General features: G+C 62.1%; 100 protein-coding genes and 1 pseudogene (1 of these 101 running past the window's edge). 49 read left to right on the forward strand and 52 right to left on the reverse strand.

Annotated features, from left to right (window positions below; genetic code table 11):
- Positions 1-69 precede the first annotated feature (69 nt).
- Complete coding sequence (locus ACFVSJ_RS00335; RefSeq protein ID WP_387433011.1) at positions 70-609, forward strand: hypothetical protein; 540 nt, start codon at positions 70-72, stop codon at positions 607-609.
- Positions 610-1,239: 630 nt separating this feature from the next.
- Here the strand turns inward: ACFVSJ_RS00335 and ACFVSJ_RS00340 are convergent.
- From ACFVSJ_RS00340 to ACFVSJ_RS00360, 5 genes are all read right to left on the reverse strand, one after another.
- Positions 1,240-1,629, reverse strand: a complete 390-nt coding sequence (locus tag ACFVSJ_RS00340) for a hypothetical protein (RefSeq protein WP_387433014.1) — start codon at positions 1,627-1,629, stop codon at positions 1,240-1,242.
- A gap of 93 nt (positions 1,630-1,722) precedes the next feature.
- Positions 1,723-2,532, reverse strand: coding sequence for a hypothetical protein (locus tag ACFVSJ_RS00345; RefSeq protein WP_387433017.1), 810 nt, complete (start codon positions 2,530-2,532; stop codon positions 1,723-1,725).
- Between the two features lie 593 nt (positions 2,533-3,125).
- On the reverse strand, positions 3,126-4,292 hold the full coding sequence (locus ACFVSJ_RS00350) for an ATP/GTP-binding protein (RefSeq protein WP_387433019.1): 1,167 nt from the start codon (positions 4,290-4,292) through the stop codon (positions 3,126-3,128).
- Between the two features lie 9 nt (positions 4,293-4,301).
- Positions 4,302-4,919: a hypothetical protein gene (locus tag ACFVSJ_RS00355; RefSeq protein WP_387433021.1), complete on the reverse strand. Its 618-nt coding sequence runs from the start codon at positions 4,917-4,919 to the stop codon at positions 4,302-4,304.
- Between the two features lie 108 nt (positions 4,920-5,027).
- Positions 5,028-5,714, reverse strand: coding sequence for a DUF6308 family protein (locus ACFVSJ_RS00360; RefSeq protein WP_387433023.1), 687 nt, complete (start codon positions 5,712-5,714; stop codon positions 5,028-5,030).
- Between the two features lie 1,831 nt (positions 5,715-7,545).
- Here ACFVSJ_RS00360 and ACFVSJ_RS00365 point away from each other — a divergent pair.
- Complete coding sequence (locus tag ACFVSJ_RS00365; protein WP_387433026.1) at positions 7,546-8,670, forward strand: HNH endonuclease; 1,125 nt, start codon at positions 7,546-7,548, stop codon at positions 8,668-8,670.
- 281 nt (positions 8,671-8,951) lie between these two features.
- On the opposite strand, the gene ACFVSJ_RS00370 is transcribed toward ACFVSJ_RS00365, so the two are convergent.
- The 3 genes from ACFVSJ_RS00370 to ACFVSJ_RS00380 are packed head-to-tail and all read right to left on the reverse strand — an operon-like array spanning position 8,952 to position 16,206.
- Entirely contained in the window at positions 8,952-11,738 is a 2,787-nt protein-coding gene (locus ACFVSJ_RS00370; protein WP_387433028.1) for a class I SAM-dependent DNA methyltransferase, read from the reverse strand.
- Positions 11,738-15,076: a helicase-related protein gene (locus ACFVSJ_RS00375; RefSeq protein ID WP_387433031.1), complete on the reverse strand. Its 3,339-nt coding sequence runs from the start codon at positions 15,074-15,076 to the stop codon at positions 11,738-11,740. Before ACFVSJ_RS00375 ends, ACFVSJ_RS00370 begins: the two co-directional genes overlap by 1 nt.
- Before the next feature lie 8 nt (positions 15,077-15,084).
- The gene (locus tag ACFVSJ_RS00380; RefSeq protein ID WP_387433033.1) at positions 15,085-16,206 is read right to left on the reverse strand and encodes a Swt1 family HEPN domain-containing protein; all 1,122 of its coding nucleotides are present in this window, start codon (positions 16,204-16,206) and stop codon (positions 15,085-15,087) included.
- 327 nt (positions 16,207-16,533) lie between these two features.
- Here ACFVSJ_RS00380 and ACFVSJ_RS00385 point away from each other — a divergent pair, with 327 nt between their 5' ends.
- The 4 genes from ACFVSJ_RS00385 (at position 16,534) to ACFVSJ_RS00400 (ending at position 22,993) form a co-directional block, all read left to right on the forward strand.
- Positions 16,534-19,470 carry an McrB family protein gene (locus ACFVSJ_RS00385; RefSeq protein ID WP_387433036.1) on the forward strand — a complete coding sequence of 979 codons (2,937 nt, stop codon included), beginning with the start codon at positions 16,534-16,536 and terminating at the stop codon, positions 19,468-19,470.
- Entirely contained in the window at positions 19,470-20,699 is a 1,230-nt protein-coding gene (locus tag ACFVSJ_RS00390; protein ID WP_387433038.1) for an McrC family protein, read from the forward strand. The genes ACFVSJ_RS00385 and ACFVSJ_RS00390 overlap by 1 nt, the downstream gene beginning before the upstream one ends.
- 811 nt (positions 20,700-21,510) lie before the next feature.
- On the forward strand, positions 21,511-22,092 hold the full coding sequence (locus tag ACFVSJ_RS00395) for a hypothetical protein (protein WP_387433041.1): 582 nt from the start codon (positions 21,511-21,513) through the stop codon (positions 22,090-22,092).
- A 484-nt stretch (positions 22,093-22,576) separates the two neighbouring features.
- Positions 22,577-22,993 carry a hypothetical protein gene (locus ACFVSJ_RS00400; RefSeq protein ID WP_387433044.1) on the forward strand — a complete coding sequence of 139 codons (417 nt, stop codon included), beginning with the start codon at positions 22,577-22,579 and terminating at the stop codon, positions 22,991-22,993.
- A 13-nt stretch (positions 22,994-23,006) separates the two neighbouring features.
- Here the strand turns inward: ACFVSJ_RS00400 and ACFVSJ_RS00405 are convergent.
- Positions 23,007-23,683: pseudogene (locus ACFVSJ_RS00405) on the reverse strand (FAD-dependent oxidoreductase); the annotation flags it as partial.
- Positions 23,684-23,877: 194 nt separating this feature from the next.
- Between ACFVSJ_RS00405 and ACFVSJ_RS00410 the strand changes: the two are divergent.
- Positions 23,878-25,269 carry an APC family permease gene (locus tag ACFVSJ_RS00410; protein WP_387433046.1) on the forward strand — a complete coding sequence of 464 codons (1,392 nt, stop codon included), beginning with the start codon at positions 23,878-23,880 and terminating at the stop codon, positions 25,267-25,269.
- A 239-nt stretch (positions 25,270-25,508) separates the two neighbouring features.
- On the opposite strand, the gene ACFVSJ_RS00415 is transcribed toward ACFVSJ_RS00410, so the two are convergent.
- From ACFVSJ_RS00415 to ACFVSJ_RS00435, 5 genes are all read right to left on the reverse strand, one after another.
- Positions 25,509-26,645, reverse strand: coding sequence for a cysteine desulfurase family protein (locus ACFVSJ_RS00415; RefSeq protein WP_387433048.1), 1,137 nt, complete (start codon positions 26,643-26,645; stop codon positions 25,509-25,511).
- 463 nt (positions 26,646-27,108) lie between these two features.
- On the reverse strand, positions 27,109-28,173 hold the full coding sequence (locus tag ACFVSJ_RS00420; protein WP_387433050.1) for a DMT family transporter: 1,065 nt from the start codon (positions 28,171-28,173) through the stop codon (positions 27,109-27,111).
- 359 nt (positions 28,174-28,532) lie between these two features.
- Positions 28,533-29,792 carry a flavin-containing monooxygenase gene (locus ACFVSJ_RS00425; RefSeq protein ID WP_387433053.1) on the reverse strand — a complete coding sequence of 420 codons (1,260 nt, stop codon included), beginning with the start codon at positions 29,790-29,792 and terminating at the stop codon, positions 28,533-28,535.
- A gap of 58 nt (positions 29,793-29,850) precedes the next feature.
- Positions 29,851-30,720, reverse strand: a complete 870-nt coding sequence (locus ACFVSJ_RS00430; protein ID WP_387433055.1) for an SDR family NAD(P)-dependent oxidoreductase — start codon at positions 30,718-30,720, stop codon at positions 29,851-29,853.
- Between the two features lie 108 nt (positions 30,721-30,828).
- Positions 30,829-30,984 carry a hypothetical protein gene (locus ACFVSJ_RS00435; RefSeq protein WP_387433058.1) on the reverse strand — a complete coding sequence of 52 codons (156 nt, stop codon included), beginning with the start codon at positions 30,982-30,984 and terminating at the stop codon, positions 30,829-30,831.
- Between the two features lie 594 nt (positions 30,985-31,578).
- Between ACFVSJ_RS00435 and ACFVSJ_RS00440 the strand changes: the two genes are divergently transcribed.
- Together ACFVSJ_RS00440 and ACFVSJ_RS00445 are read left to right on the forward strand one after the other, a co-directional pair.
- Positions 31,579-32,175: a hypothetical protein gene (locus tag ACFVSJ_RS00440; RefSeq protein WP_387433061.1), complete on the forward strand. Its 597-nt coding sequence runs from the start codon at positions 31,579-31,581 to the stop codon at positions 32,173-32,175.
- On the forward strand, positions 32,172-33,173 hold the full coding sequence (locus tag ACFVSJ_RS00445; protein ID WP_387433063.1) for a nucleotidyl transferase AbiEii/AbiGii toxin family protein: 1,002 nt from the start codon (positions 32,172-32,174) through the stop codon (positions 33,171-33,173). The genes ACFVSJ_RS00440 and ACFVSJ_RS00445 overlap by 4 nt, the downstream gene beginning before the upstream one ends.
- 263 nt (positions 33,174-33,436) lie before the next feature.
- Here the strand turns inward: ACFVSJ_RS00445 and ACFVSJ_RS00450 are convergent, their stop codons facing one another.
- Positions 33,437-33,799, reverse strand: a complete 363-nt coding sequence (locus ACFVSJ_RS00450) for a TfoX/Sxy family protein (protein ID WP_387433065.1) — start codon at positions 33,797-33,799, stop codon at positions 33,437-33,439.
- Positions 33,800-34,038: 239 nt separating this feature from the next.
- Here ACFVSJ_RS00450 and ACFVSJ_RS00455 point away from each other — a divergent pair, with 239 nt between their 5' ends.
- Both ACFVSJ_RS00455 and ACFVSJ_RS00460 read left to right on the forward strand, forming a co-directional pair.
- On the forward strand, positions 34,039-34,584 hold the full coding sequence (locus tag ACFVSJ_RS00455) for a hypothetical protein (protein ID WP_387433067.1): 546 nt from the start codon (positions 34,039-34,041) through the stop codon (positions 34,582-34,584).
- A 217-nt stretch (positions 34,585-34,801) separates the two neighbouring features.
- Positions 34,802-35,005, forward strand: coding sequence for a cold-shock protein (locus ACFVSJ_RS00460; protein ID WP_021472668.1), 204 nt, complete (start codon positions 34,802-34,804; stop codon positions 35,003-35,005).
- A 121-nt stretch (positions 35,006-35,126) separates the two neighbouring features.
- Here the strand turns inward: ACFVSJ_RS00460 and ACFVSJ_RS00465 are convergent, their stop codons facing one another.
- The 3 genes from ACFVSJ_RS00465 to ACFVSJ_RS00475 all read right to left on the reverse strand — a co-directional run bounded on the left by ACFVSJ_RS00465 (position 35,127) and on the right by ACFVSJ_RS00475 (position 37,273).
- Positions 35,127-36,071: a hypothetical protein gene (locus tag ACFVSJ_RS00465; protein ID WP_387433072.1), complete on the reverse strand. Its 945-nt coding sequence runs from the start codon at positions 36,069-36,071 to the stop codon at positions 35,127-35,129.
- Positions 36,068-36,679, reverse strand: coding sequence for an ATP-binding cassette domain-containing protein (locus ACFVSJ_RS00470; protein WP_387433075.1), 612 nt, complete (start codon positions 36,677-36,679; stop codon positions 36,068-36,070). The genes ACFVSJ_RS00465 and ACFVSJ_RS00470 overlap by 4 nt, the downstream gene beginning before the upstream one ends.
- Before the next feature lie 75 nt (positions 36,680-36,754).
- Positions 36,755-37,273 (reverse strand): hypothetical protein, encoded by a 519-nt coding sequence (locus tag ACFVSJ_RS00475; RefSeq protein ID WP_387433077.1) that lies wholly within the window; start codon positions 37,271-37,273, stop codon positions 36,755-36,757.
- Between the two features lie 465 nt (positions 37,274-37,738).
- Between ACFVSJ_RS00475 and ACFVSJ_RS00480 the strand changes: the two genes are divergently transcribed.
- Positions 37,739-40,321: a LuxR C-terminal-related transcriptional regulator gene (locus ACFVSJ_RS00480; protein ID WP_387433080.1), complete on the forward strand. Its 2,583-nt coding sequence runs from the start codon at positions 37,739-37,741 to the stop codon at positions 40,319-40,321.
- A 19-nt stretch (positions 40,322-40,340) separates the two neighbouring features.
- Positions 40,341-41,615 carry an APC family permease gene (locus ACFVSJ_RS00485; RefSeq protein WP_387433082.1) on the forward strand — a complete coding sequence of 425 codons (1,275 nt, stop codon included), beginning with the start codon at positions 40,341-40,343 and terminating at the stop codon, positions 41,613-41,615.
- A 506-nt stretch (positions 41,616-42,121) separates the two neighbouring features.
- On the opposite strand, the gene ACFVSJ_RS00490 is transcribed toward ACFVSJ_RS00485, so the two are convergent.
- Entirely contained in the window at positions 42,122-42,550 is a 429-nt protein-coding gene (locus tag ACFVSJ_RS00490) for a hypothetical protein (RefSeq protein WP_387433083.1), read from the reverse strand.
- 164 nt (positions 42,551-42,714) lie between these two features.
- Here ACFVSJ_RS00490 and ACFVSJ_RS00495 point away from each other — a divergent pair, with 164 nt between their 5' ends.
- On the forward strand, positions 42,715-43,977 hold the full coding sequence (locus tag ACFVSJ_RS00495) for a plasmid pRiA4b ORF-3 family protein (protein ID WP_387433086.1): 1,263 nt from the start codon (positions 42,715-42,717) through the stop codon (positions 43,975-43,977).
- A gap of 18 nt (positions 43,978-43,995) precedes the next feature.
- On the opposite strand, the gene ACFVSJ_RS00500 is transcribed toward ACFVSJ_RS00495, so the two are convergent.
- Complete coding sequence (locus ACFVSJ_RS00500) at positions 43,996-44,490, reverse strand: hypothetical protein (protein ID WP_387433089.1); 495 nt, start codon at positions 44,488-44,490, stop codon at positions 43,996-43,998.
- Positions 44,491-44,548: 58 nt separating this feature from the next.
- Between ACFVSJ_RS00500 and ACFVSJ_RS00505 the strand changes: the two genes are divergently transcribed.
- A complete protein-coding gene (locus ACFVSJ_RS00505) occupies positions 44,549-45,550 on the forward strand; it encodes a hypothetical protein (protein ID WP_387433091.1) in 1,002 nt (333 codons plus the stop codon).
- Between the two features lie 7 nt (positions 45,551-45,557).
- On the opposite strand, the gene ACFVSJ_RS00510 is transcribed toward ACFVSJ_RS00505, so the two are convergent.
- Positions 45,558-46,952 (reverse strand): UDP-glucose dehydrogenase family protein, encoded by a 1,395-nt coding sequence (locus tag ACFVSJ_RS00510; RefSeq protein ID WP_387433093.1) that lies wholly within the window; start codon positions 46,950-46,952, stop codon positions 45,558-45,560.
- Entirely contained in the window at positions 46,949-48,124 is a 1,176-nt protein-coding gene (locus ACFVSJ_RS00515) for a glycosyltransferase family 4 protein (protein ID WP_387433095.1), read from the reverse strand. Before ACFVSJ_RS00515 ends, ACFVSJ_RS00510 begins: the two co-directional genes overlap by 4 nt.
- 325 nt (positions 48,125-48,449) lie before the next feature.
- Between ACFVSJ_RS00515 and ACFVSJ_RS00520 the strand changes: the two genes are divergently transcribed.
- Positions 48,450-50,186 (forward strand): FG-GAP-like repeat-containing protein, encoded by a 1,737-nt coding sequence (locus ACFVSJ_RS00520; RefSeq protein WP_387433097.1) that lies wholly within the window; start codon positions 48,450-48,452, stop codon positions 50,184-50,186.
- A gap of 84 nt (positions 50,187-50,270) precedes the next feature.
- On the opposite strand, the gene ACFVSJ_RS00525 is transcribed toward ACFVSJ_RS00520, so the two are convergent.
- Together ACFVSJ_RS00525 and ACFVSJ_RS00530 are read right to left on the reverse strand one after the other, a co-directional pair.
- Positions 50,271-50,873 (reverse strand): hypothetical protein, encoded by a 603-nt coding sequence (locus tag ACFVSJ_RS00525; protein WP_387433100.1) that lies wholly within the window; start codon positions 50,871-50,873, stop codon positions 50,271-50,273.
- A gap of 127 nt (positions 50,874-51,000) precedes the next feature.
- The gene (locus ACFVSJ_RS00530) at positions 51,001-51,435 is read right to left on the reverse strand and encodes a MerR family transcriptional regulator (protein WP_387433102.1); all 435 of its coding nucleotides are present in this window, start codon (positions 51,433-51,435) and stop codon (positions 51,001-51,003) included.
- A 140-nt stretch (positions 51,436-51,575) separates the two neighbouring features.
- Between ACFVSJ_RS00530 and ACFVSJ_RS00535 the strand changes: the two genes are divergently transcribed.
- From ACFVSJ_RS00535 to ACFVSJ_RS00545, 3 genes are all read left to right on the forward strand, one after another.
- Positions 51,576-51,998 (forward strand): Hsp20/alpha crystallin family protein, encoded by a 423-nt coding sequence (locus tag ACFVSJ_RS00535; RefSeq protein ID WP_387433104.1) that lies wholly within the window; start codon positions 51,576-51,578, stop codon positions 51,996-51,998.
- A 235-nt stretch (positions 51,999-52,233) separates the two neighbouring features.
- Positions 52,234-52,608, forward strand: a complete 375-nt coding sequence (locus ACFVSJ_RS00540; RefSeq protein ID WP_387433107.1) for a J domain-containing protein — start codon at positions 52,234-52,236, stop codon at positions 52,606-52,608.
- The gene (locus ACFVSJ_RS00545; protein ID WP_387433110.1) at positions 52,605-52,982 is read left to right on the forward strand and encodes a hypothetical protein; all 378 of its coding nucleotides are present in this window, start codon (positions 52,605-52,607) and stop codon (positions 52,980-52,982) included. The genes ACFVSJ_RS00540 and ACFVSJ_RS00545 overlap by 4 nt, the downstream gene beginning before the upstream one ends.
- A 60-nt stretch (positions 52,983-53,042) precedes the next feature.
- Here ACFVSJ_RS00545 and ACFVSJ_RS00550 read toward each other — a convergent pair whose 3' ends face one another.
- Positions 53,043-53,279, reverse strand: a complete 237-nt coding sequence (locus ACFVSJ_RS00550; RefSeq protein WP_387433112.1) for a hypothetical protein — start codon at positions 53,277-53,279, stop codon at positions 53,043-53,045.
- Positions 53,272-54,741, reverse strand: a complete 1,470-nt coding sequence (locus tag ACFVSJ_RS00555; RefSeq protein WP_387433114.1) for a flotillin family protein — start codon at positions 54,739-54,741, stop codon at positions 53,272-53,274. The genes ACFVSJ_RS00550 and ACFVSJ_RS00555 overlap by 8 nt, the downstream gene beginning before the upstream one ends.
- A 514-nt stretch (positions 54,742-55,255) precedes the next feature.
- Between ACFVSJ_RS00555 and ACFVSJ_RS00560 the strand changes: the two genes are divergently transcribed.
- Complete coding sequence (locus ACFVSJ_RS00560; protein WP_387433117.1) at positions 55,256-56,587, forward strand: DUF6350 family protein; 1,332 nt, start codon at positions 55,256-55,258, stop codon at positions 56,585-56,587.
- A 29-nt stretch (positions 56,588-56,616) separates the two neighbouring features.
- Here ACFVSJ_RS00560 and ACFVSJ_RS00565 read toward each other — a convergent pair whose 3' ends face one another.
- Positions 56,617-57,066 (reverse strand): hypothetical protein, encoded by a 450-nt coding sequence (locus ACFVSJ_RS00565; protein WP_387433120.1) that lies wholly within the window; start codon positions 57,064-57,066, stop codon positions 56,617-56,619.
- A gap of 11 nt (positions 57,067-57,077) precedes the next feature.
- Between ACFVSJ_RS00565 and purN the strand changes: the two genes are divergently transcribed.
- Positions 57,078-57,659 (forward strand): phosphoribosylglycinamide formyltransferase, encoded by a 582-nt coding sequence (gene purN, locus ACFVSJ_RS00570; protein ID WP_387433123.1) that lies wholly within the window; start codon positions 57,078-57,080, stop codon positions 57,657-57,659.
- 546 nt (positions 57,660-58,205) lie between these two features.
- Positions 58,206-58,715: an endonuclease domain-containing protein gene (locus tag ACFVSJ_RS00575; RefSeq protein ID WP_387433126.1), complete on the forward strand. Its 510-nt coding sequence runs from the start codon at positions 58,206-58,208 to the stop codon at positions 58,713-58,715.
- 70 nt (positions 58,716-58,785) lie between these two features.
- Here the strand turns inward: ACFVSJ_RS00575 and ACFVSJ_RS00580 are convergent, their stop codons facing one another.
- Genes ACFVSJ_RS00580 through ACFVSJ_RS00590 form a run of 3 tightly spaced genes read right to left on the reverse strand, consistent with a single transcriptional unit; the run spans position 58,786 to position 62,065 of the window.
- The gene (locus ACFVSJ_RS00580; RefSeq protein ID WP_387433129.1) at positions 58,786-60,138 is read right to left on the reverse strand and encodes an MFS transporter; all 1,353 of its coding nucleotides are present in this window, start codon (positions 60,136-60,138) and stop codon (positions 58,786-58,788) included.
- Between the two features lie 42 nt (positions 60,139-60,180).
- Positions 60,181-61,143 (reverse strand): N-acetylmuramic acid 6-phosphate etherase, encoded by a 963-nt coding sequence (gene murQ, locus ACFVSJ_RS00585; protein WP_387433132.1) that lies wholly within the window; start codon positions 61,141-61,143, stop codon positions 60,181-60,183.
- Positions 61,118-62,065: an N-acetylglucosamine kinase gene (locus tag ACFVSJ_RS00590; protein ID WP_387433134.1), complete on the reverse strand. Its 948-nt coding sequence runs from the start codon at positions 62,063-62,065 to the stop codon at positions 61,118-61,120. Before ACFVSJ_RS00590 ends, murQ begins: the two co-directional genes overlap by 26 nt.
- A gap of 491 nt (positions 62,066-62,556) precedes the next feature.
- Between ACFVSJ_RS00590 and ACFVSJ_RS00595 the strand changes: the two genes are divergently transcribed.
- On the forward strand, positions 62,557-63,171 hold the full coding sequence (locus tag ACFVSJ_RS00595) for a hypothetical protein (protein WP_387433137.1): 615 nt from the start codon (positions 62,557-62,559) through the stop codon (positions 63,169-63,171).
- A 241-nt stretch (positions 63,172-63,412) separates the two neighbouring features.
- Positions 63,413-65,083 carry a bifunctional phosphoribosylaminoimidazolecarboxamide formyltransferase/IMP cyclohydrolase gene (purH, locus tag ACFVSJ_RS00600; RefSeq protein WP_387433140.1) on the forward strand — a complete coding sequence of 557 codons (1,671 nt, stop codon included), beginning with the start codon at positions 63,413-63,415 and terminating at the stop codon, positions 65,081-65,083.
- Positions 65,084-65,189: 106 nt separating this feature from the next.
- Here purH and ACFVSJ_RS00605 read toward each other — a convergent pair whose 3' ends face one another.
- The gene (locus ACFVSJ_RS00605) at positions 65,190-66,131 is read right to left on the reverse strand and encodes a trypsin-like serine peptidase (protein ID WP_387433142.1); all 942 of its coding nucleotides are present in this window, start codon (positions 66,129-66,131) and stop codon (positions 65,190-65,192) included.
- A 356-nt stretch (positions 66,132-66,487) separates the two neighbouring features.
- Here ACFVSJ_RS00605 and ACFVSJ_RS00610 point away from each other — a divergent pair, with 356 nt between their 5' ends.
- A complete protein-coding gene (locus tag ACFVSJ_RS00610) occupies positions 66,488-68,707 on the forward strand; it encodes an NADP-dependent isocitrate dehydrogenase (RefSeq protein ID WP_387433144.1) in 2,220 nt (739 codons plus the stop codon).
- Positions 68,708-68,765: 58 nt separating this feature from the next.
- Here the strand turns inward: ACFVSJ_RS00610 and ACFVSJ_RS00615 are convergent, their stop codons facing one another.
- The 5 genes from ACFVSJ_RS00615 to ACFVSJ_RS00635 all read right to left on the reverse strand — a co-directional run bounded on the left by ACFVSJ_RS00615 (position 68,766) and on the right by ACFVSJ_RS00635 (position 73,780).
- A complete protein-coding gene (locus ACFVSJ_RS00615) occupies positions 68,766-69,875 on the reverse strand; it encodes an FAD-dependent oxidoreductase (RefSeq protein ID WP_387433146.1) in 1,110 nt (369 codons plus the stop codon).
- 139 nt (positions 69,876-70,014) lie between these two features.
- A complete protein-coding gene (gene phnE / locus ACFVSJ_RS00620) occupies positions 70,015-70,869 on the reverse strand; it encodes a phosphonate ABC transporter, permease protein PhnE (RefSeq protein WP_387433148.1) in 855 nt (284 codons plus the stop codon).
- Positions 70,866-71,642 carry a phosphonate ABC transporter ATP-binding protein gene (locus ACFVSJ_RS00625; protein WP_387433151.1) on the reverse strand — a complete coding sequence of 259 codons (777 nt, stop codon included), beginning with the start codon at positions 71,640-71,642 and terminating at the stop codon, positions 70,866-70,868. The genes phnE and ACFVSJ_RS00625 overlap by 4 nt, the downstream gene beginning before the upstream one ends.
- Positions 71,643-72,560: a phosphate/phosphite/phosphonate ABC transporter substrate-binding protein gene (locus ACFVSJ_RS00630; protein WP_387433153.1), complete on the reverse strand. Its 918-nt coding sequence runs from the start codon at positions 72,558-72,560 to the stop codon at positions 71,643-71,645.
- Positions 72,561-72,592: 32 nt separating this feature from the next.
- A complete protein-coding gene (locus ACFVSJ_RS00635; protein ID WP_387433155.1) occupies positions 72,593-73,780 on the reverse strand; it encodes a TIGR03364 family FAD-dependent oxidoreductase in 1,188 nt (395 codons plus the stop codon).
- A 164-nt stretch (positions 73,781-73,944) separates the two neighbouring features.
- Here ACFVSJ_RS00635 and ACFVSJ_RS00640 point away from each other — a divergent pair, with 164 nt between their 5' ends.
- The 3 genes from ACFVSJ_RS00640 (at position 73,945) to ACFVSJ_RS00650 (ending at position 75,981) form a co-directional block, all read left to right on the forward strand.
- Complete coding sequence (locus tag ACFVSJ_RS00640) at positions 73,945-74,706, forward strand: GntR family transcriptional regulator (RefSeq protein WP_387433157.1); 762 nt, start codon at positions 73,945-73,947, stop codon at positions 74,704-74,706.
- Between the two features lie 17 nt (positions 74,707-74,723).
- Positions 74,724-75,431 carry a phosphonatase-like hydrolase gene (locus tag ACFVSJ_RS00645; protein WP_387433160.1) on the forward strand — a complete coding sequence of 236 codons (708 nt, stop codon included), beginning with the start codon at positions 74,724-74,726 and terminating at the stop codon, positions 75,429-75,431.
- Positions 75,432-75,546: 115 nt separating this feature from the next.
- Positions 75,547-75,981 (forward strand): DoxX family protein, encoded by a 435-nt coding sequence (locus tag ACFVSJ_RS00650; protein ID WP_387433162.1) that lies wholly within the window; start codon positions 75,547-75,549, stop codon positions 75,979-75,981.
- A 73-nt stretch (positions 75,982-76,054) separates the two neighbouring features.
- Here the strand turns inward: ACFVSJ_RS00650 and ACFVSJ_RS00655 are convergent, their stop codons facing one another.
- Both ACFVSJ_RS00655 and ACFVSJ_RS00660 read right to left on the reverse strand, forming a co-directional pair.
- The gene (locus ACFVSJ_RS00655) at positions 76,055-77,125 is read right to left on the reverse strand and encodes a Gfo/Idh/MocA family protein (RefSeq protein ID WP_387433165.1); all 1,071 of its coding nucleotides are present in this window, start codon (positions 77,123-77,125) and stop codon (positions 76,055-76,057) included.
- 13 nt (positions 77,126-77,138) lie between these two features.
- Positions 77,139-77,825 carry a hypothetical protein gene (locus ACFVSJ_RS00660; protein WP_387433168.1) on the reverse strand — a complete coding sequence of 229 codons (687 nt, stop codon included), beginning with the start codon at positions 77,823-77,825 and terminating at the stop codon, positions 77,139-77,141.
- 234 nt (positions 77,826-78,059) lie between these two features.
- Between ACFVSJ_RS00660 and ACFVSJ_RS00665 the strand changes: the two genes are divergently transcribed.
- From ACFVSJ_RS00665 to ACFVSJ_RS00675, 3 genes are read left to right on the forward strand one after another with little or no spacing between them, the layout of a single operon-like run.
- Positions 78,060-79,145 (forward strand): hypothetical protein, encoded by a 1,086-nt coding sequence (locus ACFVSJ_RS00665; RefSeq protein WP_387433170.1) that lies wholly within the window; start codon positions 78,060-78,062, stop codon positions 79,143-79,145.
- A 47-nt stretch (positions 79,146-79,192) separates the two neighbouring features.
- A complete protein-coding gene (locus tag ACFVSJ_RS00670) occupies positions 79,193-79,876 on the forward strand; it encodes an ABC transporter ATP-binding protein (protein ID WP_387433172.1) in 684 nt (227 codons plus the stop codon).
- Positions 79,873-81,054, forward strand: coding sequence for an ABC transporter permease (locus ACFVSJ_RS00675; RefSeq protein ID WP_387433174.1), 1,182 nt, complete (start codon positions 79,873-79,875; stop codon positions 81,052-81,054). Before ACFVSJ_RS00670 ends, ACFVSJ_RS00675 begins: the two co-directional genes overlap by 4 nt.
- Here ACFVSJ_RS00675 and ACFVSJ_RS00680 read toward each other — a convergent pair.
- The 6 genes from ACFVSJ_RS00680 to ACFVSJ_RS00705 all read right to left on the reverse strand — a co-directional run bounded on the left by ACFVSJ_RS00680 (position 81,032) and on the right by ACFVSJ_RS00705 (position 88,711).
- Positions 81,032-81,724: an ABC transporter ATP-binding protein gene (locus ACFVSJ_RS00680; RefSeq protein ID WP_387433176.1), complete on the reverse strand. Its 693-nt coding sequence runs from the start codon at positions 81,722-81,724 to the stop codon at positions 81,032-81,034. The two genes, ACFVSJ_RS00675 and ACFVSJ_RS00680, sit on opposite strands and share 23 nt — an antisense overlap.
- A gap of 2 nt (positions 81,725-81,726) precedes the next feature.
- The gene (locus ACFVSJ_RS00685; protein WP_387433178.1) at positions 81,727-83,184 is read right to left on the reverse strand and encodes an ABC transporter permease; all 1,458 of its coding nucleotides are present in this window, start codon (positions 83,182-83,184) and stop codon (positions 81,727-81,729) included.
- Positions 83,185-83,375: 191 nt separating this feature from the next.
- Positions 83,376-84,473: a substrate-binding domain-containing protein gene (locus ACFVSJ_RS00690; protein ID WP_387433180.1), complete on the reverse strand. Its 1,098-nt coding sequence runs from the start codon at positions 84,471-84,473 to the stop codon at positions 83,376-83,378.
- A 53-nt stretch (positions 84,474-84,526) separates the two neighbouring features.
- A complete protein-coding gene (mmsB, locus tag ACFVSJ_RS00695; protein WP_387433183.1) occupies positions 84,527-85,795 on the reverse strand; it encodes a multiple monosaccharide ABC transporter permease in 1,269 nt (422 codons plus the stop codon).
- A 39-nt stretch (positions 85,796-85,834) separates the two neighbouring features.
- Entirely contained in the window at positions 85,835-87,391 is a 1,557-nt protein-coding gene (gene mmsA, locus ACFVSJ_RS00700; protein WP_387433185.1) for a multiple monosaccharide ABC transporter ATP-binding protein, read from the reverse strand.
- Between the two features lie 129 nt (positions 87,392-87,520).
- Entirely contained in the window at positions 87,521-88,711 is a 1,191-nt protein-coding gene (locus tag ACFVSJ_RS00705) for an ROK family transcriptional regulator (RefSeq protein WP_387433187.1), read from the reverse strand.
- Between the two features lie 370 nt (positions 88,712-89,081).
- Here ACFVSJ_RS00705 and ACFVSJ_RS00710 point away from each other — a divergent pair, with 370 nt between their 5' ends.
- Positions 89,082-89,918, forward strand: coding sequence for a carbon-nitrogen hydrolase family protein (locus tag ACFVSJ_RS00710; RefSeq protein ID WP_387433189.1), 837 nt, complete (start codon positions 89,082-89,084; stop codon positions 89,916-89,918).
- Between the two features lie 39 nt (positions 89,919-89,957).
- Here ACFVSJ_RS00710 and ACFVSJ_RS00715 read toward each other — a convergent pair whose 3' ends face one another.
- The 3 genes from ACFVSJ_RS00715 to alr form a co-directional block, all read right to left on the reverse strand.
- On the reverse strand, positions 89,958-90,245 hold the full coding sequence (locus ACFVSJ_RS00715; protein WP_387433192.1) for a hypothetical protein: 288 nt from the start codon (positions 90,243-90,245) through the stop codon (positions 89,958-89,960).
- Between the two features lie 150 nt (positions 90,246-90,395).
- Positions 90,396-92,003, reverse strand: a complete 1,608-nt coding sequence (locus tag ACFVSJ_RS00720) for a PucR family transcriptional regulator (protein ID WP_387433194.1) — start codon at positions 92,001-92,003, stop codon at positions 90,396-90,398.
- Complete coding sequence (gene alr / locus ACFVSJ_RS00725; RefSeq protein ID WP_387433197.1) at positions 91,993-93,225, reverse strand: alanine racemase; 1,233 nt, start codon at positions 93,223-93,225, stop codon at positions 91,993-91,995. The genes ACFVSJ_RS00720 and alr overlap by 11 nt, the downstream gene beginning before the upstream one ends.
- A 195-nt stretch (positions 93,226-93,420) precedes the next feature.
- Here alr and ACFVSJ_RS00730 point away from each other — a divergent pair, with 195 nt between their 5' ends.
- Both ACFVSJ_RS00730 and ACFVSJ_RS00735 read left to right on the forward strand, forming a co-directional pair.
- Positions 93,421-94,851, forward strand: coding sequence for an amino acid permease (locus ACFVSJ_RS00730; protein ID WP_387434137.1), 1,431 nt, complete (start codon positions 93,421-93,423; stop codon positions 94,849-94,851).
- Positions 94,848-96,536 (forward strand): flavin monoamine oxidase family protein, encoded by a 1,689-nt coding sequence (locus ACFVSJ_RS00735; protein ID WP_387433199.1) that lies wholly within the window; start codon positions 94,848-94,850, stop codon positions 96,534-96,536. Before ACFVSJ_RS00730 ends, ACFVSJ_RS00735 begins: the two co-directional genes overlap by 4 nt.
- A 70-nt stretch (positions 96,537-96,606) precedes the next feature.
- Here ACFVSJ_RS00735 and ACFVSJ_RS00740 read toward each other — a convergent pair whose 3' ends face one another.
- The 3 genes from ACFVSJ_RS00740 to purU are packed head-to-tail and all read right to left on the reverse strand — an operon-like array spanning position 96,607 to position 98,668.
- Positions 96,607-97,128: a gamma carbonic anhydrase family protein gene (locus ACFVSJ_RS00740; RefSeq protein WP_387433202.1), complete on the reverse strand. Its 522-nt coding sequence runs from the start codon at positions 97,126-97,128 to the stop codon at positions 96,607-96,609.
- 10 nt (positions 97,129-97,138) lie between these two features.
- Positions 97,139-97,798 (reverse strand): class I SAM-dependent methyltransferase, encoded by a 660-nt coding sequence (locus ACFVSJ_RS00745; RefSeq protein ID WP_387433204.1) that lies wholly within the window; start codon positions 97,796-97,798, stop codon positions 97,139-97,141.
- A 21-nt stretch (positions 97,799-97,819) separates the two neighbouring features.
- On the reverse strand, positions 97,820-98,668 hold the full coding sequence (gene purU, locus ACFVSJ_RS00750) for a formyltetrahydrofolate deformylase (RefSeq protein WP_387433207.1): 849 nt from the start codon (positions 98,666-98,668) through the stop codon (positions 97,820-97,822).
- Positions 98,669-98,905: 237 nt separating this feature from the next.
- Here purU and glyA point away from each other — a divergent pair, with 237 nt between their 5' ends.
- The 14 genes from glyA to ACFVSJ_RS00820 all read left to right on the forward strand — a co-directional run bounded on the left by glyA (position 98,906) and on the right by ACFVSJ_RS00820 (position 110,858).
- Positions 98,906-100,201, forward strand: coding sequence for a serine hydroxymethyltransferase (gene glyA / locus ACFVSJ_RS00755; RefSeq protein ID WP_387433209.1), 1,296 nt, complete (start codon positions 98,906-98,908; stop codon positions 100,199-100,201).
- 147 nt (positions 100,202-100,348) lie between these two features.
- Complete coding sequence (locus ACFVSJ_RS00760) at positions 100,349-101,242, forward strand: bifunctional methylenetetrahydrofolate dehydrogenase/methenyltetrahydrofolate cyclohydrolase (protein WP_387433212.1); 894 nt, start codon at positions 100,349-100,351, stop codon at positions 101,240-101,242.
- Positions 101,243-101,339: 97 nt separating this feature from the next.
- The gene (locus ACFVSJ_RS00765; protein WP_387433215.1) at positions 101,340-102,509 is read left to right on the forward strand and encodes a sensor histidine kinase; all 1,170 of its coding nucleotides are present in this window, start codon (positions 101,340-101,342) and stop codon (positions 102,507-102,509) included.
- Positions 102,506-103,171, forward strand: coding sequence for a response regulator (locus ACFVSJ_RS00770; RefSeq protein WP_387433218.1), 666 nt, complete (start codon positions 102,506-102,508; stop codon positions 103,169-103,171). Before ACFVSJ_RS00765 ends, ACFVSJ_RS00770 begins: the two co-directional genes overlap by 4 nt.
- 150 nt (positions 103,172-103,321) lie before the next feature.
- The gene (locus ACFVSJ_RS00775) at positions 103,322-103,639 is read left to right on the forward strand and encodes an SHOCT domain-containing protein (protein WP_387433220.1); all 318 of its coding nucleotides are present in this window, start codon (positions 103,322-103,324) and stop codon (positions 103,637-103,639) included.
- Between the two features lie 147 nt (positions 103,640-103,786).
- On the forward strand, positions 103,787-104,716 hold the full coding sequence (locus ACFVSJ_RS00780) for an ABC transporter ATP-binding protein (RefSeq protein WP_387433222.1): 930 nt from the start codon (positions 103,787-103,789) through the stop codon (positions 104,714-104,716).
- A complete protein-coding gene (locus tag ACFVSJ_RS00785; protein ID WP_387433224.1) occupies positions 104,709-105,563 on the forward strand; it encodes an ABC transporter permease in 855 nt (284 codons plus the stop codon). Before ACFVSJ_RS00780 ends, ACFVSJ_RS00785 begins: the two co-directional genes overlap by 8 nt.
- Positions 105,560-106,393, forward strand: coding sequence for an ABC transporter permease (locus tag ACFVSJ_RS00790; protein WP_387433226.1), 834 nt, complete (start codon positions 105,560-105,562; stop codon positions 106,391-106,393). The genes ACFVSJ_RS00785 and ACFVSJ_RS00790 overlap by 4 nt, the downstream gene beginning before the upstream one ends.
- A gap of 73 nt (positions 106,394-106,466) precedes the next feature.
- Entirely contained in the window at positions 106,467-107,033 is a 567-nt protein-coding gene (locus ACFVSJ_RS00795; RefSeq protein ID WP_387433229.1) for a hypothetical protein, read from the forward strand.
- Between the two features lie 10 nt (positions 107,034-107,043).
- Positions 107,044-107,877: an exodeoxyribonuclease III gene (locus tag ACFVSJ_RS00800; protein WP_387433231.1), complete on the forward strand. Its 834-nt coding sequence runs from the start codon at positions 107,044-107,046 to the stop codon at positions 107,875-107,877.
- A gap of 23 nt (positions 107,878-107,900) precedes the next feature.
- Positions 107,901-108,992, forward strand: a complete 1,092-nt coding sequence (trpS, locus tag ACFVSJ_RS00805; RefSeq protein WP_387433233.1) for a tryptophan--tRNA ligase — start codon at positions 107,901-107,903, stop codon at positions 108,990-108,992.
- A 4-nt stretch (positions 108,993-108,996) separates the two neighbouring features.
- The gene (locus ACFVSJ_RS00810; RefSeq protein WP_387433236.1) at positions 108,997-109,674 is read left to right on the forward strand and encodes a 2'-5' RNA ligase family protein; all 678 of its coding nucleotides are present in this window, start codon (positions 108,997-108,999) and stop codon (positions 109,672-109,674) included.
- Positions 109,601-110,686 carry a YihY/virulence factor BrkB family protein gene (locus ACFVSJ_RS00815; protein WP_387433238.1) on the forward strand — a complete coding sequence of 362 codons (1,086 nt, stop codon included), beginning with the start codon at positions 109,601-109,603 and terminating at the stop codon, positions 110,684-110,686. Before ACFVSJ_RS00810 ends, ACFVSJ_RS00815 begins: the two co-directional genes overlap by 74 nt.
- A 19-nt stretch (positions 110,687-110,705) precedes the next feature.
- The gene (locus ACFVSJ_RS00820) at positions 110,706-110,858 is read left to right on the forward strand and encodes a hypothetical protein (protein WP_387433240.1); all 153 of its coding nucleotides are present in this window, start codon (positions 110,706-110,708) and stop codon (positions 110,856-110,858) included.
- Between the two features lie 68 nt (positions 110,859-110,926).
- On the opposite strand, the gene ACFVSJ_RS00825 is transcribed toward ACFVSJ_RS00820, so the two are convergent.
- A complete protein-coding gene (locus ACFVSJ_RS00825) occupies positions 110,927-113,161 on the reverse strand; it encodes a hypothetical protein (RefSeq protein WP_387434139.1) in 2,235 nt (744 codons plus the stop codon).
- 137 nt (positions 113,162-113,298) lie between these two features.
- Between ACFVSJ_RS00825 and ACFVSJ_RS00830 the strand changes: the two genes are divergently transcribed.
- Positions 113,299-114,600: an ABC transporter substrate-binding protein gene (locus ACFVSJ_RS00830; protein ID WP_387433243.1), complete on the forward strand. Its 1,302-nt coding sequence runs from the start codon at positions 113,299-113,301 to the stop codon at positions 114,598-114,600.
- Positions 114,601-114,602: 2 nt separating this feature from the next.
- Here the strand turns inward: ACFVSJ_RS00830 and ACFVSJ_RS00835 are convergent, their stop codons facing one another.
- Positions 114,603-115,343, reverse strand: partial view of an alpha/beta hydrolase gene (locus ACFVSJ_RS00835; RefSeq protein WP_387433246.1) — the 3' portion only. The gene runs 30 nt beyond the window's last position; the window shows 741 of its 771 coding nt (coding positions 31-771); the start codon falls outside the window, past its right edge — the gene reads right to left on this strand; its stop codon occupies positions 114,603-114,605.

A 115,343-nucleotide genomic window follows, 5' to 3' on the forward strand; every position in this document is an offset into this window, starting at 1 on the left:
TACATCTTAATTTCCTCCCCAAACCAACAACCCGCCCCCCCCGGGCCCCCCCCCGGCGGGGCCCCCACGGTGGCCCGCGGGGCCGCGCCCCCGGCCGCCCCCGCCCCACGGCTTGTCCTACCCAGCCCCACCGCAACCGCAGCAGAGCTGCCTCCGCAGCTCACCGGCGTCGTTCTGTGGTCGACCGGCAACGAAGTGAACGACGCCGGTGCCGGCGGCATCAAGCTCGCCGGCGACACCTCGACGTACCACCGCAACGTGTATATCGGGCACAACGAGATCCACGAGGTGGGCGACGGAATCGTGGTGCACGATTCGGACGCGCCGCTGGTGGAGCACAATAGCGGGCTGAACCTGGGCATGGGCAAGTACCCGTTCATCGCGGGCAACTTCGCCGGGATGTGGCCGTACAACTCGCGCAACACCCTGTTCCAGCACAATGTGGTGGGCAACAGCGTCACCTCCACCTACGACTCCACCGCCTGGGACTGCGACATCAACGTAGTGGGCCCTGCACCTTCCAGTACAACTACTCGTACGGGAACTCGGGCGGTTTCTACCTCAACTGCATCTCCAACTGCGTGGGCGGGGCCACCTCGGCCGACGTGATCCTCCGCTACAACATCGCCCAGGACGACTGCCGCATGGGCGGCGGCAGCAGCGGAACCGGCAAGCACTACGTCTACAACAACACGTCATACTGCCCGTCGCGCCCGTTCCTGGACGACATGACCGGACCCCGCGAGGTCCGCAACAACCTCGTCGTTGCGCCGGGTGGTTCTTTGAAGACGGCGTCGCTGTGTATGCGAACAACGCATACTTTGGCGGGATCTTGCCGCCTGCGGGGGAGACGGGGTCGGTGCTGGGGGATCCTCGGTTGGTGGCTGCCGGGTCTGGGCAGACTACTTTGGACGTCCCGGGGTATCGGTTGTTGTCCGGCTCGCCCCTGCTGAGGGCCGGCAAAGCTGTAGCGAACGACGGCGGGAGGGACTTCTTCGGGAATGGCACCTCGGGCGCTGCTGGGCCGAATATCGGGACTTATCAGGGGCCTGGGGTTGCTGCTTCAGCGTTGCCGCTGGGTGCGTTGGTGAACCAGACGTCGGTGGCTGGTACGGCGAATCCTCGGAACGGGGCTGTGACTGCTGACCGGCGGACGTTCTCGGCGGAGGCGTTGGCTGATGCGGGGCTTGTTTCGGGTTCTTCGTACTCGGCGTTTGGGGTGTCGTCGGTTTGGCATCCTTATCCTGTTGGGACGCCGGACACCGTGAAGGCTGCTGGGCAGGAGGTTGCTGTTTCTAGGCGCGGGCGGACTTTGCTGGTGACGGGGTTCTCGACCGGGTCCGTGTCCTCGGGGACGGCGACAGTGCATTTCACGAATGGGCAGAGCCGGACTGTTGTGTTGGCCTTGCCGAACTGGCTGACAGGCGTGGCCTCGGATTCCTCGGTGGTGTGGCTTCGTCTGTCCATCACCAACGACATACCCAGGCTTACAACGGCGGCCCGTCGACGGTGGTGCGGGTTGACGCTCCCGCGCGCGTGTTCGCTACGAAGATCGACATTCCTCCGGCGTTCGAGGTCTCGAGTGTGACGCTGCCGCAGGGGAGTGCGCTGGTGGACGAAGGGCTGCACGTGATGGACATTGCGGTGGGGAATATGCCGGTGGGGTTGGGAAATAGGGGGGGCGGAGGGGTGTGTGGGACTCGCTTTGGGGGCGGGTCCCAGTCAGCTCCGGGCCGTGGCTGCCGCTTGGAGTCGGTCAAAGTCCATGGGGTAGGCGCTCTTAAGATGCGCTGAACCGCCGAAAGCGCTTGGGTGCTTGATGAAGCAGACGAGTCTGCGTTGCCCGCCGATTTGGAGTTCGAAGATGTTCTGCTGAGGATCTGGAAGACCATTCGCGCCATGCTTTCCGAACAGCGGCTTGTCCTCAAGGTCTGATGGATAGGCAGCACGGAGCGCACTTGCGGCTTTCCCGCCCACGACGACAAGGAGCTTGGCCGGGGTTGCTTCCAGGATCCGTCCCATGTGCTTGGTGGAACAGAGTGCAGCGGCTTCGTGGACGCCTTGCTCGTTTCCTGATTTGCAATGCACAACCTCGGTCATGACTGCACCCTCGAACCACGGAACTTCGCTACCCAGGAGGGCATTTGTTTGCTTTTCAATCCAGCCCCAGTAGCGTTCCTTCGATCCCCAAACCGGTCCACCTGCCAACTGTGCCTCGTCCACTTTGCGGTGCCGTCTGTCGCTTACCCAGACGTGCTCCGGGCTGAAGCGGTTGAGCATGAAATTGGCGATCTCGGCGTCGGGCCATTCCGTGGTGGGGTATTTCTCTGCAAATCTCTTCGCGGGCAGTTTTGCTGTGGGATCACCGGCGCTGATGGCAGGATTTGAGGACAGGAAAACTACCCGAGCTTGTGCCAGGTTTCCTGCCCAGGCTTCCGGCACCTGAAAGGGGCCAGCATGCCCGTCCTGGGACCTAACGATCTTGTGGCAGGGGTGCTTTTCACCAAAGTGGGGATCGTTAGCAGAAGCCACTTCATCGCATCTGGCAACGCTCAGAGCAAGCTCTTCAAGGTAGACAGGCATAATTCCCCATTCGATTTCGGGTGGATCTCGTTGCTCCGCATGCTAGGTCCACGCACGGACAATTTAGGCTTGGCAACCGTGGAACCGGCCCACACATATGTTGCCTTGCCCGTTCGACGACCCAAACCACTTTTCCGGCGAGAGTCATGGCGACGCATTGCTCGTGTTCGCGAGCGATTAGCGCTTAGGTTTTGGCTGGTCCCAGTCGCGTGCAAAATCTTCCCTAACCTCAGGCCAGACCAGTTGAAAAGCTTCTTCTGCCGAAGTGACTTCACGAGGAAGTGGCCTAAACAGGACAAACTCGTGGGGGATCACGCGACCGGCTGCGTCGCGACGTCCCTCAGGATCTGAGATTCGGATAGCGACAGTAGTGGCGTTTGCTTGGAAAGTCTCTGGAGCGTCCATCTCGCCTTGGAACGCCTCCTCATACAGTTCCAACGGATTCGATTGACCCGCAGTACGTAGGAATCGAAACCCCCACGTTTTTCCGCGAGTAGCCCAGATGAAGGCTAGCTCTGTGGCTTGGCTGCTCCTGCCGGGTTTCACACGCGACCCCGGAGCAAGACCTTCTCATCGTCACCACGGTCCAGCTCCATTTGGAATCCGGTCAGGGTTTCAGTAAGGAAGTCATGTTTCTCCCTTGCTCGGACGTGGATGTCTTCGACCTTGCGGCCGGCGAGGTCGAACGCTGATTTTGAGAGGGAGGTACCAAATAGTCTTGCAGCGGTGGCAACTGGACCCGGCAGCCGGGACATAAGGACTTGCACTCTCGCACTGCCAAACGCATCAATCAGCGGTGAAACCACGTTGACCAGATGCTTGGCCGCGCCCGTGCCCTTTGACATGGCTTGGGCCCACGGTAGGAAGCGTGACAGGGGCAGCATGGCAGCAATGGGAAGGATCAAGTCCAACCCCACCCGCTTGGTTACTTCGATTTTCTTGGGTTCAAACTGCGCGGAGGAGAGTAGAACAAAATCCTCGCCGACAGACAAAGCCTCGGGGGCCTCGACGAATGTGCCCACGACCTCCTGAAGCTTGTTCAGCTCCCGTCCGACCTTTTCGACGAGGAGGTCACGGAAGCTTGCCACGTCAGTCTCCGGCAGCAGATCTGCCTTGGACAGAGCCAAAAGCCAGATCCGGGGAAAACGGGCAAGAGGCTGGTTATCATGGAGAACATCGTCACGCAGTTTGAGTAGCTGGGTGCTGATGTTGGTCAGGAGCGACTTGAGGTAACGCTCTTCCTCGCCCGCGTGGTCTAGAAGCTTTTGACCGTCCACGAGGACCATGGCCACGTCTGAGCCCAGCAGCGCCTGAAATGTGCTGATTCGGCGTTGTTCCTCTTCTGGTCCGCCGGGTTCCTCTTCGAACCATTCGCCGGGATAGTCATGCCAGACCAAACGAAGTTCCTCCGAATTGACCTTCTTGGACTTTGTTGGAGCGCCCGGTTTGCGCTTGATAGTGAAGGCATATGAGGTCGACGAAAAGTGCGTGCTGATCGGGAGTAAGGCAGAGTTCTTCATCCCGAGGTAATTCTGATGCAAGCGGCGACCCTGGGCGCTATCGACGGCGAGGATGTCAAAGCGCTCTGTGCCCGAGAGCTGCTGCTCCAGGGCTAATCCGTAGAAGGAGGACAAGAGCACTGTCTTTCCACTGCCGCTCTCACCAAAGACGGCGATTTGTTGCTCACGAGCAACCTTGTTCTGATTCATGAATTCAACCTATGGCAATCGTGGGGACAAAGATGTTTGTGTCGAAACCAAGATGTGCCGGAACTCTTGCTCGGTGGGAGCGATGGCACTCTCAGCGCTTAAACCAGCCTGAACTTGAAGCTTGAGCTTCTCAACGTCGGCCTTCAGCTGGTCCACGGTTACGCGGTACCTTTCCACGGTTGCCGCTCTTCGCTTAGCCAAGACAAAGTTGACCATGGCAGCCAAGATGCCCATTGGGAAAGACACCAGCAGTGCCCATCCGGCGCTAGCAAAGAAGTCCAGGGCTACTGGGAGGGCATCCTTGAAAGCAAGAAAATCATTGACGCCGTTGACCATGGAGCTGAGGGCTGAATCCAAAGGACCCAAGAACTGCCCAACCAGTGGTGTTTCGGAGAGAGAGGGGGCGCTCAACTGTGTGGCTTGGGGTGACCACCTGGGATCGGAGTAATGATTCAGAACGTAGAGGCCGGCCCCTCCGCTGAGAGTTGCAAATATCAGCGAGCCAGCCAGGGCAGTGGAGTGAAAACGTTTGGGTCGAGCGATTGTTGCGGCCACAATGAATACGGCAGTGGCAGCCCAGATAAGGACATAAAAATACTCTGGGCCCACGCCGCTAAGAAGATCCAAATTGTTTCCATTCCCCATTGTGCAAGTGAAGGTGTGCTGTGTTGAGCCTAAAGGGTTGCCACTGAAGCCAACCCAAGTTTTCGTGTTTGTGTCGAAAATTTCATGGGGCTAATCATCGGAAAAGGAATCATCAGTTGCCTGCATGCCTAGTTCCTTGCCATGCATCCAAAGGACCACGTCCAGGGTTCGGAGGTCGCTGATGTCCTGATCGATTCCTGACTCTGCCTTGATCGCACGCAGCCGGGCGGGGAGACCCGAGCCATCAGTGAGGACTGAATGCCATGTCTTCCATTGGCCTTTGGACTTTGGATGGCCCATGAGCGGCCCCACGACTGAGTCGAAAATCGGGATGAGTCGTGGGCGTTTTCTGGCCATGATCTTGCTGGCCGTAGTGGGGCCGATACCCCAACGGTAGCTTTCGTTGCCACGCAACAAGCACCAAAGAGCATTGGCTGGGCTGTTCGGACCCAGCAGAGCTTCGTATTCCTCGGACGTAACCGATGCCAAATCCAGATCTGTTGGCATCTGCTCCAGAAGCCCTTGCACCTTTCCGGCGGACGTTTCAAGGAGGCCTATGGCCGCTGGTGCCGGCACCTGAACGGAAAGGAATGACACTGCAAGAACGTCGTCTGCAGTGAGTGAATTTGCGACGTCGGCCCGGTCGCCGCCGTCTGCCCAGTCGTCGAAACGGCTTCCTGTTTGCGGGAGATTATGACGGTAGAGCTTCGTATAGTACTTGTTGACGAGTGCCGCAGCCTCGTCTGTGCGATCTGCCGTAAGGATGTCCGGAAGCATCAACGTGTGTCCTCTCGTGAGTGTCTGGTGAAGTATTGCCATACCCGAAACGTGCTACTGGGTTGCGACAGAAATTGGATCCCAAGCCTGGGCCACCAGTGCGCCGGATGGAAGCCTGGCCGGGACGACCGCGGCTGGGTTTTGTCCGTGGCCCACTTTGATATGGTGCCTCTCGCGGCGCTTCGAGAAGCTTTAGCACACGACGGCGTTAGGCTGGTTTCTGTTTCAACGGAGCCTGACGTCGTGGCTCGGTTGCCGTATGGACATGCGGACATCGCCGGAAAGGCCGTTGAATGGATTCGGGGAGTTTATAGGGAGTCGCCCGATCCAGGGGCGCTGCTCGCCGAGCCCTTCACGCTAAGGGAACTTCGCTCTCTCCACGAAGTGGTGGCGGGGAGGCGTTGATGAGGGACATGTTTCGGCGGTTCATGGAGCCGCAGCTTGAAGGAACGGGAAAGATGTCAGATGGAACGCGGGGACGTCCCTCTCGGTTGTGGGTGCGCCGGTCTCGCTGAATGTTCGTCCACCAGTTCCTTGGCGGTGGCTCCCATCCGAAACGATGACCTGAGAGTGAAGACAGATGAGTGATCATGCGTTTGAGGCAAACGTCGCCTTACGGTTGGCGTTGATGGAGCGCGGAGAAGTCACCGCCCTTCTGACCTCATTGGTCGATGTTCGGCTGTGATGCGGGAAGTCACCGTTGAAGGCACCTCGGCGATGCCATATGTCGCGCTCGATGAACTTGCTGGCTTCATTAGGCAAGCGCTGGTGCCCGGTACCTTCGCGGGACTTTCATCGGTCGAGTGGCTGGCGTTGCGCGAAACCAATACCCTGAAGGACCTCTGGTGCTTCGAGGCATTAGTGCTACCCTCGGAAGTTTCACGAGCACCAGTTCGATCGATTCACCGGACGCCCCAGAACTTATAGTGCGATTGCTGGGGAAGCTGGGGCAGATTGTCGATTCTATGCACCTGCCGCGTCCTGCCAGCGAACGTGGATGGCAATAGGCGGGTTTAAACGCCGAATGGGCGACGGGCATGGCTAATGCAGAATACGATTTACGTTCGGTGCTCCGGGCCGTCAATGAGCCGGGAGGACAGTGGCTTCCCCCTCTGGATACTGTTGGATCCGGCGAATCGCGCCCCCACTTGACGTATTGGTTTGCTCTGTCAGTCGTCGTCCTAGCTCACCTTGGATGGGCGAACCCAATCCGGGGGATAACGACATGGATCAATCGTGGAATGCCAGATGATGGAGCGGTCCTCACAAGTGTCAAGCGTTTATTCGGTGCTGAAGTTGCGGCGTTGATACTTAACGACAACATTGCCGTTGTTGCCGAATTATTGAGCCCGAAGGCTCTAGAAGTCCCTGGCAATGACAGTCTTCTTGCATCCAAGTTGCGAGAGCACTGTCTTAGCGATCCATCATACGAGCTAGCAATAAGGCAAAATAGGCGCTGGTCTGTTTTGCTACTGGGAGGATTGGATGCTCTCCATCTCAAGCCGTATCTAGCGCAATGCTGAAACACCCCGAAACAGGAGTTACGGGTAACACCTTTTCGCGCGAATCCGGATCCGGAGTTCGGGCGCATGTTCACGTAGACCACAGCTATGGGTGGTATGAGGCATTGAGCCGCTCGGAGGCCCAATTGCCGGTGCGCCATGACGGTCGCTCGTGGCGCGTTCGCGTCACTGCTGGAGACTTAGGCTATTTGGGCGAATTTCGTCGGTCACGCAAAACGGGGCGCTGGTTTTCAAGCAAGCACTCTTCGCACATGTTGGGCAATTAGAGCTGGGACAAGTGGTACGTCTCCTTCCTATATCCTGGCAGTATGAAGCGCGCCTTTCCCGAATCGCCGGTGGTTCCCGGCCCACACCTGAGCACGAGAGAAGCGGCGGAAAAGATCGGCGTCAATCAGTCGACAATTATCGACTGGGTGCAAAGAGGCAAGTTTGCCCGCGTCTACCTCGAGTTGGGACTGGGCGCCCATGGTGCTTTCAAGATTCCCGAAACTGATGTGGATGATGTTGTGGCCACGAGGTCGGGCTCCTGGGATTCACGTGTTCGACGGGAGGCACAGGCATGGCTGGCTGTCCGGACCAATGACGGTGCAGATGCTATTCACTATCTCGACCTCGAGGATTTTCGCCTCAGTGATACTCGAGTACCGTTGAAAAGCCGGCAGCGTGGCATCTGGAAGCCGAAATCTCTTGATGCTGCATTGTCCATCACGACGACGTTTAGACGCGCTGGACAGGAGCGGCCATACGAAGACGAAGTGGGTTCCGACGGTTTGCTGCGCTACAAATGGCAGGGAGACGAGGCAGACGCAGCTGACAACCGGGCACTGCGCAGTGCAATGGAGAACAGGCTCCCGCTTATTTGGTTTTTTGGCGTAGCTCCAGGCTTATACCAGCCAGTCTTTCCAGTTTACTTAGTGGCTGAGGAGCGCGGAGAGCAGCAATTCGTCGTCGACATAGATCCTTTGCGTTCAGTCACTGAGGGGGCCGGTGGTGACGACAGTCAGAACATGGAGATCGTCAAGCGTTACGGAACTCGAATCGCTCGCACCAGACTTCATCAGCGCTTGTTTCGGTCGTCCGTCATCAACGCTTACGACACACGGTGCACAGTATGCAACTTACGCCACATACAGTTACTGGATGCCGCGCATATCATTCCGGATGCACATGTGGACGGTTCCCCAGTTGTTTCAAACGGCATGGCCATGTGCAAAATTCACCACGCCGCATATGACGTTGGAATCATGGGCATTCGGCCAGACCTAGTAGTTGAAATACGAGGAGATGTTCTCGCTGAAGTGGACGGACCAATGCTGAAGCACGGCTTACAGGAACACCATAGGCAGCCACTATTGAGCCTACCTCGGCGAAAAGCTGATCGGCCGAGCTCCCAGTCCTTAGAGCTTGCCTATTCTCGCTTCAAAGGTGCATAGCGAGCCCTCATTCCCAACGTGACTACATTCGCCACGAGGCTATGGGGCAGGACTGCCTTCACGCTCCGGGATGGATAGGTAAGCGCAACGGTAGTGCTCAAAAACGAAAGAGGGTGCCCCTGGTAAATCATATGAGGGGGTTGCCCAGCAACCCCCTCATGACAGCGGTAACCCGCTACGGCCTCCCACGATTTCCCGTGGTTCGAGATCTGACTCAGCGTGAGCTGGCAGAAGTGAAACCTCATAACGCGCTATCCTGGCTGCCGCTGAGCTGAGGCGTGCTACTGGCCGGTCAACTCCGCGTAGCGGTCGAACAGACACTGCTGTCGCCGTTCCTCGGAAGGCTCGCCGTCCAGACCGAAGAGTGGATCCACCACTTCATCCAAGCGGTCATGTGCTTCCTGGAGATCTGTCGGCATCTTCTTAGGGTCATAGAGCTGGGCAAGCGACAAACCCGGATGGTTTTCACGCGCGGCGAGGATAGCCTTGCTTGCATCGACGACGGTTTGGAGCTGCTTTGACGTTACTGCCCTAAGCGGGAAGTTGTTCCAAACGATCGTGCTCGAGAATCGGTAGTCAGATTTGAGGCGACCTCCAATAGTCTTCTGCCACGTGATGAACATCGATGATGAGATAAGACCGAAGAGGAACCCGTCTTCGTCGGGGGCGGTGAAAACCGCATCGCTCGCAATTACTTCTGGCCCAAAACGTGCGGTTGTGAAGTAGTTACGGTTTTCGCTGACGACGCGCGGGATACAGAGGTAGGGGACAGAGGGTTGGCCGTTCTGGACGAATAGGTGAGGGCGGTCCGCGTATGCTCTGGTTGAAGCTGCTGTCGACTCGGAACGGAGCTGTCTGACGGCTTCAAGTCGATGTTTGACGGCAGCACTCAGACCAAGCTCAGCCAAGGAGGCACCTTTGAACCAGAGGCACCAGCGCGGTTTGTTGTTGACAAGCTCTTCAGCGCCGACATAACGGGCAATGTAGTTTCTTGCGATCGGATCGGATTCGAGGCTAGGGCGATCCGTCGCATCAACGATTAGATTTCCTCCGTCGCGTGGCATTGATCCAAACGAGGCCTTGGTAATTTGTTTGGCCAAGGGGGCGGTCCGCTTTTCTACTAGGACGTTTCGAGCTGGGGCCAAATATGCATTGAGCATGGGGTACTGACGTTCGGACGGTTCCGCCAAAGAATGATCGTAAAGTCGCGCCACGGGTCCGCCTCGATCAAAGCCGACAATCACGCAGTGGACGGCAGCTTTGCCGCCGGCCTCGGACTCCCAAGGGAAGGTGTTGTGCGCGAAGCGGATGCGCCATCCTGCGGAAAAGATGGCGGGAAACAGATTAGGCGGCTGGTCTCCTTGTACGATTGAATTGGTCGTCACGAATGCGAATCGTGCAGATGTGGCATCGAGGAATCGCAAACATTTGGCGTGCCATGCAGTAACAAAGTCAAGACGTGAAATTTCGGCCCTGTGGCCCCACGCAATTTTCATGTCAGCCAGTTGTTGGGCGGAGCGCGTTGCATGACCGAGGTACGGCGGATTCCCCGCGACGACGGTGTGATCGTCAGGGGTGAACAGTGTCGTCCAATCAAGTCGGAGCGCGTTTCCGCCACTGGCGTTGCCGGGCGTCGACGTGGCGATTGTTGCTGTGCGGGCGATTGGCAAGCGCGTTGGTGCCCAGCCAAGGCGGTCGAGCATCCGTATGTCACACTGCCGTTCGATGAGGAACATGGCGGTTTCTGCGATTCGGGCGGGCCACTCATCGATCTCGATGCCAAAGAAGTTCTCCAGGGAGACTTTCGGTGAAAGGAAACTCCTTCGTCCCAGCGCATCGGTATCGATGCCGAGGTTAACTTCCAGTTGGGAACCAGCCTCATTGCCACGGCGGTACTCCAGAGCCTTGAGGCGTTCGAGAACATCGATCTCGAGCATCCTAAGTTCACGATAGGCGATAACGATGAAGTTGCCGCAACCACAGGCGGGATCGAGGAACTTCACCTTCGCGAGGTCGTCACGAAGTCTTTCGAGCTTCGAACTCTCCTCCCGGTGGCCGATTGCTGCCGTGAAGCGTTCGCGGAAGTCATCCAGGATGAGCGGCTCCAAAGTCCGGAGGATGTCGCGTTCGGATGTGTAGTGCTCTCCGTACTCCCGGCGAGTTTTCGCATCCCGAACCGATTGGAACATCGATCCAAAGACTGCAGGCGAAATATCAGACCAGTCGGGTTTCGATGCTTCCAAAATAGCGTCGCGGAACGCCTTGCCAACAGCACCCGGGAGTTTGATGGGCTCGGCGAAGACGCCGCCATTGACGTAGGGGAACGTAGCGAATGCCGGATCCAATTCTGCACGATCAACGTCGGGGGTATTGAGATGGACAAACAGGCCGTTCAGTTTCCGAGCAATGTCGGAACCGTCCGAACGGGTGTGATTGATGATGAAGCCTTGGAAGAGGTTCTTGTCCCACATGTCTGTGTCGTCACCGAACATGAGGAAAAGAGATCTCGCTAGGGTCACTGACGTTTCGTGCTCGTTCACCTTGGCCTCGGTCAACGCATCGAACATCGCAGCCATTAGCTTGGATGCACGTTTGGTTTCTCTCTCGGTTTCGACATCGAATGCCTGGCGTAGGCGTTCCAAAACATCCGCAACGCCAAGCTCCTGTGTTACTGGGAGCGTGATTGTCTCGAGCCGCTTGAGGAGTTTGGGGTTGGACTGACCGTTGACGTGGCGATGCGAAGACAAGCGCTGGACCACGGAGGCGCCCTTCACCGTACGGACCGGCCACCGCCATACCTGCTGGTGTTCGTTGTGGAAAATAACCAGCCTGTCCGTGGACTTCGCAGCAATAGCACGGTCCAGTGCCGCCTGGCCGTCTGCGTCCGGAAGCTCGGAGCATACCCACACTCGGAGTCCCTTGTAGCTGGACATATTCTTCGCGCTAAGAGATTGCCCGTTACCGCTGTTGGTGGAGATGGTTTGGAGATCGGGCTTCGACCAGCGCAGGTGCCGCAGGAAGAGCGTCTGGTAATCGTTAGATTCGACAAGGCTTAGTAATTCGGACATCAGTCGAGAACTCCCAAAGAACAAATGATCCGCACAGGATCCGTATCGGACGAAGGAACCACGAGGCGTTCATCCCCGTGAAGTTGATTAAGCAGGGCAAGAACGTCGTCGTCGGACATCCGGTTCCGGAGAGCCGAACGAAGGCGTTGCTCGGCCGATTGCTGGAGGGGCCGCGCGTGCAGGGCCTCGAGCGCCTCCTGGGCCTTGGCGAAGTCCAATGAGTTCGTATATCGCTCCCACACGCGTTTTCGAACGCCCTTGAGGTTCCCTGCGGCAACTGTTTCGCTCGTGAGTGGGCCCCGGACGAGGTCTTTCACCCGCTCGAAGTGATCAGGACGTAGCTCGGCCGTCGGCGTCTCCAGCTCCGCTCGGAAGACCTGGAAAGCCTCGACCGGCGTTAGTAGCCGTTCCCTTATCCGAAGTCCATCCTGCCCGCCAGACGAAAATGCAAATGCATCGATCCCTGAGTCGGTCGATACGTAGCAGGCCACGCCTCCGGTTGCTTCCTTGGTGTACTGGGCACGCGTCGAGTGGATCAGATCAGGCATGTTCATTACCCGTTGGGCAATCTCCGGGTGTTTTTCTGCCGCCGCTGACCAAACGAGCCATGCCTCGCTGACGGCGTCGGCGGCGTCTTCGTCCGCGGCTTCGTCGGACAGTGATCCGTGGTAGAAGTTGTCCAACATGCGAACTTCTTTGTCGGTTCCGAAGAACTGTTCATCGGAACCGAACGCCTGTGCTGATGATTCGAGGCGGTGCTTGATCCGTTGCCGGAGACTGAGCTGCTCTTCCACTTTCTCGTGGGAAATCAGATAGACGAAAACAGACTCCGATTGTTGGCCAACCCGGTCAACACGGCCCGCTCGCTGGATGAGTTTGATGATGGCCCATGGGAGATCGTAGTTGACAACGATGTGGGCATCCTGAAGGTTCTGGCCTTCGGAAAGGACGTCTGTAGCGATCAGAACATCAATCGGATCTGCCACATCGCCAACAGCTGCTGAATGTCCGGGCAGCTTGTTGGAGCCGGGCGAAAAGCGGCGGGCGATGGATCCCGGATCGCCCGAATCTCCCGTTGCAACACCGACGTTGCCGACGCCGGCATCGCGGAGAGTTTCGGCGACATATTCTGCCGTGTCTTTGTACTCAGTAAACACCAGGACTTTTTCGCCGGGATGCTGTTCCTGAAGCAGGTCCACCAAGGCATTAATCTTTGAGTCTTTGGTCGGATCCCAGGCTCCGAAACGGTCGAGCAGCCATTTCAAAGTCCGGTTGTCTTCGTCGAGATCTTTGGCCAAGGCACCGCTGAAGATTGTGGAATTGATCCATTTCGTTGACTTGGGGAGATGCTGCCGCAGGTGATCATAGCGTGCTGACGCAGAGCCATACTCAGACGGTGCTTCGACGTCGTCATCATTCAGAGTTCCAAGGTTATGTTCTGCGATGGTCCCCAGGGGGATGGGCAGGCGATTCTCAATGGCGTACAGGAACAGATCGTTGCGCGCGCGTTGACGCTGCAGAGACTGAATAAACGAGTGTCCCGATGAGGATAGCCGCTTGAAGAGGCCGGTGCGCACGAAGCCCGCGACGTTGCCTCGGCCGGATCTGATGTCATCGAGGATGTCGAGATCTTCTTGGGTGTGTCGATGTGTAGGGGCGTCGTAGTTGGCCAGGACATATCGAGGGAGTCGCAGTGACTTGATTGCATCTAGTGTCTCGTCATCCTCCATGAGCCTTGCGGCGTCGTCCTGATCGAAAGCGTGGCTTAGTGGTCGCGCAATCCGCTGCGGAAAGAAGAAGGGCGTGCCGTCGGCAAATTCCAAGTATTCGCTTTGCACGACGCGACCATCCCTCAGAGTGCGTTCGGTGGTTTTTGCTGTTCGTTTGATGAATGACCGTGTACGCCGCACGAGATGGTCGCTCATGAGACGCTTCCAGTCTTCGGCCTCTTCAGAGAGACGGAAGGCCCCGAGGGTGCTCGTTTTGCCGTTCACTTTGTCGGCAATTCCGGGGTCCAGCGTCAGCGCCGCGTTTGGCTGGATGCCGAGATCGTCATCATCGTCGATGTAGAGGCCGATTTGGTTGGCGACATCCTCGAAAGCGAGGTTGTAAGGCGTGGCAGTAAGGAGAAGGACTTTGGAATCGTTTGACCGAACGTATTCCTTGATCGCTTGGTAGTCTTGGCGCGTATTGCCGGTGCGGAGATTATGGGATTCATCGCAAATCACCAGATGATGGCGCTTCAGGTCCGGGAGGAGCTTCGCCGCCATCGAATATGCAATGACGCGGCCTTGAATATCGTATGCCTCAAGATGTTCGGCCCACATTTGCTCCAGGTTCTTGGGGCACAGGACCAGGGTGGTGTAGTCCTCGGCGTTTTGAAGCATCGAGGCGGTGGCGATGGCCGTCAGCGTCTTGCCGAGTCCAACCACATCGCCCAGCATTGTGCCACCGCGCCGCACGATCCTTCGCGCCAAGATGCGCACAGCGCTGTCCTGATAGTCGAGCAGAAGATTCTTAAGTGAGGTGGGAAGGACATAACCAAAACCGTCTCGAACATCTTGCGACATCAAAAAACAGATCTTGAGGAATACTTCATACGGGGTTGCCTGCTGTTCGTCAGCCCAGGACTCCTCGATCAGCGCGACGATTTCCTCGGTAACCGGAAGGGAAAACGGATCGTTCCAGTGGGTTTCGAACCAGTGAGCCAATTTGGCCGAAGCGTCCTGATCCATAACGTCGATGTTGAGCTCAAGGTTGCTGTACAAACCAGCCTTGGTCAGGTTCGAGGAACCCACGTAGGCCATGGTTGGAGCGTAGTGCCCGACGTCGTTATGAAGGATGTACGTCTTTCCGTGCAGGGGGCGTGCGGTGAAGACTTTGATCTGCACGGAGCCTTCTCGGAGCTGACGTTTGAGCGCCTGAAGGGTCCGCTGGCCTTCAACGCTGGACAGCCCGCGCATCAATTGCTCGCGTAGGTGGCTGACCAAACGGGCTTTTCGCGCCCGGGCGGTTTCAAAATCGGCAAGGTCAGCGTATTCGTTCGGAGCTTCAAGTTCTTTTTGGAGCGAGTCCAGGATTTGCTGCGAGTCAGCCGGCGCGACCATACCAACAAGGATCCGTGCGATCGGTTCTTTGGCAGTGTCCCTCATCCCGCTAATCATTTCGCCCTGTAGAGTGCGAGATGCTTCAAACTTGGCATCAACGATATCGGCCAGGGAATCCCAGCCGCGGAGATCCATATAGCCTGTGGCGATATCAATTTTGGAGTGCGCCCCGAAGGTAGCACGGAGGCCAGCTCCCAGATGGTGCGCAGTATTGTCGAAGATGGTTGGCATCTAGCTTCCTAAGCGTGAGTGCGAAGAACAAAAAGTTTGGTGACTGGATCCACGGTGAACATTTCCTCAAGGATTGCGATGTTCACTCCCTTCCCGATGTGGGAGGTAAGGGTTTTGCTTGCCTTTTTCCGTCCAAAAGTTTCGAGGGTGGCACGACGCAGCTCCACCTCACTGATCGGGCCGCTTCGCAAGATTTCCGACGCGGCGTTGGCGAGTTCCCTTGGGCTGATCTCGAGGAAGTTACGCGACGTCCCAGCTGGGGATGTCCGATAAATCAGCCACCTTGATTGGTCGACTCCATCTGGCCACACAAAGCCATCTTTGTCCGTTATACAGGTAGACGCCTTTATCTGAGCCAGGATCTTCTTTGCCCGGGCCTCGTGTACCTTGCCCAAACCATAGGTGTAACCGACTAGTTTAGTAAGGCGGTTTATGTGAATCGGTCCTTCGGAGTCAACGATTTCTTCCACTGTTGCCCGGACCGATTCTTTTGCGGACTTTTTAGGCAGGTTTTCCAGAGTTTCTACGTCACCAGTCACGACGACGTTCCAGGGCTCGTAAACGGTCTGCCGTGCTCCGAACCTTTCCTGGGTTTCCTTGAAACTCTGCGGAATGGTGGGGTGTTCTGAGCTCAGGCTCTCCTCGGTGTTGCCCTCAGGTTCATCTATGTCGATCTCGGGGGTGACGTCGTCTTCTACCAAGGTCTGGAGCAGACGGGAACGTTCCAAGGCCGCGAGGTTCGCCCGTTCTTGGTCTCCAACGGTGGTCAGCAGAATGTACGCCGTATCAACGGCGCGCATGGCTTCAAGCGCGGTGAATTCATCGTTGTGGGCCCAGCGATTGCGCACCAGGCGCAGTTCGCTGCCGTAAATACTCATCTTGCGGTGGGGATCCGCGGCATCGAACGGAAACCCAAGTGGACCGAGCCGCTCTGTGATGACCCGTAGCTGGCACTGGACGTCGTTCCGCGAATAGGTGCGGGCTGTCCGTCCCTTGATCCGGTCCAGCTCCTGCAGCGCCATCGGCCATTCGAGGCCGCCGAGGTGTGGGTCCAGCACTTTCTGGATAACTGGATCCAAGCCCTGCGAAACCAAGCTCAGTGCGGTCTGCACGTTCGAGTTGTAGCTCAAGATAGCCCCCATCAAATTGTTGTACTTGGAAAGCGTAATAGGAGGCGACGACATTTGAGGCACTAGAGACCATGGTGAGAACGCCGTGCAATGAGGACTGGACGTGGGAATCGGTGTCACACAACCCGCTTCCGCCTGTGTCACGCTCGGATTAGCGCTTTAGAGTGCTAGATATATGAGTGGTCGTGGACGGCGAGTTGCAATCAGCCCCGTAGGTGCTCCGCGGCCAAAGCGCATGTCGTTGCGCTGACTGAACAGAAATCGGAGTTCCTAGATGTCCCGGTGTGTCGAACGCGGATTTGTGGCGCTGTTGGGGAGGGCGGACGCGTGAGCGATTCCCAGTGGAATCAATTCATGGAGTTCGGCGCACTGTTCGCTAAGACTGTCGATCTTGACGCTGACGAGTACAGCTACAAGATTGCAGTTGCAGAGCGACTCGGGAGGACCCGGGAAAGTTTCCTCAAACAGGATCCGGAATGGTTCGAAGCACTTCGGCGGGACATCTCGTCATCCGGGTTGATGAATCGATACTTCATGATGCGACTGATTGACCTTGGTCGGACAAGTCCCGGTGACCTGTGGCAAGTGATCGCCTTGCTGTGGGATGGTGATGTGAATGCCGGCCGCATCGATGAGTTCGCGCTTGCTCTCCGTCCATACAACCAAGAACAGTTCTCCGTCGGGGGCATCATCGGATTCGCTTCCCTCCTGCTCATGGGGCGGGACCCGTACCGTTTCCCGCCTTACCGGGCTCAGGCAGCCAAAAAGTTTCTGAAACTGGTTGGCTGGGATGACAGAGGTGCAAATGGAGACCCTTCGCGCCGCTATGAACTTCTGCTGGAGGCGCTCGATGAAATCATCCGGCTAGCTCCCGAGCACGGTATCCAACTTCGCGACCGGTTGGACGCCCAGGGTTTGATGTGGACTGTGATGAATGTCGATCCGACGGATGAATGGAGGCCGGGGGACAGTGCTGCATTCCGGGACTGGAAGGGCGACAAGATGGACTCTGGTACCAAATCCCGCGATGCCGAGCCCGCCGAAACGCCAGCGAGGCTGATCATCAGTGCAGGTCTTCGTGGCGAGCCTTCGCCGATGGACGGACTCACGCACACCTGGACGTCGGAGGCGGCAAAGGACCTGGCGTACCGGAGCTCGAACACCGACGTTAACCCGGGTACTTTCATGGCCAAACTGGAGCGTCAGCTGGCTGGCGCACTCAGGGCGACCGTCCTTCTGGCGGCTGAACTCGTTTATCTTCAAGTCTTTCCCCTCGAGAACGTGACGGCCGCAACCAAGATCGCTCGGGTGGAGAAGGTCCTCTCGTGGGTGCCCGGGGCCGATGTTGAGCTGCCTGAGGAACTGCGCGAGGGTCTTCGGGCCAAGGGTGCCTTCAACGGGGGAGTGGGTTTCAACATTCAAGTTGCCGACCACGTCGGTTGGCTCAGCCGGTTTGTGGAGTATGTGGCACGGCAGCCGGAAGATCTCATTAATGCGGCCCTGGAAGACCCCTGGGCGTTCATTGGCTTGACCCAGAAGGTCCCTAAGGATTGGCCAACAATCCGCTACAGCATCGAGTTCCTGACATGGCCGGAGTACCTTCAGCCCGTTGTGAGCCGAGACCACAGGATCAAAATCAGGAACGCTTTCGCGGGAATCATCGGAGGGCCAACAAGCGATACGGACCTCGACATTGCCAAGGACCTGCTGAACATCCGAAAGGCCCAGCAGGGCGATTCGGACGAATTCATCGAGTGGTACGAGGAGCCCTACCTGAGCGAGTGGCAACCATCCGATAGCGGCGGACGACGGGCCTGGCTGGTTCGCCAGAACCAGGGCGGCATTGCGATGGTCGATTCCTGGTTCGGAAATGACTTTGTTTCACTCAGGGCACAGCACCTCGGATCTCCCGATCCCCGAAGCAATTTCGACCAGGTGCAGGCCGCGGTCAATGCCGGATACCAGCACATCGACTATGCGGAACGAAAAGTCCGGGCCCAGGAGTTCTATCGCTTCCTCTCCCAGATGAAAGTAGACGACTTCGTCCTCACGGCATTCGAGAGCAACCTCTATCTGGGCGTCATTACCGGTGAAGCGGAATACACGGACGATGAGACCTCCCGCTTGCGGCGGCAGGTTGCTTGGCGGCAGGAACCCATTGCCAATGACGAACTGCAGGCACCAATGCCGAGGCTGTTGGAGGAGCAAGGGTCAGTCGTCGATCTGACGGATGGTCTGTCAATCATCAGTACATGGTTCGAGGCTGAACCGGAGGTGAGCGGCACCGAACCGGGGCCGACCACTTCGCCGCAACCCGCCGTCGTACCTCAACTGCGCGAGGCGACCGCCGATTTCGCAGCCAAGCTGCATGTCCAGCGTGACGACATTCAGGAGGTCATTCGGCTGCTGCAGACGCGTCAACAGATTGTTTTCTACGGTCCACCGGGCACCGGCAAGACGTACCTGGCGGGCAAGATCGCACGCTTCCTCGCGGGCGAGGAACACGGAGACCATGTCAAGACGGTGCAGTTCCATCCGTCGTATGCGTACGAGGACTTTTTCGAGGGGTACCGTCCGGCAAAGTTCGACGGCGACAATGTTGGCTTCAGTTTGGAGCCTGGCCCTTTGCGGCGGATCGCCGCTGAGGCGTCGCTGGACGGTAACCGCGATAAGCCCTATTTCCTGATCATCGACGAGATGAACCGTGGAAATTTGGCAAAGATTTTCGGCGAGTTGTACTTCCTTCTGGAGTACCGCGACCAAGGCATCAACCTTCAATACAACCCGCAGCAGACATTTGTGCTGCCGCCGAATCTTTTCATCATTGGCACCATGAACACCTCGGACCGCTCTATTGCCATGGTTGACGCTGCGATTCGTCGCCGGTTCGCCTTTGTGGAACTGCATCCGCAGGAGGGCATGATTTCCGGAATGCTTGAGAGATTCCTGGAGACCACGGGGCAGCCAGCCCTGCGCGCTGAACTACTGAATGCTCTGAACAGTGAAATTGGAGCCACTAAGCGTGACCTGATGGTCGGACCGTCGTACTTCATGAAGGACCACGCTGAGACCGAGCAAGGCTTGGCTGAAATCTGGAAGTACGAGCTGTTGCCATTGCTCGAAGAGCAGTATTTCGGCCAGATGAGTCGGGAAAAGATTCGCGAGAAGTTCGGGCTCGCCGCTGTTCGGCGTAAGGCCGCGGGCGACGTCGGTCTGGCTTCGCTTGCCGTTGGGCCCGAATCGGACGACAAAGCCACAGACTAATGCCGACTGAGATCATCCTCGACGAGCTGCGTGGGTACCCGGGACCAGTGCTCCTGGACCGCGAGGTGGCTGCCACGCTGCGGGACACCGGGCTGGTGTCCGTTGTCCCGGCTCATGGTGGTGCTTGGACGATTCTGCCTTCCGGCAAGGTGGGTGCAGTTCAGATTGACGACCTCTTGGTCAGAGTGAAACCCAAGGAAAAGGTTGGTCTCAGCAAATTGCTCTTTCTGCTGGGCTATGCCGCCGACCCTGGCTTCAGGCCGGACGACGTAGTTGCCGAAGAGGACAAAGACCTCTTTGTTGCCTTGGCTGAGTCGCTCGCAAGGCATGGAGAACGAGCCCTCGAACGCGGCCCGCTGAACGGCTACGTTCACGTGGAAGAGTCGCTGCGCACGGTCAGGGGACGCATCCGCGTCGGCGACCAGATGACTCGGCGTCCTGGGTTGCTTCTGCCACTTGAAGTCTCCTATGACGACTACACCCTCGACGTCGCTGAGAACCAGATTCTCCGCGCAGCTCTTCGGATGATGCTCCATGTTCCGAGGCTGTCTGACTCGCTTATTGTACGACTCGCGCACCTGGATTCGAAGCTGGACGGTGTCTCCGCCTTGAACCATGGAGCCCCGTTGCCGGCCTGGACCGAATCCAGGATCAATGGGCATTACGTACCGGCATTGAGGTTGTCCGAGATCATCCTTCGGACCATGTCAGCCGAGGCCGGTGTGGGACACCGTACGGTTGCATCCTTTGTGGTGAACATGGCCACGGTGTTTGAGGACTTTGTCGCCACAGCTCTTCGCGAGGCTCTTGAACCATACCCAGGGCTGACGGAGGGGCAATATGAAGCGTTCATGGATCAACCGGAACCCGGGTATCCCAGCGGTGACAGGGTGCGCATGTACGTGGACGTGGTCCACTCCGTACAGGGACGGCCGGCGATGATCTTTGACGCGAAATACAAAGCTGCTTCGGCCGGCGGTGCATATCCAAATGCGGACCACTATCAAATGCTGGCTTACTGCACTGCTCTGGGGGTGCCGCGTGCCTGGCTCGTTTACGCCGGTGCCGGAGAGCCGCGGGTTCGTCAGATCCGGAACACGGGTGTGTCCGTGGTGGAGTTTCCGTTGGATCTTTCACGCGAGCCGGAGGCGTTGTTGGAGCGAGTGGGAGAGCTGGCGGCACAAGCGTACGGAAGCCATTTTCGGATGCATGCCGTGGACCATCCCTGAACGGCACGCATCCGAAATGTGTTTTGACGCTAAGTAGTGGACGGGCCCCGACGCATATCCAGGATGACCAAGGCAATAACGGATGCGGCAACCAACGTGCTCAACAGCTGCACAAGTGTGGGAAAAGTATCCGCTTTGGAGTCCGAATCCGGTGACCGCAGGCTGCGCTGAAACCCACCAAGGATGGAACAACTTTGCCGCGTCGCCGATGCTTTACCAGGAGAATGATGCCGCAGACAAAGCTGCCCCACATGCAAATGAACCACAGAGTCGTAAGCAGCAAGTCATCAGCCTGGGGTTGGGTGTAATACCAATTAGCGCGCCCATAAGATGCGACGCAACTTTGGGCGCAAAATCGATGGTCTCCATGTAATATCTCAAGATTCGATCAAGCTTTTATTGAAGGTCGGCTCTCAATTTATTTATTGGGTAGTCTCAATGTCGCGTCACGAGCCGTACTTGCGCCAACTACGGCGGCGGCATCACAGGAAAGCAAGTGAATGTACGGCGCTGTGAAAGTTGCATTTGATCCGCATACATATACACTCAAGTGCGTTCACGTTGCACAAGTGGTCTGGTCTAGTTGGAGAGACTGCTATCAATTTAACTTCATTGGGGGAATATATGAGCCAGCGGTTAGTTCGTGCTTCCGGGCTCCGCTTGGATCACAGACCTGCAACGTAAGACCCGGTTCTGCCGAAGAACGTAGCTCATTCCCCGCTGATATCAGCGAGCTACCGTTCCATTCCCCACGCCTTGGCCGTAGTCCATCCCTGCCCCAGCCAGGAATCCTCGCACACTATGGAGAATAATGACCATCCCCGACGTTCCCCAACACCAGCCTGGCGATCCTCTTCCTTTTGGCGGTCCACCAGTTCAGCCAACCGGCTCGCTCAACGGGCCGACGCCCGAAGGGTGGCCTCCGGCGCCAATCCGGCAGACGCCTCGGAATTCGAAGGCATTGCTGTTCGGGGTGGTCGGACTGGTCGTCGGACTCCTGCTGGGAATCCTTGGAACTGTTACCGTCAACGGACTCACGCAAGCCGCTCAGGCAGCAGCGGCCGCGGACGCGGAGGCCAAGAAGCCGAGGCCTCTCCCGGCAGCGGTCAACACTTGCAAACTTTCGAGCAAATCCTCCTACGCCAAGTTGGGTGATGACGGACGCACTCTGTCGCTCGATGGAAAGGGTGAAAAGGACTCGAATGGCTTGGCGTGGTCGGACATCGAATGTGTCCTGAAAGCCGTCAATGTTCCTGACTACGTTCGCGACCAGATGGACTCAACCCGCGCACTGGACGGCACCCAGCGTGAATCGTGGGAGAACTTCGCAGCTACATGGAGTTACCACCCCAACACCGGCGCAAACGTGGTTCTTCGCCTAACCGGTGAGTAGCGAAACCAGATAATCGGGCAGCTTCTCTGTCCGCTACCCCAACACACTGCGTTCACACTCACCCGCCTCAACGAACAGGTATCCGATGTCCCACAACGAAGACGTGCAAAACACGTCAGCTCTTCCGCCCAAGCTCCTGGCTGACCCGGAAATTTTCCCTTCAGCTGCTGAGAGCAAGGGCGACAACGACCCAACCCACCAGGAACCGTCGAAGCCTCAGCCCTCTGTCAAAAGGTGGTTCAGAAAGTCGGCGTCAGTTCAGGACGGGGGCCAAACTCTCCCCGAACCTGGCGCAGCCGCAGACGACGGGGACGCCCCCTCGAATGACCTTGAGCCGAACCCCAAGTCTGGGCGCAGGCGGCTGTGGATTTGGGTTGCAGCCGCGATGGTTGTTCTGTTGGGCGGGGCTGTCTTCCTGGGTTCGAGACTTCCTGACCCCAAGGCGAGCGACGAATATCAGAGTCTGCAAGCGGACATCGCACGCGTGACTAGTGACTTGAACAAGACCAAGACCGATCTGAAGACCCTCGAGGACGGCATGAAAGCGCGTGAGGTCAGGGTGGCTTCTTACGGCCAAGAGCTTCAGAAACGCGAAGAAGCGGTCAAGTCCGCCGAGGCCGCCGTGAAGAAGCGGGAAGATGCAGTCACTGTGGCTGAAAAGCAGAAGGCCGCAAACACGGTCCGGGAGGGCACGTGGACGGTGGGTGTCGACATCGAACCCGGTACCTACCGGACTGATGCCGAAGTTTCCTCGAGCTGCTACTGGGGTATCTACCGCACGGGCTCTAACGGATCGGACATCATCGACAACGACATTGTCAGCGGTGGACGTCCGACAGTCACTCTGTCCGCGGGGCAGGACTTCAAGACGACACGATGCGGAGCCTGGACGAAGCAGTAGCCTGCTGAGTCAGCTATACGTGGCGGGATACCTGTCCCGCCACGTATTCCGCGTCGAGGCCCACCCCGCCGAGGATGGATGAGTAGTGGCGGGTGAGCAGGGAAGCCCTACGGCATACAAACCGGCTTGCTCGGTCACGCCTGCAGTGTGCTTTGGATACCCCAAGTCGTCCAGCACGGGCATGTCGATGAAGGATAGGTCCAGTCCGTACCCGGTCGCCCACAAAACGGAAGTGATGCCTGCTTCGACCAGGTCCAGCCGGGCGGGTTCGGAAGGCAGCCAGTCGTCCCCGGGAACCGGCTCCTGATCCGGCGCATCGATCCCAGCCGCCGCGATGTACCCATCGATCGCCTTCCGCATGCGTTGGTGGAACCCTTGCTCGACTGTTATGAGGCGTTCGGGGAGGTCGTCGCTGAAGGTGATGTCGCCGTCGTCGATGCTTTCCAGGCGGCCGTGCAGGTGCATGCCGCGCCGGCCGAGTTCGCGGAGGTGGATGTCGTGGCCGCCGTCGGTGCCGGAGAGGAGCGGGTTGCAGGCGAAGCGGGCGGCGGGGGAGGGCAGTGCTTCGCGGGTGAGGGCGTTGATGCCGTAGTCGGGGCCGTGTTTGCCGGTTTCGAGGAGCCAGTAGAGGATGTCGCGGCCGCGGTAGCGGCGGGGTACTTCGGGGCAGGTGGATACGGCGAGGTGGACTTGCGTCACATATTGACTGTGACCCGCCTCACCGACACAATAAATGAACGCAATTCATTTCCAGCCTAGGTGCGAAGGCCGACCATCAACTGGCCACGCCCCTGACCCATACAAAGACATCCCCACGCAGTCGCAGCCCAGAAGCATCAGCGCCGCTGCTTCATCAGCAACTGCATGAGCACCCAGGACTACCAATGACTCCCACCTCTGAAACAGAATCACCGGCAGGCGAAAAGCCTGTGGGCCCGACATCCGCCCAGCCAACGGCCCAAGGTTGGCGCCGAGTCCTTGGCGTTCCGTCGTTGGTCCTTCTGGGCTTGGTTTACATGGTGCCGCTGACCATCTTCAGCACCTACGGCATCGTGGTGGAACTGACCGGTGGCCGGCTCTCGGCGGCCTACGCCGTGACGCTCGTGGTCATGCTCTTCACTGCCCGTTCGTATGGCCGGATGTCGCAGGCGTTCCCGTTCGGCGGGTCTGCGTACACGTATGCGACGCGGTCGTTCGGCGCGGGCCTGGGGTTCATGGCGGGCTGGTCGCTCCTGCTCGACTATCTGTTGCTGCCGATGATCAACTACTTGCTCATCGGCATCTACATGGAAGCGGCCTTCCCGGCCATTCCGGCGTGGGTGTTCATGATCGTTTCCATCGCCGCGGTCACGGTGCTCAATGTCCTGGGCATCACCGCCATCGCGAAGGCCAACTTCGTGGTGGTGGGGCTGCAGGCTCTCTTCATCGTCCTGTTTGTCGCTCTTGGACTGTCTTCCGTCACAGGCGCAGGCAACCTCGACCTGATGGCACCCTTCACTGGAGCCGAAGGCGCGGAAGGGCTGTCGCCGATCTTCGCGGGCTCGGCCATCTTGTGCCTTTCCTACCTCGGGTTCGACGCCGTTTCGACCTTCGCCGAGGAGACCAAAGACCCGAAGCGCAACCTTCCCAAGGCCATCATGCTGACCACGGTCCTGGCCGGCGTCATCTTCCTCGGCCTGGCTTACATCAGCCATCTGGTTCTGCCGGTCAGCACCTTCAACGACGTCGACTCGGCCGCCATCGAGGTCATCGGCAAGGCCGGCGGCGAGCTGCTTGTCGCCTTCTTCACTGCCGCTTATATCGCAGGCAGCCTCGGTTCGGCCCTGACCTCGCAGGCTTCGGTCTCGCGCATCATCCACTCGATGGGTCGCAGCGGCGTGTTCCCGGCGGCCCTTGGCAAATTGCACGCCCGCTTCGGGACGCCTGTTTTGCCCATTCTCCTGACTTCAGCTGTCTCACTGTTGGCGCTGGTATTGGATCTGCTGACCATCTCATCGCTGATCAGCTTCGGCGCGCTCGTTGCGTTCTCGGTGGTGAACCTCGCGGTGATCAAGCACTACTACTTCGACCAGAAGGAACGCAGAACACGCGGTGTCATTCACAACCTGGTGCTGCCCGCTGTTGGGTTCGCGCTCACGGTCTGGTTGTGGACGAGCCTGAGTGGGCTATCGCTCGGGTTCGGCCTGGCGTGGGCGGCCGTCGGGCTGGCTTACCTCGCATACTTGACCCGTGGATTCCGTCGGTCCGCGCCGCAGCTGGACTTGAAGGAAGCATAGGGCTCATTTCGCAGATCATTGCTATTCCCGCAGCACGTGTGCACCTTCTTGTGACGGCGAATTGGCTGACTGCTCCATTAGATGCGGAGTGGAGATTGCTTGAATGACGTTGCAGAGCCGAGCGGTATTCTGCCGAATGGGCGGCCATCTTCGAACGCATCCGGCGACTGCGAAGGCATGGGTGGACCTACGTCCAAAGACCTGCACAGTCGCCGGAGTGCTAAATGAGTTCGCAGACGCTACACGGACTTGAGCACCGCGTAGGCGTCGGACAGCATATTAACAGCCCGACGGACGTCGTGGGACGTGGTTATCCGCCCGAACCCAATCCGGAGACTGGACCTAGCTACTTCGGCCGATGCCCCCATGGCTGAGAGCACATGCGAGGGCTTCTGATCGGTAGAGTTGCAAGCTGAGCCAGCGGACAGTGCCAGCTGTGGAACGGCCGCCATAAGGTCCGTAGCGTCTACATCTGGAAATTGTACGTTGAGGCAATTGGGCAAGCAATTCTCCGTGGGAGAATTAGCAATCACCGATGGAACTTTGAGGGCCAGACTCTCCCAAAATTGATTCTTGAGTTCGCCGACCCGCTTTCGCTCTGAGTGGGAAAGCTCGCGAGAAAGCTCAAGAGCCTTGGCGAACCCAACGATGGCAGGCAGGTTTTCTGTTCCCGGTCGCATTCCTCTTTCTTGGCCTCCTCCGTAAAGTAGTGAACGATCTATGCCATTAGATGCTTGAAATTTATCGCTGATGTAAAGGGCGCCCACTCCCTTCGGCCCGTAGAGCTTGTGGGCTGAGAAACTGAGGAGATCTGCCGGAAATCGAGTGAAGTTATCCACGAGGTATCCAACTGCCTGCGTCGCGTCGGAGTGAAGAGCAATGCCAGCCTCGTTCGTGACCTTTGAGATTTCCTCGAGCGGCTGAATTGAACCGGTTTCATTATTGGCAGCCATGACCGATACAAGTTTTGTCGTCGTCTTGAGCGATTTTTTGACATCCATGGGGTCTACGAAACCACGGCCATCCACGGGCAGAACCGTGAGATCTCCGCCGTGCTTCTCGAAGGCTAGGCAGGCATCAAGCATGGACTTGTGCTCGATTGCTGTCGTAATAATATGGTTGAAGTGGCTGGGCTCAAGCATAGACACGACCCAGTTGTTGGCCTCCGTAGCGCCGGACGTGAAGAACAGCTCCCGTGGGCGGATGCCGAGGAGGCTCGCCATCTTGCGGCGAGCGTTCTCCATGGCATCCTGGCTTCGAAGCCCGGCCATGTGTGGGCTTGATGGATTCGCCCAATTTTCTCTTGCGGTCCTGTCGACAACGTCAGCTATCTCGTCGGCAATTGGAGTGGTGGCCTGGAAGTCAAGGTAGATCATGCTGCGCTCCGTTCAAAACCGCTCGAGTTGTAGGACAGTGGTGCGACATCATTTGTATGAGGTTCAAAGAACATCAGGACAACCGTTTCTGACCCTGATGATTTCCGCGAGAGATACATCTCCGTACCTTTGATCACTTTGTCTTTGTCTGCCGCCCGATTGAAGTCGAAGATGATTCTTGCGGCACTTGGGCGCGAACCTCTCATTTTAGAGAAAGCCAAGTCTAGATATTCACTGCAGATTAACGGACATCGCGGGATGCCCGTCCCTTCGCTATTTACGGACCCAGCTAGAACGGTTTGATACAGATCAGAGTCGAAATAGATCTCGTTGTCCTGCATCTTCAGCGTGGGGTCTTGGGCTGGGCTGCGCAGCCAAGACTTGAGGAACCTAGCTGAGCGGTTGCGGAGCGTACGTTCGCGTACCGTATCGAAGCTGGCTCCGTTCGCCGCGCAAATTTTCTCTAGTTGCGTGATATCGACAGACCCGCGCGCTTTGCTGCTGATGTCACAGGCGTCCTCGTGGCAAGCCAATCCCAAGTCATTGATGAGGACGCGATAGCTAGGGGGACGTACAGGCGATGGTCGTGCTCCAAGGCTCTACCGAAGGAGAGTCCCATTTTCATCGATCCAACAGCAAAGTCGTCGATGCCACTTGTAACGTCGAAGTAGCCGCACGACACTAAAATTTTTGAACCCCTGTCTAGAGGCACCATCGACTCAATTTTGTTCGTTAGATCCTTCAACTCCACTATCCTCTCCCGTCTCTTTGATCTTTTCGAGCCAAAGCACTGCAACAGCACTACCGGTATCAGAACTAGTCCGACTGTTTTTATCCCGTTAATTGGCTGGTTTAATGCGGTGGCGCCAACAATTGACGCAAGAACTGGGTCCAATGCTGCTAGCATTGCAAAGGCTATTGTATTAAGACTTTTCATTGCGAAGAGTTCCAGTATGAATGGGATGATCATGGTTAGGGCTGCAACAAGGATCGCCGCAACTATCGGCATATCTCTGGAAATGCTTACGGGGATTCGCGCGACTACAATTTGCCAGAGTAGGACGGTTGCCAACGATATCCAAAGTGCTCTGGAAAGTGTAAGTAAGGGGTTCGCATCTATTGGTAGCGCACCGCCGATTCTTATGTATGCCGTCAGAAAAAGTCCAGTACCCACCGCCCAGACAATGCCTCCAAGCGCTGCTGCTTTGTCGTATTCTGCCAAGAGAAGCAAGCCTGCAATAGCGCCAACTGCGGTAGCTCTGGTCCTCCAGGATTTCGAACGAAAGCACCCGAATAGCATCGGGACTATGAACTCTATGGCAACCACGAGGCCGAGCGGGATCTGCGATATTGCTTGGTAAAAGCAGATTTGCATCAATCCCACGATTACCCCGTAACTAAACAGCTGTCGCTTCGTTACATGATCGGCTTCTCGCACAAACAGTAGGATTGGGAGCATAACTAATGCACTTATGCCGATACGAAGAAGCGTGGCCGTTGAGGCGCCCACCGAGGAAATCAGGCTCACGGCAATACTGTTGCCGACTTGCAGTGAAATTAGGCTCAAAGTGGCTGTAGCGATGCCAATTGACTGACGGTGTTTGGTGCCATTAGTCGATCGCATGTGGAACATTGCCGACGTAGGGTCTTGATTGCGCCGTGTAGATCATGAATTCCCCCGGATCTGCCGCATGGAGACAAGTACTTGCCTATGTGAACTAATCACGATCTACTCTCTTGGTCAACATGCGTGTTGGACGCTTGTCATTTAGGAGCTAAATGGGAGAGTTTCGAGAAATATTTAAATATTGCCGTCACTTTGTCGGAGGAGTCGACACTTATCGTGGGGATGTCTATCGCTCATTGATGGAACATGTTCATGCGCGGCTAGGCACTGCGTGGAGCCAAAGCTTTTGTGACGATGCCCGCCACGTACGCTGCGTCTAGCCCAACCCCACCGAGGATGGATGAGTAGTGCCGCGTCAGCCAGGGAAGCCCAACGGCATACAAACCGGCTTGCTCGGTCACGCCTGCAGTGTGCTTTGGATACCCCAAGTCGTCCAGCACGGGCATGTCGATGAAGGATAGGTCCAGTCCGTACCCGGTCGCCCACAAAACGGAAGTGATGCCTGCTTCGACCAGGTCCAGCCGGGCGGGTTCGGAAGGCAGCCAGTCGTCCCCGGGAACCGGCTCCTGATCCGGCGCATCGATCCCAGCCGCCGCGATGTACCCATCGATCGCCTTCCGCATGCGTTGGTGGAACCCTTGCTCGACTGTTATGAGGCGTTCGGGGAGGTCGTCGCTGAAGGTGATGTCGCCGTCGTCGATGCTTTCCAGGCGGCCGTGCAGGTGCATGCCGCGCCGGCCGAGTTCGCGGAGGTGGATGTCGTGGCCGCCGTCGGTGCCGGAGAGGAGCGGGTTGCAGGCGAAGCGGGCGGCGGGGGAGGGCAGTGCTTCGCGGGTGAGGGCGTTGATGCCGTAGTCGGGGCCGTGTTTGCCGGTTTCGAGGAGCCAGTAGAGGATGTCGCGGCCGCGGTAGCGGCGGGGTACTTCGGGGCAGGTGGAGACGGCGAGGTGGACGTCGCGGCCGGCGTCGTGCAGTTCCTCGGCGATCTGTCCGCCCGACTGGCCGGTGCCGACGATGAGGACGGCGCCATCGGGGAGTTGCCGGGGGCTTCGGTAGTCGTGGGCGTGGAGCTGAATGATTTCCTTGGGGAGCTTTTCTGCCATGGCGGGGAGCTTGGGGACTTGGTATGCGCCGGTGGCGAGTACGACCTTCTTGGCCTGCATGCTGCCGAGTGAGGTTTCCAGGTGGAAGGTGCCGTTGGTTGCTGACAGGCGGGTGACGTCGACGCCGGTGTGGACGGGTGCGCTGATAACCTCCGCGTAGCGCCTGAGCAGGTTGACGATGGCGATGCGGGGGAGGAAGGCTTCGGGGTCGTCGCCGGTGTAGGGCATGCCGGGGAGGTCGAGCGTGAAGTTGGGGGTGTTCATGTAGAACCCGTCCCATCGGTCCTGGTAGGCGCCTCCGAGGGAGTCGCGCCGCTCGAGGAGTTGATGTTCGACGCCGGCTTGCGTAAGCCAGTAGCTTGTGGCGAGACCGGCTTGGCCGGCGCCGATGATCACGGTATCTGGGGCGGATCCCATGGCGTGGATTTTACGCTCGGGGGTGGGGTTTGGGGATGGATTCTGAGGGTGCCCAGAATCAGCCCGCAGTGAGGGCCGCCAGCCGAGCGCATTCCTCCCACAGTCGCCGTCGTGCGGCCGGGTCTGAGCCCATGCCCGGAGTAGGCAGTTGCTTGCGCTTGGCCCAGAGTTTGCCGGTGACGCCCGCCGTCCCTGGTGAGGTGGCCAACCAGACAGGTGTGTCGGCCGCCTCCTCAGCAGACTTGCCCAATGCATTGGTTAGCAGGCGGAATGGGCCGCCGACGTCCTGCAAAAGCCCCGTGTTCTTTACGAGGCCCGGGTGAACGGCATTCACCACTACATTGGATCCCCGGTGACGCTCAGCGAACTCCTGTGTCAGGAGGACCCGGCCCAGCATTGTCGGCGGGGTGGCGCGGATGTAGCTGTACTTGCCACGAGCGGTCTGCAGATCGTCGAAATCGATTTTCGTGACCGATGGACCGCCTGAATACTTCGAGGCTATGTTCACCACCCTGGACGTCCTGGTTTCAGCGGTGCTTGCACCGCGCTTCAGTGCATCCAATAGAAGATTGGTGAGCAGGAAATACGCCATCACATTTGTGGCGAACGTGAGTTCGAGCCCGTCCGACGTCACATGGCGCTCCTTTCGGAACACTCCTGCAGCATTGACGAGCACATTGAGCTCCTGGTGCCGAGACGCGTATTCCTCAACTGCCGCTCGTATGGAGGCCTGGCTTGAGAGGTCGCACGCAAGAGGCTCCAGGGATGCGTGGGGAACAGTGCTGTGAATGTCGCGCATTGCGTCTTCCGCCCGGGCTGAGGAGCGTCCAACTACCACCACGGTGGCTCCTTCACGTGCCAGCGCAGTGGCGATTGCCTTGCCGAGTCCGCCCGTCGCGCCGGTCACGAGCGCTGTAGTTCCGTTCATGGAGGACATAGCTCGATCACAGCACTTCTTTGCCGGTTTGGCGAGTGTCAGGCTGCCTCTTGAGCTGCTGTCCTTTTGGCCAGCGCCGGACATCCCGGAACCGGGCTGTTACTGCCCCTGTGACTCGAAAAAGGCCGCGATTTCGGCATCGCTTGGTTCCCTGATTTCGATGGGAGTGGGCGCCTCGCCTGGCGGCAGGAAATCGTTTATGGACGTCTGGCCGTCGTGTTCAGGGGCTGGCTCCAGCGATTCGTCATCCGACATTTGCTGCTCCTAGGTTTGACCTTGGAACAACAGTAATCCGGCTGTGCTTCCGAGCCTGGGAGGCACGACTTCATTCGGTGCCTACGACTGATCGAAGCTGTTGAGTTCCGTGTACGTCCCTCCCAGTTCTTGGGCCAGCCTGTCCAGGTCCTTGCCGCTCCAGTTTTCGTCCAAGGCAAAGGATAAATCTGCGACTAGCCAGTTTTCGCCCTCAACAGTTGCCCGTGGTTGACGTGGCGTATCTCGTCCCCGGGCGGGAACGCACAGGATCGCTATCGAGGCTGCCCTTCGGAGTGTTGTGCTCCACAGTGCAGTGCCGGAAAGAAGTGCGGCCTTTCGCTCGTCTCCGGCGGCGCGGGCATGAGCGGCCCGACTGGAGGGTCATGCTGTCGTTTGAACGGGCCCGAGCAACCGCGTATGAGGCGTTGACCCCGACTTGGGAAGTGGGGGAGTGCGGCGAGTACACCGTCGCCGACTGCGGTTACGAGGACGAGACGGCGTGGCTCTTAATGGAAAGTTTGCCGGATAGCTCCGAGGTGGCCACTAGATCCATCAGCTTGTTGATCTGTCACAAACTCCGTAAGCTTTTGTGACATGAGCACGGCTACCAAGGTTACCGCGACCGCCTTCCTGGACCAGATTCCAGAGAAGTCTTACGTGCGTGTCTCCGACATCCCTTGCAGCTCGACCGCATCTCGGGCTGCGCTGTCACGGGCGGCGAGAGACGGCAAGCTGGTCAAAGCGGCACGAGGCCTGTATTACAAAGGTCCGAAGACTCGATTCGGCATGGCCAGGCCCAGCATTCTGGAAACCGCTTTGGAAGTCCTCGGCTCCGAAGGCACCGGTCCGTGTGGCTATTCTGCAGCCCGCGCCTTCGGTCTCACTACCCAGGTTCCTGCCAAAGTGGACCTCGCTACTTCCGGCCCAATGCGAGAAGGTCTGGAAGGAGTAGAACTGCACAAGAGAAGCAACCCTGCACGGCAAAAGCTGTCGTACTGGGACATCGGTCTGCTCGAACTGCTCCGCGAACCCGGCGTCATCGAATCCGGCTGGTCCGCCCTCGTTGCGGCGTCAAAGAAGTTCGTCAGCGAAAACCGTATACATCCGGACCTCATCGCTGACGCTGTTCCCCGCGAGGCTCCTGACGTCCGTCGCCGATGGGGTCAGCTGGCAGCGGAGTTGACGGTTTGACGGCCCCACAGCTGCGAAGCGCACCCGACGATCTTCAGGCGCTCGTTGACGCCGCGGCGCTGCATTTGGGCCTTCCGCAGGCTTTCATCGAAAAGGACTTTTGGGTTATCGAAGTGCTTCGCTCGGCTATGGAGGCCCGTACCATAACTGACAAGTCGGGGGACGACCTGCCGGTTACCGCCGTCTTCAAGGGTGGCACCAGCCTGAGCCGCGCATTCGGAATCATCCACCGGTTTTCGGAAGACGTTGATCTGCTGATCGGGTTCCCCGACGAGTGCTCTACAAAGGCCAAAGACAAATTCCTCAAGGCCATCTGTAATGAGATCCGCGCACATCTCGGCCTCGACGGTGACCACGAAAATCTGGAAGGCTCATCAACAGGCGTCAAGCGCAACATGCGCTACTACTTCCCGGCCTCCTATGGCTCGCCGCCAATTACCGAAGGCGTCCTACTGGAGATGGGCACCCGCGGAGGGACGTTCCCCACCGAGACACGGCACATCCGCTCGCTGGCCGCTGAATACGCCATTGATGTTCTCAATGAGCCCGAGTCGGCGTACGAGGAGTTCGCGGCCGTGCCGGTACGGGTGTTGGCGCCGGAGAGGACCTTGCTGGAAAAGCTCGCTTTGGTCCACGACGCTGTGACCAGATTGCCGGAACAGAGCGCCCAAGCAGCACTGGAGCGGGGCGGCCGTCACTTCTACGACATCCACCGCCTCCTTAACGACGACCGGGTATTGTCGGCTCTGGCGGAGGCTGGCAAGGACGGCGTAGCCAGCCTTGTCGCCGACATCGGAGAGCACTCTACGGCCGCCAGCTTCCCCTTCACCGAACGTCCAGCGGAGGGGTACGCTGCGAGCCGCGCCTTTTCACCTGACGAGAAGTCTTTGCCCCATCTGGAGCGGTCCTACCAGCTCGCCACCAGCCTGATTTACGGGGACGCGCCGACCTTGGAAGAATGTTTGGCCACGGTGCGGTCTGCCGCGCATCTTGTCTGATCCGGACCGGCGAGCTTATAGGCCACGAGGCGAGGAAAGCGGTGGGACTTAGGACGCTGGCGCGCTTTGTGGTGCGCGCACGCCGGGTGCAGGAACGCTCCCTTGCGTCGTTGACCATTCCGGCATGACCCAAATCAAGCAGATTCACGAACTCCACTTCATTAGGTGATTCCTGCGGGTGGTTCGTGACGCGCTTGACTGGCTTACCGCCGTCGTTACTTACTTCCGTGACCGCGCCCAAACTGCGCGGACACCAGAAATGCCTAACGCTTTGTTGAGGATTTCGCAGCCTTCGGCGGCAACTTCGACACGTTCTCGAAAGCCTTGGCCACCCACTCCGCCGTTCGTTCGGCGTCGTCTTGCCAGGCTTCCGGGAGACCTACGTATCCGCCCATGGGGCGTTCCTCCGGGCCGAAGGGCTGCGTCTGCTGGTTCGCTTCGAGCTCCTGCTGGTCAGCCTCGGAAAGCTTCACGCCGATGGTTGGTCCGAACAACCCCGCGAACATGTTGCCGTTCACGAACGCTCCGAGATTGCCGAACATCGGCTTGACCACCACGTCCGGGTGCTCGGGAACGGCTGAGCGGAAGCGTTCCTTGTCGGCTTCGGACGGCTTGGGCATCTGCATGGGACGTTCCTCCGTGAGTAGGGGCTGTGTGCAGCATACGGCGGCGAGCTGCACGTCAGGTAGATGCCATACGGCGGCGAGCTGCACGTCAGGTAGATGCCATCCGGCGGCGAGCTGCACGTCAGGTAGATGCCATCCGGCGAAGGGGCCGATACGCGCCGGTCCGTCATGCCGCCGTCGTTCGCGTCACGTAACTAGCGGCGGGCAGTTGCCCGGCAGATCGTCGTCGAAGGGGAGATATGGATTTCTTGGCTGATCTTGGACAAGTCATTGGGGCCGTGGCGGCGTGCGTCACCCTGGTTTTTGTTGTGAGGGCTACCCGGCACTCAGGCCAGGCGGTAACTGACGCGCAGCGCATGTTGCAGTTGGAAGGTGAGCGTGACGAGCGGTCGATTGCCATGCTGGAAAGGCGGCAGGCGGCGCAGCTCGTGTGCTGGCCGGTCAGGGGAGAAGCCGATGGTGCTTTCCAGTGGGGGATCGAGCTGGTGAATTCGAGCGATGCTCCCGTGTTCGGGGTTGAGCTTCACCGGCAGGAGGGCAAAAGCGGTAACGGGACGCCGATCCCGGAGATTCAAGCGGCGGCCAAGATCCTCCCTCCGGGACGCTACTTCTTCAGCGAGCGGAGGCGCTGGCCCGTGTACGTGGAGCAGCACCGCGTGCTGGAACCCATCCCGGGAAATACGGATTACATGCCGTCGGTGTCTTTCACTGACAGTGATGGTCGCAAATGGTGCAGGGGAGTGGATGGACACTTGGAACGGAAAACTGAGGACCACTCGGTTTGAACTGCCAAACACACCCGCTGGATTAAACCGCCCCCAGTACTAGCCATACCGCCAGATGTCTGTAGACTTGACGGTGTTGTTGTGTTTGGCATTTGGTAGTTCAGGCAGTCCCCGCGGTCCTTTTGGATCGCGACCTTCTGAAGTAACGGTGGAGAACACCCCACACCGGAGACCCGAAAGTCGGGAACAATCTCCACCTTCAGTAAGGACTGAAATTATGGCTACAGGTACCGTCAAGTGGTTTAACGCTGAAAAGGGCTTCGGCTTCATCTCCCCGGAAGATGGCAGCCAGGACGTTTTCGCTCACTACTCCGCAATCAACTCCTCGGGCTACCGCTCCCTCGAAGAGAACCAGAAGGTCTCCTTCGACGTCGAGCAGGGCCCCAAGGGTCCCCAGGCAGTAAACATCCAGGCTATCTAGTCTTCGGATAACACAAGAGCAGGGCCGGTCAGTTGACCGGCCCTGCTTTTTGTCGTTCTTGAGGTGACTAAGGGTTATAGGACGAACGTGGCTGTGCAGGGACCGCCACCAAGGTTCGCGACTACACGAACTTAGTCATCCTCCACCACGCTGCCGACGAGATTCCGACGAGAAGTAGTAGACACCCGAGCAGCATTATCAGCCCGATGCCAGGATCTACAGGAAACGATGGTCTGGGGCTGAAGCCTCCCCAGAAGTTGAATACGCCTTGTCCGATCGTGGAGATGATGTTTCGAGGGTCGTAGGCTCCTGCGAAGGGTGCCACCATAAGAAGTCCACCGGCCGCTAGACAGGGCAGAGTCATTGCCCTGCTGACAAGGCCGACGAAAAAGCCCAGAAGCCCAAACGCCGCAGCTATCGAACTACTGAAGACAACTTGCAAGACCGGTGTTCCAACTCTCACGATCTCGGGCCTGTAGTTCAGCTCGCCAGCAAACTCTCCGAGAAGGGTTGCGCGAAGTATGGGCGCCGCTAGCCATGAAGCCCCTGCCGCAACAACGACCGTACCGATGGCAACTGCCATCACGACTGATGCTTTTGCCGCCACATAGGGCACGGGACCCTGAAACAGGATCCTGTCCTTGAGAATCCGACGACGGGTGTCGCTGACGGCAACTGCGCAGCCGTAGATGAAGAAAAGCACTGGGAAAACCACGAACGTTATCATCTCTAAGCCCGTGCCCACAGCGTTCTCTTCGTCAAATGCTTGCAAGGAGTTATACGCATGCTCGTAGTCGAAGCGTAAAGGATTGTCGAGCATACGCTGATTGCCCTGGGTGACAACGTTGCTCGGGTGAGCCAGTGCTTCTTTGAGCGTCAGGCCATTTGCTTCAGCATGCGCTTCAGTTGAGCGGAACTGGTCTAGGCTTGCGCTCACGTTACTAACGCTCCCGCTCAGCGACATAGTGAGCGCGACCACCACAACAGCGAGCGGGAAGTAAAGGGTGCGAGTCCACGCCTCGTACTTAAGCTCTGTCCGAAGTGAGCGCAAGAGTTTGCTAATCATGCTGTGATGCCCTCCGACAACGGCTCTGGTACTGACAGCAAGAGACCATTGTCGATCTCGAAGGTTGTAGGATTCAGTTCGCGGTAGAAATCGGTCTCGTGGTCGGCAACGATAATGCACTTTTGTCTTGCCGCTGATTTAAGTGCTTCCCAGAGTTTTTGTCGGCCCAATTTATCCAGGCCAGCCAAAGGTTCATCGAGCAGAATGCATTGGCGATGGCTCATGAGAGCTGCAGTCAGTTTCAACTTTTTTCGTTGTCCCATTGAGTAACCCTTGGCGCTGTTCTTGAGCACTCCGACTGACAGGAATCTAACGGTGCCCTGATCCGCCTGCAGGCTTTTCGGTGAGCGATCAAGGAGAACACTGAGATTCTTTAGCCCTGAAAGGGCGGGATGTATCGATGAATCATCGAAGGCTGCCGCAATTGCTTGCCGGGGGTGCCGGTCATTCCACGTGATTGAACCGTTGAAGTGCTCTAATGCGGCCAAACACTTGAAGAGCGTCGTTTTCCCTCGACCATTTTCGCCTTGAATGAGATGCAGACCCTGAGAGGGCAGGCTAAGTGTGATTCCATTCAAGACGGGGCTTCCGCGGTACGACTTGGACAAGTTTTCTATTCTTAGCATGTCACCTCGTTGTGCGTCGGGGCTGGCGGGCGCCCCAACATTGTGAGTCGGTCGAGGCTACTCTTGCCACGCGTACCAGTAGCCGTCGCCATACACGTTGGCGCCCTGGACTACGGTTGCATGGTAGATGTTGGCGTTGCCCCAAGGCGTAGGTGTGCCGACGCCGGCATCGGTCAGAGCTCGATAACTGTGTTGCCAGACAGAGTCGTAGCTCCGGTTTATTCCGAGAGCTTGAACTGTATTGAATCCGAAGGCACCCACGCGTTGATAGCCGTAGCTGGCAGTGACCCGACTCCAGTCGTAGTAAAAATCAACATTCTCTTCGGTAAACAAAGGCCAGTCGCCGGAATATAGCGTTGCACGTGTGTATCCCAAAGATGCGGTTGAGAAGGTCGTGCCCTTCTTAAGGTTAGGTGAGCCTAGAAACGAAGCACTTGTAGCTGACTTTGGCGTTGACAACTTCTTAATGAGCTCCGTCGTATCGGGATCGTCCGCGGCATATGCGGCTTGACCTGTTCCGAGAAAAAGGGACAAGAGTGCAAATGTGGCGAGACCTGAACGGACTCCTTTTTTCATTTCGCCTCCTAGATAGGCAGCACAAATAGACCATCATTTTTTGGTTGGTTTTTGTCAGCGGATGCTTTTGCCGACGTTTGCATCGAAGCATAGTTCTGAATTTAATGCAAGAGTCACTTTCGCCCTTGGAAGCCGAGTGATGTGAGCGCGAACAATCGGCAGTCGAATATATGTATGAACGACTTTCAATAAGATCGAACACTTATCCACATAGTGAACTACATGGCTGTAGTTCAGCTGCAGGCACCCATAGCGTGGACACCAAGACACCATCACGCAAGGGGTACCGATGATCTGCCCGACCGCCAGCCAGAGCCAAACCGAGCCACGAAACCACCACCTAGACGATCCGCGCCACCACCTAATTTTGCAAAATCACCACCTAATTGGGCCCAAAAACGCCTGTGCAAGGCACTTTTGGACCCCTAGTCCCGATTTTCGGCCTTAGTCTCCGGGGTGAACCGCATGACAGTGGTCAACGGAAACAGAAGGTTGGGCAGGGTGTTCGATATTGAGGTGCAGCGCATCCTCGACTACGTCGGGCGCGGCATTGGTGTGCGCGTCATCGGCTCGCCCGGAAGCGGCAAGTCCACCGTTGTTTCCACTGCGGTCTCCAATGCGGAGAAGACCGGGTTCACCATCCACACTGTCACCGGCCTCCGGACGCACCGCGACATCCCTTACGCCGCGGTCAAGGGCCTCGGCATGGAGATGCGCCCGGGGCGCAGCGGCGTCCTGGACCTCGCCGACGTGCTGGTCAGCCAGCTCGCAAAGCCGGGCAAGCACCTCCTGGTGGTGGATGACATCCATCTCCTGGACATCGAATCGCTCGCGGTCCTGGAGGCCGTCCGCCAGCAGTCGTTCGTGCCGATGATTGCCACGGCCCCGGAAACGCATACTTTCTCGCGGGGTGAGCTGGCGGTCCTCAACCAGGGGCGGGAGGCCGTGGTCCAACTGGAACCGCTGCACTACGAGCAGGTCCACGCGCTGGTCGCCAAGGTTCTCGGCGGCCCGGTTGACGTGGACACCACCGCCCGGATCCTCACCAAGTCCGCCGGAAACCCGCGCCTGATTGTGCGGATCACGGAGACCGCCCTGCTGAGCAGCCTGCTGGTCCGGCGGGGCGACACCTGGCACATGACCACCGGCAGCCTCTGGAATGATCACCTCAGCGGCACCGTGGAGGCACTGCTCGCTGAGCTGCCACCCGAGGACCTCACGGCGCTGCACAGCATGGCGATCCTCGGGACCGCCCGCATCGACGTCCTGCAAAAGGTGGTTCCGGCCGACGCCTTGGACAGCCTGGAGCGCCACGGCTTCCTCTCCGTCATGGATGATCACCACAACGGCACCATCGCCGCGATCAGCCCACCCGTGATCGTCGACTACTTCCGGGGTCGGCGGACGTTGCGGGACCGGCACCTTCTGCGGAGCAAGATCGCCGGAATCCTGGACTCCACGCCGCCGCCTACGGGTAACGAAACCTCCACGGCCGACTGCCTCTCCCGTGTCCTCTCCGGGCTGCGCCTTGAACGAGGAAACGACGACGCCGTCACCGCCCGGCACTTCCAGGACCACAACGCCGTCCGCGAACGTGCCCGCTTCGAGCGCTGGGAAGCCAACAAGACGCCCACCAACGCCGCGTCACTGCTGCGCGTCTATTGGGGCGCGCCGGTTGATCCCGTGCGCACCGCCCGCGTCCTGACAGAAACGCCAACGGACGACGCCGACCCCAGCGAGCTGCTGTTCCTTACCATCACGAAGGCCCTACTGGCGATACCGTCCGGCGGCGTAAGTGCCGCCGTCGAGGTTTTGCAGGGGTTCGCCGACGCGAACCCGGAGCAGAGCGCTGATGCTGAAGCTGCGATGCTTTTCCTGGCGGCCTCACACGGGCGCGTGCCGGCGCAGCTGTCTGAAGGTTCCGCGGCGAATGGGCGGGCGCTCGAGGTTCTGACGCGGGCGCTGCTGGAGCTGTACCGGTGCCGGCCTGCCGTCGCCCTCAAACTCATCAGCGACGTCGAAAGTGACGAGCTCTTCCCACACCTGCGGCCCTTCATCCACGGCTACGCGCTGTTCGCAGCCGGAAGGGTGGACGAGTCGCTCGTTTTCGCGCTTGACTGGCGAGCCGAAGCCCGCAAGAACCTTGATCAGTTCGGGGTGGTGACCAGCAGCTACGTTGCCGTTCACGGCCTGCTGTACAGCGGGCACTTCGACGAAGCCGAGTACCTTATGAGCAGCGTGTTTGCGATGGGCCGTCCCGGTTTCGTGGTGGACCTCCTCTACGACGCCATGCTCCGGCTGGCCGGGCTGCGCCACGCCACCACCTCCACGGCGCCGGCGCTTTCCATCGCGTCCCAGGCCAGGGCAGAAATGCCCGACGTCGGTCCCTTGCCTGGGATCGGAAAAGGGGCTTACGTCCTCATCACCACCTCGGACATGCAGCCGACCACCTTCGACAGGGACGCCAGCATGCTCATCAAACGGCAGCTCAAGAGCGGCTACGTTCTCGAGGCGAAGATGACGGCCCTGCTGTGCACGTGCCTGGCTCCCGGCCGCAGGGTCCTGGACCTGCTGCATAAGGTGCTGCGGGACAGCGGAATCCTGGTCCATGACCAATTCGTTTCCATCGCTTCCGCCGTGGTGGAGACTGACCATCAGCTGCTTGGCTTGCTCCTGAAGCACTACGAGCCCGATCAAGACGTCTACCAGGTGGGGATGCTGCTCCGCAGTGCGCTCCGGGGACACGTGCTTGAAGGAGACACGACTTCGGCGGAAGCTTTGGCCACGGCGTCTTCGGCTTTTGCGGCCAGGTTTCCATCCGAGAACGAGCAACTCTCCTTCAATACCTTCGAGGCGAGTGCCCTCACCGAGAGGGAGATCGAGATCGCCGCGTTGGCCGGGTACCTGTCCAACGTCCAGATCGGGGAACGTCTGCGAATCAGCGCACGGACGGTGGAGAACCACATTTCCAACGCCCTGAGGAAGACCGGCGCAACTTCACGGACAAGTCTCTTCATCTTGGTTGGGAATACATTTCCGCCGCAGTGACTCTGGATAGGCTGGCTGGGTGAACACCCCACCCGCCTTGGCCCGCCGGCTCGGTACCTTCGATGCGTCGCTAATCGGCCTTGGCTCCATGATCGGGGCCGGTGTGTTTGCGGCCTTCACACCCGCCGCGGCTGCCGCTGGTTCGGGGTTGCTGGCGGGGTTGGTTGTGGCTGCGTTCGTCGCGTTCTGCAACGCCGCGTCCTCGGCGCAGCTGGCCGCCGCCTATCCGACATCCGGTGGGACGTACGTCTATGGTCGCGAACGCCTGGGGCCGTGGTCCGGATTCCTTGCTGGATGGGGATTCGTCATCGGCAAGACGGCAAGTGCCGCAGCCATGGCGATGACCTTCGCTGCCTACGCCGCCCCTGCCGGATGGGAGCGCCCGGTGGCGATTGCCGCCGTCGTGATTTTGACGGCGGTGAACTATCACGGGGTGACGCGGACAGCGGGACTGACGCGGGTGTTGGTCATCGCCGTGCTGCTCGCCCTCGCGGTTGCCGTTGCCGCATGCTGGGGTGGTTCGGGGCTCTCGCTCGGCAACGTGGTGGGGGATGGGCTGCTGGCCCATGGCTGGTACGGGATCCTGCAATCCGCGGGGCTGCTGTTCTTCGCGTTCGCTGGGTACGCGCGGATCGCGACGATGGGCGAAGAGGTATTGGAGCCACGGCGCACCATTCCGCGTGCGATCACCATTGCCCTGGGCGTCACGATCCTTATCTACGCGATCATCGCCGTCACGCTGCTGGCCGCGCTTGGCCCGGACGGCGTGGCCAGCAATCCAACTCCGCTGGCTGCCGCCGTCGAGCATGGCTCGCTGGCGTGGCTTGCTCCGGTGGTGCGCGTTGGCGCCGCTGTTGCCTCGCTCGGGGCGTTGCTGGCCCTCGTGGCCGGTCTGGGCCGGACGAGTCTGGCCATGGCGCGTGAGCACGACCTGCCGCATGCGCTCGCCGCCGTCCATCCCCGGTACAAGGTTCCGCACCGGGCCGAGCTCACGATCGGTGTGGTGATTTGTCTGGTCATCGCCGTGGCCGATCTTCGCGGGGCGATCGGATTCTCGTCGTTCGGCGTGCTGCTGTACTACCTGGTGGCCAACATTGCGGCGTTCACGCAACCGGCCGAGGACCGGCGCTATCCGAAAGCGTTGCAGATCGCGGGGGCTGTTGCCTGCGTGGTGTTGGTGGCGACGTTGCCACCGCTATCCATTGGGCTCGGCGTGCTGATGTTTGCCGCGGGCATCGTGTACCGGCTCGTGCGGTTGCGCTTCCGTGGCGGGCACGGTTCCGCCTTGGGGTAGCCAACGGAACCGTGCCCTATGCTTCCTACGCCTGGAGCGGGTGGGGGTTCCCGCCGGACACCGGGTCTCCCGCTCCGGAAGCACACAGTGAGCCTAAGGGCGATTTTTGCGACTAGGTGTCGTTTTGATTTTTCTAGGTGGTGAGATTGGCTTGATCTCAACCTGCTTTGGTTGCCTTTCTTGGGGGCGAGGCAAAAGATAGGTGCTCCGCGCGTGTCTCTAGGTGGTGGGGTAGCCTCGCTTTCGCGCCCGGGCTGCCACTTGGACGCTACTACGCAGCTACCTTCGCTGCCGCTTGTAGACGATCCACGTGGCAACGTTGGCAGCGGATGCTGCCAAGGACAGTGCTGCCATTGGGGGATTGCTAAAGAAAGCAATAACGGCCACGCAGAGGAAAACTGCGGCCGATGTCAGGGTCAGGAACTTTATTTCTCTGCCTCCGTACGGTCGGTGTTACAGGACGATCTGGAAGTCAATTCGCTGGTTGAGGTGCTCCGCCCGTGTCTCTAGGTGGTGGGGTAGCCTCGCCTTCCCGCCCGGGCTGCCACTTGCCGGTGAACGCGGTCCATGTACACCAGCAAGCTCGCGATCGTCAGAATCAGGCCAGACATTTCGGCGAAGGTGGACGTGATGTCCTGAAACCTGACCGCTAATTCCGGACCAAGCGTCATCGCGTTGGTGAACGCGGCGAGGGCGAAGACGGCAGCTTTCCAGAGTGGGTAATTGGTGGCCTTGGTTACCAGGGTGGCGAGCGGCGCCGCCGCGCCGAGGAGCGCCAGCAGGACGACGGCGGTTGTCTTCAGGATGTGGGGATCGAGGACCTTGAGTTCCTCAGGCGGGGGAGCGAGCCACAGCAGGGTGGCAGAGGCCGCGGATCCGGCCGCAGTGATGAAGCCCAGAATTCGGAGTGCCCAAGGAAAGAAGCGTGTCACCATGGACAGATTCTGGACCCTAATATTCGGACTAGGTGTCGGAAAAGACGCTCCCTAGACCCGGCTGGCCGCAATTAGGTGGTGAATGGGGGAAATTAGGTATTTCGGGAAATCGCCTAGGGGCCGTGCCGGCCGCGAACGGCTGTCTCGGCTGGCAGAATTGCCGTATGACCGCACCCACCCAAGTTCCCGGCGTCGAACTGCGCATTTCCATCAGTGAGACGGAGCCCAGCATCTGGCGACAACTGGTGATTCCGCAGACTGCAACTTTGGCCGAGCTCCACGAAGCCATCCAGGTTGCTTTCGGCTGGAAGAACGCGCACCTCTACGATTTCAGGGGACCGGGCACCGATGGAAAACAACGGGCCATAGGCACGCTCGACGACGACTCTCCCGAGGGTGCCGAATCCGCGGCGGACGTGGCGGTGCTTGAGTTGTTCGACCCGGCGTCTCCCGGAACGTCGCCGTTTGAATACGAGTACGACTTTGGCGACAGCTGGACCCACGAGATCGAGGTGGTCGGCCCGGCTGAAGTGGATGACAATGTGATCCTTTGCACGGGCGGGGCAATGCGCGGTCCGGTTGAGGACTCGGGCGGCGTGCACGGGTACGCCAACGTTGTGCGCGTGGTTGGGGATACAAAGCACCCAGAGCACAGGGAAGCCGTGGAGTGGCTCGAATGGGTGACGGGTATGAAGGCCAAGGAATTCGATCCGGTCGCCTTCGACCTGGAATCCGTCAATGGCGAGTTGAATCGCCTTGCCCGCAGGATCTGGGCGGAGCCGCCTTCGCTGGATGACATGGACGCAGTCTTGGCGCCGGTCCTATGGCTTCTCCAAGAAGCTGATCCCGATGGGCTCGACCTGACCTCTGCTGGATGGCTCAAACCGGCAATCGTCAAGCGGATGATGACAGAGCTCAACTGGGACGACGACTGGATTGGGACCGGCCGCAACGAGGTCAATATTCCGCATGTCATGGATCTGAGAGAGCAACTCCAGCGCTGGAAACTGCTGCGAAAGAACAAGAACAAGTTGCTGCTCACGCCTGTGGGGCGACGTGTGGTTCGGGATCCCGCCGAGCTGTGGGAATTCCTGGCTGCGCGGTGCGCGTCACCGGATACGGCTGCAGATGAACTCATCACCAGGCTGGTGGTCCACTGGGAACTCACCGACAGTAAGCCACAGTGGGACAATCTGAGCGAAGCGATCGCAGCTGAACTCTCGATGCACGGATTCGTTCTCAAAAACGGTAATGCTCCTATCCCGCCGGATCTGGGCCGGGACATCTACTTCCACGCGCGGCGACCTTTGGATTGTCTTGCCTTGTGGGGAACACGCATGTGGAAGAGCATTGATCCCAAGCCCACCGACGCCGGTATCAAGTTCCTCCTCGACGTGCAGAGCCGGTGGGGCGCCAGCAACCGCTGACGCCCCGGCCCGCTGGAGTTAGCCCTTCTCGCAGGCGATCCCATCGTTGTCGCTGTCGAGGTCGTAGATGTCTGATCCAATGACGGTCACTGGTCCCTGAACGTAGGCCGGGCCGTTGCCCTTGCCTCCGGCGCAGTCGACGTCGGACGCGATGGGCACGCACCCGGAATAGTTCGGATCGCAGTTGCTCGGCGCCTGGGGCGCCGCTTTGGGAACCGCTGCTTGCGCGGCCTTCTGGTCAGCCGCTGCTTTCGCGGCCGCGGCAGCTTGGGCCGCGGCTTGGTCCGCCGCGGCCTTGTCGGCGGCAGCTTTGTCGGCGGCGGCTTTGTCTGCAGCTGCCTTGTCGGCGGCGGCCTTTTCCGCTGCCGCCTTGGCTGCGGCCTCGGCGGCCCTCTCATCCGACAGCTTCTTCGCCGTTGCTGAGTCCAACCACGTCAGTTTCCCGCTGCGGTCCACCGCGCAGATGTAGGTGTCGCCGGACTCGAGCTGGGTCGCCTTCTCCGTGGTACACACGGTCCCTGCGATCTTTGACGGAGTCGGCGTTGGAGATGGCGTAGACGAAGGCGACGCCTTGGAACTGCTCACGGAACTGGCGGTGGACGTACCGCCGCATGCTGTGACGAAGACCAGCAAAGACCCGATGGCCACCAACCCGAATGCCTTGCCGCCGCGAACCCACGAAGAGTTGCGTACCAAATGCTGGTTTTTGGCCGTGCGAATAGAACGCGTTTTCAAAGTAATGCCCCCTTTTAGAAGCGCCGATGCGATGGCGCGTGATGCGACCCTAACACCAGCCGATTCCGGAAAGGGAGGAGAAGTTTTCTATGACTTAGCGCGTGGTAACTCATGGGAGCTGAACTCGGTCCTGTGCGGAAGATGGCATCCTTGGTCCATGGCCGAAAACGGGAGCAAGCGCTCGGAAATCATAGACGTCGTTGCATCAGAACTGTTGTCTCTGGACCCCGGACGCCGACACGTTGCGATCGACGGCGTTGACGGTAGTGGTAAATCGACCTTTGCCTCTGACCTTGCCGCAGCAATATCCGGCCGGTCCGTCATAACGATCCAGGCAGATGACTTCTTGAACCTCCGTGAGGTTCGCTACCGTCTTGGGCGGACGTCACCCGAAGGATTCTGGTTGGACACATACAACTACGACTCTCTCCGCGACTTCGTCTTGGAGCCCCTCGGCGTTGGCGGAGACGGAAAGTACCGGAGCGCCGCCTCCGACCACGTTCGAAACCTCATGCTCCACCCCGAACCTCAGTCGGCGCCCGAGGATGCGTTGGTCATCGTCGAGGGTATGTTCCTGCACCGCGATGAGCTGGCCAATTATTGGGACTACTCAGTCTTCCTGGATGTGCCGTTCACGGAAACTGCTCGAAGAATGAATTTAAGGGACGGCAGCCACCCCGATCCGGAACATCCAACAATGCTTCGCTATGTCGGCGGGCAGCGGCTCTATTTTGCCAGCGCCAAGCCGTGGGCTCGGGCCACACGAATCATCGACAACACTTTGCCGGATGAACCCAGGATCTTGCCCATCTGTGAAGCCGGAAATCGGCCTCGGTAGCAAAAACCTACGCCCGCGCGTGCTTCCGTCCCGGAACCCCCGCACCCGGAAGCGACCCAGCGCGCTCCTCCGCCGCAACCGCAGCGCCGGTACCCAAGCCGCGGACCGTCCAGCCGGCTGCCCGCCAAGCCTCGGCGTCCAGCACGTTGCGCGCGTCCAGCACCATCCGGCGTCGTACGAGTGCCCCAACCTCAGAAGGCGACAACCCGACGTATTCGTTCCACTCCGTCAGCAGCAGCACCAGCTCGGCCCCTTCGAGGGCCCGCTTGGTGGAGGCTTCGAAGCGGATCTGCGGGTAGCGGATCCAGGCGTTGTTGATGGCCTTCGGGTCGGTGACGGTGACGTGGGCGCCGGCCGCGGCGAGTTGCTGGGCGACGTCGAGGGCGGGGGAGTCGCGGATGTCGTCGGTGTCGGGCTTGAAGGCCGCGCCGAGGATCGTTACCGTGCGCCCGGACAGGAATCCTCGGCACATCTCGCGGGCCACGTCCACGGCACGGGATCGCTGGTCCACGTTCACGGAGTCCACCAAGGCCATCCACGCATCCACGGACGGCACGTCGAGTTCGCGGGCCTGTGCGCGGAAAGACCGGATGTCCTTGGGCAGGCAGCCGCCGCCGAAGCCGAGCCCCGCGTGCAGGTAGCGGTTGCCGATGCGCGGGTCCAGGCCCATCGCTTCGCTGAGTTCGCTCACGTCGGCGCCCGACGCGTCGCACAGCTCGGCCATCGCGTTGATGAAACTGACCTTCGTGGCCAGGAATGCGTTCGACGCCGACTTGATCAGCTCCGCCGTCGCGAAGTTGCAGACCAAGCGGGGGATGCCGGCGGTGACCAGCGGCTCGTACACGGCATCCAGGACGGCGGTTACCGGCACGCCGGCCGCTGCGCCCTTGCCGCCTGGCACGCCGTAGACGAGGCGGTCGGGCACCAACGAATCTTTCACGGCCGTGCCCTGGCGGAGGAACTCGGGGTTCCAGCCGAGGAGTACGTCGGATCGCCTCGCCAAAACAGCGCGGATGGCCTCCACCGTGCCAACAGGCACCGTGGATTTACCGACGACGGCGGCACCTTTGGCCAGGTGCGGCAGGAGGCTCCGTGTTGCGCTCATCAGGTAGGAGAGGTCCGCGGTGTCCGAGGTCTTGGACTGCGGGGTGCCCACGCAGAGGAAATGGACCTGCGCATCCGCCGCCAAAGAGAAGTCCGTGGTGAACACAAGCCGACCCGTGGTGCGGCCATCCCCGAGGAGCTCGTCCAAACCGGGTTCATGGAAGGGAGCCAACGCTTTGTTCAGCTGTTCAACTTTGTGCGAATCAACATCAATGCCCACCACGTTGTGGCCCATCGAAGCGAGGGTGGCGGCGTGGACTGCGCCCAGGTATCCGCAGCCGATCACGGAGATCTTCATGAGAAAGGTCCTTTGCTTGGAGTCAGTTGGGAGTCGTTGTCGCCGGCGGAATCGGGATGCACGCCGTTGATCACTTCGTCGTAATGCCGCACCAGCTCGGCGCAGAGTACCGGCCACGTCCGGCCTTGGACCGACGCGGTAGCCGCCGTGGCGAACGCGCGGCGCTTGGCGTCGTCGCCCATCAGGTCCTGCACGTAACCACGCAGCTGGGCGAGGTTGCCCGGCTCGTACAGCCAGCCGGTGCGGGAGTTTTCCACAAGGTCCAGTGGGCCTCCACGGCCGGTCGCAACAACAGGAACGCCCGACGCCATGGCTTCCTGGATGGTCTGGCAAAAGGTCTCGAACTCGCCGGGGTGGACGAAGAGATCGAAGGAAGCGACGGCTTCGGCGAGGGATTCGCCGCCGAGGAAACCGGCAAAGTGGGCGTTGGGCAGTTGGGCCTCAAGCGCGGGGCGCTGCGGTCCGTCACCGACGATCACGAGTTTCGTGTTGGGCAGGTCCGCGATCACCGCAAGGTCCTCAACCTGTTTCTCCACGGCCAACCGCCCGACGTAGCCGATGATCCGGTGACCTTCGGGCGCCACCGTGCTGCGCCACGCCGTCGAACGTTTCGCGGGGTTGAAGCGGGCAGTGTCCACACCGCGCCGCCACATATCCACGCGCAAAATGCCGCGCCCGCGTAACTGGTTCAGCGCGAAGGTGGACGGCACCAGGGTCCGGGTGGCCAGGAGGTGGATGTTGTCCACGCGGTTCCAGGCCCAGTTCTCCAGGAAAGGCACGCCATAACGGGCGGCGTAGCTGGGAACCTCGGTTTGGTAGATCGCAACCGTCGGTATGCCAAGCTGGTCCGCGGCCTGCACGGCGCGCCAGCCGAGCACGAACGGGGAGGCGAGGTGAACGACGTCGGGGGCGAAATCGGCAAGGATTCGCTTGACCCGATTCACACCACCCAACGCGACCCGCACATTCGTGTACCCGGCCACCGGGACGGACGGCAGCCGGTGCACATACGCGCCCTTCACGACGCTCGAAACATCAGTGTCCGACGTCGACGGCGCAATCACCATCACCTCATCGCCGCGCTCCTGCAGATGATCCAGCACCCGCAGGATCGAGTGGGTTACCCCGTTCATCAGCGGCAGGAATGATTCGGCGACGATTGCGATCCTCACGCCTTCCACGGTGGTCGGGGCGGTTGGCGTTGGGGGTTCGATCCGGTGGCCTGTGGAGGAAGAGTTGGTTAACAGGTGGTTCTCTGTTTTGTCTCGGCCCGGCGGTAGACTCGCGTTCTACGGACGCGCTGGGGTGTCCATGACTCTGGGGGCAAAAATGGGTGCTGTTGGGGATTGTTCGCGCGCGCTTGGTTTGGTGCGGAGCCGACGGCGGCACTCTGGTGACGTACGACGGCGGCGCCCGCGGGCGGCGCGGATTGGCGCCGTCGGGCTTGGGCTGGCCCTGCTGTTGGGCGGTGTGGTTTCGCCTGCTTTCGCTGATGCCGTGACCAACGTCGTTTCCGTCGGAGAGCGCCCAGGGGAAATCGCCGTGAACCCCGCGACGAATAAGGCCTATGTGAGCACCTCTGAAGGTGTTTCGGTCATCGAGGGCGAAACTGGCGCGGGCAGGCTGTACTCGGGAGACACGCCTGTGGACGTCGCGGTGAACACGGCGACGAACAAGATTTACGTCAGTGAGATCGGTGGCACCGTTGCCGTGGTGGACGGTGTGACGCGGGCTGTGACGTCTGTGTTCGTGGGGTCCGGACCGGGAGTCGTGGCGGTCAACGAACGCAACAACAAGATCTACGTCGGCGTCGCTGCCGGAGTTGCCATCATCGATGGCGCCACCAGCGCTGTTAGTACCGTTCCTCTCGCCGGGGGTGCACAGGACATTGTGGTGAACCCCGCCACCAACAAGGTTTACGTCAGGTCAGGCGGAACCATCAAGGTCATCAACGCGGCCGGCTCCATCACCGGGGACATCATCATTGGTGCCGGGGGCATCCTCTCTGTGGCGGTCAACCCGGTCACCAACAAGATCTATTTCACGACCCTTGGCAGATACGGTGCCGGCGTGAGCGTCATCGATGGCACAACGGACAAAACCACCGGAAAGCTTGAGACTTCGAGCAAGGTGGGGATGCTGGCCGTCAACCCGGCAACAAACAGGATCTACGTTGCTGCGGACAGTAATTCTTTGGAGGGCTACGTCAAAGTTATTGACGGGTCTGCCTTCACCGAAATTGCCCAAATCATCACACCCTCGCTTATCCGCGACATCGCGGTGAATCAGGCAAGCAACAAGATCTATATCGCGATGTCCGGCCGGGGAATCACCATCATTGACGGCACGGACAACAGTTCGTCGGCGGTCTTCACCGGGCAGAACCCCGTTGCAATCGGCGTGAATCCGTCCACGGGGAAGGCCTACGTGGCTAACTACGACAATGAATCCGTCTCGGTGATCGACGGTACGGTGGCAGCCCCAGCGAAGAATGACTTCAACGGTGATTCGTTCGCTGACCTTCTGGCTCGCGACTCCTCCGGGGTGCTGTGGCTGTACCCGGGAGATGGTTCAGGTGGATGGCTGCCCCGCGTGCAGGTCGGGGTCGGTTGGAATGTGATGACCGCCCTGCTCGCTCCCGGAGACTTCAACGGTGACGGCAACGCCGATGTGATGGCCCGTGACGGAGCCGGTGTTTTGTGGCTCTATCCAGGAAACGGCTCGGCGGGCTGGAAGCCGCGCTTGCAGATCGGCAGTGGCTGGGAAGGCATGGGCGCGATAGAGGGCATTGACTTCCACGGCGACGGATCCGTGGACGTGGCAGCACGCGATCGCGGTGGTGCCCTGTGGGTCTACCGCGGAGACGGCAGCGGCGGCTGGTTGCCCAGGATGTGGGTGGGTTCAGGGTGGTCCGATATGTCCGAGATTACCGGTGCGGGCGACTTCAACGGTGACGGCCTCACCGACATCGCTGCTCGCGATTCCGCGGGTGCGCTCTGGCTCTACCCACCCAGCGGCTACGGAGGGTGGCTGTCCCGGCAGAGCATCGGCCAGGGTTGGAACGTGATGAACTCACTCGTGGGACCCGGCGATTTCGACGGCGACGGCCGCGCGGACATCCTGGCCCGGAATGGCGCCGGCGAACTGTGGCTGTACTCGGGGCAGGGCGGCTCGGTGTGGCCTTCAGCGTCGCGCGTAGGTACGGGGTGGAACGGGATGACGGCGATTCTTTGAGGTTCTCTTCACGAGGGGTGAGCTTTCGGCGCAAGGCAAGGCCCCGAACGCCGGGATCTCACCCCTCGCTGTCCGCGGGCACTCTTAGGACAGTTCCTTGCAAATATCCCGTTGCTGGCCTGAACTGCTGATGAGCGTGAATACACCATTCGCGTCGATGGTGTAAACCAACTTTCCTATGTAGTGGATAGTCGAAGGTCCAGCTGGAACGTCACTGGGGAACAGAATGAGTCCGTTGTGGCCGGTCGCGGTGACAGTTTGGGTTCCATCGGCATTGAATCGGGTGCTGGCCACGGAACCATCAGTTCGGATAGTCACCGACTTACCTTTGACCCATACGTCGGGATCCATGCCGTAATTCGTATAGGTCAACAGAACGCCTTTCCCTGCCTCGAGGTGGCGGACGACGTTGCCCTCTGCATCTTTGAATTCCTTGATCTGTATCTTTCCGCCAACTCCATTTAGTTCAAGATTGAACGCGCAGCCGGATCCTGCGGGAAGTTGGATTGGGAAGTCGAGGGCCGCCGCGGGTGACGCGGGGACAAACAGAGCGGCGAGTAACACAGCCACAGGCGCGAGCCTGAGCGATTTTGTGAGTTTCATTTTGTTCTCGATTTTTTGAGCGGTGCGGTGATGAATGTCGGCACCCTCCCTTGTGCCAGGGAGGAGACCAAGTGCCGTGCTCACGGGACGAGTCCCTGACGGCGGCCATTTAACAGGGGAAGCCGCTCTGTTACGGACGTCGTGCTCTCGGGGCCGGCGTCGGGTCAGAGATTACTCGCCGCCGAATTGAAATGCCATGACCTGCGGAAAATCACTCCCCACCCCGCGCAAGCTTCAAGTCCTTCCGCAGTCCACGGTTGTCCGCCCGCAGCTCCCGGTTGTCGTCGGTGAGTCCGCGGTTGTGCTCCACCAACCCCCGGTTCGTCGCCTCGAGCTCCAACACCAGCTTCACTCCCGCCAGGTTGAGCCCCTCGTCCAGGAGCACGCCAATCCGGCGCAACGTGACCAGGTTCCGTTCGCTGTAACGCCGTGTGCCGCCGCAGGTCCTTTCCGGCAGGAGCAGCCCTTTGCGCTCGTACAAACGGAGGTTCTGCTGGCCCGTGCCGACGAGTTCGGCGGCGACGGAGATGGCATATACGCCCAGGTCGTCCCGCGAGGCAGCCCCGGCAGGAGTGCCGCCCGGCGCGGAAGCGGCCAAGCCGCCGTCGTGCGTTTCCGCCGAGTCAGCGTTCTCAGGACCTGCCACAAACCACTCCAAAATCCTCGAAAAATCCTCTTGCACCACTTTCTTGCCAGTGCTATAAAAAATCTATACCAGCCAATACAGATCAGGAAGGCTGGCACCACAACAGAATCAGCATCAAGATCTGAAGGAGTGAGAACCACATGCTGATGCGCACTGACCCGTTCCGCGAATTCGACAGGCTCGCCCAACAGGTTTTTGGCACAACAGCACGCCCGGCCGGCATGCCGATGGATGCCTGGCAGGAGGGCGAAGAATTCATTGTTGCGCTGGACCTGCCCGGAGTGGCACCCGACTCCATTGAGCTGGATGTCGAACGCAACGTCTTGACCGTCAAGGCTGAACGGAAGTCGTCCGCTGGGGAGGACACCGAGATGATTGCTGCCGAACGACCGCAAGGCGTCTTCAGCCGGCAACTGATTCTCGGCGACACCCTGGACACTGACGGCGTCAAGGCCGGCTACGACGCCGGCGTCCTGACACTCCGTATCCCGGTCGCCGAAAAGGCCAAGCCACGGCGAATCGAAATCACATCCAGCGGTCAACGCCAGGAGATCAACGCCTAACGGGTTCGCTCCGCCGGGTCCGCCCGGGGGTGGCCTTCGGCGGAGCGTGCAAGCGGGAGCATCAGACCGGCCGCATCGGAAGAATGGGCGCAGGCTTCGCGCCACGCCATCGCGCTTGTTGCGCAGAGGAAACGCGGCCCCCGACGTTGACTCCCGAACGGATGGCCCCCGGTCCGAACTGCTTGGTTCGCCGGGGGCCATCTCCCAGTCCAAACATGTCCATCGGAAACCAGCCGTGGGAAACCAGCCTGACTACTACGCGATCCTGGGTGTCACACCGAAAGCCTCTGCCCGGGAGATCACGCGCGCCTACCGCGCTTTGTTGCGTCGCCATCACCCGGACACGGCATCGCACGACGGCGGAACCTCCCCGGGTGCCAACCTCCAGCAGCTTCACGCGATTATGCAGGCTTACGTCGTTTTGTCGGACTCGGAAAGGCGGTCGGCTTACGACCACGAACGCGCGGGCGCCGGTTCCGGCACGCCGGTCAAGGTCCGCATCCATCGCACGACGGCGGAAACGGAACCTGTCGATCGACGCGGGCAGCCCCTGAGCTTCGGACCAACTCGGTGGACACCATCTCGCAGAGGCCTTAGGAGACCCACATGAATGCTTGGCGTTCCTACGACAGCCACCTGATCCCGGCGTTCTATGAACGCTTCGAGCAACGTTGGGGCAAAGGAACCGCACCGTTCCTGGACCCGGAGGTGCACGAACAACCCATGCCCCGTGCCCAGTGGATCAACGTGGATACAGGCGCAGCAGTTGCCGTTGTTCCCATCTGGACGGACGACCCCGAGCATCGTTCGTTTGGGGTGTTCTACCTGCCGCCAGCGGCGGACATCTGGATCCTTCGACCCGGGCCAACGACGTTCATGGAACCAGGTAGCGGTGCATCAGGGGAACAGGTGTCCTTGCGCAACGATGCCTTCAAGAAGGCCGTCAATCACGCCAAGGAGTTCATCTACGGGCCGCAACCGTGACGGTTGCCGCCGTCGCCCCCTCAGCCGTGTGCCGCCGTCGTACTTAAACGGTGGGCGGGCTTACGACCGCAGCTCTTCCGGCAACTCCTCCACGTACACCGTCTGCGGCGGCTCGAAGTAGATCACCAGCACCTTCTCGCCCACGGGGTAGACGCTGGTCTTGTCGAATGGGCGGGCGAAGAACGCGCTGGTGCCGCCGTGAAAGGGGAGCATCACTTCGCCCAGGGTGTCGGGTCCGATTGTGCCCGTGACCCGGCCGATCTTGCCCGTGAGACTCCGGTCCACGTCTTTATGCATCGGGCTCCCTGACAGGAGCGGGACGCGCTGCAGCCTTGCCGGGAGAAGGGGCAGGCCGGGGAGCTTCCTTCCCCCGTAACGCCGCGGCCAACGACGGCAGGAAGCTACCCACCTGGGACAGGATCCCGCCGACCATGCTGTTGAGCCCCTCGCCGCCATTGAGCACCGTGAGTTGCCCGATCCGCGAGAACGGCTCCGCCGCGGCCGAGACAATGGCGGGCATGTTCTCGGCGATCTGCTGGGAGATGACTGCGTCCTGGTTCGACTCCAACGCCTCGCCACGGGCCTTGATACCCTCGGCCTCTGCCAAAGCCTTTGCCTTCACAGCCGAGGCGGCTGCATTGCCGCGTGCCGTCGTCGCGGCCGCTTCAGCCTCACCAGTGACGCGAGTGGCGCCGGCCATGGCTGCGGCAGCGCCGGCGTTGGCTTGTGCCTCGAGTTCAACCCGTCGGGCGTTGGCCTGTGCTTCTAGTTCGGTGCGCTTGGCCAGGGCTTCGGCGGCGCTGATGTCCGCGGCCTTCTTGGCTTCAGCCTCGGTCCGCTGGGCGTACGCCTTCGCGTCCGCTGGCTTGCGGATGGTGGTCTGCAGTTTCTGTTCTTCGCGGGCCGCTTCAAGCTTGGCGACTTCGGTCTCCTGCACCACCACCTGCTGGCGGGCGGTCGCATCGGCCAAAGGACCAGCTTGAGCGGCATTGGCGCGTGCCTGCTCGGCGTTCGCGGCAGCAGCGGATTGCTTGATGGCCGAGCGGCTCTGGGCATCCGCAATCAACGCAGCGGCCTCTGCTTCCTTCTCCGCAGCTTCCCGGTTCCTCGTAGCCTCGGCGATCCGGGCTTCCATCTTGACCTGCGCGATGTGCGGCTTGGCCAGGTTCTGGATGTAGCCGGTGGGATCCTGAAGGTCCTTGATCTGCAGCGAATCCACCACCAGGCCAAGCTTCTCCATCTCCACACCGCTGGCACTGCGGACCTGTGAGGCGAGCTTGTCGCGCTCCCGGATGATCTCCTCCACAGTCATGCTGCCGATGATCGAACGCAGGTGTCCCTCAAACACGTTGTAGACCTGGCTCTCCATTTTGGGCTGTTGCCCCAGGAACCGTCGGGCAGCGTTGGCGATGAACGGGGGAGCGTCGCCGATCTTGTAGATCACCACGCCGTCCACGATCACCTGGATGCCCTGGGACGTCACGCACGAGACCTTCAGCTCGGTTTCGTTGAGCGTCAGCGCCAGGGGCCGAACGGTTTGCAGGCCAGGAATCACCAACGCTCCCTTGCCGGTGACGATCTTGAAGTCCATGCCATCCGTGTTCTCCAGCGTTCCGCGGGTGAGGCCGGAAATGATCAGCGCCTCGTTTGGTTCCGCTACCTTCCACATGGCCTTGGTCGCGAGCCAAACGAACCCAATGGCAACAACCACGCCCACGATCGCGGCGATGAGCGGGAAAAATGCTGAGAGGTCGTCCATGGACCCTGTCCCTTTCCAAAGAACAATTTGGTTGCCCGTGTACACAGTGTGAGTCCGAGGTGTCAGCTAGTCCAGCGATTTTGTGCGGCACACGCACGCGCGGGGATCGCGTGTTCGGCGCGGAGATCGTTGCCCCCGCAGCGCCAGGTGGGCAGTCCGCCGTCGTGCTTTCCTTAGCGAGCTTCGCGAGGGGTGAGCTCTCGGCGGAAAGCGAGCCCCAAAACCCCGAGATCTAACCCCTCGGCGAGAGGGCAAAAGGACATAAGAAGGCTGGTGCAACCTGGAGAGTATCCGTAGGTGGTTGCACCAGCTGCTAGTACGACTTTCAGTAGTTAGTTGTGACACCTATCCATTGGCCGCTCCTAGTTCCCGGCTTCGATGATTTCCGGGCCTTGTGAAGTCTGTGAAAACACCTCCAATCTTACTCCCGGGTCCAAGCAAAAAGCTCAGGAATCTGCCGTATTCCCGGGAGTCTGCCGGGGGAGACCGGCGCACCGTGGCACGATAGATCACGATGAAACTGCGTGCTGATCAGACCGGAAACCGTGGCCTCCCGATGCCCCTTTGGCTGCAGGGTGGTCTGGAAGCGGCGCAGGCAGCCTTCATTTCGGCCATCGTTGTGGTCCTGCCCCTGGTGGGGGTGTGGGCCACCGACGGCTTCCAGAACCGCAACGTCGATGCCCTTGCCCGTTTGGCAGGCCAGGCATGGCTGCTGATCCACGGCGTTCCGTTGCACCTGGCGCAGGTCAATCTGGGAACCGCGGGCCAACCCGGTTCGGGTTCTTTGTCCTTGATACCTCTTGGCCTGACGCTCATTCCGTTCCTGCTCGCGTGGCGGGCGGGCCGTCGCCTGGCCCGTGCATCCTACACGGACCAGTTGTGGCAGGCGTTCCTCGGGGCATGGCTCGTTTACGCGGCCTTCGGGGCTGCCACCGGATTCGTGTGCCGGACCTCCGACGTGGTGATCAACCTCTGGTTTGCCATGTCCATCCCGCTGATCTCGTTCGGCCTGGGCTTGGTGGTCGGCGCACGACGCGAGGCCGGTTCGTGGAGCCGCCTGATCGGCGTGGACGCAGTCGCGTGGCTTGCCAAGACCAGCCAGCATTCGCGCTGGGCCGGCTCCTACGTGGGCTCAGCGATGAAGGCCGGATTCGTGGCGACCATGGCCGCGGTTGCGCTCGCCGCACTGCTCCTCGCCGTGGATATCGTGTGGCATTGGACGGACATCATCGCCGTCTATGAGGGCCTGAAAGCAGGCGCCCTGGGCGGGGCAGTCCTCACCATTGCGCAGCTCGGCTTCCTGCCGAACCTCGTGATCTTCACGCTTGCTTGGTCCTCCGGTTCGGGGTTCGCCCTCGGCGTCGGCTCCACCGCGGGACCGCTGGGGACCGCCGTCGGGCCTTTGCCTGCCGTCCCGATTTTCGGTGGGCTTCCCGCCGGACAACTGGACCTTGGCGGCATGGCCCTCGCGCTCCCCGTGGTTGCGGGCATCATGGCCGGTTGGTGGTTCCTGCGCGAAGGCGAGAACCACTTCGACGAGTGGCTCTCCATCAAGATCAAGGCCCGCTGGTTCACGGCAGCGGTGTCAACGTTGTTCCTGGGCGCGTTCATTGGTGCAGTCGCCGGCCTGCTGAGTGCGGGCCTTGCGTGGATCGCAAGGGGTTCGGCCGGGATTGGCCGGCTCACGGACATCGGCCCCCACCCGTTGTGGACGGCAGTCTGGGTGGCTGCCGAGGTGGGTATCGGCGTCGTTATTGGCTACGCAGTGGGGCCGTGGCTGGAACGCAGCCAGAAGCTGCGCGAGGCGAACCTGGACGAAAACGCGTACGACGACGAACACGCCTGACGCTCTGCCGGCGGCCCGGTTTGGGGCGCTTAGCGCAACGGCCCGGGCATCGAGTTCTCAAGGTCGGCGAGGCACCTCGACTTTGCCGTCTCCGTCAAGGCCGAACGCGCACAATCCTGGTACGTACTTACCTGCTTGAAGAACAGGGACGTCGTGAGAATCAGCAGGCACATGATCGCTGAGACCACCAAGCCGGAGATGGTTCCGAAGAGCACGATCTTGGAGTGCTTGTACTTCACGGCCCGCACCAGGACCACAATCCCGAGCACCACGCTGGCCACGGTAAGGATGGCGCTGAGCCACACGTAGTTCACGTTCAGGGAGAAGACGAAAAACGATCCCAACGCCGACAACAGGAACGCACGGAACAGGATCTGCGTCACGCCAAAAGCGGCTTTTTCCGCCTCGGCGCGGGATGGCGGGTTCGGCTTGGGACCGACGTCGGGATTCATGTTTTCCAGCCTACGCGAGCCGCCCATAAGCTAGTGCAATGCGCATTGTTGTCCTCGTGTCCGGTACTGGTTCCAATCTTCAGGCAGTCATCGACGCCGTGAAGTCGGGTGAACTGGATGTCGAGATCGCCGCTGTGGGCGCCGACCGTCCCGATACCTACGGCGTGGAGCGTTCCGACGAAGCCGGCATCGAGACCTTCGTGGTCAACTTCAACTCCTTCGAAACGCGCGGCGAGTGGGATGCGGCTTTGCGCGACAAGGTCCTTTCCTACAGCCCGGATGTGGTGGTTTCTTCTGGGTTCATGCGCATTGTCAGCGCCGACTTCATTGATGCCTTTGGTGGCAAGTACGTCAACACGCACCCGGCCCTGTTGCCCTCGTTCCCCGGCGCCCACGGTGTCCGCGATGCCATGGCCTACGGTGTGAAGGTCACGGGCTGCACGGTTCACTGGGCCGACGCAGGAGTAGACACCGGGCCCATCATTGCGCAGGAAGCCGTGGTGATCGAGCCGGACGACACCGAGGAAACCCTGCACGAGCGCATCAAGGTAGTGGAGCGCCGCCTCCTGGTCCAGACCCTGGCCGACCTCGCCACTGTCTCCCCTCCCTCACCCAAGTAGGTCGCATTTGTGCGCGTTTTGAGCCCTCAAAACGCGCTCTGCTGCTACCTACATTTCGTAGGTCCGCCTGTGCCTGTGGATAACGACGCATGCGCCCCCTGAAGTTTGTCAGCATGGGGCATGAAGACACCAAAGCCCCTGCCCGAGCCGTTGTCGTCAATGCCGTTTACGTGGCACGAAGCTGCTGAGGCTGGCGTATCACGACGGCGGCTCAGTCACCACAGCCTGGCGTCACCGAGCAGGGCGATTCGAACGCCGGTATCTGCGGGCGATCACTCTTTGGAAGACAGGGTCCGGCCTCTCACTCACGTCACGGCGTTCTCCGCAGCGTCCCACGCCACGGCGTTCGTGCTGTGGGAGTTTCCTGGTTTCCTACCCGGCAGCCACGAGCCTGCCATCCACATCTCGCGTCCTGAACCGATGGCCATTCCCCGGCGAAAGGGCGTGATCGGACACAGAGCTCAATTCTTCGAGGATGAAATCACCACCTTGAACGGGCTTTTCATCACGACTCGAGCCCGGACGTGGTTGGACTGTGCACGGAAAATGGACATTGATGAAATCACCGTCGTTGCTGATCACCTGCTTCGTATTCCCCGGCCTGAATTCGAGAACCGTACTACGCCGTACTGCACGCTTGCCGAGCTCGAGGAGATGCTGGATCGCCACTGGGGGACTCCGGGTATCCGCAAAGCCCGCCTCGCTTTGGAGCAGGCCTGCGTGGGTGCGGACTCCGCGCCGGAAACGCGACTGAGGCTGGCGCTGGGGCGGGCTGGGCTGCCCACCCCGGAAGTCAACGTGCGCGTGGACCTGAGTCCCGGCGTCGTACGTCAACCTGACCTCGCCTTCAGCGAGTGGCGCGTTGCAGTCGAATACGAGGGGGAGGGCCACTCGGACCGCGAGCAGATCGTCCGGGACATCCAGAGGGAGGAGGACTTTGCGCGTGCAGGATGGACCTTGGTGAGGATCTCGAAGCGCCACATGTCCACCGACGCAACAACCGGAGTGCGAAAGGTGAGGCGCGCGCTCGAAGAACACGGGTGGACACCCAAGTAGGTCGCATTTGTGCGCGTTTTGAGGCCTGAAAACGCGCACAAATGCGACCTAGTTGGGTACGAAGGAAGCGCTAGGAGAGGACGCGCTGCTTCGTTTCCGGGGAGAAGAACGCCATCCACAGCACGGACAGCAACACAAGCCCTCCCGCCATGGCAAAGGAGGTCGCCAGCCCGAACTCCGGCCAGAAGAACGAGGCAAACACGAGCGGCCCAAAGCCTGCGCCGATCCGCGAAAACGTCGAAGCCCAGCCGAAGCCCGAGCCCCGGAGCTCCGTGGGGTACAACTCGGAAACGTACGCATACAGCACAGGGATGGCCACTTGGACCACAAAGCCAAACGCGAGCAGCCAGAACACAGCGGCGGACGGCACATCCACAACCAGTGCCACGATCACCAACGTCACGGCGGACAACGGACCCGTGATCGCCAGGATCCACTTGCGGCCCACACGCTCCACCAACAGCGCTGCAACCACTACGCCCAAAAGCCCGACGGCGGCCATGCTCGCCGTCGTGACGAACGCTTTGTACTCCTCGAATCCTGCTCCGATGAGAATGCGCGGCATCCAGGTGAGGGATAGGTAGTAGACCAACAACACTGAGAAGAACAAAGCCCAGGCCGCCGTGGTGATCTTCCAATCGAACGTCCAGATTTTGCGAAGCTGACCCCATGCGCTGCCGGGGGAGAGCCTTGGAGCATCCTGGGGTTCGGGCAAGCTGTAAGCCCGCGGCGTTGCACCCGTCGCTTCCACCAAGCCATCAATCACCGCGGCCGCCTCCACGCGCCGGCCCTTGCGGATCAGGAACAGCGGCGACTCAGGGACCGAACGCCGCACCCAGAACACCAGAAGCGCTGGAACCACCATGACCAGCATCGTGAGGCGCCAATCCCCATACAAAGCAACCAGCCCCGCCGAAACGAAGCCACAGAGAGCTGCGCCCACGGGCCACCAACCGTCCATGGCCGTAAGCACCTTGCCGCGTTGCTTCCGGGGCGTGAACTCACCCACCAGCGCATAGTCCACCGGGATACATCCACCCAGCCCGAAGCCCGCCATGAAGCGGAAGATGCAGAACCACACGATGTCAGGAGCCAAGGCCCCCAGCACAGTGAAGACGCTGAAAATCAGGAGAGTCGCAGTGAAGGCCTTCTTGCGCCCAATCGTGTCCGCGATGGTTCCCCACGCGAACGCACCCACGGCCATGCCGATCAGGTTGGCCGTACCGATCCACGCGGCATCAGCTGGCTGCAGTGACCAGTGCTTGGACAGCAGCGGGATAAGGATGCCGTTGAGCGTCACATCCCAGGCATCGAACATGAATCCGAGCCCACCGATGATGAAGATCTTGCCTTGGACCTTCCAGCGCCACGGCAATTCCTGCACCACTTGTTCGCCGCTGGGCACGGTTGTGTATGTATTCATGAGGCCTCCTGCATGCAACTCTAGGCGCTCGGCCGGACAGTATTACGCCTGGTCGCCGGCGGACTTCTCGATGGCTCTCCGCAGGAACCCGCCGGCTTCCTCCAGCGCCGACTTCGCCCCCGCGGGGTCGAGGCCCGTCAGCACCACCAAAATGGCGGCTTTGACCGATCCACCAACCGAATCGAGCGCCGCAGCAGCCTCCTCCGCGGAAACACCCGTCGCGTGCTGCACCGTCCGCTGGGACCGTGCCAGCAGTTTCTCGTTCGTCGCCCGAAGGTCCACCATGAGGTTCCCGTACGTCTTGCCAAGCTTCACCATCACCAGCGTGCTGATCATGTTGAGGACAAGTTTCTGCGCAGTTCCCGAGTTCAGCCGGGTGGAACCCGCAATGAACTCCGGCCCCACAACAACTTCGATCGCAACGTTCGCCAGATGGCTCACGGCCGAACCCTTGTTGCACGCCAGCGACACCGTGAACGCGCCCTTCTTCCGGGCCTCCTCCAGCGCGCCGATCACGTAGGGCGTCCTTCCGGACGCAGTAATACCCACGACGGCGTCCGCTTCCGTCACGTTGACATCGTGCAGGTCCCGCGCGCCTGCGGTTGCGTTGTCCTCGGCGTACTCCACGGGCTTCTGGATCGCTTGGGTGCCGCCTGCAATGAGTCCGACGACGAGTCCCGGCGGAGTGCCGAACGTCGGCGGGCATTCACTCGCGTCGAGCACACCCAGCCTCCCCGCCGTGCCGGCCCCCACGTACAACAGGCGACCGCCACGCTGAAGCCGCTCCGCAACGGCGTCGACCGTTTGGACAATGGCGGCACTCGCTTCGGCAACGGCCGCGTGTACTCCTGCACTGTGCTCCAGCATGGCTGCCACCAGCTCATCCGTGCCGAGGATGTCCAGGTCCTTGAGGTTCTCGGCGGCGGCTTCAGTCTGCAACCTAGCCAGTTCCGTGCGGAGTCCGGCGAGTTTGTCGGCGTCAGTCGGGCCAGTTTGTTCCGTCACGGTGGATGTACCTTTCCTGGAGGAGCCCGCGGCGCTGCGCAGCGAGGGCGGCACCGTCCAGGCCGTCGCCGAGCGGGGCCACCACCTCAATCCCAGCCGAAGCCAGGGACTTCTGCAAGAGCCCGGCGAAGAACTCCGAACCGGCCACTCCGCCCAGTATCGCGACGCGCGGCGAACCGCTCGGGTCACCACTTGCGGCCATTTGCACGGTACGGGTCAGGATGCGGCAGGCGCGGTCCACAATGTGATGTGCGACGGCGTCACCCGCCTCGGCAGCGTGCAGGACCAGGGGCGCGAACCGAGCCATCGCACGGTAGGGGTTCTCTTGTTCGGCCAGCCACGCCGGTAGGTGTTCCGGCGTCTCAACCAGAGCGCCCGCCGCTGCCGAGAGCGTCGTGGCAGGGCCGCCGTCGAGCGCGTGCAAAACTGATTGGAGCCCCTGCTGGCCGATCCAGCGGCCGCTGCCACGGTCGCCCAGATAGGGACCCCAGCCGTCGGCGCGGTGCAGGACGCCGGCCTCGTCAAAGCGGAAGGCCACGGCACCCGTCCCCACGATCAGGCTGATCCCCGGGGCGCCTTGGAGTGCACCCAGGTGGGCAGCCGTGGCGTCGGAGAGCACCGCCGCGGGAACGCTGAAATGCTGTGAAAGCATGCTGGCGAGTTCACCGGACTTTTCCGAGGACGCCTCGACGCCGGCAACCGCCGCCCCGATTCCGGTCAGGGTGCTCACGGGCAGGCCCGGCGGGAGCGTGGCTGTGGTTTCCAGGAGGAGGTCGAACGCCAGAGTCGGCCCGTTGTCCACGTGTACGCCCGGGAAGCCGTGCTGGTCCGCGGCGCCAAGCAACTCATCACCACTCCGCAGTTCCACGCGGCAGCGGCTCTTCCCAACATCGGCAACAAGAACGACGTCCGTGGCATCCATGGCTCAACCCTATGTCGCACGCCTCCCGTTGTGTGGCCCGTTGTGCGGGCTATTTGGTGTGTTTGGGGCGTAGAGCGTGCCCCGCAAAGTCTGTGGAGGGAGAGTCCGGGGCACAATCGACGTCCGATTCTGTGGATAACCGAATGGAGTCTCTCGTTTTCGGGAAGCATGGGTCAATGCGAAAACCAACTCCATTGCCCGGCCTGTTGGATCAACGAGGCTTCCTGGTGAGCGAAGCCTACGCGTCGGGACTACCGCGGTGGCGCCTGCAGACGAGCGGGTACATCACGCCAAGCCGCGGCCTACGTCTTGCCAAGGGAGACAAACCGGACCTCGACTTGCTCGCGAGGCTGCATACCGCTGTCACTCCGCGGTGTGCCGTTAGTCATGTCACGGCGGCTCTCCTTTGGTCGATGCCGCTTCCTCTTGATGTGGAGGAGGAAGGGCTCAGTGGACTGATTCATGTGACCCGTCGCCAGGAAGTCGGGAGGATGAAGAGGCGTGGAGTGGTTGGGCATCGGGCTCCGCTCCTGGCAAGGGACGTCCGGGTCCTCAACGGTGTCAACCTGACCTCGCCTGAATGGACGTTTGTTGACCTCGCAAGGCATATGGGACCGGCTTCCCTTGTGGCGGCTGGCGATTACCTGCTTGCGCGTGAGAACCCGCTGTCCTCCGTCGATGCCATCCAGGAAGTTGTTGATCGGCGCCCCAAGGTTAAGGGAATCCGGCTCGCGCGCGAGGTCTTGCCGCTGTTGCGCTCAGGCGTGGATTCGGCGCAGGAGTCTCGGTTGCGTATAAAGATTCTCGACGCCGGTCTGCCGGAGCCGGTGATCACGCAGGCCATCTTCGATGAGTACGGCAGGTACATTTCCACTCCGGACCTGCAGTACGAGGAGTACAAGATCGCCCTCGAGTATGAGGGCGATCACCATCGAAGTGACCCAGTGCAATGGGGGAAGGACATCGAGCGTGACGATCGGCTTCGAGCGATGGGATGGATCGTCCTGAAGTTCTCGAAGGTCCAGATGAATGCTGGTTGGACCCACTCCGAACGGAAAATCAAGGATGCCCTGAGGTCGCGAGGGTGGCGACGACCGCCGTCGTAACTTGTGGGGCCTGCTTTGCGGGCTAAGCGCGGGAGATAACACGAAGAGCGGGCCTCGCAACGGGAGGGCTCAACAGTGTGAGGCCTGCTTTGCGGGCTAAGCGCGGGAGATAACACGAAGAGCGGGCCTCGCAACGGGAGGGGTACCAAGAGACGCAAAACCAGCCATGCAGCGAAACACGATAAACTGCCCATATCCCCACCGACCCGCGATATCTACGCGAACTAAGACGGAGACTTTTGTGAGCTTGACGCAGCTTGACCGTGTTCCCATCCGCCGTGCACTGATCTCGGTTTACGACAAGACGGGACTGGAGGAGCTCGCGAAGGGCCTGCACGCAGCCGGCGTCGCCATTGTTTCCACCGGCTCCACCGCCAAGAAGATCGCCGCCGCAGGCATCCCGGTCAAGGAAGTCGAAGAAGTCACCGGCTCCCCGGAAATGCTGGATGGCCGCGTCAAGACCCTGCACCCGCGCGTTCACGGCGGCATCCTCGCCGACCGTCGCGTCCCGGCGCACATGGACACCCTCGCCGGCATGGAGATCGAAACCTTCGACCTCGTAGTGGTCAACCTGTACCCGTTCGTCGAGACCGTGAAGTCCGGCGCAGCGCAGGACGACGTTGTTGAGCAGATCGACATCGGAGGCCCGGCCATGGTGCGTTCGGCCGCGAAGAACCACGCCGCCGTCGCGATCGTCACGGATCCCAACTTCTACGGTGCCGTTGTTGACGCCGCAGCCCACGGTGGCTTCGACCTGAACACCCGTCGTCGCTTGGCCGCCAAGGCCTTCGCGCACACGGCCAGCTACGACAACGCCGTGGCAACCTGGACCGCGAGCCAGTTCCTGGATGAAGACGGCGACGGCGTCATCGACTGGCCTGCCTACGCCGGCTTGGCCCTGGAGCGCTCCGAGGTCCTCCGCTACGGCGAAAACCCGCACCAGCAGGCTGCACTGTACGTGGACAAGGCTGCCCCGGCCGGTATCGCCCAGGCTGACCAGTTGCACGGCAAGGCCATGAGCTACAACAACTTCGTGGACGCCGACGCCGCCCTCCGCGCTGCGTTCGACTTCGCCGAGCCGGCCGTTGCCATCATCAAGCACGCCAACCCGTGCGGTGTTGCGGTCGGTTCCGTTGACGCCGCTGACCCGATCGCCGACGCCCACGCCAAGGCCCACGCCTGCGACCCCGTGTCTGCCTTCGGTGGCGTCATCGCGGCCAACCGCACGGTCACGGCTGGCATGGCCCGCACCGTCGCAGACATCTTCACCGAGGTTGTCATCGCTCCGGACTTCGAGCCGGAAGCCGTGGAGATCCTCTCCAAGAAGAAGAACATCCGCCTGCTCGCCCTGCCCGAGGGCTACGGCCGCTACGCCTCGGAAATGCGCCAGGTTTCCGGTGGCGTCCTGGTCCAGATGAGCGACAAGGTGGACGCCGACGGCGACAACCCCGCCAACTGGACGCTCGCCGCCGGCGAAGCCGCTGACCAGAAGACCCTCGCCGACCTCGCGTTCGCCTGGACCGCCTGCCGCGCGGCGAAGTCCAACGCCATCCTGCTCGCCGACAACGGTGCGGCAGTGGGCATCGGCATGGGCCAGGTCAACCGCCTCGACTCCTGCAAGCTTGCTGTCGAGCGCGCCAACACGCTGGGCGTCCAGGTGGAGTCCGACGTCGATGGCGCCGGCGGTGCCTCCAATGCCAGCGGTGCCAACGCACCAGAGCGCGCACGCGGTGCCGTTGCGGCTTCGGACGCGTTCTTCCCGTTCGCTGACGGCCTGCAGATCCTGATCGACGCCGGTGTCCGCGCCGTGGTCCAGCCGGGTGGCTCGGTCCGCGACGAGGAAGTCATCGCCGCAGCCAACGCTGCCGGCATCACGATGTACTTCACCGGCGCACGCCACTTCTTCCACTAGTCCCCGAAAGGACCAGTCAGGAACAACGCAACGGCGGCCGCCCCCGAAAGGGGACGGCCGCCGTCGTACTTAACAGTGCGTACTTAACAGGGGCGTGCCAGATCGATTACGAAGCCGCAGCCGTGGTGTAGGTGGACTGGATTACGGTGCCCCAGTACGGGCCGTACATGGTGGTGGAGTTGCTGCCGTATCCGTAGGAGTTGACCGAGTTCTGGTAACCGCTGGAGCTGTTGCCGATGAACCACGGGCCGCCCGAGGAACCGCCGGTCATGTTGCACGGGATGCCCTGGGTGCCGAACTGCGGGTTGTAGGGATCGTTGGTGGCGGTGCCGGAGCAACTCTTGAGCGATTCGCCGTTGAACGGAGGGGCTGCCGGGTAGCCGAAGGACTTGTAGCTCAGGCCGCGTGCGGCGTTGAACTGTACGCCTGAGGAGCCCACCACGTCGGCGAGCTTCTGGCCGTTGAGGGTGTTCACGACGGCGAACGCGGTGTCGTACTGCATGTTGCCGTTGTTGGCCCACTGGCTGGGGGAGTACAGCGCCCTTGCCGTCCACTTGCCGTAGGGTGCGGAGCCGTTGAGGTAGGCCGGAACGAAGACGAAGTTGGTGGCGTACGCGCCAGGGCCTTCGTTGACGCAGTGGCCGGCCGTGGACACGGTGCTCTTGTTGGCGGACGTGACGGAGTTGCCGGAGCAGACGTAGTTGGCGCCGCCGAGGGTGAAGAAGATCTTGCCGATGTGCTTGACCGGCGTTTCGCTCTGGTTGACCTTGAGGTTGATGGCCTTGGAGTCGGTGGACGCCTGCTGGCCTTCGATGCTGGTGATGGCGCCCGGGGCTTCGGTGACCGGGGCTTTGCCAAGGTTCAGGATGCCCGTGCGCTGGAGTGCCTTGGTGGCGAGGATGTCGCCGTTGTGGCTGCTGACCGCAGCGCCGCTGGAATCGGTGTCCTTGGCGGGGGCCGCGTTGGCGCTGGTGGTTCCAACCAGGGCGAGGATCGCAGCAGCGGACAGACTCAGCAGGCTTGTGGCCAGGGTCTTGGTTTTTGTCACGTTGTTCCTACCTAATCGAGGGAGTGAGGCGGCCAGTGATGGCGACCGCCGACTGACGGAATCGAAGCTACCGGGCGTGTGACAAGTTTGTAAAGAGATGTTTCAGACTTTGTGATATTTTGCTGTCACTTGCGCCGGGGTCCTTGGGAGAGGAGTACGACGGCGGCGCGGCAGCTCCGGCGGGCAGGTCGCCGTCGGGCGTTTTGGCACCCGGAAGGCAGCCTTGCGGCGTCGGGGCAGCGCCTGTGAAAGCGGTAACGCGAGGCGTGATCCCGGACACGAACAGCCCCCAAAACGGCGTGCTCGGGTAAGTTAGAGATGTTGAAATCTGCAGACTTTCAGGGAGAACCCCGCCAATGGCCAAGATTATCTATACCCACACAGACGAAGCGCCGATGCTGGCAACCTACTCGTTCCTGCCGATTGTGGAAGCGTACGCCTCGACCGCAGGTGTGGAGGTCGAGACCCGTGACATTTCGCTGGCCGGCCGCATCATCGCCGTGTTCGGCGATTTCCTGACTGAAGACCAGCGCACGGGCAACGCCCTGGCTGAACTTGGCGAACTGGCAAAGCAGCCGGAAGCCAACATCATCAAGCTGCCCAACATCAGCGCCTCCGTTCCGCAGCTCAAGGCCGCAATCGCCGAACTGCAGGCCCAGGGCTACGCCCTCCCGGACTACCCGGACAACCCCTCCTCCGACACCGAGACGGACATCCGCTCGCGCTACGACAAGATCAAGGGTTCCGCTGTGAACCCGGTGCTGCGTGAAGGCAACTCCGACCGCCGCGCGCCCCTGTCGGTCAAGAACTACGCCCGCCAGAACCCGCACTCCATGGGTGCCTGGTCCGCGGACTCAAAGACCAACGTGGCCACCATGGGCCAGAACGACTTCCGCTCCAACGAGAAGTCCGTGGTCATCGAGGCCGATGACGCCCTGACCATCCAGCTTGTCCGCGAAGACGGCACCGTCAAGGTCCTCAAGAAGGACTTCCCCGTCCTGGCCGGCGAAGTTGTGGACGGCACCGCCCTGAGTGCTGACGCCCTGGACCAGTTCCTCGCCGCACAGGTTGCCCGAGCCAAGGAAGAGGGCATCCTCTTCTCCGCACACCTCAAGGCCACCATGATGAAGGTCTCGGACCCCATCATCTTCGGCCACGTGGTGAAGGCTTACTTCTCCGAGCTTTTCGACACCTACGGCAAGCAGTTGGCTGCAGCCGGCATCAGCCCGAACAACGGCCTCGCCGCCATCCTCAACGGCCTGGAAGACCTGCCGGAAGACGTCCGCGAAGGCGTCAAGGCTGCCATCACCAAGGGCCTCGAAGACGGTCCGGCCCTGGCAATGGTTGACTCCGACAAGGGCATCACCAGCCTGCACGTCCCCTCGGACATCATCGTGGATGCCTCCATGCCGGCCATGATCCGGAGCTCCGGCCACATGTGGGGCCCGGATGGCAAGGAAGCCGACACCCTGGCAGTCCTCCCGGACAGCTCCTACGCCGGTGTCTACCAGGTTGTCATCGACGATTGCCGTGCAAACGGTGCGTTCGATCCCACCACCATGGGTACCGTTCCGAACGTTGGCCTCATGGCCCAGGCAGCCGAAGAATACGGCAGCCACGACAAGACGTTCGAGATCGAGGCAGCCGGTACCGTCCAGCTCGTGAACCGTGCAGGTACCGTGCTGATCGAACACCAGGTTTCCCCGGGTGACATCTGGCGCGCATGCCAGACCAAGGACGTCCCGATCCGCGACTGGGTCAAGCTGGCCGTCACCCGCGCCCGCGCATCCCAGACCCCGGCTGTCTTCTGGCTGGACAAGGGCCGTGCGCACGACGCCAACCTGATCGCCAAGGTCAACGAGTACCTGAAGGACCACGACACCGAGGGCCTGCAGATCGAGATCCTGTCCCCGGTTGAGGCCACCGCCTTCACCCTGGAGCGCATCCGCAAGGGCCAGGACACCATCTCCGTCACGGGCAACGTGCTCCGCGACTACCTCACGGACCTGTTCCCGATCCTCGAGCTCGGTACCAGCGCCAAGATGCTCTCGATTGTTCCGCTGATCAACGGTGGCGGCCTGTTCGAGACCGGCGCCGGTGGATCCGCTCCCAAGCACGTCCAGCAGTTGGTCAAGGAAAACCACCTCCGCTGGGACAGCCTGGGCGAGTTCCTTGCCCTTGCCGTCAGCTTCGAGCACCTCGCCACCACCACGGGCAACGCCCGCGCCCAGGTCCTGGCCGACACGCTGGACCGCGCCACGGGAACGTTCCTGCTGGAAAACAAGTCCCCGCGCCGCAGCGTTGGCGAGCTGGACAACCGTGGAAGCCACTTCTACCTGGCCATGTACTGGGCGCAGGAACTGGCCAAGCAGTCCTCCGACGTAGAGCTGGCAGCGGCCTTCGCCCCGATCGCAGAGGCGCTGACCTCCAACGAAGAGGCAATCGTCGGCGAGCTGAACGCTGTCCAGGGTCCCGCCGTCGAGCTCGGCGGTTACTACCGTCCGGACGCCGCTAAGGCCGCTGAGATCATGCGCCCGTCGGCAACGTTCAATAAGGTCCTCGCGACCCTGAATTAGCAGCAAAAAAGACCCCGCAGGCCTCAGGCCTGCGGGGTCTTTTTGGTTTCCCGGGCAATCAGCGCTCGGCGCGGAACCGCGCAGGTGCCGCGCCGCCGTCGACGATGTCCTTCAACACCCGTCCGATCGCCGGAGTGAACTTGAAGCCGTGGCCCGAGAACCCGGCACCCACCACCAGCGGGCCGAAGCTGTCCAGGACGAAGTCCTCGTTGGGCGTGGTGGTGTAGGTGCAGCTGATGGGCACCGCGGTGGAAGGGTCGACGCCGGGAAGCCACTCTTCGGCGTACCGCACTAAAGCCTCGAGCTGCTGGGGGATGGGCTGGAAGGTGCGCTCGTCGGGGTCCATGACGGGTCCGACGCCGTGCCAGCCGGCCTTGACGCCTTCGCCGGGAGTGAGCATGCCGTAAACCGGGCTGTACCAGTATTCGTAGAGTTCATTGCTGGGATCAGGGTCCGGATTGTGGTTGAAGCTCGGCCACACCACGGTGTTGTCGCGCGGGGTGAAGTGGGCGGGCTGTTCCTGCGTGACAACCAGCGCGGGGAGTTTGGCCAGGCCGTCCAGGACTTTGGTGGTCCAGGCGCCGGCGGTGACCACAACCCGCTTGGCCGTGTATTCGGTTTCGTCTGTTACCACAACCACCGATTCGGCGCCGTCGACGCGGATGTCGCGGACCGGCGTCGAATATTTGAAGATCGTACCGCGCGACTCTGCCGAGTTTCGGAGCGCAGCCAGCGCATCTGCGGCACGGACCCTGCCGGAGCCGGGAACGAAGAGCACGTCGGTGCTGAAGTTCATGCCTTGCCAGCGGTCGGCGGCTTCAGTCGCGGAGATGAAGTAGCTCTCGATCCCGCGTTCTTCGTGGGCCGCGCGGACCGCTTCAAGCTTGGGAACGTTGCCGTGGTTGGCCAGGCCCACCAGGTCCAGCAACGGCGCGCCGTTTTCCGCGGCGAGCTCGTCCCACAGGATTTTCGATTCGTCCAAGAGGTCCAGGTAGTCAGCCTCGGCGTAGGCAGTGTTGAAGTTGCGGGTTGCGCCGTGGGAAGCCCCGATGTGGTGTCCGGCTTCGAACCGTTCGAGGAGGACCACGGACTTGCCGCTCCGGGATAACTGCCACGCGGCCGCCGATCCCATGGCTCCGCCGCCAACAACCACCACATCAACCTGCATACCCGCTCCATCCTCACTCAGCCCGTTGCCCAACAGTCGGCTTCCATTCTCCCCCCACCTACCCAAGTAGGTCGCATTTGTGCGCGTTATGAGCCCTCAAAACGCGCACTACTGCGACCCAGTGGGGGTGCCAACGGCGCTACGCGGCCAGGCGTCGGCGGATCCATGCTGAGAACTGGTCCACCACGATGATCAGCACCAGCACGATCAGGATGTGCGTGAGCATCGAGTCGAACTGGAAGGACTTGATGGACTGGTTGATCAGCAGCCCGATGCCACCGGCACCCACCAGGCCAAGGACCAGCGAAGACCGCACATTCACGTCGAAGCGGTAGAGCAGCAGGCCCACGAACTGCGGGACCACCATGGGCAGCGTCGCGTTGGCTACCTGCTGGATCCGGTTGGCCCCGGCCGTCCGGAGCGCTTCCTGCGGCCCGGCATCGATCTCCTCCATGGACTCGGCCCACAGCTTCCCCATGACGCCGGTGTTGTGGCAGATCAGGGCCAGCACACCCGCGAACGGGCCCAGCCCCACGGCGGTGACGAAGATCAGGGCGAACACGATGTCCGGCACGGCCCGGAAGAAGGACAGCACAGCCCGCGCACCTTGATAAACCAGTCGGTGGGGGCTCGTGTTCTCCGCAGCCAGCGCGGCCAGCAGCAACGCGAACGGCACGGACAGCGTAGTCCCCAGCAGTCCGATCCACAGCGTCACCAGGGTTGCCTTGAGCCCCGGCTTGAAGGTGCGCTCCCAGCTCAGGTCCGGCGGGAACGCGTCCGCGACAAACGCGGCCATGCCCTTCCACCCGTCCACCAGGACTTGGGGTTTGAAGTCCGTCCCTTCGAAGGCCACAGCGTGAAGTCCGACGACGGCGGCAACCACTGCCGCCGTCGTGATCCACCGCAGCGGCTTCTTCGGGCGGACCAGTGCCACGCGCGTTTTGCCAGCAGCGTCCCGCCGCACGACGGCAGGGTTGAGGGTCTGGGGTGTCATGCTGCAAGGGTCCTGTCTGCGGTGTCCCTGTCCGGGGCGTAGAGAGTGTCGAGATGGTGGGCGGTGACGTCGGCCGAGGGAAGGTCGAACGCCATGGAGCCTTGGAGCAGCCCGATGGACCGGTCCGCGTACCGCAGCGCCAGATCCGGCTGGTGCAGGACGGCTGCGACGGCAAGTCCTTCGCAATGCGCCAGTTCGCGGAGCAACGCCATCACCTGTTCGGCGGCGTGGGGGTCCAGGGCGGATACCGGCTCGTCAGCGAGTACGACGTCGGCCCGCTGGCACAGTGCCCGGGCGACGGCGACGCGCTGCTGCTGTCCGCCGGAGAGACGGCCGACGCGTTCGAAGGCCCGGTCTGCGAGGCCAACCCGGTCCAGGCAGTCAAGGGCCTCCTGCTGGACCTCGGCCGGGAACAGTGCCGGGGTGAGCGATCGGAGGGTGGGGATGCGGGCGAGGGCACCGGCGCAGACGTTGTCCAAGGCGGTGCGGCGCGGAACGAGGTGGATCCTCTGGAAAATCATCGCCATTCGTTGCTTCGCCTGTTGGAGCTCACGTCCCTGCACGTCACTGAGCGCAGTGCCGCCCACACTGATTCGTCCGCCATCTGGAGCTGTAATGCCCATGACGCAGCGCAAGGTAGTGGACTTGCCGGAACCGTTGGCGCCCAGGAAGGCGACGAGTTCGCCGGCTGAAACCGTGAAGTCCACGCCGTCCAGCACCGGGCGGCCGCCAAAGGACTTCCGCAGACCCTCGACGGACAGAAGGGCTGCCACTTAAAGATCCTTTTCGGTGAGGTTCATGGTCTTGGCCAACTCGAACAGCGGCGTGTAGTTGTCCTTGGTGACCTCGAGGAGGGGGCCGGGAGGGGTGACGTCCAGGAATTCGCCCACCTTGGCAACGTCCTCCGGCGAGAGCGAAAGGAACGCGTCCTTCACGGCTTTCTTGAACGCGGGGTCGGCGTCGCCGCGGACGGTGATGGGGTCGTTGGGGATGGGCTCGGACTTCCACACCTGGCGGAAGTCGTCCTGCTTGAAGGTCCCTGCCGCGATGGCTGTGGCCAACGTCTGGGAGTTGATTTCGGCTGCCTCCACCTTGCCGTTGGTCAGGGCGAGCAGGGCCTCGGGGTGGCCGCCGGTGTAGTCCATCTTGAGGTCGGCATCGGCGATCCCGGCTTCGCGCAGGCCAAAGCGAGGGAGGACATCGCCGGACGTTGAGCCGACGCTGCCCAGGGCCAGGGACTTGCCCTTCAGGTCACCGATCGACTGGATGGGGCTGTCCTTGGGAACCCAGATCCCTGCCGTGTAGGTGCTGAGTTCCTTCCCAGCTGTGCCGAAGGACACCAAAGGTTCGGCGCCGGCCTTTGAATCCGCGAACACGTATCCAAGCGGACCGAACTGCCCCAGATCCAGCTTGCCGTTGCGCATGGCCAAGACCTCGGCCGCATAGTCTTCAACCACCTGGACGCTGACAGGGCAGTCGAGCTTCTTGGACAGGGCGCTGGCCAGAACGTCATAGGCAGGTTTGAGCTTGGCAGGGTCCTCGTAGGGTTCGATGCCGAACTTGATCTCGCCGTCGGGACAGGTGGCGGAGGGGGACCCGGAGGGAGAGGACTGGGCTGAACCGCCACACGCCGTCAGTGCCAAGGCAGCGGCGAGGGCAAGGGCGGAGCCGGTGAAGAGCGTGGTTTTCATGGGAATCCTTGGATGCGAAGGGGAGCTGGGAGTCAGGACAAACGGGAAACGTTGCGATGGGCGAGCCCGAAGGACAGGGTCATGCCAACACCGGAGGTCACGGAAACCACCGTGACGCCGGGTTGGACGTCCTTGACAAGGATCGGAGCGACATCCGAAGACGCGTAGATGCCTTGCCAACGCTGGATGACTTCCAGTCGTTGGCCCATCCGTGCCTCGATGTCGGAGTTGAGGGAGCTGGTCACCGATTCGTCCAGGAACGGATCGGCGGTGAGGTGGTAGTGGTGCGAGTCGCCCAGGATCACGGTGCCATCCGGGCGCTGGGTGAACATGACGTTGGCACCGATCTCCAGGAGTTCGGGCTGCGACTCCTGCACTTCATCGCGGAGCGCTGCGGCCGCAGGCATGTCGGTGAAGGCGGGGTAGCGGAGCATAGAGGTTGCCGTCAGGACTGCGGGCAGAAGTTCGACGCCGGAAGGCCGGGCCGCGAGCGACATCTGCAGCGCACAGCGCTGGATCCGGTGCTCCGCGGCAAGGTCCGGGAACAGGTAGTCAACGTCGTGGCCGACGCACACGAACACCTGCTTGGCTTTCAACTCACCGCGGGAGGTCATGACGCTGACCCCGTCCGCGGATTGGCTGAAGTTCAACGCGGACGTGTTCCAGTGAAGTTCGACGCCGGGCTGCCGGCTCAGCCAGTCGGCCAACCTTGCCACGGTGGTGCGGGGATCCACGCGCAGGTCATCCCGAAGGAAGGCCCCGCCTGCCAGACCCGGCCAGCCGCCGTCGTGCGTTCCTTCCGCAGGCGCAGCCCCGGCGCCGAGATGCGCGCGGGTCTCCTCCGCAGAAAGCACCTCCACCTGGCCAGCTTCCCGCACCGAAGAGAGTTCTCGCAGCACAGCAAGTTCGGCCTCGGTCCGGGCCAGCACCACAGCGCCGGACTCTACCGCCCAGAAGCCCGCGCGCTCAGCGAACTCGAGCCAATACTGCCGGGAGGTCTGCGCAAGCTCGTACAGTTCGCCGGACTGCGCCGTGATGCAGCAGTGGCCGAAGTTCCGGACAGAGGCGCCGGCCGCATGGTGGTCGCGTTCGATGACGGTCACGGTCAGGCCGTTCGCCACGGCATGCGCCGCGTGCGCCAGACCGACGATTCCGGCGCCGATAACGACGACGTCGGTGGGCTGGCTGCTCGGCGTGGAGGAGGGGCTTGGGTTGTTCACACCAATGACTCTGGCTGGCCCTCGAAGGTTAAATCAAGCCAGATCGGGACTTGTATATACAAGTTAATCTGAATTTAATATCTGTTCACCCGAGTTCACTTTCAATTCATCTGGAGACCCTGAAAACCAATGATCTTGGGCTCGCGGACTTGTATGATCAACTGGTGACCGCCCAACAGAACGCACCCCTCCACGTCCGGCTCAGCGAAGAATTCATGCGCCGGATAGCCGACGGTGATTGGCCTCCTGGATTCCAGTTGCCGAGCGAAGCGGAACTCTGCCGCGAGTTCGGAACCTCCCGCGGACCGATCAGGCAAGCACTCGCTTTCCTGCGCGCAGAGGGTGCCGTGACTGGTGGGCGGGGCAGGCCTCCGATGGTGCGTTCCTCTGTGCCGTCGCAGTCCTTCTCCACGTTCAACTCCTTCACGGAGTGGGCCTCGGGCATCGGCAAGACGCCCGGCCAACGGACCCTCGAAGTAGCTCGTCGCGAAGCCAGCCCGGAAGCCGCCGAGGCCCTGAACCTGGTTCCCGGGACCACCGTGGTGGAGGTCCTTCGCGTCCGCTACCTGGACCAGGTCCCGGCCATGATCGAGCGCACCACGTTCATCCTTGAAGTGGGCCGGAAGCTCTTCGATTTCGACACCGACTCGGGCTCCATCTTCGCGTTCCTCAAGGAGCAGGGCGTGGACCTGCACAGTGCCCGGCACACCATCGACGCCGTGGCAGCCAACGACGAGGACGCCGAACTGCTTGAGCAGCCCGAAGGCATTCCGTTGCTGCGCGAACGCCGCATCACCCGCTCAGCCGACGGCCAGCCCTTGGAATACTCCGAGGACCGCTACCTGCCGGCGCTCACCAACTTCACCATCGACAACACCGTGGAACGCCGGGCCGCTCTGGTCCGCATCCACACCGATTCGCAATAGACCCAAGGAGTCACCCCATGATCGAGCTTGTGGCCTGCGATATGGCCGGCACAACCATCGACGAACACGGCGACGTCTACGTTGCCCTGGCCCGCTGTGTCGAAGAAACCGGCGTTGCCACCACGCCCGAAGCTGTCCAGGAATGGATGGGCGCGGACAAGGTGGAAGCCATCACCGCGCTGATCCGGGCCGGCGGGGGGACCGCGGACCCGGACACTGTGGCCGCGGCGTTCGGAAGGTTCAAGGAGCTCCTGGTTGAGTTCTACGACGCTCAGCCGCCCGTCGCGTTGGCCGGAGTGGAGGATGCGTTCAGGGTGCTTCGCGGGCGCGGCGTCAAGGTGGCGCTGACCACGGGTTTCTCCCGCGACGTCGCCGAACCGCTCCTGGAGCGCCTTGGCTGGAGCGTTGCCGGCCCGGGCGCCGACGTGAGCGACCCCGGCAAGGTGCTTGACGCTGTCGTGTGTTCCGACGACGTAGCCGCCGGACGTCCGGCCCCGCACATGATCCACCGCGCCATGGAACTGACCGGCGTGCAGGATGTCCGCGCCGTCATCGCGGCCGGCGACACCGTAAACGACCTCGCCGCCGCCAACAACGCGGGCGTCACGGCAGTGGGTGTGCTGACCGGAAAACTGGACCGCGAGGCCCTTTCCGGGCACCCGCACCACCACATCCTGGAAGGTGTGAAGGACATCCCCACTCTGCTCACCGCCCTTCCCAACTAGGTCGCATTTGTGCGCGTTATGAGCCCTCAAAACGCGCACAAATGACACCTACTTGGGTTTGCGAGGCGGCTGACCGGGTTGGCGCGGGACGCCCGGGCATGGAAGATTGGGACGGGTGAAATTACTTCACCCGTCTCCCAAGTCCTCCTCCCGTGGCGTCACCATCCTTCGCGTCGTGTTCGGCGCGTTGCTCTTGGTGCATGGCTTCCAGAAATTCATGGCCGGCCACGCGGCCTTCGCGGCATCCGTTGCGGCCATGGGCGTGCAGAAGCCCGAGATCATCGCATGGTTGGTCATCGCCGGTGAACTGGGGCTCGGCGCGTTGCTGGTGCTCGGTGCCTTGACCCGGGTCGCCGGGTTCCTGGCGGCGATCCTCTTCGCTTCGATCTGGTTCGTCACCGAAGCAGGAAAGCCGTTGCTGACAGACGCCTCCGGAGTGACGGCCGAGCTGCTGATCGTGTACTTCGCCATCTCGGTGTCGTTCGTGTTCCTTGGCCCGGGCGCCCTCTCCTTGGACCGGAAACTGGCGCGGCAACCGGCCAAGCGTTGAGCCTCCGCCGATTAACTCGCCCGGGTTAACTCACGACGGCGGTACTCGCCTGTGCGTGCCAGCGCGCCCGTGTTCAGCGGGCGTCGTTCGGGTAGCGGATGCCCAACTGTGAGCGCACGCCGTCGAACAAGCGCATCACGTTGACCGAGTCCTCCAGCGGTATGACCGGGCTCTCCGTCAGTCCTTGCTGGATGCAACGGGTCACTTCGCGGAGCTCGTAGGTGTAGCCGATCCCCACGACGTCGAAGCGTTCGTGCCTAGGCTCATCCCAGCCGACGCGGATCACGAGTTCGCGGGGGTTGTTGACGGACCCAACGGTCTGGACATAGCCCAAGCCCCCGGCGACGGTTGCCGTCCGGGGTCCGTGTGCCATCAACGAAGACGTGAGCTGGGCTTGCGCCCCAGTGTCGTAGCCAAGGGTGAGGGCGTTCTGCGTGTCCACACCGTCCTCGTTAAGGGATCCGATGGCCGTGACGGACTGTGGGAAGCCCAGCGTTCCCAGTGCCCAGAGCAGCGGGTACACCGTGATGTCCAGGAGCGCGCCCCCGCCGTCATTGAGCGCCCAGATCCGGGCCGAGGGATCGTAGGGCGCCGGGAAACCCAGGTCCGCGCCGACCCACTGTACCTGTCCGATTTCCCCTGAGGCCGCGATGGCGAAGGCACGCTGCATGCTTGGCAGGAAACGGCTCCAGACCGCCTCCATGAAGAACACGCCGTGCTCCCGCGCCAGGCCAACCAACTCTGTGGCCTCGCGTGCATTGATCGTCAGGGCTTTTTCGCAAAGCACATGCTTGCCCGCACGCAGGGCAGCAGAGGCGATCTGGAAATGCTGGGCATGGGGAGTGGCCACGTAGACCACGTCCACGGCCGGATCGTCGAACAAACGCTGGTAGCCGGGCACGCCGCCGTCGTCCCCGTACGCCTTGGCGAATCCAAGCGCCCCGGCAAACGCGTCCGCGGCCGCCTGGGTCCGCGAGCTGACGGCGTACAACTCCGCGTCCTCCAGCAAGGACAGATCCTGCGAGACGCTGTTCGCGATGTTCCCCGTGGACACCACACCCCACCGCAGCCGTTTGCCAGTGGCAGCCCGCGGATCCTGGTTGGTCTGGGAGAAAAGCCACGGCTTGGCGATATGCAGGGTCATGCAGGCAATCCTCTCAGAAGCTGTTGTTCCCGTGCATGATTGCGTCCTGTTTCCGATCAAGGACGGCGGCGACGCGGCTGCATCCGTTCATGATTGCCGTGGCGTCCGCATGCACATATCCGGCGATGCGGGTGATGTCACTTCGGATCGTTTCCAAGGGCATCTTGAAAATGGGCTCATGGTGGGCAATCCGATTCCGCATTTCGCGGATCTGCGTGAGTTCGGCAAAAAGAACTTTTCGTTTGAGATTGACACCATCGGGGAATGCCTTCACTAACCGTGGCTGCCAGAATGCGGTCTCGTAGCTGAGAAATGGGTCCCGGGGAATGCCTTTGTCGAGAAGCCGGGTCCAGAACCCAAACGGCAGGGCAGCTACTACCTGGCCCGGGGTTGGTGCAGCAACGTTGCGGGTTAGTTTGGTGATGGTCTCATCGAGAATAGCCCGGTGATTGTCCATGAGCCGGATGCTCGGGAGTTCCCACGAGGATTCGCAGCGACCGTGTGCCAGGGCGTTGTGCATTGCGTTCCGTAGCGAGACTTCCAGAATGCTAAGAGGCCCCCAAAAGGCCGACGAAACCTCAATATTCCATGCGTACAAACGGGATGCCAGATGGTGATTGCCGCGATAGTGCCGGAGGTAGGTCTGAAACCGCGGCGCGCTGACGAGTTGTTCCAGACTTCCGATTGCGCCTACGTCCACAGATCCTCGATGCGGTTAAAGAAAATTTGCCCCAGGAGTCCGGCATTGCTGCCGAATGGTCACTGGGGCGTGTACCCGTCCAGTCTGCCACGCAGTAGGAGGCAGTTCAAACCGGCGACACGGTAAGCATTCTGTCAAGTCATGGGAATGTCCGGGCACATCGAAGAACTCGCCTAGGCTGGAGCAATCATCCCTCGCAGAGGTTCTGTGGGGAGTTACCGAAATGGAGCAGGGATGGGTGTTTTTCGGCGCGTCATTTTGCCGGTTGCCTGGTTGTTGGTTTTCGCGATTATCGCCGTGGCTTTGGTCAAAATGGCTTTCATCGACGGTCTCAAGTCCGCAGCGTCGCAACCGGCGCCGCTGGCAGAAGTAGACATTCCGATGGTCCCGGCCACGCGGGCCACCGTCACCAACACGGTCCAGATCAAAGGCACGGTCCAGAGCGATGCCGCAGAACCGGTGCGCAGTACATCCGCGGGCAGCGTCATCAAAGTCTTCGTTGAGCAGGGTGCCGCCGTATCCAAGGGCGACGCACTGTTCCAGGTCAAAGCCGAACGTGCCGTGACCAATCCACAGGCGTCCAAGGACGGAACACCGCCGAAGCCCGTCTACGACTACTTCAACGTCCTTGCCCCAAGCACCGGAACACTGCAGTCGCTGACCACGCTGATCGACCAGCAAGTCACCGTCGGTGAAACGGTGGGCAAGATCGACCCCGGCACGTACACCGTGTCAGGCTCCGTCAACGCCGCCCAGCAGTACCGCCTGCTCGGCAAGCCCGGTCCAGCGGAGATCGCCTTGGTGGGTGGCCCGGCGCCGTTCCAGTGCACGGACGTGACGCTCAAGAACAACGCGTCCGACGGCGGCGGCACCGGCTCGGGCGGTTTGGCCGGCTCCGGCGGAGGTGCTGGGATGGGCGTCGGCGCGGCTATCGCGGGCCCAGGTGGCACGGGCGGCCAGCCGGATGACGGTGGTACGCCCACAGGCACACTCAGTTGCCCTGTGCCGGCGGACCAGCAGGTCTTCGCCGGTCTTGGCGCCACCATGACGGTCAGCGCAGGCGTCGCGAACGATGTTGTGACTGTGCCTTTGACCTCCGTGAAGGGCAGTGTGAAGGACGGCATCGTCTGGATCTCCAGTGCAGCCGGCGGAGCGCCGGAACAACGGAAGGTCCAGCTCGGCTTGAACGACGGCTCCGTAGTCGAAGTGGTGTCCGGACTGACTGAAGGCGAGCAGGTCCTCGAGTTCGTTCCCGGCGCCCCTGCAGTGGCTGACCCGATGATGGGTCCGGGGCCGGTAACCTACGTCCAGGGCGGGTAGGCGTGGAAGACGAAACGCCGAAAGAAACCCTGGTTAGCCTCCGCTCAGTGACCCGCTCGGTCACGCTGCCCGACGAGCAGCGCCTCCACATCCTTCGTGGCATCGACCTGGAAGTGCACAGCGGCGACCACACTGCGATCGTTGGAAGGTCCGGCTGCGGCAAATCGACCCTGCTCAATCTCCTTGGTCTCCTCGACGTGCCCACCTCCGGTGAACTGCACTTCCTGGGCCAACCGGCGGACCGGCTGGGAAGTAACGCCCGTGCCCGCCTGCGTGGTTCCACGGTGGGTTTCGTGTTCCAGCAGTTCAATCTCCTGCCCGGCCGCAGCGCACTGGACAACGTGATCACACCCCTCCTGTACGCCAAGGGCAAGGATTTTTGGCGTCGACGGGAACTCGCCATGGACATGCTGGACCGGGTTGGCCTCGCGGCCCGGGCCGACACCATGCCCAACATGCTCTCCGGTGGTGAACAGCAGCGAGTGGCTATTGCCCGGGCGCTGGTTCGGCGGCCCCGGCTGATCCTTGCCGATGAGCCAACGGGAGCATTGGACGTCGAGACAGGCCAGTCCGTGATGGCGTTGCTGGACACCGTCGCCACGGATTCTGCGGCGGCGCTGGTCACCATCACGCACGATGTCAACGTGGCCGCACTGGCCCGGGCCTGCTTCAGGCTGGACTCGGGTGTGCTCAGTCCCATGGTTGCCGCGGCCGCAGGGGTTCCCGCATGACCGGCTTTGTGTCCACGCTGGTGGAAGCGTGGCAGGAACTCCGCATCAACAAGGTCCGCATCCTCTTGGCCCTTGTGGGAGTCGCCCTGTCGGTTGCTGCGCTCACGTCCGTGGTGGGCCTGGGCAACCTGGCCCGGGAAGGCTACAAGGAACAGTCGGAACGGAACGGAGGCCGGGCAGCGACGCTTTCGCTCGGCGTATACGGGGCCACCATGCCCGATCCCGTGCAAGTGGAGAAGGCGTACCAAGACATCCAGCAACGGTACGGCATCACCACCGCCACCCACGTTGGCCGCACCCAGGCGGGCTTCCAGCTTCCACGCGGCGTCACGCAGGTAAATATGACCATCGTGGATGTGGGCTACGGAATCATCCACCGCGTCCCGCTCCTCATGGGAAGCTGGTTCGCCGCCGATGACGAGCAAAGGCTCGCACCCGCCGTCGTTGTTTCCGAAGCCTTCTACAACCAAGCGGGCCGGCCCAACCTGACCACCCAACCCACCGTTTCCATCCCGGGTGACCAGCCAGCCACCGCCGTGATCATCGGCGTCGTTCCGGACACCTGGCCGGACACCCCACCCAGCGCGTTCATCCTGACCAAGGCCGCGGCCATGGCGGGGATTGAACCGGACATGACCGAGTTCAAGGTTTGGGTAGGGGAGGAGCAAGCGGATGCCTTGTCCGCAGCGATCTCCGCCGATCTGCAGGGTCAGTTTCCCGGCTATTCGGCCCAGGCGCAGCGGATGGACTACGCCGCCCACGGCGACCCACTGGCGCCAGTCCAGTTGGTGGTGGGCGGCGTCGCCGGATTGGTACTGCTGCTCGGCGCCGTTGGGATGCTCAACATCTCCATGGTCACCGTGCGTTACCGGGTCCGGGAAATCGGCATCCGGAGGAGCTTCGGCGCCACTTCCGGGCGTATCTTCTTCGGGGTGATGATGGAATCCGTGGTGGCAACCGCCGTCGCAGGCCTGGCCGGGGTGATGCTGGCGGTGGCCGTGGTGAAGAATCCGTGGATCGAATCCAAGGTAGCGCCGGGCCTGAGTGACCACCCGGCGTTCCCCGTCGAAGCCGCCCTCCTTGGCTTCGGGGCGGCAGTCCTCGTAGGCGCACTCGCTGGAGCGATTCCCGCGCTCGTGGCGGTGCGCGTCAAGGTTATTGACGCGATCCGGTTTTGAGCTCTTCCGTCAGGCGCCCCTGCTGAAGCCGGAAGCGACGGTCCGTCTTCTGTGCCAGTGAGCGGTCGTGGGTAACCACCAGGATGGTGGTGTTGTGGTCGCGGCTCAACGAGCTCAGCAACTGGATGATGTGCTCGCCGGTCTGCTCGTCGAGGTTTCCGGTGGGCTCATCCGCCAGGATCAGCTTGGGCTCGTTGGCCAACGCCCGGGCAATGGCCACGCGCTGCTGTTCGCCGCCGGAAAGCCGGTTGGTGCGGCGGGAGTGCTTTTCCGGATCCAACTGGACCTGCTCCAGAAGCTCCTTGGCGCGCTGCAGACGGGCAGATTTCCGGACTCCTGCGAACTCCATGGGCAGCATCACGTTGTCCACGGCGCTGAGGTTGGGGATCAGGTTGAACTGCTGGAACACGAAGCCAATGTCCCGGCGACGGTATTCGGTCAGCTTGCCATCCGGCAGTCCCGCCAGGCTGACGCCATCCACGACGACGTCTCCGGAGGTGGGCTTGTCCAGTGCGCCCAGGAGGGACAACAGCGTGCTCTTGCCACTACCGCTCTTGCCTACGATCGAGGCCAACGAGCCCCTTTCAAGCTCGAAGCTGACGCCGTTGACGGGCTTGATGGTCCGGTCTCCGGACTTGAACTGACGGACCAGGTCCTTGACTACGATCACGGCTATTCTCCTCGGAGTACTTCGATGGGGCGGATACGGGCGGTCAGCAGGGCCGGCACCAGCGCGCCGATGATGGCTACCGCGAATACGGCGGCGATGCCTGCAGCGATCACGCCGGGGGAGGCGCTCGCGGTGACGGAGGTCAGCAACTGGCTGGCTCCGCCGAACGGGCCACCTTGGCCGCCGAAACCACCGCCACCGGGGATGGTTCCGTTGGGCACAGCGCCGGCCAATCCGGCGCCGCGCTGAGTGGTGCGCGCCGCCGTCGTACTTGAATTGGAACTGATCAGCGCGGACGCGATGCCGCCGCTCGCGAAGGACGCGATCGCCGCGCCCACCACGCTGCCCAAGGCCACCAGGACCAGCGACTCCAGCACGAACTGGAGACCGATGGTGCGGTTACGGGCGCCGATGGCCTTGAGGACACCGATCTCGCGACGGCGCTCGCGGACCAGCATCACCATGATGAGCAGGATGATCAGACCGGCCGTTGCGAGGGCGGCGATGAAGGCAACCAAGGAGATGTTCTTGACGCTGTCCAGCGAATTGACGGCGGTTTCGAGGTTGCGTTGGCCTTGGGTGACGTCGGCCTTGTCCGTGCCGAGTGCGCTCTGCAGCGCGGTCTTGGTGCTGTCAACGTTTTCCATGCTGTTGACGGTGACGATCATCGTGGAGAGCTCATCGGGCGTAGCGGCAAGCGTCTGCGCCTCGGGGAGCGTCACGTAGACGGCGTTATTGCCGAACGTGGTACCGGCGTCGAACAGGCCGGCGACGGTGAACGTCTTGTCCTGGATGGTGAAGGTGGAGCCAACCGTCAGGTTGTTCTTCTCGGCCAGCGTCGTCCCGACGATGGCCTTGGCTTCGGCCGCGGTGTAGTCGCCCAAGCCAGTGCCGCTGGTGATGTCCAAGGCCTTGCCGGTGCTGTCCACTTCGGCTCCGATGCCGGTGGCCGTGATCGGCAGGGTTCGGGTCGGCTGAGTCGTGGTGCTGCCGGTGCTGCCGGTGCTTCCCGTGGTGCCGCTGGCGTTGTTGCGGTTGCCGAGCGTACCGGCGTCGACGGCGGCTGTCAGGTTAGTGGTGACGGTGGTGGCTTGCTGACCTCCTGGACCACCGAAACCGCCGCCCTGCTGGGTGGTGCTCGTGGTACCGGTGGTCGCGGTCTGGAGGCGCAGCGCCTTGGTCCCGACGACGGACGTAACGTTGGCGACGCCCGCTGCGGTTTGTGCTTGGGCCGAGGTGAGCGGTTCGCCGCCGCCCTCGAAGCCCTGGCCACCGGCCGGATTCACCGTAAGGGTGGTGCCCACCGAAGCGTTGAGCTCCTGGACCTTGGCGCCCACGGCCTGGTTGGCCACGAGCATGGCCAGCGCCAAGCCGATAGCCACGGCCAGGACGGCAACCACGGCCGCTGTTCTGATTTTGTTGCGGAAGGCATTGCCAACGCTTCGGGCAAGGACGCTCACGTTTCTCCTTTGGACCTGCTTGGGCCGCAGGCGGCCCCGGCCCGCTGGACGCCGGCCGCAGATCAAGACTGGCCAGCCGGGCTGTGCGGGAAGCCAGCCGAAGCTATGCGTGGGCTGTGAAACGTGGCCGTGACCAGCAAAAAGCCCCGGCCCGCCGTGGTGGCGGACCGGGGCTTCCTGGACAGTCAGTACTACTTGGTGATCGGGCCGAGGACCGGATCGTCTACGTAAGCGGTCTTGACGTTCGCGGCGGTCACGATCTGCGGAGGCAGAAGGTAGGCCGGAACGGTCTTGACGCCGTTCTTGTAGGAATCCTTGTCGTTGATCTCCAGCTGCTTGCCGGCCTGCAGCTCCTTCACCATGGTGATGGCGTGCTCAACCAGCTTGCGGGTGTCCTTGTTGATGGTGGAGTACTGCTCGCCTGCCATGATCGACTTGACGGACTCAACCTCGGAGTCCTGGCCGGTCACGACGGGAAGCGGCTTGCCGGCTGCCTTGACGGAGGTCAGGACTGCACGGGCCAGGGTGTCATTCGGGGAAAGGACGCCGTCCAGGGAAGCGGTGGTGTAGCTGCCGGTGAGCAGCGTGTCCGCGCGTCGCTGGGCGTTCTCAGACTTCCAGGCCTGGGTAACAGCCTGTTCAAACGAGGTCTGGCCGGACAGGACCTTGAGCGTGCCGTCGTCGATCTTCGGCTTCAGGACGCTCATGGCGCCGTCAAAGAAGACCTTGGCGTTGGCATCGTCAGGGGAACCTGCAAACAGCTCGATGTTGTACGGGCCGCTCGGCTTCTTGGCCTTGAGCCCGTCCAGCAGCGCCTGGCCCTGAAGCACACCAACCTTGAAGTTGTCGTAGGCCACGTAGTAGTCCACGTTCTCGGTGTTGAGGAGCAGACGGTCGTAGGCGATGACCGTGGCTCCGGCGTCCTTGGCCTGCTTGAGCTGCGTGCCAAGCTGGGCGCCGTCGATGGCACCTACAATGATCACCTTGGCACCCTTGGTGACCATGGCACTGATCTGGTTCTGCTGCTCGGAAACACCAGTGTTGGCGAACTGAACATCAGCCTTGAACCCCGCGCCGGTGAGGCCGTCGTTGAACAGCTTCTCTGCGAGGACCCAGTTTTCACTGGTCTTCTGCGGAAGGGCGACGCCGATCAGCGAGTCCTTGGGGAACGCTTCCCCGCCAGCTGTGCTGCTGCTTGAGCCGCTGTCGGAGCGGCCGCAGGCCGTCAGCGCCAGTGCCGCGATGGCAGCGACTGCTGCTGCCTTTCCTGCTTTACCAAACATTCGCATATCTTGGTTCACTTTCTGTGTGGGTGGGGTGGAGCGAATCGTGGGGAAGCCGATCAGGCTTCCTTGGAGATGACCTCTTTGGTGGACGTGGTTTCGTCGGGTTTGATCTCGTTGTTGCGCTGGAAGTTCTTCAGCAGCAGGCCCGTAATGGACCGCTTGCCTTGGGTCTTGTTGTAGACATCGAAGGCGACGGCGGCCAGGAGCACCAGGCCCTTGATGATCTGGGTGAGGTCGGCGCCTACGCCCAGGAGCTGCAGGCCGTTGTTCAGGACTGCCATCACAAGACCACCAACAATCGAGCCAATCACCGTACCTACGCCACCGGTAACGGCTGCGCCACCGATGAACACAGCTGCGATCGCGTCGAGTTCCCAACCAACGCCATCGAACGGGCCGGAAGCGGTGGAACGGCCAACGAAGATCATGCCGGCGAGGCCTGCCAGGACGGACATGTTCATCATCACCAGGAAGTTGACCTTCTTGGACTGCACACCGGACAGTTCCGCGGCGTGGCGGTTGCCACCGACAGCGTAGATATGGCGGCCGATGACGGTCTTGTCAGCGATGAAGCCGTAGATCAGTACCAGGACAGCGAGGATCAGGCCCGGGATGGGGAACGACGTTCCGGGGCGGCCCGTCGCGAACAGGTAGGTCGCGTAGAGGATGGCACCGCAGATCAGGACCAGTTTGGTGACTTCGACCCAGAGCTCGGGTACTTCGGCGCCCAAGGCCTTATTGGCGGCCCGTGCCCGCAGCGACATGACGACGACGAAGGCGGCGGCCAGGATGCCGATCAGGAGGGTCAGGTTGTTGAACCCGGTGTTGGGACCGATTTCCGGAAGGTAGCCAGAGCCGAGGTACTGGAAGTCATTGGGAACCGGGATGGTGTTGGACTTGCCGACGAACTGGTTGAAACCACGGAACAAGAGCATGCCTGCCAGCGTCACGATGAAGGCGGGTATGCCAACATATGCCGTCCAGAAGCCTTGCCAGGCGCCGATCACGGCTCCCAGCGCAAGGCCGAAGAGCACGCCCATGTACCAGGGGATGCCCCAGTCGCGGATGGCGAGGGCTACGGAGACACCAACGAAGGCTGCCACGGAGCCGACGGAGAGGTCGATATGCCCGGCGATGATCACCAGCACCATGCCGATGGCGAGGATCAGAATGTAGGAGTTGCCGTTGAAGAGGTTGATCACGTTGCCCGGGGTCAACGTGCGGCCCTCGGTGAAGATCTGGAAGAAGACGATAAGTGCCACCAGGGCGAAAATCATGCCGAACTGGCGGGTATTGCCACCAAAGAGCTTCTTGAGCGCGTTCATTGTTTTGGTCCTTGGGTCAGGCGTTTCTGGGCCACTGGGTCAGGCTGTCTTGCGGTTGGAGGTCATGAGCTTCATCAGGTTTTCCTGGCTGGCTTCGTCCTTGTTCAGTACGCCAGTGATGGAGCCTTCGAAGATGGTGTAGATGCGGTCGGACAGGCCCAGGAGTTCGGGGAGCTCCGAGGAGATGACAATCACTCCCTTGCCCTGGTTGGCCAGCCGCTGGATGATGCCGTAGATCTCATACTTGGCGCCGACGTCGATGCCTCGGGTCGGTTCGTCCAGGATCAGCAGATCCGGGTCAGTGAACATCCACTTGGCCAGCACTACTTTTTGCTGGTTGCCGCCGGAAAGCTTGGCGACGCCTTCCTCCACCGAGGGGGTCTTGGTCCGCAACGACTTGCGGTATTCCTCGGCAACCTGGAATTCCTTGCGGGTATCCACCACGGTGTAGTTGCTGATCTTGTCCAGCGCTGCGGCAACGGTGGTGGTCTTGATGTCGTCCAGCAGGTTCAGGCCCAGGGACTTGCGGTCTTCGGTCACGTAGCCGAGTCTGGCATCGATGGCCTGGCGGACGGTCTTCAAGTGGACCTGTTTGCCGTCTTTGTAGACCTCACCGGAAATGAACCGCCCGTAGGAGTGGCCAAAGAGGGACCGTGCCAACTCCGTGCGGCCTGCGCCCATGAGACCGGCGAAACCAACGATTTCGCCACGGCGGACAAAGAAGTTGGAGCCCTTGCAGATCAGGCGGTCCTGGATGGCCGGGTGGCCGACGGTCCAGTTCTTGACCTCGAAGAAGACCTCGCCGACCTTGGGCTCGTGGTCCGGGAAGCGCGACTCGAGCGTGCGGCCAACCATGCCCTTGATGATCCGGTCCTCGTCCACACCATCGCGCTTGACGTTGAGCGTTTCGATGGACTTGCCGTCACGGATGATGGTGATCTCGTCCGCGATCTGCTCGATTTCATTGAGCTTGTGGGAAATGATGATGGACGTGATGCCCTTGCCCTTGAGGCCGAGGATCAGGTCCAGCAAGTGCTGGGAATCCGATTCGTTCAAGGCCGCAGTGGGCTCGTCCAGGATCAGGAGCCTCACTGATTTGTTGAGCGCCTTGGCGATTTCCACGAGCTGCTGCTTGCCGACACCGATCTCCTTGATGGGCGTGTCCGGGTCTTCGCGGAGCCCCACGCGGGCCAGCAGTTCGATGGACCGCTTGCGGGCTTCGGCCCAGTCGATGACTCCCCACTTGGTGGGTTCGTTGCCCAGGAAGATGTTCTCCATGATGGACAGTTCCGGAATCAGCGCCAGCTCCTGGTGGATGATCACGATGCCGGCGGCTTCGCTTGCCCGGATGTCCTTGAACTGCTGGGTTTCGGCCTGGTAGACGATGTCGCCGGTGTAGCTTCCGTATCCGTAAACGCCGGACAGGACCTTCATGAGGGTGGATTTCCCAGCCCCGTTCTCGCCACAAATTGCGTGGATTTCACCCGCCTTTACCCGCAGGCTCACATTCGACAAGGCCTTCACGCCGGGGAATTCCTTCGTGATCGAGCGCATCTCCAAGAGGATGGGATCACCTTGCGTGTCGAGGGTTGTCATCAGCCCTTACGCCTCCAATGCATGACTTCGTTGTCGGCTCCGCGATGGCGGAGCTGTCTGATGAAAAAGTAAACTGGATCACCCGTCTTGTCGTCAAGACTTGAACACAAGAACCAGCTAACGATTTGGTTACCTTGCAGTAATACCGGCGTGTTGGAAGACCAAAGCTGCAGCTCCAAGCGCCTCTGCGCGGGCACCCAAGGAGGACATGGCGAGGTGGGTTGTCTCGCCCACCACGGGCACGGCATGCCGGACCAGCCCGCGGCGGATGGGGTCCAGCAGGAGGTCTCCGAGGCCCGCCAGGGGGCCGCCGACCACAATCACTTCAGGGTTGATCAGATTCGCCACATTTCCGAGGGCGCGGCCCACCGCTAACCCGGCATCATCCACCACGCGCTGCGTCGCGGAGTCACCGGCGAGGCAGTTCCGCACGATGTCCTGCGGGGTCAACAGGGTGTCCTGGCCCCGCCCCAGAAGCTCGATCATGGTGGTGGTGGACGCTATGGTTTCGAGGCATCCACGGTTCCCGCAACGGCACACCAGGCCGTGTTCGTGGATGGTCGCATGGCCGATTTCACCCGTAATTCCCACGTTCCCGTAGTAGGGAATTCCGTTGAGGATCAGCCCGGCGCCGATGCCCGATCCAACCTTGAGGAACATCAGGTTGGAGACGCCGCTGTGGGGCCCCCAGGTTACTTCGGACAGGGCGCCAAGATTCGCGTCGTTGTCAACAAAGACGGGGCAGTTGAGGGCTTCCTCAAGCCTGTGAAGGATGTCGATGCCCACCCATTCGGGGAGGATTGCGCCCTGGGCGACTGTGCCGGATCTGCGGTCGATGGGGCCTGGAATGCCGGCTCCGGCGCCCACGACGGCGCTGGGATCGATGCTGTTTTCCTCCAGCAGACGGGACAGCAGCCGAACGGCCGCAGCGATGCCTTCTTCCGCCTGGTGCCCCAGCGGGAGCTCGATGAAATCCTCGGCAATCACGTGGTAGCCCAGCGACGCCAGGACCACGCGAAGGTGGCGGCGGCCGAAGTCGATTCCGACGGCCACCGCACCGTTGCTGTTGAGCCTCACGTTGGTGGCGCGGCGGCCCGAGCTGGTGGTCGGTTCAGTTGAGACGAGACCGGCATCCTGCATGATTTTCACGATGTTGGAGATCGTCGCCGTTGACAACCCGGTCTGCCGTGAAAGTTCCGCCTGCGTTGAAGGCCCGCTCAACAGGCACTCGATGATCCGCTGCTGGTTCAAGTGGCGCAGCGCGGACTGCGAGCCTGGTTTTCTCGGATGGCTCTTCGTTGAGCGCTGTGTAGCGGGCATGACAAGAAGAGTGCCCCAAAAAGCTCCTTGTAGTCAAGAAGTGAACGCAAGGAGTCAACTTTGGCCGACATACTCCAACGCAACACCCCCGTTGTGAGGCCCGCTTTGCGCGCTATTCCTCGGGTTTGCCACGCAGAGCAGGCCCCGCAACGCAGCGCACTCCCGTTGTGGGGCCCGCTTTGCGCCCCATTTCGCTCGGGTGGCACGCAGAGCAGGCCCCGCAACGAGGTGGCAAGCGGGCATTGTGCCCCGTATGCCGCCCACTCGGGTCCAATCGACCCATGCGGATGCGAGGTTGCGTGCCTACGCTGGGATAACCAAGACTTCCCGGTCAACTGTCGCCGGGCACAAAGAACCAAAGGTGGTAACGATGCTGCTCTCAGTCCTGCAGGCCAACGCCTCCGTCCTGGACGTGGACGCCAACCTTCGGACTATCGATGATGCCGCGCGGCGGGCATCGAACGCCGGCGCCGCACTCCTGCTGACGCCCGAGCTTTTCACAGTGGGATATGCGCCCCTGCGGCTGCACACCGAGCTGGACCCCGGGACCCTTCCGGCCATCCGTGAGCGTTTGGCCAACATCGCGCGGACGCACGGGATCGGCTTGGTGTACAGCCTCCCCGCCTTGGCGGACGTAAAGCACGACGACGGCGCGGAGCCAACTCCCGCGGACGACCGCTGGCACATCTCGGCTACTTTGGTGGATGCCACCGGATCCGAAGCCCTGAACTACAACAAGGTCCACCTGTTCGGCGACGAAGAGCACAAGGCGTTCGTCGGCGCCCAGGAACCTCCCGCCGTCGTGGTTTTCAACGGAATCCGCACCTCGATGCTGATCTGCTACGACGTAGAGTTCCCCGAGGCCGTGCGCGCGGCGGCAAACCGCGGTGCTGAATTGTTGCTGGTTCCCACGGCGTTATCGGCCGGTTTCGAGAATGTTCCCCAAGTACTGATCCGTGCCCGCGCGCTGGAGAGCCAACTGAACGTGGCCTACGCCAACCACTGTGGACATGAGGACATCTACAACTTCCTCGGTGGAAGCGTGGTTTCCGGACCTGATGGGTCGCTCCTCGCCGCAGCCGGGGAGGGCGCCACCCTTCTCTTTGCCGAGGTGGGCACGGAGTCCGTCCGCGCAGCCCGGGCCGAGGTTCCGTATTTGAAGGAACGCCGCCCAGAGCTGTACGCGAAGTGGGAGGGCATGGCCTGATTTTCAGGAGCCTGGCCGCGACGTCAACTACATGCGTGGTCAGTTGCACGACTTTTGTTCGGAGGACCGTGTTCGCCGGGCCTTGAGCAGCGATCCGACAGCCGCGATGAAACCCGCAGCCAGGACCGTCCCGAGAAGAGCCAGATAGGAGACGCCTGCGCCGAGTCGGAAGCCTCCGTTGGCCACGTCCTGAAGTTCCACGTAGGCGGCACCGGACAGGTCCTGCCCCGAATACACTCCCATTGCGGCAAGACCGAGCAGTGCTCCAGCCAAACCGGCGGCTACCGCCACACGGATTCCGAATGCTGTCCCGCTTGGTTTGGACACGGCTTCTCCCTCATTTGACGACCATTGGACGGTGTGCCTGGAACCCTAGGCGAAGTGAGCCGCTTCACGAGTGCCCTTTCCAAAATTAGGTGGCGAAAACGGCAAAATTAGGTGGTGAAAGCGGCCGACTAGGGGTTTTGACATGGTCCTCTAGGTGGTGACTCGCGAGCTCCCGCCGCCCAGCTCCTCCACATACTGCAGCGCGATCCACAGTTCCGCCCGGACGGAGGCCGCGTTGAGGTCCATGTCCAGCAGTTCCCCCACAACACCGATCTGCCGCCGAACGCTGTTGCGGTGCAGGCCGAGCAGCTTGGCAGACGCGTCCCAGCTGCCGTTCTCCGCGAGCCATCCTCGCAGGACGGAAAGCAGGGGATCCCGCCGCTCGGCCTCCAAGGAAAGAAGTGGCGCAAGCAAACGTTCGGCGAGCATGGTGCCGGCATCGCGACCCAGCAAGCCAGCCACGGACCACGTCACTTCGTCCACCCGAGCACTGACCCCGCTGGACGCAACGCGAGTCCGCAAGGACGAAGCACGCTGGTATGCGCCGGCGAGACCGGTCAACTCCGTGGGCTCACCGATGACCAGCCGCCAGCCGAGCTTCTCGACGTCGGCCAGCAGGGAATCGTCAACGCGAAGGCGCGTGATGGCTGCGAAGCCATAATCCGTGACTTCCACGAGCTTGGTGTCGAACAGGCGGCGCCACTGCAGCAGTTCGCGGACGGGCCCGTCGTCCGCCACGCCGTCCACCTTGACGCCTTGCACCACCCGCACCTGTCCTGAGCGGGTGGAGGAAAGGCTTTGTGCCAGCAGGTCCTTGATTCCGTTGACATGCTTGGTTCCGCCGGACACCAAGGACTCCGGGTGCAATAAAACAGCCGTCGCCAGCTGGCTCGGCGCCAACGATCCACTGGTCCGTTGCCGCACCAACAGCTCAAGCAACCCGACGGCCGATTGCACCACGTTGTTCTGGGCAGGTGTCAGCGGCACGTCCGAACCGAGGATCAGGGCACCGAGGTTCGCGTCCTTCGTGCTGCGCAGCGGGTGTCCAACAACCAGGGCAGAACCCGGCTGTTCGAACCCGTCCATCTCCACGCGCGGCCCGCTCCCGGACAGCAAGCGCTCCAGCATGGGTGCCAGCAGCGAATGCTCGACGCCGGTGCTGCCGCCGGCACTGTGCCCCCGGGCCCGCACCCGCCCGTCGGCCCCGACCAACACGGCCCACACGGGCACGCGTTGGACCAGGGCAGCAAGGAGCTCATGTTCCGGCCTGGGGGAGAGGACGGCCCGCATGAGTTGCCGGTTGGTGTCCGCAAGCTGCCGGAAGACCCTCGCATTGTCCGACTCGAGAAGCTGGGAGAACTCCAGGCCGATCGCGGCGAACGGCAAGGATTCCGGTACTTCGAACAAGGTGAGGTTGTGCGTGCGGCAAGCCTCAATCAGGGCCTCCGGAACGGCGTCGAAGTATGGCTTGATCCCAAAGCCGAGCGCCGCGACCTTGGCACCCACCAGCCGCTGCACGTAAGCGTCCACCTTGGCCGCCGAGCCACCTTTCCCCAGGAAAGGCAGCCCGGCGGTGAGCAGGAACTCGCCCTCGGGTAGGTACGGTGTGGGGTCCTCAAGCTCACTCGGTTCCACCCACCGCAGCAGCGACGCGCCGCTGCCGCCGTCGTGAAGCATTTTCAACTCCGGCGGCAGCTGCTCGAGGAACTGTTCAAGCGTGACGAAACTCAGGCGGGCGGTGGCGGGCTCAGGCGACATTGCCCTGCCCGGCGGCCGCCGGCTCCTGGTAGTCGGGGCACTCGTAGGCGCTGGACTCGTAAGCGCGGGGCAGTCGCGGCGCGATCCGGTTGATGATCTCGTCGCCGTGGCTGCCTATCGCGGCACCCCAATCGTCGGCGCTCGCGGCCCCGCTGGCCGGGTCGCCGAACAGAACCGCCGTGTCGCCGACGTCGATCCCGGTGGCGTCAGGTCCCAGGTCCACCATGAACTGGTCCATGCAGACCTTGCCGATGACCGGCACGGTCCGCCCGGCGACTTTCACTACGGAACGCCCGCTGATGCCTTTGGGAATGCCGTCCGCGTACCCAAGCGGAATGAGGCCGAGGTAGCGGGGTTCGTAGGTAATGGCTTGGTGTTCGTAGCTCACGCCGGTGCCCGCGGGGACCTTCTTGACCATGACCAAGGGTGCCGTGACGCTCAGTGCGGGTCGCAGTCCGAAGTCCGCAGGATCCAAGTGGTCCGCAGGTGCAAGGCCGTAGATCGCGAGTCCGGCCCGTACCATGTCAAAGTGGAATTCCGGCCGGTCCAGGATGTTCGCCGAGCTCGAGACGTGCCGGAGTTCAGGGGTCAGGCCGGCTTCGCGGGCTTCCCGCACTGCATCCTCGAACTCGGCGACGGCGGCGGCGTTCCCCGGGTGTGCAGGCACATCTGCCCACGCCAGGTGGGTCCAGATCCCGCGCACGCGGAGTGTCCCGTCGAGCTCCGCTTGGCGGGCCTGGGCCACGAGTTCGGGCCAGTCCTCCTTGCGTGCGCCGCCGCGGCTGAGGCCGCTGTCCAGTTCAAGATGTACGACGGCGGGACGGCCAAGCCGTTCGGCGATACCTGCGAGTACCTCGAGTTGACGGACGCTGCCGAGGGATACGTCGATGTCGTTTTCGACGGCTTCCAGGATAGTGGCACTCGTCTGGGATGCCAGATAGAGCCAAGAAAGGATGGGCACCGTGATCCCGGCTTGGCGCAGGGCGATGGCTTCGGACAACTGCGCGGTGCCGAGCCATTGCGCACCTGCTTGGACAGCAGTTCTGGCAACTTCCACCAGGCCGTGGCCGTAGGCGTTGCCCTTGACTACGGCCATGAAGAACGGTGCTTCGGTGCGCTTCCGGAGGATTTTGATGTTGTCTGAAATCGCAGACAGATCCACTTTGACCTGTCCGGAAAGGGTCGCCGCAGCGGGCAATGATGGGGGTGCATTACGTCTCATGGAGGAACACTATAGGGCATTTTGCACCAGCGTGAGAGCTTCCTCACATGCCAGTCTTGTTGAGGGGAAACCGACAACTACTCAGAAGGGACGTCAACGGTGACTGTGCCTGTGAACACCCAAGACCCAACCCCGGCAAGCTTCGCCCGGCCCGGACTCGGAGCCCAGCTGCTGCGCCGCAAGCCGATCGGCCAGATGGTCAATGAGGCCGGAAGCAGCGAAGGCGGCACGCCCCTGGTCCGCAGCTTCGGCGTCCTGCAATTGACCATGATCAGCGTTGGCGCGACCCTCGGCACCGGCATCCTGGTGATCCTCGGCGAATCCGTGCCGCTGGCCGGACCGGCCATCTGGATCTCATTCGTCATTGCGGGCCTGGCAGCCTTGTTCTCGGCGGTCTCTTATGCCGAGATGGCCGGACTGGTCCCGGTTGCAGGTTCCAGCTACTCCTACTCTTACGCCACCATGGGTGAAGGCATGGCCTGGATCTGCGGCTGGTGCCTTGTGCTCGAGTACGCCGTGTCCGTGGCAGCAGTTGCCGTGGGCGCAGGCCAGTACGTCAACGAGACCTTGGCAGCCTTCGGGCAGGTGCTGCCTGACGCCATGAGCCAGCCGCCGGGCGATGGGGGACTGGTGAATATCCCGGCCATGGTCATCGTGCTTTTGGCGATGTTCCTGTTGGTCCGTGGGGCCCGTGAGAGCGCTTGGATCAACACCGCGATTGTCATCATCAAGGTGGGCATCCTGCTGTTCTTCTGTGCAGTTGCCTTCACGGCCTTCAACGCCGGCAACTTCGAGCCCCTGATGCCGATGGGCGCCGCCGGTGTTTCCGCCGCCGCGTCCAGCGTGTTCTTCTCCTACATCGGATTCGATGCCGCCTCGACGGCCGGAGAGGAGGCCCGGAACCCCAAGCGGGACATGCCCCGCGCCATCATGCTCTCCATGCTGATCGTCACCAGCATTTACGTCCTGGTTGCCGTTGCCGCCATCGGGGCCCGGCCATGGGGCTGGTTCGACGGCACCGAAGCAGCGCTTGTCCAGATCCTGCACGAGATCACAGGGCAGCCGTGGATTGCCTTGGTCTTCTCGGTCGGCGCCGTCCTGGCCATCGCCAGCATTGTCCTCACCGTCCTCTACGGCCAGACCCGCATACTGCTCTCCATGTCCCGGGACGGGATGGTGCCCAAGGTCTTCGGCCGCATCTCCTCCCGCACCGGCACTCCGGTGGCCGGAACGCTGATCGTGGGCACCGCCGTCGCACTTGCCGCCGGGCTGGTGCCGCTGGGCGCGCTGGCAGACGCCACGAGCATCGGCACCCTGTTTGCTTTCGGACTGGTCAACATCGCCGTGATCTACCTGCGCCGCAACCGTCCCGACCTCAAGCGGAGCTTCCGGGTCCCGCTGTACCCCATTACCCCTGTGTTGGGCACCCTCATGTGTGCCTACCTCATGGCCAACCTGGGCGCCGATACCTGGATCGTCTTCGGCGCATGGATGCTCGTGGGCATCGCCATCTACTTCGGCTATGGACGCCGGAACTCCAAGGTAGCCGCGCTCAGCGAGCAGGACTGCCGTGAACTGACCACCAGGGCCGTGAGCCCGGAACCTGTGAAAGCAGACAACGCATGACCATCGCCACCGAACTCCCCACCCCCGAGAGCCCTTCGGAGGCTCCGATCACCATGCTGAACCCGGACTTCCCATTCAGTTATGACCAGTACCTCGAACACCCAGCCGGCCTCGGCTCGGTCCCCGCGGAACGCTACGGAACCGAGGTAGCCGTCATCGGCGCCGGCCTCTCCGGACTGGTTACCGCCTACGAACTGATGAAGCTTGGGCTCAAGCCCGTTATCTACGAGGCCGACCAGATCGGTGGCCGGCTCAGGACCGCGAGTTTCCCATCCGCGCCCGATGTGACCGCGGATCTTGGCGGCATGCGCTTCCCGGTCTCGGGCAAGGCGTTCTACCACTACGTTGACCTGCTGGGACTTGAAACGCAGGACTTCCCCAACCCCTTGGCTCCCGTCACCTCCAGCACGGTGATCGAACTGGCGGGCCAGAAGCACTATGCTGCCACTCCCGAGGACCTGCCACCCTTCTTCCACGAAGTAGCGGACGCCTGGAAGGACGCCATCAAGGACGGCGCTGCGTTCACCGAGATGCAGGATGCCATCAAGGCCCGTGACACCAAGCGCATCAAGGAAATCTGGAACGAGTTGCTGCCCGAACTCGACGAGCAGACGTTCTACGGTTTCATCGCCGCCAGCAAGTCCTTCAAGGATGCAGGCTTTGCCCACCGCGAGGCATTCGGGCAGGTCGGCTTCGGCACCGGTGGCTGGGATACGGACTTCCCCAACTCCATCCTGGAAATCCTTCGCGTTGTCTACACCGATGCCGATGACCAGCACCGGCTCATCGCGGGAGGAGCGCAACGGCTCCCCGAGGCACTCTGGAACCACGCGCCGTCGGACATTAAGCACTGGCCGCAAGGCACGTCGCTGGCGTCTTTGCACTCAGGGTCGCCGCGCGGAGCCGTGGACAATATCCGCCGCGCAGACAACGGCGATCTGATGGTCCGGGAAAGCTGGGGCCGCGAAGCGAGCTACCCTGCGGTGGTAACCACGTGCCAGTCGTGGTTGCTGTCCACCCGCATCCACACCGAAGAAGCCTTGTTCCCCTCCGAGCTGTGGACGGCGATCGAGCGCTCGCACTACATGCAGTCGTCAAAGACGTTCGTGATGGTGGACCGGCCGTTCTGGAAGGACATCGACCCCGAAACCGGCCGCGAAGTCCTCTCGATGACGCTCACGGACCGCCTCAACCGGGCAACGTACCTGCTCGACGACGGCCCGGACAAGCCCGCTGTGATCCTCTTGTCCTACACCTGGAACGACGACGCCCTGAAGTGGCTCGCGCTCAGCGCCGAGGAGCGCGTCAAGCTCATGCTGCATTCGTTGGAGCAGATCTACCCGGGCGTGGACATTGCCAGCCACATCGTGGGCCAGCCCATCACGGTGTCCTGGGAGGCCGATCCCAACTTCATGGGTGCGTTCAAGGCCAACCTGCCCGGGCACTACCGGTACCAGCAACGGTTGTTCACGCACTTCAAGCAGGACGGGCTTCCGGAGAGCCAGCGTGGCATTTTCCTGGCGGGGGACGATGTGTCCTTCACCGCCGGCTGGGCCGAGGGTGCCGTGACCACGGGCCTCAACGCTGTGTGGGGCGTGGTGAACCATCTCGGTGGATCATCGGCCGCTGACAACCCCGGCCCGGGCGAGCTGCTGGACGAACTCGGCCCGATCGCCCTGGACTAACACATTGCGGGGCCCGCTCCACGTGCAAAAACCCCTGGTTAGCACGAAGAACGGGCCCCACAACGCGCGTCTATAAGCCGTGCAGCTCGCGGTGTGCGGCGGCGAGTTCCTTGTAATGGGCAGCATTGTGCTTCACGCCCTCGAACTCCTCGTCGGTGAGCTCGCGCCGGACCTTGGCCGGCACACCTGCCACCAACGAGCGCGGGGGAATGACCGTGCCCTCGAGGACCACGGCCCCCGCAGCGATCAGCGAACCCGTGCCGATCACCGCTCCGTTGAGGATGGTGGCGCTCATCCCGATGAGGCAGTCGTCCTCCACGGTGCAGCCATGCACCACGGCGCTGTGGCCCACCGAGACGCGCTCGCCTACGGTGCAGGGGAATCCCGGGTCGGCATGCAGGACTACGTTGTCCTGGAGGTTGGAGCCTGCGCCCACGCTGATGGCGGCGGTGTCCGCCCGGACGGAGACACCGTAGAACGCGCTGGAATCTTCGGCCAACGTGGCCTTGCCGATGATCGAAGCCGTGGGCGCCACGAAGGCGGTTTCATGGATGGCCGGGGTGTCTCCGGCAAACGTGTAAGAGGGAGCCATGTGCCCCAGCTTAGTTGGGTGACGGGGTGCGGAGGACCAGGAACTGGTAGTGCTGCGTCCATTGGCCGGCGCCGGGCCCAGACTCCACGCCGGTGCCCTCTGGCCACGTCCGGAAATGCTCCACCAGGCCGTGCTCGCCGAAGATCCCGCGCACGGCATCGTCGCTGCGCCGGCTGAAGAACCGCCGCGGCTCGTCGAGATCCTCCGGGTTCAGCACTTCTTCGTCGTCACCGGACCAGAGCCCGACGGCGATTGGCGCGCCAGGTGCGGTGACCCGCACAAGTTCGCCGACGACGTCGTGAATCCTGCTGTTGGGTACGTGCAGGAGGGTGCTCATGCTCCACGCAGCGCCAAAGGCCCCGGCGGGAAACGGAAGGCTCCGCCCGCTGGCCACGGAACAGTCGAGTCCATGGCTGCGGGCCACGTGGACACTTTCGGATGACAGGTCAACGCCGGTGTAATGAAGCCCGGCCTGGACAAAGGCCACGCCCTCCACGCCGGTTCCGCAGCCGAGCTCAAACAGGGAATGCCGCTGCTCCTGTTTGAGGAGCCGCACAAACCACTCCCGGGCCTCAACGCGGTGCGGCGTCAGGGAACGGGTGTTCCGGACCGCGGCGTGGCGGTCGTAGTAGACGGCGAGGTCGGCCTCGGGATCAGGGATGCCCTGCATACCCCCAGCGTAGGACTGGCGTCAGTTGAACACCACGGTCCGCGTGCCGTCCAAAAGCACCCGGTGTTCGGCGTGCCACTGGACCGCTTGGGTCAGCGTACGGCCTTCCACATCACGGCCCATCTGGACAAACTGGGCGGCCGTGCGGGCGTGGTCCACGCGGATCACTTCCTGCTCGATGATCGGCCCCTCGTCCAGGTCCGCGGTGACGTAGTGGGCCGTGGCGCCGATGAGCTTCACACCGCGGGCGTGGGCTTGGTGGTACGGCTTGGCTCCCTTGAAAGAGGGAAGGAACGAGTGGTGGATGTTGATGGCCTTGCCGTTCAACTCCGTGCAGAGATCGTTGGAGAGGACCTGCATGTAACGGGCAAGCACGGTCAATTCAACATCGTGTTCGGCGATCAGTTTCAAGAGCGAGGCCTCGGCATCGGCCTTGGTGTCAGGAGCGACGGGAATGTGGTGGAACGGAATGCCGTAGAACGCGGCCAACGACTCAAGGTCGCGGTGGTTGGACACGATCGCCGGAACCTCGATGGGCAGTGTGCCGGCACGTTGCTGGAAGAGGAGATCGTTGAGGCAGTGCGCGTCCTTGGAGCACATGATGATGGTCCGGACCTTTTCACCCACCGGGTTGATCTGCCAGGTCATCCCGAAGGATTCGGCCACGGGCCGCAGCGCCGCGGTCAGTTCCGCCTGCGAGTTCGACGTCGTCGCCTCCACGCGCATGAAGAAGTTGCCTGTGCTGGGGCTTCCGTACTGCTGGGAATCGGCGATGTTGCAACCGGCCTCCAGCAGGGCTCCCGCCACGGCGTGGACGATGCCAGGGCGGTCAGGGCAGGCTAGGGTCACAACAAATGCGGAGTCAGTCACATGACCAAGCCTACCTTCGCCGCCTTGTTGTACTGTTAACGGGTCGCAACTGGCGTTGGGTGGGCTACCACCAGGGAGCGGCAATCACGAAGACCACGGATCGTACGCCTGGGCCGAGGGTCATGTCTTACCGAAGCATGCACGTGACCGATGCCTCTTGTAACCGAGGGGACGCGGGAATGCCGCTGCCGGTAGCCTGACCTGTAGCACCACCCGTTCCCTAGCCAGGAGATCTCCGTGACTACCACCACTACTTCAGCGTCTGTCAGTAACCAGTCGCTCGCCGAACTCGATCCCGAGATCGCAGCAGTCCTCGACCAGGAGCTTGGCCGCCAGCGCGGCACCCTGGAAATGATCGCTTCCGAGAACTTCGCTCCCCGCGCAGTGATGGAAGCCCAGGGCTCCGTCCTGACCAACAAGTACGCCGAGGGCTACCCGGGCAAGCGCTACTACGGCGGTTGTGAGTACGTCGATGTTGCCGAGCAGCTCGCCATCGACCGCGTCAAGGCCCTCTTCGGCGCCGAGTACGCCAACGTCCAGCCGCACTCCGGTGCGCAGGCCAACGCTGCAGCGCTGTCCGCCATGATCAACCCGGGTGACAAGATCCTTGGCCTGTCCCTGGCACACGGTGGCCACCTGACCCACGGCATGAAGCTCAACTTCTCCGGCAAGCTCTACGAAGTTGCTGCCTACCAGGTTGAAGAAGACACCTTCCGCGTGGACATGGACAAGCTCCGCGAGCAGGCCATCAAGGAAAAGCCGCAGGTCATCATCGCCGGCTGGTCGGCCTACCCGCGCCACCTCGACTTCGCCGCCTTCCGTTCCATCGCCGACGAGGTTGGCGCACTTCTCTGGACGGACATGGCACACTTCGCCGGCCTCGTTGCAGCAGGCCTGCACCCGAGCCCGGTCCCGCATTCCGACGTCGTCACCTCCACCGTGCACAAGACCCTCGCAGGTCCCCGCTCCGGCGTGATCCTCGCCAAGGAGCAGTACGGCAAGAAGATCAACTCCAACGTGTTCCCGGGCCAGCAGGGCGGCCCGCTCATGCACGTCATCGCGGCCAAGGCTGTTGCCTTCAAGATCGCCGGCAGCGAAGAGTTCAAGGAGCGCCAGGAGCGCGTCCTCGAAGGCGCCAAGATTATCGCCGACCGCCTGAACCAGTCCGACGTTGCCGAGGCCGGCGTTTCCGTCCTCACCGGCGGCACCGACGTCCACCTGGTCCTGGTCGACCTCCGCAACTCGCAGCTGGACGGCCAGCAGGCCGAAGACCTCCTGCACTCCGTGGGCATCACCGTGAACCGCAACGCCGTCCCGTTCGACCCGCGCCCGCCGATGGTCACCTCCGGCCTCCGCATCGGTACGCCTGCACTGGCTACCCGCGGATTCGGTGCCGCAGAGTTCACCGAGGTCGCCGAAATCATCGCCACCGCGTTGAAGTCCGGTTCCGCCACCAACGTGGAAGCCCTCCAGGCCCGCGTCGACAAGCTCGCCGCCGACTTCCCGCTGTACCCGCAGCACGAGCAGTGGTAACAGCCTTTCCCAGGCTGAAGCACGAGCTGACCAAGCATCACCCCGGGCACTGAACCGGAGCCAACGGGATCCTCTGCCACACCACCGGCAGCGGGTCCCGTTGGCATGAGCCTCCCCACAGTTCACCCACCAGAAAGAGCAGCTGGAATGACACAGTCCACCGCACAGATCCTTGACGGCAAGGCCACCGCCGCAGCCATCAAGGCCGAACTGACCCAACGCGTTTCCGTCCTCGCAGGCAAGGGCGTCGTTCCCGGCCTCGGCACTATCCTGGTTGGCTCGGACCCCGGCAGCACCTGGTACGTCGGCGGCAAGCACAAGGACTGCGCCGAGGTGGGCATCCAGTCCATCCGCCGCGACCTGCCGGAGGACATCTCCCAGGAAGACCTCCTCAAGGTTGTCCAGGAACTCAACGAGAACCCCGAATGCACGGGCTACATCGTCCAGCTCCCGCTGCCCAAGCACATCGACCAGGACGTCATCCTGGAGGCCATGGATCCGGACAAGGACGCCGACGGCCTGCACCCCATGAACCTCGGCCGCCTGGTGGCCAACGTGAACGGTGAAATGAAGTCGCCGCTTCCCTGCACGCCCAAGGGTTGCGTGGAGCTGCTCCGCCGCCATGGCATCGACCTCAAGGGCAAGCGCGTCCTGGTGGTTGGCCGCGGCGTGACCATCGGCCGCCCCATCGGCCTCCTGCTCACCCGCAAGGAAGTCAACGCCACTGTGATCCTGGCGCACACCGGCACGGTGGACCTGCCCGCCGAACTCCGGCAGGCCGACGTCGTGATCGCCGCTGCGGGCGTGCCGCACATGATCAAGGCTGAAGACCTCAAGCCGGGCGCGATCGTGCTCGACGTCGGCGTCAGCCGCGTGGACGACGGCAACGGCAAGGCCGTGGTCACCGGAGACGTGGACCCCGCAGCTGCCGACGTCGCCGCCTGGCTTTCCCCGAATCCGGGCGGTGTGGGTCCCATGACCCGCGCCATGCTGCTCGCCAACGTGGTGGAGAGCGCCGAGCGCCAGGCCGGCATCGCGTAACACTTCTCAACCAAGCAGGGCGCCTACTCCGCCGGGAGTAGGCGCCCTGCTCCGTTAACCGGACGACCTTTGTCCTACCTCCGTCTAATCTCGATGTATGCGCCCTTATCAAGGCTCCTTACCTTCCGAGGGGCCTCCCCGCCGTTTCAACGGCCCACCCACCAGTTTCATCGTCATCACGGTCGCCCTGATCCAAGTAGTGGGTACCTTGTTTTCCGCCGGCCACCAGGAGGCGCGGCCCCTGGACCCCTTCGCCATCATCCTCCTGCTGCTCGGCCCGGCGGGTTTGGCCTTCCGGAAACGCTCTCCCGGGCTGATGCTGCCCATGGCGCTCGTCGCCACGGGACTGTACCTTTCCTGGGGCTATGCGTGGGGGCCGATCGTGTTGTCGCTGGCCCTGGCCATTGTCCTGACAGCCGCTGCGGGCTTGCGCTGGCAGGCGTGGTTGGGTGCGGGTCTCGCCGCTGCTGCCGTCGTTGCCGGCGCAGCGATGGCCGGCGACGACGGCTGGCCGTTCCGCGCCTCGGCCGGCGTTGCGTGGGCTGCGATCCTGGTGCTGCTGGGGCAGGGCGTCCGGCGGAGGAGCGAACGATTCGCCGAGTACCGGCGCCGGCGCGAAGCCGCAGCGAAGGCAGAACGGGACGAATACCGACTCACCCTGGCAAGGGACATCCACGACGTGGTGGCGCATTCGCTGTCCATGATCAACGTCCAGGCGTCCGTGGCGCTTCATTTGGGCAGCGAGGACCCGGACAAGCTCAGGCCGGCTTTGGAAGCCATCAAGCAGGCGAGCAAGGAGTCCCTCACGGAGGTCCGGCAACTGCTCGGTGTGCTGCGCGAGGACGTCCCCTTCTCGCCTGCGGCCGCACCCGATCTGGACAGGGTGCCGGAGCTGGTGCGGAACGCGGAGTTGGGCGGCTTGCACGTGCGGCTGGAGGACGAAACGGACCATTCCCGCATCCCTCCGCGGCAACAGGAAGCGGCCTACCGGATCATCCAGGAAGCCTTGACCAACGTCGGCAGGCACTCAGGCGCCCAAACCGTCGTCGCGCGCCTTTCCGTGCGGAAGGGCGCCGGCGGCGACGTCCTCACCGTCCAGATCGACGACGACGGCGCGGGCATGGGTTTGTCGGTCCCCGGCAACGGGCTCACGGGGATGCGGGAGAGGGCGGTGGCCTTGGGTGGGACTGTTACCTTGTACGAGCTGACCCCCGGGCTGCGAGTACACGCACTCCTGCCCCTCCCCGGAGAAGGAAGCCAACCATGATCCGCATCCTCCTGGCCGATGATCAAACCCTCATCAGGGCAGGCTTCCGCGCCCTCCTGGATGCCGAACCGGACATGGAGGTGGTGGGAGAAGCCGGCACGGGCAGGGAGGCCGTGAGGCACGCCGAGCGGGACAAGCCGGATGTCATCCTCATGGACATCCGGATGCCGGACGACGACGGGCTGACCGCCACCCGCCGCATCCTTGCCGACCCGGCGCTCTCAGGAACCCGGATCATCATCCTGACCACTTTCGAACTGGACGAATACATCGCCGAAGCCGTCCGCGCCGGTGCCGCCGGTTTCCTGGTCAAGGACACCGAACCGGCCGAGCTGATCCGTGCCGTCCGCGTGGTCCACGACGGTGACGCCCTCCTCTCGCCCTCAGTAACGCGACGGATCATGGCGCAACTGGCATCGCACAGCCGGGCCAACGGGGAACTGCTGAAGCTGGATCACATCACCGAGCGGGAGCGCGAAGTCCTGGCGTTGGTAGGGGAGGGCCTGAACAACGCTGAGATTGCCGGGCGCCTGTTCATCACGCCGTTGACCGCCAAGACCCACGTTTCCCGGATCATGACCAAGCTCATGGTCCGGGACCGGTCCCAACTGGTGGTCCTGGCGTACGAATCGGGGCTCGTGAAACCGGGCTGGAGCAACTGAGCGTTTCCCGCTGCCTCCCGGGGGAGTACGGCCCGGCAGGAAGGTGACTCCCGACGGCGGACGCCCCGCCGGCCGCTGAACGGAAGACTCGAACCAGAGCCGAAGGACGGTTCGCGCCGGCAGCCGGCGCAGAGAGTTTGGATCACTGACATGTTCACCGCATTGGCATCAACCGTCGGGGAGACCACGCTCGGGGGAGCGCTGGCACAAGTGCCGGCCACCGTCGTCGCGCATGGTCCGTGGGGTGACGGCACCTACTGGCCGTTCTTCCTCATCTTCCCGCTCTTCTGGATCCTGGTCATTTTCCTGTTCGTCTTCGTGGGTCGCCGGGCATGGCGCCGCAACCACAACTGGACGGTAACACAAGGTGCCGAGGGAGTCCTGCGTGAGCGGTATGCCCGCGGGGAGATCGACGAAACCGAGTTCCGGCAGCGCCTGGAGGTGCTGCGCTCGCAGCCGCCGGCCTGACGGGGCCCTGCCGAAATGAGAGGTCTCTTGCAGGAATATCTGCAAGAGACCTTTCACACATCGGTGGGCGCTACTAGTGTGCTGAGGGTGCACAATGAAGCAACCCGCCCTGCATCTTTGTCGGAACAGCCGCGTACCACTCCCGTTATGAACCCACCCACCGTCATCCGTGCCCGCAACCTCACCAAGACCTACGGTGAGCTCACAGCTGTGGACAACATCTCCTTCGACGTTCCGGCAGGAGAGTCGTTCGGCCTCCTCGGACCGAACGGAGCAGGCAAGTCCACAACCATGAAGATGATCGGGGGAGTTTCCCAGCGGACCTCCGGAACGCTGGACATCATGGGCCTCGACCCCGAATCCAATGGCCCGGAAGTTCGGGCGCACCTGGGCGTGGTTCCGCAGCAGGACAACCTCGACGAAGAGTTGAAGGTCCGCGAAAACCTCATCGTCTACGGGCGCTACTTCGGGCTCCCCATGAGCTACCTGCGGCCCAAAGCCGACGAGCTCCTCGAATTCGCCCAACTCACGGATAAGGCGAACTCCAAAGTCGATGCTTTGTCCGGCGGGATGAAGCGCCGCCTCACCATCGCCCGTTCGCTCATCAACGAGCCGCGCATCCTGCTCTTGGATGAACCGACCACCGGCCTCGACCCGCAAGCCCGGCACATCCTGTGGGACCGGCTGTTCCGGCTCAAGGAAAGCGGCGTGACCCTCATCCTGACCACGCATTACATGGACGAGGCCGAGCAACTCTGCGACCGGCTGATCGTGGTGGACAAGGGGCGGATCATGGCTGAAGGATCGCCGGCCAGCCTCATCCGAGAGCATTCCTCCCGCGAAGTGCTCGAGCTCAGGTTCGGGTCGGAGCGGAACGGGACCATCGGCGTCGAGCTTGAGGGCATCGGCGAGCGGCTCGAAACCCTGCCCGACCGCGTCCTCATCTACGCCAACGACGGCGAGGCCGCGCTGGAGCAGGTCTCGGCCCGCGGACTCAGGCCGCTGACCTCTCTGGTGCGGCGTTCGTCGCTGGAGGACGTTTTCCTTCGGCTGACCGGCAGGAGCCTCGTTGACTGAAGAACCGCTCACGACGGCGGAGCGCCCCTTGCGCGCCCACTCACCTGCCGTCTCGGCCGCCAGGGCGCGGCGCTGGGGCTCGTTCTTCTACGCCGAGCAAGTGCTCCGGGTCATGCGGAACTACGGCTGGTCCGTGGTGCTGTACAGCGTTGGCCAGCCGGTGGCATACCTGTTCGCCATGGGAGTGGGCCTGGCCAGCCTGGTGGATGCCAACAGCGAGTCTGTCTTCGGCGGGGTCAGCTACCTGGAATTCGTGTCGCCGGCCCTGCTCGTATCGGCTGCGGTCATGACCGCGTCCGGGGAGTTTTCCTACCCGATCATGGATGGCTTCAAGTGGCGGCGCGTGTTCTACGGACCCCACGCCTCGCCCTTGGTTCCACAGCAGATCGCCACCGGCCACATCATGGCCAGCAGCCTCAGGTTCCTCCTGCAGTCGGTGGTGTACTTCGCGGTGGTGGCCATGTTCGGCGCCTCGCCCAGCCCGTGGGGTTGGGTGTCCGCGATCGTAGCTACGGTGGCCGCTCTCTCCTTCGGCCTGCCGCTCATGGCCTATGCCTCCAGCATCACGCAGGACAAGGGACAGTTCGCCTTGGTGCAGCGGTTCATCGTGATGCCACTGTTCCTGTTCTCCGGCACGTTCTTCCCCTTGGACACCCTGCCCCTGGCTGTCCGCTGGATCGGCTGGATCTCACCGGTGTGGCATGGGACTGAGCTGGGCCGCGTGTTCACCTACGGCATGGATGAAAATCCGCTGCTGACCCTCACCCACGTGGTGTTCCTCGCGGCGACGGCGTCCGTGGGATTCATCCTGGTGCGGAGGCAATTCGTGAAAAGGATGGGCTCATGAGCATCCTGACCGGCGGACACAGCGCCAGTGACCTGGCGCGGGAACGGAAGTTCGGACCGCTCTACTCGCGCAACGCCAAGGCGGTGGTGGCCCGCGGCCTCATGGCGGCCAAGTCCAGCACGTGGCTGGTGCTGCTGTCCGGCTTCTTCGAACCGGTCCTGTTCCTGTTGGCCATGGGCGTGGGCATGGGCTCAATCGTGGGTACCGTCCAGGGCCCGGGCGGGGAGGAGATCAGCTACGCGGCCTACATCGCCCCCGCGCTCCTTGCGGTCTCCGCGATGAACGGCGCCATCTACGACTCCACGTGGAACGTCTTCTTCAAGATGAACTTCGCCAAGCTCTACCAAGGGATGCTTTACACCTCCCTTGGTCCCTTGGACGTCGCCATCGGCGAGATCTTCCTGGCGCTGTTGCGGGGGCTCCTGTACGCCACCGGATTCACGGCGGTCATGGGCGTCATGGGCTTGCTGACCACGTGGTGGGCCATCCTGGTAATCCCTGCGTCCGTGCTGATCGCCTTTGGTTTCGCGAGTTTCGGCATGGGGATCACCAGCTTCATGAAGACCTTCCAGCAGATGGATTGGATTAACTTCTTCCTGCTGCCCATGTTCCTGTTCAGCGCCACGTTCTATCCGCTGAGTGTTTACCCGCAGCCCATCCAGTGGTTCATCCAAGCCATGCCGTTGTGGCACGGGGTGGAGTTGCTCCGTCAGATCAGCGTGGGCGCCTTCACGCCTGCGACGGCCATCCACGTGGCCTACTACGTGGTGATGATCGTCCTGGGCATCATGCTGACCACGGGCAGGCTGCGTCAGCTCTTCCTGAAATAGGACCTCGGGTTGGGGCTGTTCGCCGTCCGTGGAAGCGTCCGGGGCAGCCCCAAGGGTTTGCGACAATTGGTACATGCAATCTCTCGGTGACCCGCACCCATCCACGTCCGCTTCCGCCCGCGGCCCCCTCAAGGGCTTCCGCATCGGCGGTTTGGGAATGACCGTAGTCATCATCGCCTTCCTGGTGGCTGTGATCTTCGCCGCCAACCAGAACGACGTCGTGGGCTGGGTCGTTGCTGTTGTCTCCTTTGGCTGGCTCGCGCTTGCCGCGTTCGTCGTGTTCAGCATCCAGCGGGCTGCGAAGCGGGCCGGGGCCAAGTTGACCGAAGCGCAAAATGCGTTCGCCGCGGCAACCGGCCGCGCGCCGTCGTCGTCCTCTGCAGACCATGGCGGCACCAGGGTGGTGTCCGAACGGAGCCAGGCAGACGATGTGCGCGACCTCAAACTGGACCACTCGTTCAAGATTGTCCAAGTCCAGGTACGCGTGGTGGAGGAAGAGCGCGCCAAGGGTGCCGACGCCAACCAGGACACCATCGACCGCGCCCTCGAAACCATCGCCATTACGTCCACGAATGCCCGGGACATGATCAAGTCTTCGGGTGACTCTGATGAGCCCGTGGCCGGAACCATCATCGACTAGAGTAGAGCGGGTGAGTACGGCATTGAAGAAGGATTTCCTTCGCATCGCATCGGTCAACGTCAATGGCCTCAGGGCCGCCTACAAGAAGGGCATGGCGGAATGGCTGGAGCCGCGCGAAGTGGACATCCTTTGCCTGCAGGAAGTCCGTGCCCCTGACGACATCGTCAACACCCTGATCGGGGAGGGCTGGTACATCCTCCATTCGGAGGCCGAAGCCAAGGGTCGCGCAGGCGTTGCCATCGCCTCCCGCGAAGAACCCACCGCTACCCGCGTGGGCAATGGGGACGACTACTTCGACAGGTCCGGTCGTTGGGTGGAAGCCGATTTCTCCTTGCGGAACGCCGCGGGTGAAGCCACCACCCTCACTGCCGTCAGCGCCTACGTGCACTCCGGCGAGGCAGGCACGCCCAAGCAGGACGACAAGTACCGCTTCCTCGATGCCATGACCACGCGCTTGCCTGAGCTGGCCAAGCACAGCGACCATGCGCTGGTGGTGGGCGACCTCAACGTCGGCCACACGGAACTCGACATCAAGAACTGGAAGGGCAACGTCAAGCGTGCCGGCTTCCTTCCGGAGGAGCGGGCCTACTTTGACCGTTTCTTCGGCGAAGAAATCGGATGGAGGGATGTCCACAGGGGCCTGGCAGGAAATGTCGCCGGCCCCTACACCTGGTGGTCCCAGCGCGGAAAAGCCTTTGACACAGACACTGGCTGGCGCATCGACTACCACTTGGCTACCCCCGCACTGGCTGCCGCAGCATTCTCGGCAGTAGTGGACCGGGCGCCCTCGTGGGACACCCGCTTCTCCGACCATGCCCCGGTGGTTGTTGACTACCGGCTCTAGAGCTTGACGAAAGTTTTTACCCCATGACTACTGCTGAAACAGACGCCGCCGTCCTGCCGGCCACCGCTACCTCCACCAAGCTGGCTGTCGGCGCCAAGCACCGCGTGCTTTCGGGCATGCAGCCTTCCGCCGACTCCCTGCACCTGGGCAATTACCTTGGCGCCTTGGTCAACTGGGTCCGCATGCAGGATGAATACGACGCCGTCTTCTTCATCCCGGACCTGCACGCCATCACCGTTCCCCAGGATCCGGCCGAACTCGCGCGCCGCACCCGTGTTACCGCCGCGCAGTACATCGCCGGCGGCGTGGATGTGGAAAAGTGCACGCTGTTCGTGCAGTCCCAGGTACCTGAGCACGCCCAGCTGGCATGGGTCCTGAACTGCATCACGGGCATGGGCGAAGCCGGCCGCATGACGCAGTTCAAGGACAAGGCCCAGAAGCAGGGTTCGGACCACGCCAGTGTTGGCTTGTTCACCTACCCCATCCTGCAGGCCGCGGACATCCTCCTGTACCAGCCCCACGGCGTGCCGGTGGGCGAGGACCAGCGCCAGCACGTGGAGCTCAGCCGGGACCTGGCCAACCGCTTCAACAGCCGGTTCGGCGAGACGTTCCAGGTGCCCGAGGCCTTCATCCAGAAGGAATCGGCCAAGATCTACGATCTCCAGAACCCCACGGCCAAGATGTCCAAATCCGCGGAGTCACCGGCTGGCCTCATCAACCTCCTGGACGACCCCAAGACCGTGGCCAAGCGCATCAAGTCAGCGGTCACGGACACCGAGACCGAGATCCGCTACGACCGCGAGAACAAGCCGGGCGTCTCCAACCTGCTGACCATCTACTCGGCCATCAGCGGCACCCCGGTGGAAAAGATCGTGGCGGACTACGAAGGCAAGATGTACGGCCACCTCAAGGTAGACCTCGCCGAGTTGGTGTCCGGACACCTGGCCCCCATACGCGAACGAGCCAACGAGCTCCTCGCCGATCCTGCCGAACTGGACCGCCTGCTGGCCCACGGCGCGGACAAGGCACGCGAAATCGCTTCTGCCACGCTCGCCGATGTCTACTCCAAGGTTGGGTTCCTGCCGTACCGCGGAGCAGAGCAGGGAGTCCGCTAAATCCATGTGCGCAGCTGGTCAGCTCAACGTCGCGACTGATGCCCCACAGGGCGCCAGTCCGGACGATTCGCGCCAGCCCGCCGTCACCGGCACCGGTTGCGGTGCCGGTGACGCCATGTGCATCGGCGTGATTCTCGGCTTCCCGCCGGAGGTTGCGCAGGAACTGCAGGAATGGCGGGCGTCGTTCGGCGATCCCATGGCCGAGGTCATTCCGGCGCACATCACGCTGATCACCACCACGCCAACGCAGGACTGGGAAGCCACCCGCGACCACGTACGCGCCGTGGCACGGACCCAGCCGCCGTTCAGCATCACCATTGCCGGAACGGGATCGTTCCGTCCCGTCTCTCCCGTGGTGTTCGTCAACGTGGAGCAGGGTTTCGAGGAGTGCGTCCAACTGCACGAGAAACTCCAGACCGGCCCGCTCGAGCGCCTGCTTCCTTTCCCGTACCACCCGCATGTCACGGTGGCCCACGACGTTGCCCAGGAAAACCTTGACGAGGCCGAAACGGTGCTCAGTGATTACCGGGCAACCTTCCCTGTGGTTAGCATGGGACTTTACGAGCACGACACCAATGGAATTTGGCAGCTACGGGAAGAGCTCGACTTTGGCGGCGACAGTGACGAAGACCAGCAGGCGGAATCAACGTCCACACGCGGACAGTCCTCCGCTGCCAACTGAGCTGGCCAAGCTCAAACTCGAACTTCTCCACAAACGCCAGGACTGGGGCCACAGCAAGCGAGCCGGGGATGGCCTTCCCAGGAAGGCCGGGGTCTTCTTCGCCCTGGTCCTCGCCAGGCTGAACACCAACCGCGCAATGCGCGCGTTCCAGCATTACTCCCGCCAGCACGGGCCGTTGCTGAGCGCGGGCATCGGGTTCAACATGTTCTTCTCCGTGACGGGTCTCCTCACCACCGGCTTTGCCATCGCGGGCATTGTCCTGGGCGGTAACCCCGTCCTGGAAGATGCCGTGATCCGCAGCGTGGCTTCTGCGGCGCCGGGTCTCTTGCAGGTCAACGGCGGTGAAGGCCTCGTTGACCCCCAGACGTTGCTGAACCCCTCAGGCCTTGGCTGGACAGCGGCCATTGCGGCCGTGGTCACCATCTTCACGTCCTTGGGCTGGATCGCCAGCGTCCGGGAAGGCGTCCGCGGAGTCATGAAGGCGGACCCCCTCCAGCGGAGCGCAGTGCTCCAGAAGCTCGTTGATGCTGGAACCTTGCTGCTGCTGGGGGTCATCCTGGTGGTCAGCGCCGGTGCCTCCCTGGTGTTCGGCACGGCCGCCGACTGGATCTTCTCTGCCCTGCGCCTGGATGAGTCCGTTGCCGGGCCGATCGCCGCCGTCGTCAAGATCGTGGTTCCGCTCCTCTTGAATTGCGCGACGGCGGCAGTGCTGTTCCGCTTGGCCGGTGGCCTGAAGCTGGGACGCCAGGCGTTCCTGGAAGGGGTGGTCCTGGCAGGCGTCGGAACCGCCGTCCTCCAGTTCTTCAGCACAGAGCTTCTCGCCCGTGCGGGCAACAATCCGGTGCTGGCCTCCTTCGCGATCATCATCGGTTTGCTCATTTGGTTCAACCTGGTCAGCCAGGTGTACCTCATCTCGGCGTCGTGGTCTGCCATCCGTGAGGCCGACGTCCAGGCGGGGGAGACTCCACGCAAGAAGTTCCTCGGCGCCCGCCGGGCTACGCCACAAACCTGACCCCGGACGTGGAGGCGCCATGAACAACCAGTTGTGGATCGGATGCCTCCTTGGCGCGGCCGCGGGGCTGATAGTGGGCCAGTTGGTGTTCAACTCGCCCTTTGTCGGCATCCTGTTGGGAGTGGGCCTGGGCGCTTTGGTAGGAGCGTCGCTGGGTCCCAAACGCGGCTAGAAAAGCAACGCGGGGTCACTTACGGCCCATTCCGACGCCCATGATGGGCCGTAAGTGACCCCGCGTTGCTACGGCGCCCGCACCAGCCCCTCCCAAGCCACGTTCCAGTCCGCCGGGAACCCCGGGGCGTGACGATCCGGTCCGTTGTCCCAACCCGCAGCCATGAGCGCCACGGCGGCCAGCAGTCCACCGTTTCCTGGCAGGTAAAGGGGCAAGGAATCCGTTTGCCGATTGTGACCGTTGGGCAACACGGTGTTCTTGCCGGCGCCCAGGAGCAGGGCATCCACGGCAGCCTCGGGGTCCTCCAGGCGGGCGGCGGTCATCGCCATCACCGGGTAGTCCCAACCCCAGGTGCTGCCCCAGTCCCAATCGGCAAGGACATCGGCCAGGGTGGTCCGCATGATGGCAGGATCGATCAGGTCCGTCTGCGGCAGCACGCCGAGGGCACACAGCATGGACGGATGATCGGTGCGGATGGTGAAGGGCTCGACGTCGATCGCGGCGTAGACTCCCTCCGCCACGTGGGGTTTCACCATGCCCTCCATGACGTTGACCCACGCCGCTTCAGGTACCAGCCCCAGCCGGGTACGCCATTCGGAGGCGACACCGAGGGCCCACTGCCAGTACGCCAGCTCGAAGGTTGGATTGCTGACCCTGCCTCGAATGGAACCGTAGCTTTCCTGCGCCGGAACCAGGGGAGGGCCGAGTTCGAAACCGCGCTCCGTGGGATGCGCGAAGCTGGCCATGAAGGCAGCCGACTCGAACACAATCTCCGCGAACTCTTCCAGCACTTCCCGGCTCGGGTTGGCACGGTACACCAGTTCCGCCAGGTAGATCGGGTGCGGCTGCTGCCAAATGAGGAAGGTCCCGATCGGGCTGGGGCTCTCCCGCCCGTCCGGCCCCACTTGCTTGGGCCAGCGCACGCCCTCGAAACCCTGCTGCTTGGCGGTTTGCCTGGACGTCTCCAGCACTGCGGAGTACCACCGCAAGGACGGCAGTAGGAGTTCCGGACGATTCCATTGGGCAAAGTGGGCGGCGTGCCACCAGTGCATTTCCAGGTGGAAACGGCCGCGCCACGAATTGCAGACAAGCCCTGTTTCCTGTGGAGGCAAGGAGCCCGAGCAGTTGATGGCGGTCAGGTACTGGGAGAGGATAATCCGGCGCTCCAACTCCTTGGCCCGCGGATCGTCCGTCGCATGGAGCTCGATCGCTCCTCCTGACGACCAGAAAGCCGGCCAGTAGGCTGCCGAGGCTGCCGCGACGTCGCTGCCTGCCTTCAGTCCCAGGGAACGTACGACGCCGGAGCCCAGCTCTCCCGGCTGGTCTGCCTTGGGCGCGGGGATACTCAACCTGTTGTTGCCCCGGGGAATACAGTCGCCTTCCCCGGCAGACACGAACGCGATGGAGACGTCGAGGGCACCCGGCTCTTCGGATGCCAGGCGCAGGGAGTGCCGGCCCGTTTGCTGGACGTGGATACCGCGGCCCGTGACCACAACCGCATAGCGGGAGTCATCCAGTTCCCTTCGGACAACCCAACTCGTGGGGCCGGCAACCCCATCCTGGACAGGCGGCTCCAGTGTGGTGCTGTGTGCCTCCGGGCTGGACCAGTCCGCGGCGTCATGCCAGGCCTCAGATCCGTACGGGAAGTCGAAGCCGACCACCAGGCCCGCCCCCAACGCAGGCGATTTCACGCGCAAGCCGAGCTCGTCACGGTCCGGGTGGCACGCCGTCGTAACCGTGACGGGGTGACCGGCCACGGTGAAGCGGCTGGTCACGATGCCCGACCACAGGTCCAGCGTCTGTTCCGTCCCCGTGATGTCGGCCGGACTGAGGCGGCGCTCCAGGCCGTCCTCCACCCAACGGAAGCCGATCCGTCCCAGGTCCAGCCGGTGCGGGTTGGCCCTGAGCCACGTTTCTGCCTGCGACGTGTCGGTCTCGCGGTCGTTGACGATGTCGCCCACCATGTCCACGTAAGGCACAGGGCCACGTGGCGAGTCGTACAGGACGGTGGAAGCGGAGAGCTCGTACGGCCCTTCGGGCGGGATGGAGTGCCAACCCCACTGTGCCTGCGTGCCGAGGAGCGTTCCCGGCGGGAGTTCATCGCGTGCTCCTACCGGATAGGAGCCGGGGAACGTCTGCAGGCCCGTGAGATCCATGGTGAAGGCGAATTCGCCATTGCCAACGGAGACCGGGCTGCGCGGATCCAGTTCCTGCTGCTTCACGTTGTGCCGCCCGACCAGTGCCTCGCGGTCGATGCCGATTGTCTGGTCCGGGACGTGTTCCCGGTGGGGGTCCGGGATCATGGGGTCGTTGGATTTCAGGGACAAGGAGAGCCTCCGGTGGCTGGCGAGAAATAGTTAACGGTCAGAACTATTGACGGATATTACCGCACTTGATACGTTTCAGGAACCGTTTTCTGAGTCTGAAGGAAGCATACCCAATGGCGCGTACATCTCTACGTAGTATCCGAAAATCAATCGCATTCGTCGCAGCGCTCGGCCTGGCCGGCCTGGCTACCGGCTGTGCAGGCAGCGGCAACACCCAGGCCGAAAGTGGGCCCGTCGAGATCCGGTTCTCCTGGTGGGGAAACGCCGGCCGGGCAGAGTTGACCAACAAGGCCATCGCCGAATTCGAAGCTGCCAACCCCAACATCAAGGTCAAGCCCGAGTACGGCGACATCGGTGGCTATTTCGACAAGCTGGCCACGCAGGTTGCGGCCAACGATGCCCCGGACGTCATCACCATGGGAGGTGCGTACCCCGCCGAGTACGCCAACCGTGGCGCCCTCCTTGATCTGTCCAAAGTCAACGCTTCGCTGGACCTATCCAAGCTGGACCAGGGCGCCCTGGAGAACGGCCAAGTGAAGGGCACCCAGTACGGTGTCTCCACTGGAGCCAACGCCCTGGCGATCGTCGTCAACCCTGCCGTGTTCCAGGCAGCGGGAGTCTCCCTCCCGGACGACAGCAAGTGGAGTTGGGACGACTTCGCCCGCATAGCCGGTGACATCACGTCCAAGAGCCCCAAGGGCACCTTCGGAACCGCAACCGTCCTGACCCATGACTCGCTCGATGCCTTCGCCCGCCAACGCGGGCAGTCCCTGTACACCCAGGATGGGCAGTTGGGGCTGGACAGGGGGACAGTGCAGGCCTACTTCGACTACTCGCTCAAGCTCAGTGAGTCAGGGGCCGCACCCAGTGCTTCCGAAACCGTCGAGAAGCTCAACGTCAGCACCGAACAGACACTTATGGGCATGGGCAAGGCGGGCATGATGCTCACGTGGAGCAACTCCCTGTCGGCGCTCAGCAAAGCCTCAGGCGCCGACCTGAGGCTGCTCAAGCTGCCGGGGGAGACGCCCACCCCGGGCATCTGGCTCCAATCCTCGCAGTTCTACACCATCTCCGCCCGCAGCAAACACGCGGACGCTGCCGCCAAGCTCGTGAGCTTCCTGGTGAACAATGAGTCGGCCGCGAAGATCATCCAGAGCGACCGCGGGGTGCCCAGCAATTCCGGCATGCGGACGGCCATCCAGGACCTGCTGACACCGCAGGGCAAGGTTGAGGCGGCTTACATTGACCAAATTGGCAAGATGGACTTCGCACCCACGTACATCGGTCCCACCGGTTCCACTGCAGTCTCCGAGATCACGGCGCGCATCAACACCGAGGTGCTCTTCAAGCGGCTGGGCCCCGACAAGGCAGCCGAGCAATGGATCAGCGAGAGCAAGGCCGCCATCGGCAAGTAGCGTCAGTCCCGGATCTCCAAATACGGGTCCGCCCACGCTCCGATGATCCGGGCCACCCGCGCTGCCTGGCCCTTCCCTGTGAGCAGGTGTTCGCTGCCCTCCAGCGAAATGAAGCTCCGGGGGTGCCGGGCAGTGCGGAAGATCTCGCTGGCGTTGTCGATCCCCACGGTGTTGTCCGTGGGGGAGTGCATCACCATGAGCGGCTTGTGCAGGGTCCGGATGCAGTCCCGCAGGTCTGCACGCTCCACGTCCTCCACGAAGTGCCTGCGGATCTCCATGGGGCGCCCGCCAAGGTCCACCACGGCGCTGCCGTCGCGCAGGATCGACTCGATTTCGGCGTCGAACATGTGCTCCACGTGCTTGGGCTCATACGGCGCACCAACAGTCACCACGGCGTTCAGTCCCGGAATGTCACGAGCAGCGGCCAGGGCAGCCGCACCACCGAACGAATGCCCTACCAGCAAAGAGATCTCCCGGCCGGTGAGCCGCATGAAGTCTGCCGCCAGGATCGTGTCGGCCACCTTCACGCTGAAGGAACCGGCCGACCATTCGCCGGCCGAACCGCCCAGGCCAAGGTTGTCGAAGCGCAGCATTCCCACGCCCTGCTCCGCCAAGCCCTTGCAGATCCGGGATGCCGCGGGGCTGTCCTTGCCGAGCGTCAGGCCGTGCGAATACACGCCCCAACCGCGGACGGGGCCTTCGGGTACGTCCACAATTCCGGCCAGCGTATCGCCGGTGCTTCC

This window comes from Paenarthrobacter sp. NPDC058040 (genome assembly GCF_042885775.1).
GTDB lineage: Bacteria > Actinomycetota > Actinomycetes > Actinomycetales > Micrococcaceae > Arthrobacter.

What these genes read in the sequence shown, in the direction of transcription:
- ACFVSJ_RS00415 (WP_387433048.1), bottom strand. Translation starts at nt 26,645, where the DNA reads ATGATCTACCTTGACTTCCAGGCCACCACTCCAATTGCCGACGAGATA.
- ACFVSJ_RS00790 (WP_387433226.1), top strand. Translation starts at nt 105,560, where the DNA reads ATGAGCATCCTGACCGGCGGACACAGCGCCAGTGACCTGGCGCGGGAA.
- mmsB (WP_387433183.1), bottom strand. Translation starts at nt 85,795, where the DNA reads ATGAACGCGCTCAAGAAGCTCTTTGGTGGCAATACCCGCCAGTTCGGC.
- ACFVSJ_RS00705 (WP_387433187.1), bottom strand. Translation starts at nt 88,711, where the DNA reads ATGCCCGCTACACAGCGCTCAACGAAGAGCCATCCGAGAAAACCAGGC.
- ACFVSJ_RS00760 (WP_387433212.1), top strand. Translation starts at nt 100,349, where the DNA reads ATGACACAGTCCACCGCACAGATCCTTGACGGCAAGGCCACCGCCGCA.
- ACFVSJ_RS00780 (WP_387433222.1), top strand. Translation starts at nt 103,787, where the DNA reads ATGAACCCACCCACCGTCATCCGTGCCCGCAACCTCACCAAGACCTAC.
- ACFVSJ_RS00730 (WP_387434137.1), top strand. Translation starts at nt 93,421, where the DNA reads ATGGTCAATGAGGCCGGAAGCAGCGAAGGCGGCACGCCCCTGGTCCGC.
- ACFVSJ_RS00820 (WP_387433240.1), top strand. Translation starts at nt 110,706, where the DNA reads ATGAACAACCAGTTGTGGATCGGATGCCTCCTTGGCGCGGCCGCGGGG.
- purN (WP_387433123.1), top strand. Translation starts at nt 57,078, where the DNA reads ATGCGCATTGTTGTCCTCGTGTCCGGTACTGGTTCCAATCTTCAGGCA.
- ACFVSJ_RS00675 (WP_387433174.1), top strand. Translation starts at nt 79,873, where the DNA reads ATGACCGGCTTTGTGTCCACGCTGGTGGAAGCGTGGCAGGAACTCCGC.
- ACFVSJ_RS00375 (WP_387433031.1), bottom strand. Translation starts at nt 15,076, where the DNA reads ATGCCAACCATCTTCGACAATACTGCGCACCATCTGGGAGCTGGCCTC.
- ACFVSJ_RS00350 (WP_387433019.1), bottom strand. Translation starts at nt 4,292, where the DNA reads ATGAATCAGAACAAGGTTGCTCGTGAGCAACAAATCGCCGTCTTTGGT.
- ACFVSJ_RS00495 (WP_387433086.1), top strand. Translation starts at nt 42,715, where the DNA reads ATGACCGCACCCACCCAAGTTCCCGGCGTCGAACTGCGCATTTCCATC.
- ACFVSJ_RS00365 (WP_387433026.1), top strand. Translation starts at nt 7,546, where the DNA reads ATGAAGCGCGCCTTTCCCGAATCGCCGGTGGTTCCCGGCCCACACCTG.
- ACFVSJ_RS00740 (WP_387433202.1), bottom strand. Translation starts at nt 97,128, where the DNA reads ATGGCTCCCTCTTACACGTTTGCCGGAGACACCCCGGCCATCCATGAA.
- ACFVSJ_RS00610 (WP_387433144.1), top strand. Translation starts at nt 66,488, where the DNA reads ATGGCCAAGATTATCTATACCCACACAGACGAAGCGCCGATGCTGGCA.
- mmsA (WP_387433185.1), bottom strand. Translation starts at nt 87,391, where the DNA reads ATGACAACCCTCGACACGCAAGGTGATCCCATCCTCTTGGAGATGCGC.
- ACFVSJ_RS00580 (WP_387433129.1), bottom strand. Translation starts at nt 60,138, where the DNA reads ATGAATACATACACAACCGTGCCCAGCGGCGAACAAGTGGTGCAGGAA.
- ACFVSJ_RS00430 (WP_387433055.1), bottom strand. Translation starts at nt 30,720, where the DNA reads ATGAACGGAACTACAGCGCTCGTGACCGGCGCGACGGGCGGACTCGGC.
- trpS (WP_387433233.1), top strand. Translation starts at nt 107,901, where the DNA reads ATGACTACTGCTGAAACAGACGCCGCCGTCCTGCCGGCCACCGCTACC.
- ACFVSJ_RS00590 (WP_387433134.1), bottom strand. Translation starts at nt 62,065, where the DNA reads ATGGATGCCACGGACGTCGTTCTTGTTGCCGATGTTGGGAAGAGCCGC.
- ACFVSJ_RS00545 (WP_387433110.1), top strand. Translation starts at nt 52,605, where the DNA reads ATGAATGCTTGGCGTTCCTACGACAGCCACCTGATCCCGGCGTTCTAT.
- ACFVSJ_RS00435 (WP_387433058.1), bottom strand. Translation starts at nt 30,984, where the DNA reads ATGTCGGATGACGAATCGCTGGAGCCAGCCCCTGAACACGACGGCCAG.
- ACFVSJ_RS00595 (WP_387433137.1), top strand. Translation starts at nt 62,557, where the DNA reads ATGAAGAGGCGTGGAGTGGTTGGGCATCGGGCTCCGCTCCTGGCAAGG.
- alr (WP_387433197.1), bottom strand. Translation starts at nt 93,225, where the DNA reads ATGAGACGTAATGCACCCCCATCATTGCCCGCTGCGGCGACCCTTTCC.
- ACFVSJ_RS00825 (WP_387434139.1), bottom strand. Translation starts at nt 113,161, where the DNA reads ATGATCCCGGACCCCCACCGGGAACACGTCCCGGACCAGACAATCGGC.
- ACFVSJ_RS00465 (WP_387433072.1), bottom strand. Translation starts at nt 36,071, where the DNA reads ATGATTAGCAAACTCTTGCGCTCACTTCGGACAGAGCTTAAGTACGAG.
- ACFVSJ_RS00720 (WP_387433194.1), bottom strand. Translation starts at nt 92,003, where the DNA reads ATGTCGCCTGAGCCCGCCACCGCCCGCCTGAGTTTCGTCACGCTTGAA.
- ACFVSJ_RS00745 (WP_387433204.1), bottom strand. Translation starts at nt 97,798, where the DNA reads ATGCAGGGCATCCCTGATCCCGAGGCCGACCTCGCCGTCTACTACGAC.
- ACFVSJ_RS00830 (WP_387433243.1), top strand. Translation starts at nt 113,299, where the DNA reads ATGGCGCGTACATCTCTACGTAGTATCCGAAAATCAATCGCATTCGTC.
- ACFVSJ_RS00480 (WP_387433080.1), top strand. Translation starts at nt 37,739, where the DNA reads ATGACAGTGGTCAACGGAAACAGAAGGTTGGGCAGGGTGTTCGATATT.
- ACFVSJ_RS00510 (WP_387433093.1), bottom strand. Translation starts at nt 46,952, where the DNA reads ATGAAGATCTCCGTGATCGGCTGCGGATACCTGGGCGCAGTCCACGCC.
- ACFVSJ_RS00555 (WP_387433114.1), bottom strand. Translation starts at nt 54,741, where the DNA reads ATGGACGACCTCTCAGCATTTTTCCCGCTCATCGCCGCGATCGTGGGC.
- ACFVSJ_RS00425 (WP_387433053.1), bottom strand. Translation starts at nt 29,792, where the DNA reads ATGGGATCCGCCCCAGATACCGTGATCATCGGCGCCGGCCAAGCCGGT.
- ACFVSJ_RS00565 (WP_387433120.1), bottom strand. Translation starts at nt 57,066, where the DNA reads ATGGGCGGCTCGCGTAGGCTGGAAAACATGAATCCCGACGTCGGTCCC.
- ACFVSJ_RS00775 (WP_387433220.1), top strand. Translation starts at nt 103,322, where the DNA reads ATGTTCACCGCATTGGCATCAACCGTCGGGGAGACCACGCTCGGGGGA.
- ACFVSJ_RS00765 (WP_387433215.1), top strand. Translation starts at nt 101,340, where the DNA reads ATGCGCCCTTATCAAGGCTCCTTACCTTCCGAGGGGCCTCCCCGCCGT.
- ACFVSJ_RS00645 (WP_387433160.1), top strand. Translation starts at nt 74,724, where the DNA reads ATGATCGAGCTTGTGGCCTGCGATATGGCCGGCACAACCATCGACGAA.
- ACFVSJ_RS00455 (WP_387433067.1), top strand. Translation starts at nt 34,039, where the DNA reads ATGGATTTCTTGGCTGATCTTGGACAAGTCATTGGGGCCGTGGCGGCG.
- ACFVSJ_RS00560 (WP_387433117.1), top strand. Translation starts at nt 55,256, where the DNA reads ATGAAACTGCGTGCTGATCAGACCGGAAACCGTGGCCTCCCGATGCCC.
- ACFVSJ_RS00535 (WP_387433104.1), top strand. Translation starts at nt 51,576, where the DNA reads ATGCTGATGCGCACTGACCCGTTCCGCGAATTCGACAGGCTCGCCCAA.
- ACFVSJ_RS00390 (WP_387433038.1), top strand. Translation starts at nt 19,470, where the DNA reads ATGCCGACTGAGATCATCCTCGACGAGCTGCGTGGGTACCCGGGACCA.
- ACFVSJ_RS00770 (WP_387433218.1), top strand. Translation starts at nt 102,506, where the DNA reads ATGATCCGCATCCTCCTGGCCGATGATCAAACCCTCATCAGGGCAGGC.
- ACFVSJ_RS00575 (WP_387433126.1), top strand. Translation starts at nt 58,206, where the DNA reads ATGGACATTGATGAAATCACCGTCGTTGCTGATCACCTGCTTCGTATT.
- ACFVSJ_RS00410 (WP_387433046.1), top strand. Translation starts at nt 23,878, where the DNA reads ATGACTCCCACCTCTGAAACAGAATCACCGGCAGGCGAAAAGCCTGTG.
- ACFVSJ_RS00460 (WP_021472668.1), top strand. Translation starts at nt 34,802, where the DNA reads ATGGCTACAGGTACCGTCAAGTGGTTTAACGCTGAAAAGGGCTTCGGC.
- ACFVSJ_RS00440 (WP_387433061.1), top strand. Translation starts at nt 31,579, where the DNA reads ATGAGCACGGCTACCAAGGTTACCGCGACCGCCTTCCTGGACCAGATT.
- ACFVSJ_RS00395 (WP_387433041.1), top strand. Translation starts at nt 21,511, where the DNA reads ATGACCATCCCCGACGTTCCCCAACACCAGCCTGGCGATCCTCTTCCT.
- ACFVSJ_RS00655 (WP_387433165.1), bottom strand. Translation starts at nt 77,125, where the DNA reads ATGACCCTGCATATCGCCAAGCCGTGGCTTTTCTCCCAGACCAACCAG.
- ACFVSJ_RS00450 (WP_387433065.1), bottom strand. Translation starts at nt 33,799, where the DNA reads ATGCAGATGCCCAAGCCGTCCGAAGCCGACAAGGAACGCTTCCGCTCA.
- ACFVSJ_RS00690 (WP_387433180.1), bottom strand. Translation starts at nt 84,473, where the DNA reads ATGCGAATGTTTGGTAAAGCAGGAAAGGCAGCAGCAGTCGCTGCCATC.
- ACFVSJ_RS00630 (WP_387433153.1), bottom strand. Translation starts at nt 72,560, where the DNA reads ATGAAAACCACGCTCTTCACCGGCTCCGCCCTTGCCCTCGCCGCTGCC.
- phnE (WP_387433148.1), bottom strand. Translation starts at nt 70,869, where the DNA reads ATGACACCCCAGACCCTCAACCCTGCCGTCGTGCGGCGGGACGCTGCT.
- ACFVSJ_RS00490 (WP_387433083.1), bottom strand. Translation starts at nt 42,550, where the DNA reads ATGGTGACACGCTTCTTTCCTTGGGCACTCCGAATTCTGGGCTTCATC.
- ACFVSJ_RS00370 (WP_387433028.1), bottom strand. Translation starts at nt 11,738, where the DNA reads ATGTCCGAATTACTAAGCCTTGTCGAATCTAACGATTACCAGACGCTC.
- ACFVSJ_RS00710 (WP_387433189.1), top strand. Translation starts at nt 89,082, where the DNA reads ATGCTGCTCTCAGTCCTGCAGGCCAACGCCTCCGTCCTGGACGTGGAC.
- ACFVSJ_RS00360 (WP_387433023.1), bottom strand. Translation starts at nt 5,714, where the DNA reads ATGCTTCCGGACATCCTTACGGCAGATCGCACAGACGAGGCTGCGGCA.
- ACFVSJ_RS00550 (WP_387433112.1), bottom strand. Translation starts at nt 53,279, where the DNA reads ATGCATAAAGACGTGGACCGGAGTCTCACGGGCAAGATCGGCCGGGTC.
- ACFVSJ_RS00735 (WP_387433199.1), top strand. Translation starts at nt 94,848, where the DNA reads ATGACCATCGCCACCGAACTCCCCACCCCCGAGAGCCCTTCGGAGGCT.
- ACFVSJ_RS00615 (WP_387433146.1), bottom strand. Translation starts at nt 69,875, where the DNA reads ATGCAGGTTGATGTGGTGGTTGTTGGCGGCGGAGCCATGGGATCGGCG.
- ACFVSJ_RS00665 (WP_387433170.1), top strand. Translation starts at nt 78,060, where the DNA reads ATGGGTGTTTTTCGGCGCGTCATTTTGCCGGTTGCCTGGTTGTTGGTT.
- ACFVSJ_RS00475 (WP_387433077.1), bottom strand. Translation starts at nt 37,273, where the DNA reads ATGAAAAAAGGAGTCCGTTCAGGTCTCGCCACATTTGCACTCTTGTCC.
- ACFVSJ_RS00810 (WP_387433236.1), top strand. Translation starts at nt 108,997, where the DNA reads ATGTGCGCAGCTGGTCAGCTCAACGTCGCGACTGATGCCCCACAGGGC.
- ACFVSJ_RS00795 (WP_387433229.1), top strand. Translation starts at nt 106,467, where the DNA reads ATGCAATCTCTCGGTGACCCGCACCCATCCACGTCCGCTTCCGCCCGC.